The organism is Acinetobacter sp. ANC 4204 (assembly GCF_002135205.1).
Taxonomy (GTDB): Bacteria; Pseudomonadota; Gammaproteobacteria; order Pseudomonadales; family Moraxellaceae; genus Acinetobacter.
Genome location: NZ_NEFZ01000002.1, coordinates 519,045 through 634,387 on the forward strand (window position 1 = coordinate 519,045; position 115,343 = coordinate 634,387).

101 protein-coding genes (2 of these 101 cut by a window edge) are annotated in these 115,343 nt (G+C 41.8%); 39 read left to right on the forward strand and 62 right to left on the reverse strand.

Features of this window, described 5'->3' with window-relative positions:
- Together B9T36_RS06290 and B9T36_RS06295 are read right to left on the reverse strand one after the other, a co-directional pair.
- On the reverse strand, window positions 1–870 hold the 5' portion of the coding sequence (locus tag B9T36_RS06290) for an aspartate aminotransferase family protein (protein ID WP_086208660.1). Its footprint begins 348 nt before the window's first position; only the first 870 of its 1,218 coding nucleotides appear in the window; its start codon is at window positions 868–870; its stop codon lies beyond the left edge, outside the window.
- 71 nt (window positions 871–941) lie between these two features.
- Window positions 942–2,216, reverse strand: coding sequence for a Glu/Leu/Phe/Val family dehydrogenase (locus B9T36_RS06295; protein ID WP_171248480.1), 1,275 nt, complete (start codon window positions 2,214–2,216; stop codon window positions 942–944).
- Window positions 2,217–2,418: 202 nt separating this feature from the next.
- Here B9T36_RS06295 and B9T36_RS06300 point away from each other — a divergent pair, with 202 nt between their 5' ends.
- Window positions 2,419–2,841 carry an Lrp/AsnC family transcriptional regulator gene (locus B9T36_RS06300; protein ID WP_086208661.1) on the forward strand — a complete coding sequence of 141 codons (423 nt, stop codon included), beginning with the start codon at window positions 2,419–2,421 and terminating at the stop codon, window positions 2,839–2,841.
- A gap of 202 nt (window positions 2,842–3,043) precedes the next feature.
- Here the strand turns inward: B9T36_RS06300 and B9T36_RS06305 are convergent, their stop codons facing one another.
- The 3 genes from B9T36_RS06305 to B9T36_RS06315 all read right to left on the reverse strand — a co-directional run bounded on the left by B9T36_RS06305 (window position 3,044) and on the right by B9T36_RS06315 (window position 7,407).
- Entirely contained in the window at window positions 3,044–4,492 is a 1,449-nt protein-coding gene (locus tag B9T36_RS06305; RefSeq protein WP_086208895.1) for an NAD-dependent succinate-semialdehyde dehydrogenase, read from the reverse strand.
- A 16-nt stretch (window positions 4,493–4,508) separates the two neighbouring features.
- Window positions 4,509–5,771 carry a 4-aminobutyrate--2-oxoglutarate transaminase gene (gene gabT, locus B9T36_RS06310; RefSeq protein WP_086208662.1) on the reverse strand — a complete coding sequence of 421 codons (1,263 nt, stop codon included), beginning with the start codon at window positions 5,769–5,771 and terminating at the stop codon, window positions 4,509–4,511.
- A 352-nt stretch (window positions 5,772–6,123) separates the two neighbouring features.
- Window positions 6,124–7,407, reverse strand: a complete 1,284-nt coding sequence (locus B9T36_RS06315) for a Glu/Leu/Phe/Val family dehydrogenase (RefSeq protein WP_086208663.1) — start codon at window positions 7,405–7,407, stop codon at window positions 6,124–6,126.
- A 295-nt stretch (window positions 7,408–7,702) separates the two neighbouring features.
- Here B9T36_RS06315 and B9T36_RS06320 point away from each other — a divergent pair, with 295 nt between their 5' ends.
- The 8 genes from B9T36_RS06320 (at window position 7,703) to B9T36_RS06355 (ending at window position 19,301) form a co-directional block, all read left to right on the forward strand.
- Window positions 7,703–9,205 (forward strand): PLP-dependent aminotransferase family protein, encoded by a 1,503-nt coding sequence (locus tag B9T36_RS06320; protein ID WP_086208664.1) that lies wholly within the window; start codon window positions 7,703–7,705, stop codon window positions 9,203–9,205.
- A 417-nt stretch (window positions 9,206–9,622) separates the two neighbouring features.
- On the forward strand, window positions 9,623–11,068 hold the full coding sequence (locus B9T36_RS06325) for an amino acid permease (RefSeq protein WP_086208665.1): 1,446 nt from the start codon (window positions 9,623–9,625) through the stop codon (window positions 11,066–11,068).
- Between the two features lie 400 nt (window positions 11,069–11,468).
- A complete protein-coding gene (locus B9T36_RS06330; RefSeq protein ID WP_086208666.1) occupies window positions 11,469–13,577 on the forward strand; it encodes a TonB-dependent receptor family protein in 2,109 nt (702 codons plus the stop codon).
- Window positions 13,578–14,021: 444 nt separating this feature from the next.
- Entirely contained in the window at window positions 14,022–14,717 is a 696-nt protein-coding gene (locus B9T36_RS06335) for an alpha/beta hydrolase (protein ID WP_086208667.1), read from the forward strand.
- A 493-nt stretch (window positions 14,718–15,210) separates the two neighbouring features.
- Entirely contained in the window at window positions 15,211–16,671 is a 1,461-nt protein-coding gene (locus tag B9T36_RS06340) for a cytochrome ubiquinol oxidase subunit I (protein WP_086208668.1), read from the forward strand.
- Window positions 16,664–17,668, forward strand: a complete 1,005-nt coding sequence (gene cydB, locus B9T36_RS06345; RefSeq protein WP_086208669.1) for a cytochrome d ubiquinol oxidase subunit II — start codon at window positions 16,664–16,666, stop codon at window positions 17,666–17,668. Before B9T36_RS06340 ends, cydB begins: the two co-directional genes overlap by 8 nt.
- 14 nt (window positions 17,669–17,682) lie before the next feature.
- Window positions 17,683–17,805: a DUF2474 family protein gene (locus tag B9T36_RS06350; protein WP_086208670.1), complete on the forward strand. Its 123-nt coding sequence runs from the start codon at window positions 17,683–17,685 to the stop codon at window positions 17,803–17,805.
- A gap of 74 nt (window positions 17,806–17,879) precedes the next feature.
- Window positions 17,880–19,301 (forward strand): PLP-dependent aminotransferase family protein, encoded by a 1,422-nt coding sequence (locus B9T36_RS06355; RefSeq protein ID WP_086208671.1) that lies wholly within the window; start codon window positions 17,880–17,882, stop codon window positions 19,299–19,301.
- Between the two features lie 190 nt (window positions 19,302–19,491).
- On the opposite strand, the gene B9T36_RS06360 is transcribed toward B9T36_RS06355, so the two are convergent.
- The 12 genes from B9T36_RS06360 to B9T36_RS06410 form a co-directional block, all read right to left on the reverse strand.
- Window positions 19,492–19,881 carry a cupin domain-containing protein gene (locus B9T36_RS06360; protein WP_139841346.1) on the reverse strand — a complete coding sequence of 130 codons (390 nt, stop codon included), beginning with the start codon at window positions 19,879–19,881 and terminating at the stop codon, window positions 19,492–19,494.
- 81 nt (window positions 19,882–19,962) lie between these two features.
- On the reverse strand, window positions 19,963–21,078 hold the full coding sequence (locus B9T36_RS06365) for an NAD(P)-dependent alcohol dehydrogenase (protein WP_086208673.1): 1,116 nt from the start codon (window positions 21,076–21,078) through the stop codon (window positions 19,963–19,965).
- A 33-nt stretch (window positions 21,079–21,111) separates the two neighbouring features.
- Entirely contained in the window at window positions 21,112–22,566 is a 1,455-nt protein-coding gene (locus B9T36_RS06370) for a benzaldehyde dehydrogenase (RefSeq protein WP_086208674.1), read from the reverse strand.
- 101 nt (window positions 22,567–22,667) lie between these two features.
- On the reverse strand, window positions 22,668–23,549 hold the full coding sequence (locus B9T36_RS06375) for a transporter (protein ID WP_086208675.1): 882 nt from the start codon (window positions 23,547–23,549) through the stop codon (window positions 22,668–22,670).
- Window positions 23,550–23,961: 412 nt separating this feature from the next.
- Window positions 23,962–25,758, reverse strand: a complete 1,797-nt coding sequence (locus B9T36_RS06380; RefSeq protein WP_086208676.1) for a sigma-54-dependent Fis family transcriptional regulator — start codon at window positions 25,756–25,758, stop codon at window positions 23,962–23,964.
- A gap of 244 nt (window positions 25,759–26,002) precedes the next feature.
- Window positions 26,003–26,167 carry a hypothetical protein gene (locus tag B9T36_RS19235; RefSeq protein WP_228146974.1) on the reverse strand — a complete coding sequence of 55 codons (165 nt, stop codon included), beginning with the start codon at window positions 26,165–26,167 and terminating at the stop codon, window positions 26,003–26,005.
- 1 nt (window position 26,168) lies between these two features.
- The gene (locus B9T36_RS06385; RefSeq protein ID WP_228146975.1) at window positions 26,169–26,921 is read right to left on the reverse strand and encodes an HPP family protein; all 753 of its coding nucleotides are present in this window, start codon (window positions 26,919–26,921) and stop codon (window positions 26,169–26,171) included.
- A gap of 20 nt (window positions 26,922–26,941) precedes the next feature.
- The gene (locus tag B9T36_RS06390; RefSeq protein ID WP_086208677.1) at window positions 26,942–27,652 is read right to left on the reverse strand and encodes an LrgB family protein; all 711 of its coding nucleotides are present in this window, start codon (window positions 27,650–27,652) and stop codon (window positions 26,942–26,944) included.
- Window positions 27,645–28,064 (reverse strand): CidA/LrgA family protein, encoded by a 420-nt coding sequence (locus B9T36_RS06395; RefSeq protein WP_086208896.1) that lies wholly within the window; start codon window positions 28,062–28,064, stop codon window positions 27,645–27,647. Before B9T36_RS06395 ends, B9T36_RS06390 begins: the two co-directional genes overlap by 8 nt.
- A complete protein-coding gene (locus tag B9T36_RS06400) occupies window positions 28,064–29,716 on the reverse strand; it encodes a nitrite/sulfite reductase (RefSeq protein ID WP_086208678.1) in 1,653 nt (550 codons plus the stop codon). The genes B9T36_RS06395 and B9T36_RS06400 overlap by 1 nt, the downstream gene beginning before the upstream one ends.
- Before the next feature lie 69 nt (window positions 29,717–29,785).
- Window positions 29,786–30,607, reverse strand: coding sequence for a hypothetical protein (locus B9T36_RS06405; protein ID WP_086208679.1), 822 nt, complete (start codon window positions 30,605–30,607; stop codon window positions 29,786–29,788).
- A 320-nt stretch (window positions 30,608–30,927) separates the two neighbouring features.
- Entirely contained in the window at window positions 30,928–31,626 is a 699-nt protein-coding gene (locus tag B9T36_RS06410; RefSeq protein ID WP_139841347.1) for a hypothetical protein, read from the reverse strand.
- A 348-nt stretch (window positions 31,627–31,974) separates the two neighbouring features.
- On the opposite strand from B9T36_RS06410, the gene B9T36_RS06415 reads away from it, so the two are divergent.
- Entirely contained in the window at window positions 31,975–33,186 is a 1,212-nt protein-coding gene (locus tag B9T36_RS06415; protein WP_086208680.1) for a lactate oxidase, read from the forward strand.
- Between the two features lie 109 nt (window positions 33,187–33,295).
- Window positions 33,296–34,063 carry an ABC transporter permease gene (locus B9T36_RS06420; protein WP_086208681.1) on the forward strand — a complete coding sequence of 256 codons (768 nt, stop codon included), beginning with the start codon at window positions 33,296–33,298 and terminating at the stop codon, window positions 34,061–34,063.
- A 52-nt stretch (window positions 34,064–34,115) separates the two neighbouring features.
- On the opposite strand, the gene B9T36_RS06425 is transcribed toward B9T36_RS06420, so the two are convergent.
- Complete coding sequence (locus B9T36_RS06425; RefSeq protein ID WP_086208682.1) at window positions 34,116–35,033, reverse strand: LysR family transcriptional regulator; 918 nt, start codon at window positions 35,031–35,033, stop codon at window positions 34,116–34,118.
- A gap of 86 nt (window positions 35,034–35,119) precedes the next feature.
- Here B9T36_RS06425 and B9T36_RS06430 point away from each other — a divergent pair, with 86 nt between their 5' ends.
- A complete protein-coding gene (locus B9T36_RS06430) occupies window positions 35,120–35,611 on the forward strand; it encodes a GNAT family N-acetyltransferase (protein WP_086208683.1) in 492 nt (163 codons plus the stop codon).
- Window positions 35,612–35,891: 280 nt separating this feature from the next.
- Here the strand turns inward: B9T36_RS06430 and B9T36_RS06440 are convergent, their stop codons facing one another.
- A complete protein-coding gene (locus tag B9T36_RS06440) occupies window positions 35,892–36,353 on the reverse strand; it encodes an Lrp/AsnC family transcriptional regulator (protein WP_086208898.1) in 462 nt (153 codons plus the stop codon).
- 109 nt (window positions 36,354–36,462) lie between these two features.
- Between B9T36_RS06440 and rarD the strand changes: the two genes are divergently transcribed.
- Window positions 36,463–37,368 carry an EamA family transporter RarD gene (gene rarD / locus B9T36_RS06445; protein ID WP_086208899.1) on the forward strand — a complete coding sequence of 302 codons (906 nt, stop codon included), beginning with the start codon at window positions 36,463–36,465 and terminating at the stop codon, window positions 37,366–37,368.
- 154 nt (window positions 37,369–37,522) lie between these two features.
- On the opposite strand, the gene B9T36_RS06450 is transcribed toward rarD, so the two are convergent.
- Window positions 37,523–38,434 (reverse strand): LysR family transcriptional regulator, encoded by a 912-nt coding sequence (locus B9T36_RS06450; protein WP_086208685.1) that lies wholly within the window; start codon window positions 38,432–38,434, stop codon window positions 37,523–37,525.
- A gap of 97 nt (window positions 38,435–38,531) precedes the next feature.
- Between B9T36_RS06450 and B9T36_RS06455 the strand changes: the two genes are divergently transcribed.
- On the forward strand, window positions 38,532–39,773 hold the full coding sequence (locus B9T36_RS06455) for an MFS transporter (RefSeq protein WP_086208686.1): 1,242 nt from the start codon (window positions 38,532–38,534) through the stop codon (window positions 39,771–39,773).
- A 13-nt stretch (window positions 39,774–39,786) separates the two neighbouring features.
- A complete protein-coding gene (locus B9T36_RS06460; protein WP_086208687.1) occupies window positions 39,787–40,122 on the forward strand; it encodes a gamma-glutamylcyclotransferase family protein in 336 nt (111 codons plus the stop codon).
- Window positions 40,123–40,253: 131 nt separating this feature from the next.
- Here B9T36_RS06460 and B9T36_RS06465 read toward each other — a convergent pair whose 3' ends face one another.
- The gene (locus B9T36_RS06465) at window positions 40,254–42,140 is read right to left on the reverse strand and encodes a bifunctional metallophosphatase/5'-nucleotidase (RefSeq protein ID WP_416202556.1); all 1,887 of its coding nucleotides are present in this window, start codon (window positions 42,138–42,140) and stop codon (window positions 40,254–40,256) included.
- Between the two features lie 295 nt (window positions 42,141–42,435).
- Between B9T36_RS06465 and B9T36_RS06470 the strand changes: the two genes are divergently transcribed.
- Window positions 42,436–42,906: a spore coat U domain-containing protein gene (locus B9T36_RS06470; protein WP_086208689.1), complete on the forward strand. Its 471-nt coding sequence runs from the start codon at window positions 42,436–42,438 to the stop codon at window positions 42,904–42,906.
- Between the two features lie 23 nt (window positions 42,907–42,929).
- Here B9T36_RS06470 and B9T36_RS06475 read toward each other — a convergent pair whose 3' ends face one another.
- From B9T36_RS06475 to madL, 13 genes are all read right to left on the reverse strand, one after another.
- Window positions 42,930–43,907, reverse strand: coding sequence for a spore coat U domain-containing protein (locus tag B9T36_RS06475; RefSeq protein ID WP_086208690.1), 978 nt, complete (start codon window positions 43,905–43,907; stop codon window positions 42,930–42,932).
- Window positions 43,898–46,267, reverse strand: a complete 2,370-nt coding sequence (locus B9T36_RS06480) for a fimbria/pilus outer membrane usher protein (protein ID WP_086208691.1) — start codon at window positions 46,265–46,267, stop codon at window positions 43,898–43,900. The genes B9T36_RS06475 and B9T36_RS06480 overlap by 10 nt, the downstream gene beginning before the upstream one ends.
- 6 nt (window positions 46,268–46,273) lie before the next feature.
- Window positions 46,274–47,023, reverse strand: a complete 750-nt coding sequence (locus B9T36_RS06485) for a molecular chaperone (protein WP_086208692.1) — start codon at window positions 47,021–47,023, stop codon at window positions 46,274–46,276.
- Between the two features lie 43 nt (window positions 47,024–47,066).
- A complete protein-coding gene (locus tag B9T36_RS06490) occupies window positions 47,067–47,543 on the reverse strand; it encodes a spore coat U domain-containing protein (RefSeq protein ID WP_086208693.1) in 477 nt (158 codons plus the stop codon).
- A 580-nt stretch (window positions 47,544–48,123) separates the two neighbouring features.
- Window positions 48,124–49,047 (reverse strand): acyltransferase domain-containing protein, encoded by a 924-nt coding sequence (locus tag B9T36_RS06495; protein ID WP_086208694.1) that lies wholly within the window; start codon window positions 49,045–49,047, stop codon window positions 48,124–48,126.
- Window positions 49,025–49,903, reverse strand: a complete 879-nt coding sequence (mdcB, locus tag B9T36_RS06500) for a triphosphoribosyl-dephospho-CoA synthase MdcB (protein ID WP_086208695.1) — start codon at window positions 49,901–49,903, stop codon at window positions 49,025–49,027. Before mdcB ends, B9T36_RS06495 begins: the two co-directional genes overlap by 23 nt.
- A complete protein-coding gene (gene mdcG / locus B9T36_RS06505; protein WP_086208696.1) occupies window positions 49,881–50,561 on the reverse strand; it encodes a malonate decarboxylase holo-[acyl-carrier-protein] synthase in 681 nt (226 codons plus the stop codon). Before mdcG ends, mdcB begins: the two co-directional genes overlap by 23 nt.
- 10 nt (window positions 50,562–50,571) lie before the next feature.
- On the reverse strand, window positions 50,572–51,288 hold the full coding sequence (gene mdcE / locus B9T36_RS06510) for a biotin-independent malonate decarboxylase subunit gamma (protein ID WP_086208697.1): 717 nt from the start codon (window positions 51,286–51,288) through the stop codon (window positions 50,572–50,574).
- Between the two features lie 4 nt (window positions 51,289–51,292).
- Window positions 51,293–52,180, reverse strand: coding sequence for a biotin-independent malonate decarboxylase subunit beta (locus B9T36_RS06515; protein WP_086208698.1), 888 nt, complete (start codon window positions 52,178–52,180; stop codon window positions 51,293–51,295).
- Window positions 52,181–52,183: 3 nt separating this feature from the next.
- Window positions 52,184–52,492 carry a malonate decarboxylase acyl carrier protein gene (gene mdcC, locus B9T36_RS06520; protein WP_086208699.1) on the reverse strand — a complete coding sequence of 103 codons (309 nt, stop codon included), beginning with the start codon at window positions 52,490–52,492 and terminating at the stop codon, window positions 52,184–52,186.
- A 5-nt stretch (window positions 52,493–52,497) separates the two neighbouring features.
- Entirely contained in the window at window positions 52,498–54,153 is a 1,656-nt protein-coding gene (gene mdcA / locus B9T36_RS06525) for a malonate decarboxylase subunit alpha (protein ID WP_086208700.1), read from the reverse strand.
- Between the two features lie 21 nt (window positions 54,154–54,174).
- Entirely contained in the window at window positions 54,175–54,936 is a 762-nt protein-coding gene (madM, locus tag B9T36_RS06530; RefSeq protein WP_086208701.1) for a malonate transporter subunit MadM, read from the reverse strand.
- A 63-nt stretch (window positions 54,937–54,999) separates the two neighbouring features.
- Window positions 55,000–55,401: a malonate transporter subunit MadL gene (madL, locus tag B9T36_RS06535; RefSeq protein ID WP_086208702.1), complete on the reverse strand. Its 402-nt coding sequence runs from the start codon at window positions 55,399–55,401 to the stop codon at window positions 55,000–55,002.
- A 136-nt stretch (window positions 55,402–55,537) separates the two neighbouring features.
- On the opposite strand from madL, the gene B9T36_RS06540 reads away from it, so the two are divergent.
- Window positions 55,538–56,206 carry a GntR family transcriptional regulator gene (locus tag B9T36_RS06540; protein ID WP_086208703.1) on the forward strand — a complete coding sequence of 223 codons (669 nt, stop codon included), beginning with the start codon at window positions 55,538–55,540 and terminating at the stop codon, window positions 56,204–56,206.
- 101 nt (window positions 56,207–56,307) lie between these two features.
- Here B9T36_RS06540 and B9T36_RS06545 read toward each other — a convergent pair whose 3' ends face one another.
- Both B9T36_RS06545 and B9T36_RS06550 read right to left on the reverse strand, forming a co-directional pair.
- Window positions 56,308–58,143 (reverse strand): monovalent cation:proton antiporter-2 (CPA2) family protein, encoded by a 1,836-nt coding sequence (locus tag B9T36_RS06545; RefSeq protein WP_086208704.1) that lies wholly within the window; start codon window positions 58,141–58,143, stop codon window positions 56,308–56,310.
- 396 nt (window positions 58,144–58,539) lie between these two features.
- Window positions 58,540–59,406 carry a LysR family transcriptional regulator gene (locus tag B9T36_RS06550; protein WP_228146977.1) on the reverse strand — a complete coding sequence of 289 codons (867 nt, stop codon included), beginning with the start codon at window positions 59,404–59,406 and terminating at the stop codon, window positions 58,540–58,542.
- Between the two features lie 122 nt (window positions 59,407–59,528).
- On the opposite strand from B9T36_RS06550, the gene B9T36_RS06555 reads away from it, so the two are divergent.
- Window positions 59,529–60,254, forward strand: coding sequence for an alpha/beta fold hydrolase (locus B9T36_RS06555; RefSeq protein ID WP_213033320.1), 726 nt, complete (start codon window positions 59,529–59,531; stop codon window positions 60,252–60,254).
- A 161-nt stretch (window positions 60,255–60,415) separates the two neighbouring features.
- On the opposite strand, the gene B9T36_RS06560 is transcribed toward B9T36_RS06555, so the two are convergent.
- Window positions 60,416–61,036, reverse strand: coding sequence for a TetR/AcrR family transcriptional regulator (locus tag B9T36_RS06560; protein ID WP_086208707.1), 621 nt, complete (start codon window positions 61,034–61,036; stop codon window positions 60,416–60,418).
- A gap of 132 nt (window positions 61,037–61,168) precedes the next feature.
- On the opposite strand from B9T36_RS06560, the gene B9T36_RS06565 reads away from it, so the two are divergent.
- The 8 genes from B9T36_RS06565 (at window position 61,169) to B9T36_RS06595 (ending at window position 73,302) form a co-directional block, all read left to right on the forward strand.
- Window positions 61,169–62,011 carry an enoyl-CoA hydratase-related protein gene (locus B9T36_RS06565; protein WP_086208708.1) on the forward strand — a complete coding sequence of 281 codons (843 nt, stop codon included), beginning with the start codon at window positions 61,169–61,171 and terminating at the stop codon, window positions 62,009–62,011.
- A gap of 72 nt (window positions 62,012–62,083) precedes the next feature.
- Window positions 62,084–63,610 (forward strand): phytoene desaturase family protein, encoded by a 1,527-nt coding sequence (locus B9T36_RS06570; protein ID WP_086208709.1) that lies wholly within the window; start codon window positions 62,084–62,086, stop codon window positions 63,608–63,610.
- Window positions 63,603–64,769 (forward strand): FAD-binding oxidoreductase, encoded by a 1,167-nt coding sequence (locus B9T36_RS06575; protein WP_086208710.1) that lies wholly within the window; start codon window positions 63,603–63,605, stop codon window positions 64,767–64,769. Before B9T36_RS06570 ends, B9T36_RS06575 begins: the two co-directional genes overlap by 8 nt.
- 72 nt (window positions 64,770–64,841) lie before the next feature.
- Entirely contained in the window at window positions 64,842–65,459 is a 618-nt protein-coding gene (locus B9T36_RS19240) for an AMP-binding protein (protein ID WP_228146978.1), read from the forward strand.
- 9 nt (window positions 65,460–65,468) lie between these two features.
- The gene (locus B9T36_RS19245; RefSeq protein ID WP_228146984.1) at window positions 65,469–66,509 is read left to right on the forward strand and encodes an AMP-binding protein; all 1,041 of its coding nucleotides are present in this window, start codon (window positions 65,469–65,471) and stop codon (window positions 66,507–66,509) included.
- Window positions 66,510–67,141: 632 nt separating this feature from the next.
- Entirely contained in the window at window positions 67,142–68,971 is a 1,830-nt protein-coding gene (gene atzF / locus B9T36_RS06585; protein WP_086208711.1) for an allophanate hydrolase, read from the forward strand.
- Between the two features lie 20 nt (window positions 68,972–68,991).
- Complete coding sequence (uca, locus tag B9T36_RS06590) at window positions 68,992–72,594, forward strand: urea carboxylase (protein ID WP_086208712.1); 3,603 nt, start codon at window positions 68,992–68,994, stop codon at window positions 72,592–72,594.
- Between the two features lie 3 nt (window positions 72,595–72,597).
- The gene (locus B9T36_RS06595; RefSeq protein WP_086208713.1) at window positions 72,598–73,302 is read left to right on the forward strand and encodes a GntR family transcriptional regulator; all 705 of its coding nucleotides are present in this window, start codon (window positions 72,598–72,600) and stop codon (window positions 73,300–73,302) included.
- 71 nt (window positions 73,303–73,373) lie between these two features.
- Here the strand turns inward: B9T36_RS06595 and lysM are convergent, their stop codons facing one another.
- The 6 genes from lysM to B9T36_RS06625 form a co-directional block, all read right to left on the reverse strand.
- Window positions 73,374–73,847: a peptidoglycan-binding protein LysM gene (gene lysM / locus B9T36_RS06600; protein WP_086208714.1), complete on the reverse strand. Its 474-nt coding sequence runs from the start codon at window positions 73,845–73,847 to the stop codon at window positions 73,374–73,376.
- A 239-nt stretch (window positions 73,848–74,086) separates the two neighbouring features.
- The gene (gene acpP / locus B9T36_RS06605) at window positions 74,087–74,323 is read right to left on the reverse strand and encodes an acyl carrier protein (RefSeq protein ID WP_004695351.1); all 237 of its coding nucleotides are present in this window, start codon (window positions 74,321–74,323) and stop codon (window positions 74,087–74,089) included.
- An 86-nt stretch (window positions 74,324–74,409) separates the two neighbouring features.
- Complete coding sequence (gene fabG / locus B9T36_RS06610) at window positions 74,410–75,144, reverse strand: 3-oxoacyl-ACP reductase FabG (RefSeq protein WP_086208715.1); 735 nt, start codon at window positions 75,142–75,144, stop codon at window positions 74,410–74,412.
- Window positions 75,141–76,127, reverse strand: coding sequence for an ACP S-malonyltransferase (gene fabD / locus B9T36_RS06615; protein ID WP_086208716.1), 987 nt, complete (start codon window positions 76,125–76,127; stop codon window positions 75,141–75,143). The genes fabG and fabD overlap by 4 nt, the downstream gene beginning before the upstream one ends.
- Window positions 76,128–76,303: 176 nt before the next feature.
- Entirely contained in the window at window positions 76,304–76,486 is a 183-nt protein-coding gene (rpmF, locus tag B9T36_RS06620) for a 50S ribosomal protein L32 (protein ID WP_004279227.1), read from the reverse strand.
- A gap of 76 nt (window positions 76,487–76,562) precedes the next feature.
- Window positions 76,563–77,120, reverse strand: a complete 558-nt coding sequence (locus tag B9T36_RS06625) for a YceD family protein (protein ID WP_086208717.1) — start codon at window positions 77,118–77,120, stop codon at window positions 76,563–76,565.
- Window positions 77,121–77,217: 97 nt separating this feature from the next.
- Here B9T36_RS06625 and B9T36_RS06630 point away from each other — a divergent pair, with 97 nt between their 5' ends.
- From B9T36_RS06630 to rluB, 6 genes are all read left to right on the forward strand, one after another.
- Window positions 77,218–77,880: an elongation factor P hydroxylase gene (locus tag B9T36_RS06630; RefSeq protein ID WP_086208718.1), complete on the forward strand. Its 663-nt coding sequence runs from the start codon at window positions 77,218–77,220 to the stop codon at window positions 77,878–77,880.
- A gap of 84 nt (window positions 77,881–77,964) precedes the next feature.
- Window positions 77,965–78,582: an L-threonylcarbamoyladenylate synthase gene (locus tag B9T36_RS06635; RefSeq protein ID WP_086208719.1), complete on the forward strand. Its 618-nt coding sequence runs from the start codon at window positions 77,965–77,967 to the stop codon at window positions 78,580–78,582.
- 49 nt (window positions 78,583–78,631) lie between these two features.
- A complete protein-coding gene (locus B9T36_RS06640) occupies window positions 78,632–78,934 on the forward strand; it encodes a hypothetical protein (RefSeq protein ID WP_086208720.1) in 303 nt (100 codons plus the stop codon).
- 276 nt (window positions 78,935–79,210) lie between these two features.
- Entirely contained in the window at window positions 79,211–80,005 is a 795-nt protein-coding gene (locus B9T36_RS06645; RefSeq protein WP_086208721.1) for a segregation and condensation protein A, read from the forward strand.
- The gene (gene scpB / locus B9T36_RS06650) at window positions 80,005–80,592 is read left to right on the forward strand and encodes an SMC-Scp complex subunit ScpB (protein WP_086208722.1); all 588 of its coding nucleotides are present in this window, start codon (window positions 80,005–80,007) and stop codon (window positions 80,590–80,592) included. The genes B9T36_RS06645 and scpB overlap by 1 nt, the downstream gene beginning before the upstream one ends.
- A 41-nt stretch (window positions 80,593–80,633) precedes the next feature.
- Window positions 80,634–81,740 (forward strand): 23S rRNA pseudouridine(2605) synthase RluB, encoded by a 1,107-nt coding sequence (gene rluB, locus B9T36_RS06655; RefSeq protein ID WP_086208723.1) that lies wholly within the window; start codon window positions 80,634–80,636, stop codon window positions 81,738–81,740.
- A gap of 156 nt (window positions 81,741–81,896) precedes the next feature.
- Here the strand turns inward: rluB and B9T36_RS06660 are convergent, their stop codons facing one another.
- Genes B9T36_RS06660 through B9T36_RS06685 form a run of 6 tightly spaced genes read right to left on the reverse strand, consistent with a single transcriptional unit; the run spans window position 81,897 to window position 91,399 of the window.
- Window positions 81,897–83,624 (reverse strand): ABC transporter ATP-binding protein, encoded by a 1,728-nt coding sequence (locus B9T36_RS06660; RefSeq protein ID WP_086208724.1) that lies wholly within the window; start codon window positions 83,622–83,624, stop codon window positions 81,897–81,899.
- Between the two features lie 10 nt (window positions 83,625–83,634).
- Entirely contained in the window at window positions 83,635–84,780 is a 1,146-nt protein-coding gene (locus B9T36_RS06665) for an ABC transporter permease (RefSeq protein ID WP_086208725.1), read from the reverse strand.
- 7 nt (window positions 84,781–84,787) lie between these two features.
- Window positions 84,788–85,726: an ABC transporter permease gene (locus B9T36_RS06670; protein WP_086208726.1), complete on the reverse strand. Its 939-nt coding sequence runs from the start codon at window positions 85,724–85,726 to the stop codon at window positions 84,788–84,790.
- An 11-nt stretch (window positions 85,727–85,737) separates the two neighbouring features.
- Window positions 85,738–87,753 carry a M3 family metallopeptidase gene (locus tag B9T36_RS06675; RefSeq protein ID WP_086208727.1) on the reverse strand — a complete coding sequence of 672 codons (2,016 nt, stop codon included), beginning with the start codon at window positions 87,751–87,753 and terminating at the stop codon, window positions 85,738–85,740.
- Between the two features lie 24 nt (window positions 87,754–87,777).
- Window positions 87,778–89,586, reverse strand: a complete 1,809-nt coding sequence (locus B9T36_RS06680; protein ID WP_086208728.1) for an ABC transporter substrate-binding protein — start codon at window positions 89,584–89,586, stop codon at window positions 87,778–87,780.
- Window positions 89,587–89,599: 13 nt separating this feature from the next.
- A complete protein-coding gene (locus B9T36_RS06685) occupies window positions 89,600–91,399 on the reverse strand; it encodes an ABC transporter substrate-binding protein (RefSeq protein WP_086208729.1) in 1,800 nt (599 codons plus the stop codon).
- A gap of 748 nt (window positions 91,400–92,147) precedes the next feature.
- On the opposite strand from B9T36_RS06685, the gene B9T36_RS06690 reads away from it, so the two are divergent.
- The 5 genes from B9T36_RS06690 to B9T36_RS06710 all read left to right on the forward strand — a co-directional run bounded on the left by B9T36_RS06690 (window position 92,148) and on the right by B9T36_RS06710 (window position 97,467).
- Window positions 92,148–94,832 (forward strand): TonB-dependent receptor, encoded by a 2,685-nt coding sequence (locus B9T36_RS06690; RefSeq protein WP_086208730.1) that lies wholly within the window; start codon window positions 92,148–92,150, stop codon window positions 94,830–94,832.
- A 140-nt stretch (window positions 94,833–94,972) separates the two neighbouring features.
- Window positions 94,973–95,671, forward strand: coding sequence for an energy transducer TonB (locus tag B9T36_RS06695; protein ID WP_086208731.1), 699 nt, complete (start codon window positions 94,973–94,975; stop codon window positions 95,669–95,671).
- Between the two features lie 36 nt (window positions 95,672–95,707).
- Window positions 95,708–96,589 carry a MotA/TolQ/ExbB proton channel family protein gene (locus B9T36_RS06700; RefSeq protein ID WP_086208732.1) on the forward strand — a complete coding sequence of 294 codons (882 nt, stop codon included), beginning with the start codon at window positions 95,708–95,710 and terminating at the stop codon, window positions 96,587–96,589.
- Window positions 96,590–96,606: 17 nt separating this feature from the next.
- On the forward strand, window positions 96,607–97,032 hold the full coding sequence (locus B9T36_RS06705; protein WP_086208733.1) for an ExbD/TolR family protein: 426 nt from the start codon (window positions 96,607–96,609) through the stop codon (window positions 97,030–97,032).
- Between the two features lie 18 nt (window positions 97,033–97,050).
- On the forward strand, window positions 97,051–97,467 hold the full coding sequence (locus tag B9T36_RS06710) for an ExbD/TolR family protein (RefSeq protein ID WP_086208734.1): 417 nt from the start codon (window positions 97,051–97,053) through the stop codon (window positions 97,465–97,467).
- A 64-nt stretch (window positions 97,468–97,531) separates the two neighbouring features.
- On the opposite strand, the gene bioD is transcribed toward B9T36_RS06710, so the two are convergent.
- From bioD to B9T36_RS06735, 5 genes are all read right to left on the reverse strand, one after another.
- The gene (gene bioD, locus B9T36_RS06715) at window positions 97,532–98,185 is read right to left on the reverse strand and encodes a dethiobiotin synthase (RefSeq protein ID WP_086208735.1); all 654 of its coding nucleotides are present in this window, start codon (window positions 98,183–98,185) and stop codon (window positions 97,532–97,534) included.
- Complete coding sequence (gene bioC, locus B9T36_RS06720; RefSeq protein WP_086208736.1) at window positions 98,182–98,961, reverse strand: malonyl-ACP O-methyltransferase BioC; 780 nt, start codon at window positions 98,959–98,961, stop codon at window positions 98,182–98,184. The genes bioD and bioC overlap by 4 nt, the downstream gene beginning before the upstream one ends.
- 7 nt (window positions 98,962–98,968) lie before the next feature.
- Window positions 98,969–100,126, reverse strand: a complete 1,158-nt coding sequence (locus B9T36_RS06725) for an 8-amino-7-oxononanoate synthase (RefSeq protein ID WP_086208737.1) — start codon at window positions 100,124–100,126, stop codon at window positions 98,969–98,971.
- The gene (bioA, locus tag B9T36_RS06730; protein WP_086208738.1) at window positions 100,123–101,442 is read right to left on the reverse strand and encodes an adenosylmethionine--8-amino-7-oxononanoate transaminase; all 1,320 of its coding nucleotides are present in this window, start codon (window positions 101,440–101,442) and stop codon (window positions 100,123–100,125) included. Before bioA ends, B9T36_RS06725 begins: the two co-directional genes overlap by 4 nt.
- Before the next feature lie 105 nt (window positions 101,443–101,547).
- A complete protein-coding gene (locus B9T36_RS06735; RefSeq protein ID WP_086208900.1) occupies window positions 101,548–102,294 on the reverse strand; it encodes a YqiA/YcfP family alpha/beta fold hydrolase in 747 nt (248 codons plus the stop codon).
- A gap of 155 nt (window positions 102,295–102,449) precedes the next feature.
- On the opposite strand from B9T36_RS06735, the gene B9T36_RS06740 reads away from it, so the two are divergent.
- Window positions 102,450–103,019 (forward strand): peroxiredoxin, encoded by a 570-nt coding sequence (locus B9T36_RS06740; protein WP_086208739.1) that lies wholly within the window; start codon window positions 102,450–102,452, stop codon window positions 103,017–103,019.
- A gap of 97 nt (window positions 103,020–103,116) precedes the next feature.
- Here B9T36_RS06740 and ftn read toward each other — a convergent pair whose 3' ends face one another.
- The 5 genes from ftn to B9T36_RS06765 all read right to left on the reverse strand — a co-directional run bounded on the left by ftn (window position 103,117) and on the right by B9T36_RS06765 (window position 108,251).
- A complete protein-coding gene (gene ftn, locus B9T36_RS06745; RefSeq protein WP_086208901.1) occupies window positions 103,117–103,581 on the reverse strand; it encodes a heteropolymeric bacterioferritin subunit Ftn in 465 nt (154 codons plus the stop codon).
- Window positions 103,582–103,851: 270 nt separating this feature from the next.
- Window positions 103,852–105,483, reverse strand: coding sequence for a PepSY-associated TM helix domain-containing protein (locus B9T36_RS06750; protein WP_086208740.1), 1,632 nt, complete (start codon window positions 105,481–105,483; stop codon window positions 103,852–103,854).
- Between the two features lie 3 nt (window positions 105,484–105,486).
- Window positions 105,487–105,780: a hypothetical protein gene (locus B9T36_RS06755; RefSeq protein ID WP_086208741.1), complete on the reverse strand. Its 294-nt coding sequence runs from the start codon at window positions 105,778–105,780 to the stop codon at window positions 105,487–105,489.
- Window positions 105,746–106,036: a hypothetical protein gene (locus B9T36_RS06760; protein ID WP_171264419.1), complete on the reverse strand. Its 291-nt coding sequence runs from the start codon at window positions 106,034–106,036 to the stop codon at window positions 105,746–105,748. The genes B9T36_RS06755 and B9T36_RS06760 overlap by 35 nt, the downstream gene beginning before the upstream one ends.
- Before the next feature lie 73 nt (window positions 106,037–106,109).
- Window positions 106,110–108,251, reverse strand: coding sequence for a TonB-dependent receptor (locus tag B9T36_RS06765; protein ID WP_228146979.1), 2,142 nt, complete (start codon window positions 108,249–108,251; stop codon window positions 106,110–106,112).
- Between the two features lie 265 nt (window positions 108,252–108,516).
- Here B9T36_RS06765 and B9T36_RS06770 point away from each other — a divergent pair, with 265 nt between their 5' ends.
- Entirely contained in the window at window positions 108,517–109,584 is a 1,068-nt protein-coding gene (locus B9T36_RS06770; protein ID WP_086208743.1) for an SDR family oxidoreductase, read from the forward strand.
- Window positions 109,585–109,939: 355 nt separating this feature from the next.
- Here B9T36_RS06770 and ligA read toward each other — a convergent pair whose 3' ends face one another.
- The 3 genes from ligA to smc form a co-directional block, all read right to left on the reverse strand.
- Window positions 109,940–111,979 carry an NAD-dependent DNA ligase LigA gene (ligA, locus tag B9T36_RS06775; RefSeq protein WP_086208744.1) on the reverse strand — a complete coding sequence of 680 codons (2,040 nt, stop codon included), beginning with the start codon at window positions 111,977–111,979 and terminating at the stop codon, window positions 109,940–109,942.
- Window positions 111,980–112,073: 94 nt separating this feature from the next.
- Window positions 112,074–113,060: a cell division protein ZipA C-terminal FtsZ-binding domain-containing protein gene (locus B9T36_RS06780; RefSeq protein ID WP_086208745.1), complete on the reverse strand. Its 987-nt coding sequence runs from the start codon at window positions 113,058–113,060 to the stop codon at window positions 112,074–112,076.
- A 4-nt stretch (window positions 113,061–113,064) separates the two neighbouring features.
- Window positions 113,065–115,343: the 3' portion of a chromosome segregation protein SMC gene (smc, locus tag B9T36_RS06785; RefSeq protein WP_086208746.1), read on the reverse strand. It continues 1,174 nt past the right edge of the window; 2,279 of the gene's 3,453 nt are visible here — the last part of the coding sequence; the start codon falls outside the window, past its right edge — the gene reads right to left on this strand; its stop codon occupies window positions 113,065–113,067.

Sequence of the window (115,343 nt, forward strand, 5' to 3'; positions counted from 1 at the left end):
TGCCAAGGGGTTACCGCCATAAGTCGTACCATGGTCACCCACCACAAACATGTTGGCATATTTGTCAGTTGTGATCATCGCACCAATTGGGAAACCACCGCCGAGAGCTTTGGCTGTGGTTAAAATGTCTGGAGTCACATCAGTGTTCATATAGGCATATAGAGCACCTGTACGACCCACACCTGTTTGCACTTCATCAAAAATCAGTACAGCACCATGCTGGTCACACAGTTCACGTAAGCCTTTTAAGAATTCAGGATTTGCGGTAATTACACCACCTTCACCTTGAATTGGTTCAACAATCACTGCACAAGTGTCTGCATCAATTGCTTCACGTACTGCATCTAAGTCATTGAATGGTAAGTGCTGGATACCTTCTGGAAGCGGTGCAAAGTCTTGTGAATATTTCGGTTGACCACCAGCCGTAACCGTAAATAAAGTACGACCGTGGAAAGCATTTTTGAATGCAATAATTTTATTTTTGCGCGCCGAGCCTGAAAGTAGGCCCACTTTGCGCGCAAGTTTCAAAGCCGCTTCATTGGCTTCTGCACCAGAGTTACAGAAGAACACTTTGTCTGCAAAGGTGTTATCGACCAATTGTTTTGCAAGTGCCAGTACGGGTTCGTTGGTATAACCATTGCCAATATGCCAGAGCTTTTGACCTTGCTCGACCAAAGCATTAACCGCCACAGGGTGAGCATGCCCAAGTGCATTGACCGCAATACCACCTGCAAAATCAATATATTCTTTACCTTGCTGATCCCACAAACGAGAACCTTCGCCACGCACAGGAATAAACTGAGCGGGTGCAAAAACTGGCACCATATACTGATTAAAATCTTGGCGAGTAGGTTGACTATTCTGGTTCATGGTTTGTTCTTCCTTAATAAATCTGATGTTGTTCTGTCTTGAATGTGCCCCGAAGGGCACGAAACTCCCCCTTAACCTGGGAAAATTCCTCGTTCTTTACGTGCTTTTAAGATACGTTGGCATGCCAAGATGTATGCCGCTGTACGAAGGCTGCACTGCTTTTCGCTCGAAGTGAACCAAACATCTTCAACTGCTGACACCATAAGTTTGTCTAAACGCTGATTGATCTCTTCTTCTGTCCAGAAATAGCTCGCCATGTCTTGAACCCACTCGAAGTAACTCACAGTTACACCGCCTGCGTTACACAGTACATCTGGGACTATCGTGATTTGACGCTCTAACAGAATGTCTTCTGCATCTGGATAGGTTGGACCGTTCGCACCTTCCAAGACCAATTTTGCAGTTAAGTGTTGCGCACGTTCAGCGGTAATCTGACCTTCTAAAGCAGCAGGAATTAAAATATCCATGTCCACTGTCCAGAATGCTTCGTCTTCAATTAAAGTGGCATCAGGGAAACCTGCTACACCTTTATGAATCGCAACATAGTCCTGTAACTGCTTAACATTCATGCCTTCTGCGTTAAAGATCGTACCTGTGTGGTCTTGTACACACACCACTTTCGCATTGGCTTTGTAGAATAAGTATGCAGCTTCACTACCCACGTTACCGAAACCTTGGATCGCTACACGGCTACCTTCAAGTGCAAGATTGATTTTCTTAGCCACTTCTAAACCTGTCACAAACACACCACGGCCCGTCGCACGGACACGACCTAAAGAGCCACCTAAGTGCACAGGCTTACCTGTTACTACACCTGTTACGGTATGACCTTTAATGCTTGAATAGGTGTCCATCATCCAACCCATAATGTCTGCATTGGTGCCTACATCTGGAGCAGGAATATCAGTTTGTGGGCCGATGATTGGGCTAATTTCGCTGGTAAAACGACGAGTCAGACGTTCAAGTTCTCGTGGAGACAACTTGCGAGGGTCTACACGGATACCACCTTTAGCACCGCCATACGGTAAGTTTAAAACCGCAGTTTTAATTGTCATCCACGCTGAGAGTGCCATGACTTCGTTGAGTTCAACATCTGGATGGTAACGAATACCGCCTTTACCAGGTCCACGTGACAAATTGTGCTGTACACGATAGCCTTCGAAGTGCTGAATTGAACCATCGTCCATCACAATTGGCACATCAACAATCAAAGCGCGCTTTGGACGCTTTAAAGTGTTGATGAATGGAATTAAGTCGTCTTCCAGATATGGCGCAACACGGTTAATCTGTGCAAGATAGGTCTGCCAAGCGCCACTATTGTCCATTTCATATGACAAAGACATGATATTTCCCTTTAAAATTTGCTGAATCAAATCCATTAAATAGATATGAGACACCTCCTATAGAACACATCGCCTCAGCTCGATGTAACGCTCACTAGAGTGCTTCTCAATACGCATAGTATGAAAAATCAAATTGCGCCCAAAAAGTTGTAAATTTGATTAAAATGAAATAAATTTCATCAAATTGATAACAGGAAAAGTCAAAATGAACGATACGGACAGTCAAATCCTCGGCTTACTACAAGACAATGCCCGTATCTCGATTACCGAGATTGCGAACAAGCTCCATATCTCTCGAAATACCGTACAAAAGCGTATTGAATATCTGGAAACCAGTGGTGTGATTACAGGCTATACCGTACGGATTAAACCGGGCGCTGAGAAAAATAGTATCCGTGCTTGGATGAATATTATGGTGGAAGGCACCAAGACCAGTGCAGTGGTCAAAGAGCTCAGAATCGACCCTGCTGTGCATACCTTGCATAGTACCAATGGCAAGTGGGATTTATTGGTCGAATTGAAGTCTGATAGCTTGGAAAATTTTGATCGAATTTTAGAACGAATCCGAAATATTTCAGGGATTTATAACACTGAAACCAGTATTTTACTGTCTACCTATAAAGTTTAAAGTCACTTATATGTTTGGACCGATTAAAGAAAAGAAGACACGTTATATAAAGGTGTAGTGAACTTTATTGATTTGGCTTTTGAAGTTGCTTCACTAGGTACTATTTTAAAATAAATCGACTCTTCCCTAATATACACCCATAAAAAAAAATCAGCCTTGAATGGGCAAGGCTGATTTTTTAACTGATGGTTGCTAGACGTACTTAAACAGAGATATCCACGCACAAATATTTCATTTCGAGATATTCGTCGATACCGAATTTAGAGCCTTCACGCCCTAAGCCAGACTGCTTCACACCACCAAATGGAGCCACTTCATTTGAAATCGCACCCGTGTTGATGCCCACCATACCGTACTCAAGCGCCTCACCAACACGCCACTGACGTGCTGTGTTTTGGGTAAATAGGTAGGTTGCCAGACCAAATTCGGTGTCATTGGCCATTTGAATCGCTTCTTCTTCCGTTTTAAAACGGAACAGCGGTGCCAATGGGCCAAAGGTTTCTTCTTTCGAGACTTTCATCTCTTGTGTCACTTCTGTTAAAAGTGTCGGTTCAAAGAAAGTACCACCTAAGCTTGAACGTTGACCACCGGTTTTAACCTGTGCCCCTTTACTGATGGCATCTGCAATATGTGACTGAACTTTTTCAATCGCTGCTTCATCAATCAAAGGACCTTGGGTTGAAGTCTCGATACGACCATCACCAACTTTTAAATTCGCAACAGCAACTGTCAACTTTTCAACCAATGCATCATAAATACCGTCTTGCACATAGATACGATTGGCACAAACACAGGTCTGTCCGCTATTACGGAACTTGCTGGCCATAATGCCTTGTACTGCTTGCTCAAGATTAGCATCGTCAAACACTAGCACAGGTGCATTACCGCCTAACTCTAAAGACAGTTTTTTGATGGTTGGTGCACATTGCTGCATTAAGATACGGCCAACTTGCGTTGAACCCGTGAAGCTTAACTTCTTCACTGTGTCGCTTTCACACAATGTTTTACCGACTTCAATCGCGTCACCACTGATATGCAATAACACATCTTGTGGTAAACCCGCGCGCAGTGCCAATACCTCTAAAGCATAAGCTGTCAAAGGTGTTTGCTCTGCCGGTTTCACAAGCATTGAACAACCCGCTGCAATTGCTGGCGCTGCCTTACGTGTGATCATTGCCGCAGGGAAGTTCCACGGTGTAATTGCAGCAGTAACGCCAATGGCTTGTTTGATGACCAACAAACGCTGATTTGGTAGTGTTGGTGCTAAAATATCACCATCTATACGACGAGCTTGCTCTGCAAACCAGCGAATAAATGAAGCCGCATAGCCAATTTCACCACGTGCTTCAGCCAAAGGTTTACCTTGTTCAGCAGTCAAAATCTGAGCCAATGACTCTTTATTTTCCTGCATCAAGTCAAACCAAGCCCAAAGCACATCAGCACGTTGTAGCGCAGTTTGTGCTTTCCACGCGGTTTGCGCCACTTGCGAACGTGCAATCGCTTGTTCAACTGACGCGCGGTCATGGGATTTCACCCATGCCAACGTGTCATGTGTTGCTGCATCTTTCACTTCGATGTAACCGCCATTTTCAGGCATATCAAAACGAATATCTGGATGCTGTAATAAATCTTTATATTGCGCTTGAAGCATAGTCATTACTCTTCAATTATGCTGCAGCAGAAAGTGCAAAACCTTGTTTTAAAATGTTTAAGCCAGCACGGAATTGCTCTGCAGGAATCGTTAAAGGATATAAGAAACGAATCACATTACCATAACGACCACAGGTCAAAATAAGCAAGCCATTTTGCATTGCATAGTTTTGAATCGCTTTAGCTTGATCAGCAGTTTCCAATTCAACAGCAACCATTGAGCCTAAAGCACGAATATCTTGAACAATAGAAGAAGATTGTTTAAGTTCGTTTAGCACTTCAACCAACTCTGCACCCAATACATTTGCACGTTCACAAAGACCTTCTTCTTCAATTACGTCAAGTACCGCATGTGCAGAAGCAACTGCGACAGGGTTACCTGCATAAGTACCACCTAGACCACCTGGGTTTGGTGCATCCATCACTTCAGCACGGCCTACTACGCCAGAGATTGGGAAGCCACCACCAAGGCTTTTCGCCATTGTGATTAAATCTGCTTTAGTCTCATAGTAGTCCATCGCAAACAATTTACCAGTACGCGCAAAACCTGACTGTACTTCATCTGCAATAATCAAAATACCATGTTGGTCACACAAAGCACGTAAACGCTTTAAGAATTCTGCTGGAACAACATTGAAACCGCCTTCACCTTGAACTGGTTCAAGCACAATCGCAGCAACATCATGTGCTGCAATATCTTCTGCAAAAATGTCTTCAATGCTTTGAATTGCATCATCTACAGTAATGCCTTTTGACTCTACTGGATAGCGTGCATGGAAAACACCTGCTGGCATCACACCAAAATCACGCTTGTACGGTGCAGTTTTACCTGTCATTGCCATGGTCATAAATGAGCGACCGTGGAAGCCATTACCAAAAGTCACAATACCGTGACGACCCGTATGTGAACGTGCAATTTTTACTGCATTTTCTACAGCTTCAGCACCTGTAGAGAAGAATGTTGTTTTTGCATCACCTGCAATCGGCGCACGTGCATTGATACGCTCAGCCAATGACACATAAATTTCATACGGCACGACTTGATACGCCGTATGGGTAAATTTAGTTAATTGTTCAGTAACAGCAGCAATAATTTTAGGATGGCGGTGACCTGTATTTAGTACAGCAATACCACCTGCGAAGTCGATGTATTGATTACCTTCAGCATCCCAAATCGTGGAATTTTCTGCTTTCTCCGCATACCATTGACACATGACACCAACGCCACGAGGTGTCGCTTGTAGTTTACGTGCGTTCAGTGCAGAGTGTTTACTGTCCATTTTGCATCCTCATTCTTGATTCATACATTTATAAAATTTCAGTGTCCATATCATGCTTTTGCTGATATACAAAGGACCTGTTGTTGATTTCATTCTGCGCTTTTATTGGTACTAAACGAGAGCCACTTTCTATCAGATGAAGAGAGCCAATTTACCAGTATGCTGCATCATTATTTTCCAAATATTTTTTTATTTATTAAAAATAAACAGCTTACAAAATAAAAAACAGGCACCTTTTAAAAAGGTGCCATTACAACATCAACCTACGTGTAGAGCCATTGCAACTCAACATAGCAACCGATAGAAACACTTCGTATTAACATGATGAACATTGCTCTGACCTTCTCACATTTTAGCCAGGGTAAATGCCGCGCTCTTTACGTGCCATTAAAATTCGCTCACACGCCAAAATATAAGCTGCTGTACGTAAAGAACACTGAGCAACACTCGCTTTTAACCAAACATCCGATACAGCATTTTTCATAATCGCATCCATACGCTGATTAATCTCTTCTTCTGTCCAGAAATAACTTGCAAGATCCTGTACCCATTCAAAATAGCTCACGGTCACCCCACCAGCATTACAAATCACGTCAGGAACAACAGTAATTTGACGTTCAGCTAAGATTTCATCCGCTTCCGTTAATGTCGGGCCATTGGCACCTTCTAAAATCATTTTGGTTTGAATGCTTTGTGCCACAGCAGCATCAATTACCCCTTCAAGCGCAGCAGGAATAAAAATCTCAGCCTGAATCTGCCAAAAGTTCGCGGTATGAATTTCATCTTGCTCTGCAAAACCTTTAATTTTCCCGTGTGCTTTTGAGTATTGCATCAACTTTTGAACATCAATCCCCTGCTCTTGATAGAGGGTCGCTGAGTGGTCCTGTACACAAATCACTTTGCTACCATTTTCTTGGAATAGCAGGGCAGCTTCACTACCAACATTACCAAAGCCTTGAACACAGATTCGAGCACCCGCCAAATCTAGACCAATTTGTTGTGCGACTTCACGCCCTGAAATATACACACCACGGCCTGTCGCTTTGACACGACCCAAAGAACCACCTAAATGCACAGGTTTTCCAGTCACGACACCTGTCACTGTTGAACCTGCATTCATGGAAAATGTGTCCATCATCCATGCCATTGTTTGCGGGTTAGTCCCGACATCAGGGGCAGGAATATCTTTTTGAGGGCCAATAATTAAATTAATTTCGGTGGTATAACGGCGCGTTAAGCGTTCAAGCTCACGTGGAGAGAGTTCAGTTGGATCAACACGAACACCGCCTTTAGCGCCCCCAAAAGGCAAATTCAATGCCGCACACTTGATGGTCATCCATGCAGATAGTGCCATCACCTCATCTAAGTTCACATCTGGATGGAAGCGCACGCCACCTTTCCCTGGCCCACGAGTCAGGTTATGTTGAACACGATACCCCTCAAAGTGCTTAACCGAGCCATCATCCATAATCACTGGGATATCAACAATAAGACTACGCTTCGGACGACGAAGCATATCTAAACGCTCACTCAATTCACCCAAATAAGGCGCTACTTTGTCCAGTTGTTTTAAATAATTGTTCCAAGCGGTTTCACCCTGTCCCGAATATGTGAGACCTTTGACCATGGTATTCATTTTTAAATCCTATCTATAATGCAAGCGCCGACATGCTTGCTCAAAATCAATGTCTATAAACCTGTAGGCATTTCTCAATGTGTACGTTTAAACAACCCTGCTTGTATTTTGAAATCATCTAAAAAAACTTTTGCTTTGGACGCGAGTTGTGTATATTTCCAGCCCCCTAAGTCGCGGGCTTTTGCGCCAAATGTATACAAGCAAGATGCTTTACAACTGCTGCCTGACGAGATAATTTTGCACTTGCGGTTATTGCTCTCACGAGAGCCATTTTGATTTTGTAGGAGAGAGCCAATTGCGTAGCTTGCTTGGAGATTATTTGCTGCAACGATTACAGCAAGATACCGACGGAACCCTACAATTGCGATTATTTCGCTGTTTACGCAACGCCATTATTGATAGCGTACTCGCACCTAAAACCCGCCTACCTGCATCGCGTGATTTGGCCAAAGAAATTAAAGTGTCGCGCAATACGGTCCTAAGTGCCTATGAGCAATTACAGGCTCAAGGTTATGTTGAGGCACGGACTGGTCAAGGCACATGGGTCGCAGAAAAACTGCCTGAGTCTTTTTTAGTCAAAGCTGAAAACACCCAAAATCAGGCCCAAGAAAAAAAGATCCAGCAAAATTACAGCTTGTCACAACGGGGTTCCTATCTGATTGGTTATTCAGCTGCATCGCCTTACCAATGGGGAGCTTTCGTACCCGGGGCACCTGACGTTACCGAATTTCCACATCATATTTTTAGTCGAATTCAAATGCGCCTTAGCCGTGAACCTGAAATTAATCGACTGATTTATAGCAATGCGGGAGGATGTTTAGAACTGCGTCAGGAACTGGCTGAATACCTCAAAATTGCTCGCTCAGTGCAATGTGATGCAGACCAAATCATTATTACCGAAGGAACACATCAAGCCATTGATCTGGTTTCACGCACGTTAAGCGACCCTGGAGATGAGGTCTGGATTGAGGATCCTGCCTATTGGGGGGCACGAAATATATTGCGTATTAATGGGGTAAATTTGCGCTCACTACCTGTTGATCAAGAAGGGATTATTCCTGATCTAGAGCCCAAACGCCCGCCCAAACTGATTTTTGTGACCCCATCACATCAGTATCCTTTAGGTTCACACTTAAGTTTAGAACGTCGTAAACAACTGATTTCAATTGCACGCCAACATAAAAGTTGGATTGTGGAAGATGACTATGACAGTGAATTTCGTTTTTCAGGACAACCCTTTCCCTCATTGCAAGGTTTGGAGCCAGATGCACCAGTGATTTATATGGGAACCTTCAGCAAAACCATATACCCTGCTTTGCGGATTGGTTATTTGGTCGTACCTAAAAAGCTGTTTTCTCCCTTGCGCATTGTGGCATCGGAGCTGTATCGCGGTGGACATTTGCTTGATCAGAAAGTGCTAGCTGAGTTTATTCGTGAAGGGCATTATGAAGCACATATTCGCCGTATGCGCTTGCTGTATAGTAAGCGCCATGCTTTTCTCATTGATCTAATTACACGCCATCTCGGTGCAGATTTCCTACATGAATATAATACCGCAGCAGGTTTACATCTGATTTTAAAACTGCCAAGTGCTATAGATGATGTGGTGATTGCTAGCAATGCGCTTGATCAAGGGGTGAAAGTTCGCGCACTATCGCAATACTATACCAAGCATTATTCAACGCGACAAAAAGGGCTGTTATTGGGCTTTGCTTGTGTCAGTGAGCAAGAAATATTGGTGGCTTTTGGCGTATTACTCAAGTGTCTACGCAATGCAGGCATTCGTACACTTAACTAATATTTTTATTATAAATTATAAAGTTAAACTAACAAGTCGCTTAATCCATCTACGACTAAAGCAGCAGTGACAAGACCCAACTCTGCTGCTTCATTCTATAAATTCTTCCCTCTAGAGTAAAGATTGGTTCTGCGACTTTTCACATATTCTATGTAATTGGCTCCTTTCAAATGCTAAAAAATGGCTCTCGTTTCCTTAGAACAAAAAAGAGAAATTAAGTGCATACATAAACAACATGTAACCGTTTTGTAACCAAAGTGTGATTTTTCGCGCATTGCTAGAAACATCAGGTTTATCAATTTTTACCTTAATATTGATAAAGCCTTTGAGAATTCGGTTACAGTTTTACAGGATGAGTAGTGCGAAAAAGGCTTCGCCCCATTTTGAAACTACATCCTTAAAATTAAGGAAAATTATATGGAAGCACCTCAACATACCTCTGTGCCGGATGCATCTCAGGGCTTAAAAAATGGACTTAAGTCACGCCATCTCACAATGATCTCGATTGCTGGTGTAATTGGTGGTTCACTCTTCATTGGCTCGGGTAATGTCATTTACTCAGCAGGTCCTGCTGCAGTTCTGGCTTATGCTTTTGGCGGATTACTCATCCTATTAATCATGCGCATGCTGGGTGAAATGGCTGTTCTCAATCCAGATAGTGGCTCATTTTCAACCTACGCTGATCGTGCGATTGGTCGTTGGGCTGGTTTTACCATTGGCTGGCTATATTGGTGCTCTTGGGCACTACTCATGGGTTGGGAAGCTTATGTCGCAGGTAAAATTCTCAACAGTTGGTTCCCCTTTATGCCAATCTGGGGCTACATGCTCTTAGTGATTGTGTCTTTGGTCTTAGTGAACTTACAAAACGTTAAAAACTACGGTGAATTTGAGTTCTGGTTTGCACTGATTAAAGTTATCGCGATTGTTATTTTCTTGGTCATTGGTAGCTTAGCAATCATGCATTTATGGCCTTGGAGTCAAAGTGGCGCAGCAGGTATGACGCATTTAACAGCAGAAGGTTTCATGCCAAATGGCTTTTCTGCGGTTATTACTGCCTTGCTTGGGGTAATGTTTGCCTATATTGGTGCTGAAATTGTCACTGTCGCTGCGGCAGAGTCACAAAATCCTGCTCAAGAAATCCGTAAAGCATCTAACTCGGTTGTATGGCGTATTATGCTGTTCTATGTGGGTTCAATGTTCATTACCGTTTGCCTGATTCCACATAACAACCCGCTGTTAAAAGATCCAACTTGGGGAACATATAGCGTAACGTTGTCAGCACTTGGTATTCCTGAAGCGAAACACATTGTAAATTTCGTGGTACTCACTTCAGTATGTAGCTGTTTTAACTCTGCACTTTATACCTGTTCACGTATGCTGTTTTCACTGTCTAAACGTGGTGATGCACCGAAAAGCTTTGGTTCAATCAACCGTAATGGTAGTCCGTGGATGGGCGTTTTGATCTCATCAATATTCGCTTTAGTAGCCACTTACCTCACTGCAACTGAAAGCATGAATGTCTATGATATTTTCATGCTAGCAACAGGTACAGCAGCACTATACGTGTATCTCACTATTGCTTTCTCTCAGCTACGTATGCGTAAGAAATTAGAAGCTGAAGGAAAAGTAATTGACTTCAAAATGTGGTTATTCCCTTGGCTCACGTATCTTGCAATCTTCTTTATTATTGGCGCACTTATTACCATGTTGGTTGAAGGCACTTATTTCAAAGAAGTAACCTATACCAGTTTACTTGCATTGTTTATTGTTGGATTAGGCATCTGTGCACAGAAGTTTAACTGGGGAAAGCATGCTCAAGATAAATCTGACAACACTCAGGCGGACTTAACCAACAATCTGTAATGTTAAACTAATGTCAGATTGAGCAAAATTCAACATACACTAAAACCAATGGCCTCCTAGTGAAAGCCATTGGTTTTTTAGGCTAAACTCAGCAATAAGTTCAATTTTTACTCAAATGTTAGCCACCGTTTTTATCTATCTTTTTGTATTCATATTCTAGAAAACTGTCAGCCTGTTTGATATTACAGAACCCTTTCAGAAAAGAATTTTGTATAGATTGCCGCCTCACTTTTAAGTGCTTTCACTATTCCCTTTATTCTAATAATTTTTATATAACACTTGAATAAAAAGCAAACGATTATCATTTACAGATTTCGCTAGTCAGCTTATCATTTCACAAACTTACAAATTCTCCATATTTTCTTCATATTTCACCTATACATCATTTTAAGGATCTCTTGTGTTACTCCCTCATTTCAAAAAATCAGTCCTCACACTCTGCTTATTTCCCTCCATACTTTATGCAGCCGATACAGACCCTACTGTGACGCTTAACCCGATAACTGTGCAAGCCGAAGGCAACTGGTTAGATGAAGCCAATGCACAGAAAGTACTAAATCATGCTGGAGCGCGTACAGTCATTCAGCGTGATGAGTTGATTAACCGAGGCGTAACTTCTGTCAAAGAGGCTTTACGCACTGTGCCTGGTATTCAAGCTCCTGAAAATGCAGGAACAGCAGGGAGTGATGCATCGTTAAGCATCGGTGTCCGTGGTTTAACGTCACGGTTTTCACCACGCTCACAGGTACTCGTGGACGGTGTTCCACTTTCGTTTGCCCCTTATGGTCAATCACAACTCTCCTTAGCACCCACTAGTTTAGGCAATATTGAAAGTATCGACGTGGTGCGTGGCGCGGGCTCTGTTCGCTTTGGGCCACAAAATGTAGGCGGGATTATTAACTTTAACTCGCGTACAATTCCTGAAACCTTTGCTGGAACGGTAGACCTCACTACAGAAATTGCAGAAAACGGTCATGTAAAATTTAACCCCAACTTATTTGTGGGTGGAACCTTAGACAACGGTTTAGGCTTAGCGCTGTTATATTCTGGCGTTAATGGAGAGGGTTTTCGCGATAAAAATGATGACTCTGACATCAACGATATTCGCTTAAAAGCAGCTTATGCAATAGATGAATATGCAAAAATTGAAGCCAATCTACACCGCTACGATGCAGATGTAGATATGCCTGGAGGTTTAACCCCTGCTCAATTTGCTGAAAATCCATATCAGTCCTTGCGCAATCATGATTATATGAAAGGGCATCGTACTGACGGTTCAGTTAAATACAGCTATAAAAAAGATGACAATGCCTTTGAGCTTTTGGCCTATCACACTGACACCTTCCGTGATGCAGGAATGGAACGTAGTGGATCAAAACTGTACCAAACGGCGCCACGTAATTATAAAGTGACGGCAATCGAGCCACGGTATTCGCATGCGTACCAATTTGGGACTACTGAAAATGAAGTTTCTGTGGGCTATCGCTATCTACATGAAACCAGTGAAGAAGCAGTTAATCGTGCAAGCTATAACACGGTCACAGGCCCTACAAATGAATATGCTTGGACCAAAGCAGACGGGAAAACAGATGCACATGCATTGTTCATCGACAACCGCACAGATGTGGGTGCATGGTCTCTGATTCCTGGTGTTCGTTTTGAGAAAATCAAAACCACCGAAAATATGTACAAATTAAATAAAGATGCATCGGTACTCAACGGAGTACATGCTGAAAAATCCTATGATGCAGTATTACCAAGCTTTTCAGTCATGTATAAAGCCAATGATTTGTGGAATATTTTTGCAAACTACGGTAAATCTTTTGCACCACTACAATATAGCCAAATGGCCAATACCAATGCGTCAGGTGCCTATCTGACCATGCAAGGCTTACAACCTGAAAAAGCCAATAATTATGAAATTGGTACACACTATTTAGACCCATATCTATCCCTAGAATTCACCCTGTTTTATATTGATTTTGCTGATGAATTAAAACGAGATGATGCAACTCAAACTTACTCAAATTTAGGTGCCACTGAACACAAAGGGGCTGAGTTCGGATTTAAATATAATCTCGGTGCAATCAGTGACGAACTCAGCGGTATTTCGCTATATGCCAATACCACTTACACCAAAGCAACCGCATCTGCTGGGGAAAACAAAGGACAAGATCTCGACTTTTATTCACAATGGGTAGGTAATGCTGGAATAGACTATAAAGTTGATCAATGGACACTAAACACTAATTTCTACGGTCAATCTGGTCAAACCGCATCGGGCACCCATGATGCTACTGGACGCTATGGCAACATTCCTGGTTATGGTTTAGTGGGTGTTCGGGCATCCTATGATTTTTCCAACACACAACTCAATGGTCTCAAAGTGGGCTTCGGTGTGAAGAACCTATTTGACCGTGAATACTACACACGTTCAGCGGATCAAGTCGGTGGAATGTATGTAGGCGCGCCACAAACGTATTATCTACAAACCTCATTTGATTTCTAAACATTCAATTCTAGAAAAGCAAATATTCAGGCAGGGACACCTCTCATTCATCTTTGCAAAAGTGATGTCCTCGCCTGAAACAACTTTCCCTTTATTTCTAGACAGCACCAAAAGCTGAAATAGATACTCTGTCTGATAAATGTCAGCCCCTCGGCATAAGCTGCTCAGCTCAACCTACAACCTTCAAATCTAATAAAAGATACTAGAATCCCTTAAAATAAACCGATAAAAGGTTATGCCCTACGTTTTACTAAATCTTAGATTCAATATAAAAATTAAGTATTTAAATAATAAATATGTTTTCAAAAATGACTGCGAAAATTTAGCCCACTCATCTTTTTAACTTACAATCAGTTAAATTTAACAATACAGAGCAGCATAAAACCAAACTAGTCTCCTTAAATTTTTCACGATAAGATGATAATTTAGTCTAGGGAATAGAATATGAATAATAAGCCTACAATTATATTTGTACATGGATTTTGGGGCGGTGCAGCCCATTGGTCTAAAGTTATTACCAATTTATCTCACCGCGGTTATACCGCATTGAAAGCCGTTGAACTTCCGCTTACGTCTTTAGCAGACGATGTCGAACGAACTCGTAAAATGATTGCACAAGTGCAAGGTGATGTTCTTCTGGTCGGTCACTCCTACGGCGGAGCTGTCATAACCGAAGTAGGCAATCAGCCGAATGTCGTCGGCTTAGTGTATATTGCAGCATTTGCTCCAGATACAGGAGAAAGTCCAGGTGGGATTACCCAACTGCATTTGCCCGTAGGAGCACCCAATTTAGAACCTGATAGTGACGGCTATCTTTGGGTAAAAGCAGATAAATATCATGAAAGCTTTTGTCAAGACTTAACAAATGATGAAGGCTTAGTGATGGGAATCACTCAGAAAGCCCCTGTTGCCAGTACTTTTGGCGATACAATTTCAAATCCAGCATGGAAAATCAAACCATCGTGGTATCAAATCTCAACCGAAGACCGCATGATCCACCCTGAAAACCAAGCGATGATGTCTTCACGTCTTAATGCGCAAAAAGTTATTTCGTTAAATGCAAGTCATGCTTCGCTTGCCTCTCAACCCAAAGAAGTATCTGATCTAATTGATGAAGCAGCAAACTTTCTGGCACATTAAGCACCTCAAGTGTGAGGGAGTTTCGACTCCCTCTTTTCAGATCGCACCTTATTCTGCTCACCATTCTTATATTAGATAAAAACAACTTCAAACCAATGCTAAAGTCGCGTAACAAAATGACTTTCTATAGGGATCTTAATATGCTCGTTTCACACCAAGCCAAATAATGCTAAGACACGCGATACAAACTTTGAATAACATTTTTTAACTGACTGCCTGCCAGAACTTTCTGTATATTTTTAAATAAGGAATAAAAATAAACTGATCAAAAAAGAGTTCGAAAAATATAACAAGAACTTGCGATGAATCCATTTTGTTATATTTTTATCTACGATTCTTGTACCTACTTCTACATTACATTCTCATGCAAGATTTGGATGAATATTCTAAGTAGGTAGTTTTTCATGAAACGATCTATGCTTTTTGATCACTCTTATCTAGACAGCGATGAAGTATCTCCATGCAGATACTCTCGCCAAGCATGGAGAATGCTATGAGTCTTGGATTAACTGCACTTGAGTTGGCAAGAATTCAATTTGCCTTTACTGTTTCTTTTCATATTATTTTTCCTGCTACATCCATTGGTTTGGCGTGCTTTCTCGCCATGCTGGAATGGAAATGGCTACGCACTCAAAATCCAATTTACAAAGATTTATTTAAATATTGGATTAAGATTTTTGCTGTTGCATTCGCCATGGGCGTCGTTTCTGGGGTCGTCATGGCCTATCAGTTCGGTACTAATTGGAGTGAATTCTCTCGCATCGCTGGAAGTGTCACAGGCCCTCTCCTTACCTATGAGGTTTTAAGTGCATTCTTTTTGGAAGCAGGTTTCTTGGGGATTATGCTCTTTGGTTGGGGGCGTGTCGGTCCCAAAGCCCACTTCTTTGCCACCTTAATGGTTGCTATCGGCACCTGTATCTCCATGTTCTGGATTTTGTCTTCCAACAGTTGGATGCAAACCCCTCAGGGCTTTGCCATCGAAAACGGCATTATTGTCCCGACAGACTGGTGGGCGATTGTATTTAACCCCTCCTTCCCCTATCGCTTTGCACATATGGCAACGGCAGCATTCCTTGTGTCTGGCTTGCTGGTTGTGGGCACCGCAGCATGGCATTTGTTCAAAGGCCGTCGCGATGAGTTGGTGAAAAAGTCCTTTTCCATGGGCTTATGGATGGTACTGATCACATCTTGTCTGCAAGTTGTGATTGGTGATCATCACGGTTTAAATACTTTAAAGCACCAACCTGCAAAGTTGGCAGCCATTGAAGGGCATTGGGAAACCAACCGTGACCATGCTATGCCTTTACTACTCTTCGCTTTACCAAATATGGAAACAGAGTCGAATGATCTTGAAATTGGAATTCCTTATGTAGGTAGTTTGATTCTTACCCATTCACTAGAAGGTCAAGTCACAGGCTTAAAAGATTTTTCACCCGAAGACCGTCCAAATGCCTTAATTGTATTTTGGAGCTTTCGTGTCATGGTCGGGTTGGGCATGTTGATGGTTCTACTCTCGCTCACAGCACTGTGGCTACGTAAAAAAGGCGCCTTATATGAAAGCAGTTGGTTTCATAAGTTTGCCATTATTATGGGACCTACAGGTTATATCGCGCTCCTAGCAGGTTGGGTCACCACCGAGGTCGGTCGCCAACCTTGGGTAGTGTATGGGGTAATTCGTACAAAAGAGGGCTTGTCGCATACAGTTACAGCAGATCAGGTCGGATTAAGTCTCATCATCTTTGTCTTGGTTTATACCGTGGTATTTGGTGCGGGTATTTACTATATGTTGCGCTTAATCAAGCTCGGGCCTTCATTTTCCACTCCCTTAGATGCTGTTCAAGAAGTAGGTCCAGGTCATTTTAAAACCCCTTTACGTCCGCTAAGCGCTGTAGATGAATCACTTGATTCAACAAATCGCTCTACTCCAGATAGCAAGGAGAAACCGCATGATTGATCTCGTTATGGTGTGGGTCGGAATTATCGGACTCGGTGTACTCATCTATGTGGTTATGGATGGCTTTGACTTAGGGATTGGCATCCTGTTCCCGTTCATTCACGGTAGTCAAGAGCGTGATGTGATGATGAACACGGTCGCGCCTGTTTGGGATGGCAATGAAACATGGATGGTACTGGGTGGTGCTGGGTTATTCGCTGCATTTCCTTTGGTCTATTCAACCGTTTTATCGGCACTGTATTTACCCATTATCTTTATGGTAGTGGCCTTGATTTTCCGAGGTGTCGCCTTTGAATTTCGCTTCAAAGCCACTCGAACCAAATACCTTTGGGATCTCGCATTTATTTGGGGTTCTATCTTATCGAGCTTTTTCCAAGGTGTGATCTTAGGCGCCTATATCCAAGGTATACAGACCAGCAACGGTATTTATAGTGGCGGCGTATTGGACTGGTTGACTCCATTTAGCGTGTTTACAGGCATTGGGGTCGTGGTGATGTACGCCACTTTAGGCTGCGGCTGGCTTATTTGGAAAACAGAGAAAGACTTACAACAGCGTATGTATCATCTAATGCCACGCTTGATCATAGCTTTGCTCATTATTTTTGGTGCGGTCAGTTTATATACGCCCCTGACTCATCCTGAAATTGCACAGCGCTGGTTCTCTTTACCGAACTTATTTTATTTTAGCCCCGTGCCCATTTTGGTCTTGTTATTCGTTGGATTAATTTTATCTGCATGTAAAAAGCAACATGACCTCAAGCCCTTTATTTATACCTTAGCTTTGGTGTTTTTAGCCTTTACAGGCTTCGTGATTAGTTTATGGCCGAATATTATTCCGCCATCGGTCAATATTTGGCAAGCGGCTGCGCCTGAGTCGAGTTTAAAATTCACTTTGGTCGGTGCTGCCATTTTAATCCCTATCATCCTAGCCTATACGTTCTTGTCTTATTGGGTATTCCGTGACAAAGTCCGTATTGGAGATCAGGGCTATCATTAATAGAGGAGATAAACATGAAAAAATTTGTGGATCGACTCAGCCCACAATTATGGTTTATTTTATTATGGTGCTTTGGCGTGATCTCTCTCGCACTTATTGCGGGTTTCTTCAAGCTCATGCTGAGTTTTGCATACTAAATTAATCATTTTTATGAATCGAGCATGGGACCTTAGATATCGGTCCTGTGCTTTTTAATTGTAGCGACCGCCATATGTATAAATCAGAAAAACTTGCGCTCAGCCTAAAACATTTGATTGAGAGTGGTTTTTGGAAACCGAACGACAAGTTACCTTCTCTGCGCCAGCAAGCGGAAACATCAGGCTTCAGCCTCATGACCGTGATGAATGCCTATCAGGAACTCGAAGCGCAGGGGCTGATTTATTCACAAGAAAAACTCGGTTACTTTGTCACTGGTGATGCTCAGTCAGAGCATAATGCCAATAGTGTTGTCCTCAATGAAAAAATTGAAATCAACTCTAAAATTTTCAGATACTTAAAATCCATTCAATCTGAAAAGATGATTCCCTTTGGCATCGCTTTTCCCAACAGCCAACTCTTATACTCAGCCAAGCTAATGCAAACCTTAGGACAACGTGCCAAGCACCGTCTTAGTTATGAACAAATGCCGAGTTTACCCCCAGGTAACTTTGAGTTACGGAAACTGATTGCCCAACGCTACTGCATGCAAGGGATTCCGACGGATCCATCCGATATTGTGATTACCTCAGGCGGGTTGGATGCTTTAAATCTTTCTTTGCAGGCTATGACCCAACCGGGTGATTATATTTTGCTTCAAAAAACAATATTTTATGGTGCTTGGCAAGCTGCGGAACATTTGGGTCTTAAAGTTATTAGTATTCCTGAACATGACGAGCATGGTATTGACCTCGAAGCTTTTAAAGATGCAATTGAGCGCTATCCAATTAAAGTCTGCCTGCTCATGCTCAATAGCCATAATCCGATTGGTTTTACTGTAAGTGATGAAATCAAATATCAACTGGCAAAACTGTTGCATGAACGTGATATTTATCTGATTGAAGACGATGTTTATGAAGAGCTTTATTTTGATCATAAAAAACCGCTCTCGATGAAATACTTTGATCAGAAAAATTTGGTTCTACACTGCTCTTCTTTTTCAAAAACTTTGGGTGCGGGTTTTCGAATTGGTTGGGTCTATGCGGGTAAGTTTTCAGAGCATATTCAGCATTTACAACTGATGAGCACACTTTCCGTCAACTCATTTATTCAAAATGCCTTGGTCGATTATTTGTCGCATCGACATTATGAAAAACACTTAAAAACTTTGCGTAACACCTTAAAACGTCTAAAAAATCAGTATTACACTTATTTATCTGAGCATTTGTCTGAAGATTATCAAATTCATTATTATCCATCGGGTTATTTTTTATGGATTACCCTGCCCGAGCAAGTGAATGGTAATGTAATTTATGAGCAACTCTTAGAGAAAAATATCAGCATTGCACCGGGTTCTTTATTTTATCAAACTGATCACGTGCCGCATCATATTCGCATCAATTGTTCCTTTGAAATCAATGACAGTATCCAAAATGCCTTAGATACGTTGATCAAATGTATTTATCCAAATGCTTTCGATTCAAATAATATTGTTTAAGTGGCTACTCATTGGGAGCATTTTTTATTCATTAGAATCATAAGCCCCTGTAAAAAGTAATATGACATGATCACTTCTGAACATGTCATCCAACGTTAGTACAGACTTATTTTTAAACTGAAATATATTGAGTGTTGAATGCAAAGCATTTGAATTTAAAACCGCTTAATCTTCTCATCTGTGGTAAATATTAACTTTCAACCGAAAGGTTAAGCAGTCCTTCTTCTGCGGTGAAGTGAATATCAAAGGGTTTATTGGTGATAAAGAGCATTAAGGCATCATTATCGCTTCGCGCACCATGAAACATTACAGAACCCTCAGGAAACCACACAAAATTTCCTGGCCCAAACTCACCCTGACTGGTGACCAAATGTCCCTCTAATACATACATGCCATGCGCACAATGATGCCAATGCTCCACTGTCCTAAATCCAGCTGGATAACGTAACTTCCAAATCATCATGCCAGTATCTGGATCTTGCAAGCAGGTCTTAACAGGTAATTCACTGTTTAAAAAAGGAATGGGAATAAATTCCCATGGCATGGTATTGGTATTTAGCACAAAAGGTTGATCCACCATTGTTCTGTTCCCTGAATTTATTTTTGATAACTTTTTAAAAGGAATGACCTGATCACATCAATATGATCAGGTCATTAAACATCAGCCGATTTTAATAATAGGCTTTAGCGTAACTCCTTTATGACTGTCTATCGCGGCTTGATTGATGTCATCAAAGGCATAGAACTTTACTAGTTGATCAAACGGAAATTTACCTTGTTGATACAGCGTGACTAACTCAGGAATAAATTTCTTCGGTGCGCCACTGCCTTCAACCACACCCAAAATGGTTTTTCCACCCAACAATAAATCATTCACATCAAACTGAGCGGTAGTGCCTAAAGGTGGCGCACCAACCACTGCAATTTTGCCTAAAATCCCGAGTGCATCTATGCCCTGTTTTAAGATTTCAGGTCGCCCAGTAGACTCAAGCGCGAAGTTGATTCCACCGCCTGTAATCTCTTTGATCACCGCCACAGGATCTTGCGTTTTGCTATTAATCACATGGGTTGCACCCAATTGTTTAGCCAGCTCCAAACGTGATTCGACAATGTCTACAGCAATAATCGTTGCAGCACCACAGACTTTTGCTGCAAGCAAAGCGCTTAGACCTACTGCACCGGCGCCCCATGTCACAAAGCTACTCGCAGGTGTTACTTTGAGGGCATTGATACATGCGCCCGCACCTGTTTGGATACCACACCCTAAAGGCCCAAGTAGTTCAAGTGGAACCTCTTTAGTGACCTTCACTGCATTATTTTCACGGCTTAACGCATAAGTCGCAAAGGAAGACTGAGCAAAAAAATGATCATGTACGACGGCATGATCATGGGTACAAATTGCACTGTGTCCGTCTAGGTCAGCACCACTGAAGTTGCGACCAAAGAACTCTGCGCAATAAGCAGGGTTGCCCGTATTACACTGAGTACATTTACCACAATAGCCATAACTCAACACCACATGATCACCCACTTGCAGGTCAGTGACATTCGGACCAATGGCCTCAATAATCCCTGCTCCCTCATGACCAAGAACAGCAGGCAGTGGTACAGGATAATATTGATCACGGACAATTAAGTCGGTATGGCACATACCTGTAGCCACCACTTTCACCAGTACTTCATCGCCTTGAGGCTGACGGATTTTAAGTGCTTGCAATTCAAAGTCTGCACCTTTACATGCCGTCACTGCGGCAATAATTTCTTTCATTTCGTTCATACGATTACTTCCTGTAATAAATGATTCAACTGATTAAAAAGGATAATGTGGTGCTTGCGTCTGTACAGTCATCCACTGCCATTGGGTAAATTCATCGGCATTGGCAGGGCCACCGATACGCGTTCCGTTTCCTGATGAGCCGAAACCACCAAATGGATTGACTGTTTCATCATTCACCGTTTGATCGTTGATGTGTAGTAAACCGACTTTGAGCTGTGCCCCCAGCTGCATCGCACGTCCCACATTTGAGCTAATCACACCGGCTGAAAGCCCGTAGTCTCCATCGTTAGCAAGTTCAATCGCTTGTTCATCTGTGCTAAAAGGAATCAGCACTGCCACAGGGCCAAAAATTTCTTCACTAAAAATTGAGTTATTGGCCGTCACATCCGAAAGCACAGTTGGTTCAAAAAATACGCCATTGGCACATCCGCCTATTTCCAATGTTGCGCCCTCTGCAACTGCTGCATTGACTAATTGTTCGACACGTTGCGCTTGTTTAGCATTAATCAGAGGGCCAATGGTGACATGACTTTCACTCGGGTTACCCACCACAAAATTTTTCACTTTTTCAATTACACGCTGTTTGACTTGTGCATAAATTTTCTGATGAATCAAAATTTTGCCTGAAGTCATACAGATTTGACCTGAGTGCAAAAATGCACCCCATGCGATATTTTCAGCAGCCAACTCGATATCCGCATCATCTAGAATAATCAGCGAGTTTTTACCGCCTAACTCTAATGAGACTTTTTTCAAGGTTTTTGCAGCATTGGCGCCGACTATACGCCCGACATTTGTTGAACCCGTAAACTGAATACTGGCAATATTTTTATCCAGTGTCAGTGCTTCTCCGACTTCAGCTCCACCCGGTAAGACATGCAACAGACCTTTCGGGAGTCCTGCAAGTTCAAAAATACGTGCAATCGCATAACCACTACACACAGCTGTGCGTTCATCTGGTTTAAGTACCACTGCATTACCCAGTGCTAATGCAGGTGCAACTGCACGTAATGCTAAATAGAGTGGAAAATTAAAAGGTGAAATCACCCCAACCACACCAAGCGGTAAGCGTTTTGCAATGCTGAGTTTCCCATTTTGGGTTGGCAGGACTGTGCCCTGATCCGCAGCAGGTAAACCGATACAATGCTTGAGCACTTGAATAGAAATACTGACTTCAAAACCTGCTTTAAGCAGTAAAGAACCACTTTCTTTCACCAACAATTCAATTACATCTGCTTGGTGTTCCGTGAGTAAAATGGCTGCCCGCTCAAATACCGCTTGGCGTTCTTGATAACTCAGTGCCCACCATGCCTGCTGTGCAGTTTTTGCCTGTTGCGCTGCCTCTACCACATCTTGAGAGGAAGCATAGCCAATTTCGCCCAATTCTTGACCTGTCGCCACCTCAACCACGCTATACGTCTGTTGGGCTGGTTGCCATGAACCGTTGAATAGTTTTTTATCCCAAATCTCTTTTGCTAATATCGACATAATCACCTCTTGAAAATTGACCTAAACAATCCACACATCCATCCATTTTCATCGTTGCAGAACTGAAGCAATGGATGTGTTGTCATCGCACATGCTTTGAATTAAAAAATGTAAAAAAGTCGAAAGTTTAGTCCAAACTCTTTCTTCAACCCACTTTCGACCTGCGTGTCTGAAACCAACTGTGCACTCAATTGCATTTTGGCATTCATCATGTGCTGGAACTCAAATCGAGCCTGTTGCTTTTCCATGTTTTGATTGAGCTGAATGCCATCCAAAGATTGTTCACCGCCATAGCTGGCTGCATATCCCAAGGCAAATCGCTGCTTGGCATTTAAGTCATAACGTAAATTGACCTGTGTTTGATAACTGGTGTCTTGAGACAGGGTCTGATTGCCACTGCCTGCTTTATCATTGTCTCCATACCAAATTGCATCTTGATAAAACTCAAAGCCCCATTTGCCATAAAGCGGTTGTACCCAAGCCAACTGCACATCATATTTAAAACGGTTTTCACCCAGATTCACGGCATCATTTTTATCGTATTGTCCAAGCGGTAAATAAATAAATGGAGTTACCGCGAGATAGCGACCCGAAGCCCCTTGTTCAGGTTGATTAATCAACCAAAAAGCAGAGGCTATAATCGGATCTGCAAAACCCGATGCATTATTCAAATCTGCATCACCAATTTGAGTATTTCGCACCGATCCAAAAGGAATAACCACTTGCGGCGTTGCACGTAAACCTGCGATGTCGGTGTAATGAATGAAACGTGCAATACCAATATCTGAGCGAGAATCAGCATGGGTTTTATCACCCTTTTGGTAGTAACCATCCATTTCACTATGTTGATAATAAAAAACCCCAAGATTGGTTCCGCTCGGGAGGGTTGTATAATCCCCAACATTCACATCAATGGCATGACTCTGTGATGCGCACAAAACACCAAGTATGAGTAATCCCGCATTTTTATTCCCAAAATGCATAACATGTTCCCTTTTATCCAAATTATCCTTAATGGCTCATCTCTTTTCTTGAGCTTGTTTTAATGACCTTTAAATGCATTGATCATTTGCCAAAAATCATCAAGCGTCCTGCTTGACCGAGTATGAGTTGTAAAGTTATTGCAGAATGCATGCCATAAATTTAATCAATAAATATCAATAACTTGAGTGTTTGTAAAAATTACTCATGTCCATAAAGTAGACATACCAAAAAAGGACTGTCCAATTACTGGACAGTCCTGCTGTAAATTAAGATTTTAAAAAATCTCTTGAGGTAAATTGGTACTCTGTATACGAAACTTAGACCCAAAGTCCGAAACAGTATTGCGTTTAAATAACAGTAAAAGCTAAAGATATGGGCTAGATAGCTCAAAGCTAAGTTATGTAATAACACCTAACTGCTGATGTATTTATACACCGTTGTTCTTGAAATATTTAAGCGCTTGGCCGTGCGTGCAATATTGCCATTTTCTTCATCTAATACCTGCATGACCATCTGTTTGGTCATCGCATTTAAGTTTGGATTTTCCACTGCTAGCATAGACTGATTCGCCGTTTGAACACCATCCGAGGACTCAGGCAAATAAAGCTGTGTCAAAACATCGCCCTCATTAAACGCAGCCGATAACCTTACAATGTGAATAAGCTCACGGATATTCCCCGCCCATGTATAGGTCTGAAACTGCTGCTCGACTTGAGCTGACCATTGCGAGATGCCAAACTGATGTAAAATACGATGGAAAATCGCTTGCTTATCTTGTCGTAAACGTAAAGGTTCCAGATGCACTTGAAAACCACAGATCCGATAATATAAATCGCTACGGAATGTCTGCTGTTCAATTTTCATTTTCAAGTCTTGATGGGTTGCACATAATAACTTAAATGCTGATTTAATCGGCTTTCGCCCCCCAACCCGATAAAACCGTTGGTCTTGCAAGACGCGTAAAATTTTGACTTGTAAATGTAAGGGCAAATCACCAATTTCATCGAGAAACAAAATACCTTGATCCGCCAGTTCAATCAGTCCTTTTTCACCTTGCTTTTTTGCTCCTGTAAAAGCACCGCCTTCATAACCAAACAGCTCCGCCTCTAATAAATGGTCAGGAATCGCGCCACAGTTAATGGAAATAAAAGGTAAGTCAGCATCCAGCTTTTGATGTAACTGCTGTGCGAAGTGGTCTTTACCCGTACCCGTTTCTCCTGTGATCAGCACTGGAATATCTGCTTTTAAAGCTCTTAGGGCCTGATCAAGCACCTGCTGCATAGCGATTTGTTTGGTCTGTCTTATTTCGGCTCTATGCAAGGCATACAACTTTGCATAGAAAAATGCGTGATCGTGACTTTGGATAAAAAATGAACCAGTTGTCTCAAGCTGACTCAATGTCTTTGTTAAAAAGAAATCGTAAATACCGCGACCTAATAACAGTTCAATCGAACAGTTGAGTAATTTCAATGCCATTTGATTGGCTTTCACAACTTGCCCATAATTATCCAGCACGATCATGCCTGTATAAGCATTTTCAATTAAGTCTTTTGAATGTTGGAAATAAAGTACACGTTGGTTTGGTTTGAGTTCTGCAAGAATCAGTTTATTTTCTAAAATATAACTTTGATAGAGTAAATGCCGAAGCCAATTGCTCGCCAAAAGCCCTTGCGGTGAGGTGATATCTAAAGCGCCTAAAACTGCTCCTGCTCCATTAAAAATAGGCACAGACGCACAAGAATAATTGGCAAATTCATCCAAATAATGCTGATGTCCCGTCATGATCATAGGCTGTTTTGACAAAACACTACATGTCGGTGCAATTGCTCCAAATATAGAAGGATCAATCACTCGACCTGTCCGTAAAAAGTGATACTGCTCGTCTAAGTCTGGATTATGGCGTTCGGCAATAATTTTAAGCTGTTGATTAATTAAAAAAACACTAACATCCTGCTGTCCAAATAACTGCCAAATATCGTTTAAAACGACTTCAGCAAGTGCAGCAAATCTGACATCCTCACAAGACAGATGATCGACAGGAAAATCATGTAACGAGGTCAGTTTAGAAAAAGGACTTAAACCCGCTTTTTTCGATCTTTCCCATGCTTGTAAAATTGGTGAATCTCGCTCCACAATCTCTGGAAGCACACCAGTCGTGTAAAAATTGTATTTAATATTTTGCCAAGAAAATTCAGATAAACCATCCATGAGCATATCCCAAATTAAACCGTTTCTTTAAATCCTACATGTGCTGATTTGAACGTATTTTTATGTACATCTACTACTCATTTTGATGTTTGAGAAGCAAGTCTATTCCGTACCGTAAAATACATTCAATTTAAACACGAATACCGCGCTATAGTTTTAATCACTTTCAATCAACACTAAACCAATTTTTCTGCACCAGAAGTGATGAAAAAACTTCAGCTACTCCATCACCATAAAGCTATGTTTAGGATTTCTCAATACCCATATTTTGAAAATAGCTACGATAGACATAAACACAGCCGAGTGAAAAACTCGCCATCAGGCAGGAGGCAACAGGTAAAGGCATCACACTGTCTTGAGGAAAGACAAAAACCAAAAATGGAAAGGCATATACCGCAGGAATGCGCATATCAAAGAGCTTGAGCAAAAGAAACATTAAAGGCATATATAAGGGTGAGTATTATCCCATCTTGAATCCACAACTGCATAAGCACGGCAATTGAAATCGACAGTGTCAACACAGCAATCTGCTTAAGATACATTTTCAACGAATACATCATCATATTTAATGATTCATACACAACCACTGTAATCGGTGGAATCAGTGCCATCGCTTCAACCCTGAAAATAGCAGCGAGTGCAAAACCGATTAAAGTAATACTGGCATACACACCTATTTTTCGTCGATCAAAATTGCCTTTCCGCTCTATGCCCTGATTCAGTTTAAAGAGCACAACACCCAACATCAGCATAAAACTGGTGACAAAAATCGAAATCAAAAACGATAGTTCATAAGCTTGGGTCACAATCGGCAAGAAACCCGTGGCCAGTGCTGGCGGTAATATATAGTTAAACATCCGCATCACCAACAACATGGCACATAGAACCAAAACCAGTTTGAATAGATATGAAATTGGCATCAAATTAATACAGAACCCGATTACAGCAGTCAGACTCGGTAAAATAAAAATTTTATCTGGCTGATTCAGCCACTGTTTATCTCGATAAGCCCACAATCCAACGGCCATCGCTGCCATTTCAGGCAGAATGATTTCACGATCATTCAGTCCATAAGCCGCTACCACCATGAGCAAAATAAAGAGAAAAGCCATAACATAACTTTGGGAGCTTAACGTTGTCTTTGCCTGTGACATCGGATTCATCTACGGTTCCTTATTTTGATTTAAAACGCTATAGCACCAAGGATGTATCTCGTCAGTACGATCACGCTAGGAGCAAAAAGCACCATGATTATTCCTGAAATAATCATGGAAAGGCTGGCAATGACGCCTTCTAATTCATGACGCTGTCTTGCCCGAGCAATACCCATAGCATGTGCAGCATTACCCAGTGCAGTACCCGAAGCAATTCTGTTCTTGCACCGCATCCATAACAACAGAACATCTCCCAACAACATACCTACCAAACCTGTAATCACAGTAAAGAGTGGAATCAGGCTGATGGATCCCCCCACTTTTTCGGTGAGCACCAAAGCAAAAGGAATCGAAATGGAACGCGCCAACAAGCTATTTTTAACGATGTCATCAAAGTCCAATAGACTCGCCAAAAACCAACTGCTGAAAATACCCACCAACATGGCGAAGCTGGAGCTGAACAGCAACACTTTAAAATGTTGCTGAACCATACGGCGATAACGAAAAACAGGAATAGCAAAAGCCACCGTAATTGGACCAAGCATTGCCACCAAGTACTGGGTATAGTGGTAATAGTCTTGGAACTGGTGCTGAAATATTAGAATCAGTACGATGCTCAAGATGGGCACAACAATAATCGGGGACAAATAGATTTTTTGGGTTCGAACAAAGAGCCTCTTTGCCATGACATAGCACAGCACGGTCCAAGCCAAGTAAAAAACACCCCAAAACTCAGTCATCTTGATTTTCCTGCATCGTCTGTTCTGGTTTTGAGTCGCCTTGCTTTAAGCACATAGCGACGGTATATACCGAAACCAACATGACCAAAGCGGTACTGATCAAAATCACCAGTAGAATTTTCCAACCACTGGCGATCAATAAATCCTGATACTGAATCACACCGACCACAGGCGGAATGAAAAATAGCAACAGTTCAGCCAGTAATAAATCTGCACCGCGTTCAATCTGGGCTAATTTCAACCACTTCATTTCGAGTAAGAACAACAGTAGAAAGAAGCCCAACACACCCGACGCAACAGGCAGATTCAACAGCTTTTGCAAGACATAAGCACCGCTCCAAACGGCCAAAATAGTCATGATTTGGTAGCTCGCGGTTTTTAGCGTTTTCAACGGAGTTTGGACGTCCAACATCATCCGATGTCCGCATAAGCCCGTTGTTTAAATGGCTGAATGGAGACACGTTTATAAGTTTCCAAAAAGGATTCTTGCTCCAAACGCAAATCCAAATAAGTATTTAAAATTTCTTCGAGCACATCTGGAATATCTTCTGCGGGAAATGAAGGGCCTAAAATATCACCAATGGATGCATCATGATCTGAGTTACCCCCTAAGCTAATTTGGTAATATTCAGCGCCTTTTTTATCGACACCCAAAATACCAATATTGCCAACATGGTGATGCCCACATGCATTCATACAGCCTGAAATATTTAAATCAACTTTACCTAAATGATATAAAGCATCCAAATCATCAAAACGGCGAGCAATCGCTTCATACACTGGAATAGATTTGGCATTTGCCAATGAGCAAAAGTCGCCACCCGGACAGCAAATCATGTCGGTCAGGAAGCCAATATGTGCACGAGCCAAATTGCCACGATCCAAGACTTGCCACAGTTCAAACAGATCCTTTTGGCGTACGTCAGTTAAGGCAATATTTTGCTCATGCGTGGTTCGCAGCTCACCAAAAGTATATTGGTCAGCCAAATCTGCAATTAAGCGCATTTCATCGGAAGTCATATCCCCCGGCGCCACACCTGCCCGTTTCAAGCTGATCGTAACAATGCGGTAGCCCGCGACTTTATGTGCATGGGTATTGATATTGAACCAGTGTTTAAACTTCGGATACTGCTGGAACAAAGCCTCAAAATCGTATTGTTCTAAAGCTTCATAGGTAAATGGCTGAAACACCGCATCCATTTTCGCCAAGACACTGGGCTGAACCTTGAGTAGTGTTTGAGTATGTGCAAACTCAGCTTCAACTTTTTCAGCAAAACCTGCTGGGGTCAGGGCTTTCACTAAAATTTTAATACGTGCTTTGTATTTATTATCACGGCGGCCATGCAGGTTATAGACACGCATGATGGCATCTAAATAAGCAATTAAATCTTCACGGGCTAAAAATGGCTTAATCACATGTCCCGCTAAAGGTGTACGCCCAAGCCCGCCACCGACTTTAATTTGATAGCCCAACTCCCCTGCTTCATTTTCCACCACATAGACTCCCACATCATGAAAGGTCGTAGCAGCACGGTCTTGCTCAGGGTGTGCACAAACCGCAATTTTAAATTTACGCGGAAGGAATGAAAACTCAGGATGGAAAGTACTCCACTGGCGAATCAATTCGCAGGTCGGGCGCGGATCTGTGAGCTCCCCTTCAACGACACCTGCATATTGGTCTGTGGTGGTGTTTCGAATACAGTTACCACTGGTCTGAATAGAATGCATGTGTACCGTAGCAAGTTCCTGCAAAATATCAGGCACATCTTCAAGCTGCGGCCAATTCAGTTGAATATTTTGACGCGTTGAAATATGTGCATAGCCACGATCATACTTCTGTGCAACCTCGGCCACCTTCCGCAGTTGTACTGAGTTCATTAAGCCATAAGGCACTGCCAAACGTAGCATAGGAGCATAGCGTTGAACATATAAACCATTTTGTAAGCGTAAGGGACGATATTCTTCTTCAGTCAGTTTTCCCTCTAAATAACGCTGGGTTTGGTCGCGAAACTGTGCGACACGTTCATTTAATAAATTTTGATCAAAGTCTGTATATAAAAACATGGGGATGACCTAAGTATATGCATCAATATGAAAGAAAAGCTGTTTTAAATGGGAGATCAAAAACGTAAATTAGGCAAAAAAAGTCGCCTGCTTTCGGGACACGCCATGTTGTAAACAGGTCTGCATATACTCGGCATAGACCGATAATTTTTCATAGATATGCTCGGCATAAAACATATCTTCGATCAATTGAGTCGCTTGCTGTAGGCTATAACTGCCGTAGCTCAACAATAATTCTGCATTCAGCGTGGCAAATTTTTCACATAAAGCAACATACTGTTCATCTTTGTTTTTAAAGAATAATTTACGCATATTCCAGTCACGACTGTCGATAATACTATCTTGCGGATGGATGCGAATATAGTAAATTTTTACTTTAAAAAACTGCTCAAGTTCCGCTATTTTTTGCGTATTGAGTGCCAGTGCAGTCACCAAGAAAATCTGTGAAACATCGGTTCGACAGAGTGCTTTGATCAATGAACTATAGAAAAAATCGACATCGTCTAAACTGGTATCACTTAAATCTAAATAAAGATTCAGTGCCTCAAGCACATCATCTATTTTTAAGTTTTGTCTTTGCTCAGCTTGATAGTAACGGTTGAGGATATTAAGAACAGATGGTGTGGCTGGGCTGTTATAAATCACAGGGTGATTTAGATTCGCCAAGATAAAAGGTGCAAATAAAAACGCTGCGCTAGCTTGTTCTGCTTGAATAGCGGACTGCACAATATACTGAACTTTTGAACTTGCAAAATCACGTAAAACTTTGGCACGTAGCAATGTTGCTTCTAAGTTTAGATATTGCTGAGCCAGCACATGCTGTAGTTTTTCTGAAAATCCCTGTCCTTCAATCAGTTCAGACATTGTATTCAGTTGCTGTGTTACAAACATTAGGCCACCATCAAGATTGTGATTCTTTCTTGAAACAAATTTTCATCCGATTTGATGGAAGTAAGTAGCTACAGTAAGGCGGTAAAAAACTATAACAGAATTTTATTGATGTCTTTTTCTGGTTTTATTCTTCAGTTTCCAAACGCACCATAAAAACAATTCAGTTTAGAATCCCTCTGATGATGCGGTTTAATTTTAACGACTCTTTTATCTAAATATAGTCTACTACAGTGTGTGCACATCCAAATCAAGGCGCTTGGTCGTATGAATCCAAAATTTAGCAGTTATACACTGTTACAGTGTCTTGCTCTTGCAGATGATTAAGGCTTGAGTAGCCATTCAACAGAACGATCAAATAGCTTTAAACCATCATTAGACAACAGAGTAAATGTATCATTATGCAGGAAAAACATGAGTCTTTTGGCTGGCGCTAAAGATTCATAATCCATGGTTGCGCCTTTTTCATAGCCCCAAATAGCAACTTTTTCAGGTTCACCATAAACGGTTGCAATAATCGTTGCACCTAAACCAGGTTTCCCCCAATTCATGCTTTCTTGTTTGCTATATACATTTGCTGTACCTGCGGGGAGTTGAGCAGATAACTCATGTGGTGCATTGACCAACCATAAATAGCGTGTTTTTTCTACCTCACCAAAATCCGTTCCTGTTCTCTTCCCAGTCATTGCAAGGTCATCAACATAATCACTTTCCCATGTCATCAAGGGTATAGACAGATACCGCCAGCCAGATTTTAAATTTTTTGAACCTACAGTTGAGGATAAAATCACTAAATCTGTATTTTTAATTTGTTTAGGATCTTGGCTCTGATCAAGAATCTGTACTTGATAACCCTCTGCTTGTAAGTGCGACTGAATTGCTAAATCGGTTTTATAAGAAGGTCCATTCACTTGAGAAATGAGTGTGATATGCGGTGCATTGGGCTTTGCTTGCGTACACAGGGATATCAGCAAACATACTGCACCAATAACTGATGCACACATGAAACGTACTTTTTGCATTTTAGAACCTAAAAAATAGAAAAGAATGATCTAGAAAGACACATCAAATTAAATAGCCCTACAACGTTGATAGCAGACAATTGATTTCATGTTAGATCACGTCGCAATTTGCGATTTAGAAGATAGCATATATTTTTGAAATTAAGCTGCTATGGGGTAAATGAGCTAACACGACCCGATTACTATACCCATCTGTAAAGTACATTTAAGCTGTATTCGTCATATAGATGAGACACTTCTTCCTATCCTACTTATTGTTTTGAACGCCTAAAAAATAAAAAATAACGTCATCTCCCAACACATTCTAGTCCAATCATCTATATGTTTGAATCAGGAAGGAACATCGAAATGAAGTCAAAGCACCATAAAATTGTCTTATCCATCAGTACATTGGCAATCGCCATTGCCACCAGCTTCAGTAATGCAGCAGAGACCAGCTATAAAGCCAGCAGCGTGAACCAGCCCATTAAAATCGTGAATATCGCGTCTTTAGAAGCACAAGCTAAAGCACAAATGCAACCAGGTGCTTTTGGGTATATCCGTGGTGGTGCAGAAGATGAAAATAACTTACGAAGTAACACTTCTGCTTTTGACAAAAAATATATCATGCCACGCATCATGCAAGCTATTGAATTAAAAGATATTAACCTGAACACCAAGTTCTTGGGCATTGACTTAAAAACCCCGATTATTCAAGCTCCTATGGCTGCTCAGGGTTTAGCCAATGTCGATGGTGAGCTTTCAACTGCCAAAGGTATGGCAAAAGCAGGTTCTATTTTTTCACTCAGCACCTATGGTAATAAAACCATTGAAGAAGTGGCTCAAGTTTCAGGAAAAAATCCATTCTTCTTCCAGCTTTACATGAGTAAAAATGACAAGTTCAATGAGTTTACCTTGAAGCGTGCCAAAGAGCATGGCGCTAAAGCCATCATTTTAACAGTGGACTCACCTGTCGGTGGCTACCGTGAGGATGACATTAAAAACAACTTCCAGTTTCCCTTGGGCTTTGCAAATTTAGAACTGTTTGCTCAACAAAATAAAGATGGCTCGAAAACAGGTAAAGGGGCTGGTATTAGCGAAATTTATGCCCAAGCCAAACAAGCCTTCACCCCGTCAGATATTCAATATGTAAAAAAATTGACCGGTCTGCCTGTGATTGTCAAAGGGATTCAATCGCCTGAGGATGCTGACATGGCCATTCGTGCGGGTGCCGATGCCATTTGGGTATCTAACCACGGCGGTCGTCAGTTAGATAGTGGTCCATCCTCTTTTGATGTGTTGCCGGGCATTGCCAAAGTCGTCAATAAGCGTGTTCCTATTGTTTTTGACAGTGGTGTCCGTCGTGGTTCACACGTATTTAAAGCCTTAGCCAGCGGTGCTGATGTGGTTGCCATTGGTCGCCCAATTCTCTACGGTCTACAACTGGGAGGTGCCGAAGGCGTCAACTCAGTGATGGAACAGTTCAATAAAGAACTCCGCATTAGCATGATGCTCGGTGGTGCCAAAGACATTGAAGCGGTGAAAAAAACCAAGCTCTATACAGACAAAGATTTTGAATAAACACTGACGGTTTTATACCCAAGTCGTTGGCAACCCTGCTGACTGCTTGGGTAAATGCTTATGTGATAAGTCTTGAAATAAACTATTTCACTCAATTTCGAGTTAAACAATGAATGGACATCAACGCCTAGTAGCCGTACATGCCTTGGCAACTCAAGAAATTCGTCGATTTCTGCGAATATGGCCGCAAAGCTTATTCGCTCCTGCACTGACGCTGACTTTATATTTATTCATTTTTCATAATTTGGCTACACCACTCGCCAATAGCGCAGATCAAGCTAACTCTCTGCACTTTATTGTGCCGGGGTTAATGCTGATGGGGGTCATCACCAGTAGTTATGACAATGTCAGCCTTAGCTTCTTTAGTGCTAAATTTAGGAAAACCTTAGAAGAACTACTAACCAGCCCCATGTCTAATCATCTGATTGTGCATGGTTATTTGATAGGCAGTTTAATACGGGCTTTTATGGTTGCAATGATAAGTAGTCTCATGGCATGGGCACTTACAGATCTAAGCCTAATGCACCCCATAGTCCTATTTATGATCCTTTTCATTAGTGCGATATTCTTTTCACTGTGTGGCTTAATCAGTACCTTTCTGATTGATGACTTTGACCAACTGGCAGTCATTCCCAACTTTATCCTCTTGCCTTTACTTTTCTCATCGGGGATTTTTTATGATATTGATGCGCTGTCTCCCCATTGGCAGATGATCCATGCGTTCAATCCAATAACGTATCTGGTTGATTGCATTCGTTATAGCTTCATTACGGGTGTCAGACCCAATATTCCTTTAATTATGTCGGCTTATGGGGTCAGTATCATGGCTTTATATCGGCTCGCCGATTCTTTATTGACTAAAATGCGGGATGTATAAAACACTGATCTGATTAATGTCTTGATCAGTGGTCTATTTTTTAGAGACAGCATCAAATATTTGCAGGCTCAAAAACATTCAATAAAATCTGACTCAGCCAACTTTGGGGTGAAGTCGTTTGATGCGAGGCCAAAGTATAAAGATTGACAGTATAATCGGGGACCTTAATCGGCAAGTCAAAAACATCAATCTCATGTATCGTTCTGAATTGTTCAACAGCTTTACTAGGTAAGGTCATGATGAGATTGCTAGACTCCAAAATATAAGGTGCAACCATCATATTTGGTAGTTCCAGCGCAATTTGTCGTGTAATACCCATGGTTTTTAAGACCCGATCGACAATTCCATGATGTTCCCCCCATGCACTCACTCGAATATGCTTTGCCTCCACATAGTCCTCAAGTCGCATCGTGCTGTACAATCGCTTAGGTACAACAACAACATAACGATCTGAAAAACAGAGCTGCTCTACTATTGCCGAATGATTCATTTCACCTTGCTCGGAATATCCAATAACTGCATCCACATGTCCTAAGACTAAACTTTGAAACAGCGCCTCTTGTTGTTCAAACATAATTCTTATTTTGATATTGGGAGCAATCACACTCAGTCTTTTCATGAGAGAAGGCAGAACACAAAAAGCCGTATAGTCTGTTGTGCCAATCACAAATTCCATCGTACTTGAAATGGGATCAAATGGTTCGACTTGAAATAATTGCTGAGAGATGAGCGCTAAGCTTTCAAAAATGGAGGGCGCTATTTCCTCTGCTTTTTTGGTTGGCAACATTTCCCCTTTCATACGTACAAACAAAGGATCCTCCATCACATCTCGCAATCTATTCAGCGCATGGCTAAAGGCAGAAGCACTGATATAAATAGACTCAGCGGCCTTAGCTACACTTTTATGCTGATACAAAGCGCGAAAAACCAAGAGTAAATTGAGATCAAAAGCATGAGGTATAGAGTGCATATTATTCATTTTTCAATGTAATAAAATGCAGTATATACACTTAATTTATGCTTTAGAATATTTTCAAAATTATCCGAGTTTCTCTTATGCAAGAAATTATTCGTTCTGTTCAACTCACTGATGTTGCACGTTGTTTCGAAATTGAGTCTGCAGCATATTCAGCAGATGAGGCGGCAAGCCAAGCAAAAATTCAAATTCGAGCCGAACAATATCCCGAAGGTTTCATTGTTTTAGAAGTGGAACGTCATGTTATCGGTTTCATTAATAGTGGCTGCGCCGATAAAGTCGTAATGTCTGATGAACACTTTAAAGAATTAAAAGGCCATACCCCCTCTGGCGCGAACCTTGTCATCATGTCTGTCGTTGTTGACCCTGTATTTCAAGGACGAGGTTATTCGGCAAAACTCATGACCGCCTTTATTGAGAAAGCAAAAAGCCTGAACAAAGCTGCAATCTATTTGATGTGTAAAGAACAGTATCTCAAACTGTATGAGAAATTTGGTTTTCAACTCCTGCAAAAATCAGATTCGACTCATGGAGGAATGCAATGGTATGAGATGAAGTTAGAGCTTGCTTGACATGAACCCAGTTCGGTTCATTCGTCTTGCCAACATCTTGATTAGCGTGCTGGTTTTTGTTGTCATTTTTACACCAAACGTCAAATCATATTTGTGGGGGGCCATTGTATTGACTCTATGTCTGATCTGCGTTTCCTACCAACGTTCAGCAGAAGGTCTATGGGTAGGAATCGGCTTGTTATTAATTGCGATCAGCTTTTATTAGGTGAATGCTAGATCAAGCAATATATTTAAATCAGATAAAACTGATGCTTTTGTGTGATACAGCGCTGTCCTTCATTTAAGACTGAAAAGGCACGTCTAATGTCGCTTTGATACGCTCTAACACAACAGTGGTTTTAAACCACTGTACATTCGCATTTTGATGAAAAAGCTGATCACATAAGGCTTGAAAGCGACTCATACTCGGCACCAAAAGTACCAACATAAAGTCCGCCTCACCTGTTACGTAATAACACTGCTGTACTTCTGGTATTGAAAAACTCGCTTTTAACACATCAAGATCTGTCACATGAGTTTGGTTAACACGAACCTCGACAAAAATCGTAACCACCTGCCCCAGTTTGTCTGGATCCAGTACTGCGTTATTACCAATAATATAACCACTGTCTCTTAATTTTTGAATGCGACGCTGTACTGAGGCGGTTGATAAATGCACCAAGTCTGCCAATTCTCGTAGTGGCGTGAGGCAATCTTTTTGCAGATGCTGTAATAAAGCGAAGTCAAATTTATCCAATTGCATCAAGCGCATTCCACGAGAAAATTTCTCATTTAAGCTAAACAATATAAGCCAATTTATCAATAAGACTGCAATAAAATATCACTTATTCATGCGTTTTAAGACCCGTTTTATGCCTCAGCATCCCAATACAACACTTGGCATTAGTTTAAATGTCACGGCCTCAGTGCTATTTGCATTAATGTTTGCCTATACTTCACTATTGGGCTCTTTGTCAGGCACAGAAATTTACGGCTGGCGAATTGTATTGAGCATTCCCTGTTTGACACTTTTTATATGGCTAAAAGGCAATTGGTCTCAGGTAATTGTGATTTATCGCCGTTTCTACCAAGAGCGCTTTTTCGTTTTAACACGCGTGTTATCTTCGTTTTTAATTGGGATTCAGTTGTGGCTGTTTATGTGGGCACCCAGTCATGGCTATGGACTGGATGTTTCACTCGGTTATTTTATGATGCCAATTAGCATGGTGATTGTGGGTCGGATTGCGTTTAAAGAACGAATGTCTCGTTTTCAACAACTGTCCTGTGTTTTTGCAGTACTGGGGATATTGAATCTCTTAGCCATTTCTCAAACCCTGACTTGGCCCACTCTGCTGATTTGCTTGGGTTATCCGATCTATTTTTGGCTCAGACAAAAAACGGAGACAAATAATATAGGCGGACTTTGGTTTGACATGATGCTGAGTGTTCCTGTCTGTCTATACTTTATTATGCACGGTTCTATCGTCACAGAAAGCCTATCTGCAAGTTCACATACACTGTGGCTCATTTCAGGACTTGGATTAATCAGTGCACTGGCTTTGGCATTTCAGTCCTTGTCTGCCCCACATTTAAACTTAAGTCTGTTTGGACTGTTGGTTTATGTCGAACCCGTATTGTTAGTGGCCGTTTCAATCGCCTTAGGAGAAAGTATTACTTTGGCAGAATGGCCAACCTATATCGCCATTTGGCTCGCAGTATGTGTGCTTATGTTAGAAGGGTTACAGCAATTAAAACGAAACCGTAAGTTAGTGGTCTAAATCATTTATTCCATTGTTGTCCTAAACAGCTTTAATTTAGCTGTTTAGAGGGCAATGGGACTACAACTAAATTGAACTGATCACCCTGATATAAAATACTTTTAACTCGATGGATTATGTACTGACAACTCAGACTCAAGCGAGATACATGAAATCAAAGTGAAGCATTTAAAAGGTGATGTTGTCTCACAATACTATTCAATAAGCTGGAAAAGTTGATTGCAGGTTGGCTATGCAGATCTGCTTTAAACGCAATACCGAGTCCAATGGTTGCGGTTTTATTTTTTAGATATTTATATTTAATCCCTTCAATTTTGAGCTGTTGGGTGGACTCAGGCACCAAAGAAATCCCTAAGTTCGCCGCAACCAACGATAAAATTGAAACAATCTGAGGCGCTTGCTGTCCAACTTTTGGGGTAAAACCATGCTGTTGGCAAGTATTTAGAATCGCAGCATACAGCCCAGCACTCACCTCAGGAGGAGAAACAATAAAACTTTCATGTGCAAATTCTGCAAAATCCACCATCTCTTCATCTGCGGGATAATGTAAAGGCAAAGCAGCAATCAACTTTTCATCAATCAAGTTACGAATCGTAATAGCTTTCGGGTACTGTGCAGGTGGCCGAACAATCGCAATGTCTAATTCATTATTCAGTAAACTTTCAATTAAAATCAAAGAATTGGCTTCTTTTAACACCAAATTCACCTGTGGATATCGCTGCTGAAATGCCTGAATGGCAGGCGGAATTAAAGAATTTAAAATTGAGGTGCCTGTAAAGCCGAGCCTTAGTTCTCCCCATTCACCATTTGCCGTACTTTGGGTCAATTTCACTGCATTTTTCAGTTGGTTCTGAACGGGCAAGACCATTTTAAGAAAAGTTTCCCCTGCTGGTGTCAGTGCAACGCCATGAGAGTAGCGATAAAAAAGTTCAACGCCGATTTCATTTTCCAACTTTTTAATTTGCATACTCAACGGTGGCTGACTTATGCCAAGACGCAAGGCTGCTTTAGAGAAACTTTGCTCTTCTGCGATAGCAATGAAGTACTGAATATTGCGCAGTTCCATATATAAAAGCTATACCATTATTGAGTTATATATATTATACATATACATCTGCACTTCTTAAAATAAAAGCTCTTCTCCATATTAAGTCAGTTAAGTCATGAAACTGAGCTCTTCGATAGAAGCAGACTGGTCTACCTTTCAGCAACCCATTCCACAAACGATCAACAAAGGTACACGGGAATATAAAAAAGCGGGTATGGCGTTGTTCCTATTAGGCTTTGCCAGTTTTTCACTAATCTATTGCGTACAGCCCTTGCTACCGAATTTAAGTCAAAGTTTCCATATTGCGCCCAGTGCAAGTGCGCTTGCATTGTCTTTAACCACGGGCTTTTTAGCCATGTCGATCGTGCTATCCAGTGCTTTTTCACAAACATTGGGCAGAAAAGGGCTGATGTTTTTCTCGATGCTTTTGGCTTCAATACTTAATGTCGTGTGCGCAGTTTCACCGAGTTGGCATGTACTCATGCTTTCAAGAAGCTTAGAAGGTTTTGTTTTGGGTGGAGTTCCTGCTGTTGCTATGGCTTGGATTGCAGAAGAAATTAGCCCGAAAGATTTAGCTAAAACCATGGGGCTATATATTGCAGGCACAGCATTTGGTGGCATGATGGGACGTGTTGGCATGGGTATTTTGACCGAGTTTTTCTCATGGCGTATTTCCATGGCGATTCTCGGCGGCATCTGTCTGTTCTGTGCATTAGGTTTTTTGAAACTCTTACCTAATTCGCGAAATTTCACTGCCCAGCAAGGTCTCTCTTTTAAGTTCCATCTACATGCATGGTATGCACACTTAAGTCATACACGGCTGTTAAAAATTTATGTCATCGGTTTTTTGCTCACCAGTATCTTTGTCACTTTGTTTAATTATGTGACCTTTAGACTGTTTGCAGCACCCTATCATTTAAGCCAAACTCAGATCAGCCTGATCTTTTTATCTTATAGTTTGGGTATTATCTCCTCTTCTATCGCAGACCGAGTCGGCAAAAAGCAGGTGATGATTTTGGGCTTTTCATGCATGCTTTTAGGCGTGCTACTCACCCTTTCTGCATCTTTATTTCTGATTATTCTTGGTATTGGCTGTGTGACCACTGGCTTTTTCATTGCCCATGCCATTGCCAGCAGTCGCGTAGGCGAACTCGCAACATCCAATAAAGGCCACGCCACCTCCTTGTATCTGCTTTTTTATTATTTAGGTTCAAGCATTATAGGCGCCTATGGCGGAAATATTTGGCAAAGCTATGGCTGGAATGGCATCGTTATCTTAAATATTTTTCTGATCCTAATTGCACTCATCGTTATTTTTTCAATAAAACCACTCCATTCATCCACCCCAACACCTTAGGAATTTCGACCTCATGCAACAACACTTATTTGTCTACGGTACTTTAGCTCCCAATAAACCCAATGCCCATATTTTAGAAGCGATTGGCGGTACATGGCACAAAGGATCTGTGAAGGGATGGCTTAAAGAAGCTGGTTGGGGTGCAGAACTTGGCTTTCCTGGCCTGACACTGAGTCCAGATGGGCAAACTATTAATGGATATATTTTTAGTTCAGAACAATTAGATAGCCTGTGGAACAGCTTGGATGAGTTCGAAGGCAGTGAATATCAGCGTGTTTTAACTGAGGTCACTTTAGAGAATGGGCAAATACAACAGGCCTATGTCTATGCACTAAATCAGCACGTATAAATCGTATTTTTATGTAGCGAAGTCTCAAAAATTAAATGAAATCGAATACGGATGATTGCTCATTTAAGCTGATGTTTGAATGGTCTCAAAGTCAGTTACATACCAACTGACTTTGAGACATTAAACCAGTTTTACTCTTTATAATGTTGTGTACTGTAGTGCTCAACAGGTAAGCGTGTTAACACCTTTTGTCCTTTCGCACCTGGCATGCTTTCGACATACTGTAAGAAAGCTTCAGCATAATCTAAACCCACATCAATCCGACGATCACCCGTGATACCTTTTAAACTGGTATAAAAGTCTTGACCATCGGCAAGGAAATTAATGGTAATCACTTGATAAGTTTGGTTTACATTTAAAGGCAAATACTGTCCATCAGCATTTCGCACTTGTAAATTCGATACCCGTTGGCCTTTGGTTTGGGTTAAATCGACATCCCACGTTAAGCCCCCTGTATAGGGATAACTGCCAGTGTTGTTCAAAACCACGGCATCAATCGCGTCTTCTAAAGTTGATTTAATTTCCTGCCCCGTGGCTTGTAATTGCACCAATGTATTTTTAAAAGGCAAGACCGTATAAATTTTCTCAACCGTGATATCGCCTTGTGGTACATCGACTCTGACCCCGCCACCGTTTTGAATCGAAATATCCGCATTAAAATACTTTTTGCCTTGTTGTAAAAAGGCTTCTGCCACCAATTGTTGCACATCTCCACCATGTTGATTGGTGAAATCAGCTTTATTGCAAATATCTCCTAGACTTGAACGTGAGGCATCTCTAGTGGTGCCTGGAACACGACGTAAGCAAAGATTGCTTTCAGCTCTTGCTACAATTTCTTTGCCTAATAAATTTTTAGCCACTTTATACGGTTCTAAAATACTTAAAGCCGTCGCATCAGGCTGTACAATTTGTAAAGCATTGCTATTTTCAACATCTTGCCTAATATGCGCGATTTCAGTTGTATTCAGTAGGACTGCATCTTTTGCGGTACGTTTAAAGTCATCACCAATCAATACATTGGCCTTACCTGTACAAGCATCAACTTTACCATTGGCGTCAAAGTTGACTTTTAACTGCCCCACCACATACGCATATTGCCATGCTTGTACTACGCAAACTTGATCACCCTCTTTATTTTTCAATAAAGTTGGATAATCACCCTCAGGGGTGATGCCATAGTTCTTCAATTTTGCATCGGCCAATAAAGTATGCGAATCTCCGCCCACAATCACATCAACTCCAGATAACTGCGTAGCCAGTTCTTTTTCCGCCCCGTAACCCAAATGCGACTGTACAATAATTTTATTGATGCCTTGCTGTTTTAGTTCATCAATATATTTCTGTGCAGTAGTCACTTCATCTTTAAATATTGTATCTGTATTTGGGCGTGATGCATTTTTGGTCTTATTGGCAATGGTGAGGCCAATCAATGCAATTTTTTGCCCTTCTTTTTCTATAATGGTATACGGCTTCACCAAATCTGTTCGATACAACGGTGAACTTGCCCCAAACTCGACATTGGCACTGAGTATCTGAGTTTTAGTCTTACAACTGCCTTTATCGTTTAAAAAACCCATAAACTTTTGTAGACCAGCATCTGTATTATCAAATTCATGGTTGCCCAAGGTCATCGTATCGAAACATACCGTATTCATAAGGTCTGCCTCGGCCTCACCTTCTTTCAAGGTAAAATAGAGATCCCCCGTTATGGCATCTCCTGCGTGAATTTTGATTGCATTTTTCTCACGACTCGCCAAATCATTCATCAATGCTGTGACTCGTGCAAAACCACCATTCGAGACTTGGATTTCCTCTCGCTTTCCTGCCGAAGTTTCTAACATTAATTTTACCGTCTCCTCATCTAAGTGTGAGTGGCTATCATTAATGTGGAGAAGATTGACTTCGAGTGCTTTATTCTGCACGTCAGGTGCAGTATTGTTTTTATTATCGTCGTCATTACATCCAACAAGTACGCTGCTACACAATAAAAAACCACCACTCAAACTTAACAGCTTAATGGCTCTATTTCGAAGAATCACGGTTGTCCCCAATGCTTATTTATTAAACAACCATCATGCAAGGGCACCGTTTAAAATTCGTGACACTGGTGAAATATTCTTAATATTATTTACATTACTTTGATATTTAAACAGTTTTTCTATAACTTATACCAACATGGTTTTACCAAACGATTAAATATAATTCAGTTTCTGCATTATTATGTAATATAAATTATAGTAATCAACGCTATATTTCCCTATATTAGTCACATAACTATTGATAATCATTGTAGTCTCGTGGAGACAGTACACCATGAAACTTTTCAAATATTCTTTCGCAATTCTTGCCGTCATTTCTGTTTCGGCGTATACCATGAGTGATCGTCAATCCTCACAATTTAAAGTTAAAATGCAAGTTACAGAAATTTGCGATATTGGAACAGGCAGTACTTCGGATATTGATTTTGGAACAGTGACTCGTAATGCACAGAATGTGCAAGCGACAGGAAGTTTAAATGTTTATTGTACCAATGGAACACCCTATAACATTGCGTTAAACAGCAATGGCAGTTTAAAACATAGTAATGATATTTCTATACAAATTCCTTATCAGCTATACCAAGATGCTGCCATGAGTAAAGAATGGGGCAATATTGCAGACAATCGTTTGTCTCAACAAGGTACTGGGCAAACGCAAAATATTACCATTTGGGGAAAAGTTCCCAATGCTAATGTTCCTGCAGGACAATATAGTGACAAAGTGACCGCAACCATTACCTATTAAGCTTACAAGGAATAATGAGCAACTTAGTAAGTTAAAGTGACTGTGATTGTATCGGAGTATTGTCCAACACTTGTGATCGTTTGAGCTGGAACAGCTGCATACACAGGAACACTCTGGTTATCTACAGGATAAAAAACATTCGCCTGCCATATTTGTGAACGACTAACATCTTTATATAAATTGTACTGAATATAACTTCCCACTGCATTTCTCATTCGTCTTTGGCTTCCTTGCGCATTTACGCCATTATCCAAACTAACTTGCATACTGGTTCCTGTTGGACAAGCCAAACGAATAAGTCCTGAACCAAATAATGGGGTGTTTAATTGCTCAACAGCTCCAAAGTCAATATCCGTAGCCGATTGGATTAAACAACTATTTTCATAATTGGAGTTAACGATGAGATTATTATTTCCTGTATTTGAATTTGCAAAAACCTCTTCATTGCTGGGTATTGCAGAACCATAACGAAAAGCAGAATAAAGTTTCAGATTTACACTATTTGTGGTGTAACTTCTCGCAGGAACCACTTGCCCAGCGAGCACTTGTCCATATATTTTAATTTGAGTACTTGCATTCGCCTGGCCAGCCTCGACTTGAAAAGTCTGGCACTGCGCCTGACTTTTACGGTCTGAACCTGGAATTTTGTACGTTCGCGCAGCATCATAGTACAAATGATAATTGAGCAGTGTTTCAGGATTATAGCTAATCATACTACGAGGATCATTCCCCGAAGGAGATGTACTATCAATTGCTAAACACATTTTATATGTGACTGGCTGACTCCAATTAGAGTTACAGCTAACCGTGACGTCCGTTGAGGCAGTAGAAGAACCTTGAGCATTTGCAGTACCTAAACTGAGAGTCGCCCCCCCAATCCAGCAGCTTTCTGCATACGCAGGCGAATAGATCAGCCCACAACTAAGGAGCAACAAGCCAATACAAGCCAAATACTGGCTAGAATAGTTCATTTTAAACCAGTGACTGTAGTTTACTGACATACGATTTGCCCCAAATCACTATAACCATTTAAAGTTTCAAGATCTGGCAACTTTACTCTGCACTGCTTGAGCTGATCACCTATATATAGGGTATTATTTTTTACATTATCCAAATACACCATACCATCATGCGCCACAATAGTCGTCGGTTGAAGTTGCTCATTTGGTTTTTCTTGCCAGACAGAAGTTCCTACCGAAAGGTTATTTCCTTGCAAATCGACCACTTGAAGTTGTACTGATTTGACCTGATACATCGGGAATCGAATAAATACCCCGCTCGACTGCCGAGGAACTGTATCCTGCTGGGTCGTTTCAATTTTTAAATTGATCGGTAAATCCAAAGTATCTACAGCCACACTGTTATGTTGATATGGATTTAAATAATCAAGCAGTAAATAACCTTTCCGATTTGTTTTGCCAATTAAACGATTTTCTAAACGTACAGGTACATCTGCAACTTGATCTGTTGAAACAACTGCAAATGAACCATTGCCCAGACGTTTAGCTAATACTGTATCTTTTAAAATCACCAACCCACCACTCACAGAAGCATAAGCACTGGTATTATTTTGTTGATCAGATTCGGTATGTTGCACATTAAATTGTGCCAAACCATAACGTCCTAAATAATCCAACTGCCCCTGAAATTGTGAATATTGCTCAGTATGGTTGGCTAAAGCTTGCCAACCTAAACCACCTTGGTCTTGATCCACAGAATGTAAAACATTCAGACTCATTTGGTTTTGGTCATTGCTACGCTGAGCGGTAAGTGTCGCAGAATTACGCTTTGCCCATGGTAAATTTAAAGATAGATAATAACTATTCTCTTTATTTAACAAGTCACGGCTATAACTCAAACTCAAGTTCATTCGTCGCGGTAAAATATAAGACCAGTTGAGCAAAACAAAACGATTACTCGCTTGATCTATGTATTCCTGCTGAATATAGCTACCGCCAAATTGTCCAAATTTAGTATTTAGTCCCATATAAAATTGATCGGACTGGCTTGCAAATGTTGCATCGTTTAAGCTTGCAATATCATTAAACTGTCCGAACTGACGTAGGCCATTATAGTTTAGACTGAGCAATGCGGAGTTCCAGCTATAGCCAAAACCCAACAATTGACCTTGTTGCTCGGATGTATGGCTATAAGCATAGGAAACATTGATTTGCCCTGCGCGCTTGCCTAATTGATAAACTGTTCCTAAACCTGCTTGTTGCAATTGTTCCGTAAGCTCGGCATGCGTTTCTACTGTGAAAGTATTACTTAGCCCATAACGATAATTTCCACTAAAAGCGGGATCATTCGCATAATCAAAAGAAGATAGACCATAATTAAGCTTAGGATAACCCAAGTTCAAAGACCAATCATTTAGTCCCTGTGCCAATAAATGATTGGCACGATACAAAGAAAAACTTTGAACTTGCTGCTGACCATTGATGTTGGTAATGACCATCTGGGCATTTCCAGCCCCCGTAATACTCGGGATGGTTTGGATATCAAATTGCCCTGGTACCACATTTTGTGAAGATTGCTTGATCCCATTAATAATTAGATCAATTTGAGAGGGCAAAGTCACCTGACCCTTAAAACTCATTAAGGGCGTGGTTACCGTATAAGGCTGTAATGCAAAGTTTTTAGATATGCTCAAACCGCTCAAACGCGTTGAACGTGTCCATGTAAGCGCATCACTTTGAGCATCACCTAAACGCAATCGCAGCAATTGATTTGGAAAATCTTTTTCCCAATACGTATCAAGTATTTGACCATCAGTCGCGACATGATCTCGATACTGATAATTTCCTGACAGACTTAAAACGCCATTAAATAAGCCAAAATAGCGTAGCTCATTCCAACCATTAAATGAAAAAACATCATCATTTTGTTGGGCAAATGCCGTGTAGTTAAGTAACAGCCCCTTTTTTTCTTGTAATGGGTTGATACTGGCGGCAGGTAAAGCTTGATAACCATATTGGTTTTGTCCGCTTAACAACTCAACGGGCACTTGTATTGATATTTTCTGATTCAAATTATCATACTGATAGCTCAATCCATTAATTTGATCAAGCGCAATATAAGTAGCTTGATCTATGAGCATTTGCGGAGCATCCGCATGAATGGCAAAACTATCTAAAGATGCACGGTCTATATAAAGCTGTTGACCTCGTTGCAGGAAATGACCAATTTGTGGCTGAACAGACTGATTAAGTTCGACATCCAAGTATAAGTCTTGCTGGATTTCACTTGCTTGCTCTGGGGAGTCCGACTCTGCAAAAACGTGAGGAGCAATAACAATAATTAGCCCTGCACAGAGTAAACGACCGACTCGAACGTTCAATGAAGAAACTCCCAAAGACATAAGATATCAAGGAGATATAGGAAGTTCTTGTTCCCGAACATCCATATTTACAACTGCTACAAATTTTCCATTAGGTTTGACATTTATCGTAGCAGGAATAGACCATTGCATACTTTGACCACTCAGCACATACCCCATGAGTCCTTTTTGGATGGGTGTTTTTTGCCCCTGCGCATCAACATAGGCAAACTGGCTAAAACGTTTATAGTGCGGAGACAGGTTAGTAACCGTTAATTTGTTCGCATTGTATTTAAATGTCATGCCATTGAGCGAGGTTACACCTTGTTGAATGACATCAGTGCTTGAGGCCTTAAAAAATACAGGAATTGAATATTTCAGCAACAACTGAAGACCACTTTGCTTTTCTGCTTGAGGGTTCGGTAGCTCATCAACAATCAAACGATAAGCTTGCTCAGATGGGTTATTGCTTGCAGTACTACGAATAAGACGAACCAACTGTCTTTGGCCTGCGGGAATCGTCAATACCATTGGGCTTGCGATCAGATCTTTAGACGGGGTTAAAATATCTTGATTATTGGTTTGCGTCCAAGCATTTACTCGAACTTGACCTTGGATGGCTTCATCCCCAGTATTGGTTAACCAAAGTTCTTTGACTTTTTCTTGAGGCGAAAATTCCAATAAAATAGGCGCAACCTGCAAACTTGCAGCATGCGCCTGTATCATAAAAATACTCGTTGCCAATATACCTAAGCTACACTTACGCAGTACATTTGACCAACGCGACGTATTTTTCATGCCGATACCCTTTTCGTGAAGAATATCCTTACGATAGCAAAAATTAATACGTTACTGTAGCGGTAACCGTGTCGATATATTTACCTGCTCGAACATTTGTTGAACCAGATACTTTTGCAACAACAGGAATAGCCTGTACGCTACCTGAACCTACACCTGAGTATAGATTACTATTATTATCCCACTGGCTTTTGTCACTTGTATTTTGGAATAACTGATATGCGATGCTAGATGAAGTATCTGTCTCATGTGTCATTTTCCCACTGCCTGCTAAACCCACTTTATATGGTGTTTGGCTTGTACAAGTAACATTTAATGTTCCTGTTTTATCATTTGCAGCCACAGCACTGTTTACACTACCAAAATCAATATCAGTGGCATTGATTGCACAAGTAGAAAGCACTTCAATTTTCACTTTAAAGTCAGCAGTTGCCGTTTTTGAAGTGGTAGCCGCATTTGCCTGTCCAGCTAAAACTAAACCAGCAGAAGCCAATAATGCAGTAGTAAGAAAATTTTTCATATAACGACCTAAAACTATTAAATTAGATAATCAAAAAGCAATCGCCATGAATAACATTGCTTTTTATAGATACTTTTTTATATAGAGGTTCACACATATAAAAAGTAATCGTGAAATCTATCACATTTTTTAAAATTTTCAATAATTTTTTTTATTTTTTGGCATTTTTTGTTATTTTCATCATTTTTATTTATCTAATAGTGAGGCCATACGCATAGTAGAAGATTATAGATTTTGGAGCACAATTTTGTTCTAAAATCCCATAAACGAGTGAGGTAATCGCTTAAAAATTAAAAATAAATGATGATATGTAGAATAGAAAATTCAGCTTCATACTGCGTTTTAAAACTCGATAAACATGATTGCTATCAATAATCCATTGCCCTTCTAAACCAACCATTCGTCGTAGATTCAAGCTAATTTAATCAGGACAAAAAGCGGATAAAGGAACACGGCTCTTCATGTGTTATTCAGTTCATCTACATACTGAAGAAGTGATGTAGACATTGAACGATCTTCAGGACGACTGAATGTGATTTAAAACGAAAAAGCACCGAATACATTTCATATCATCTTCGTTTCAAGATGATCCAATACTTTGCTTTTCTAACCATACCTGCAATCCAGACCAACTTTTAAAATCATCCACTGCACGTACAATACAATTTGGATTACGTTCCAAGAGCATTTTACTTAAGGCGCTGCCTGGCCCAATTTCTAAGACAACATCAGGCTGATTTTCTTCTATTGCACTTAAACAAGCATCCCAATCAATCGCGTGATTCATTTGCTGAATTAGCGCACTCACGGCATCTGTGGTCTTAAAAAACTTATGCCCACCCGAACCGCTAATCATGGCCGTGCACAAACCAGCAAAGTCTTGTTGTTGTAAAACCTGCCGATACGGCTGAACCGCAGCATCCATGCATGCCGTATGCGATGCAACGGTGACATTCAAGCGTTTAACAAAACGTGTTCCTCGCAATTCGAGTTGCCGGGTCAACTGCTGTAAATTGGCGTCAGCCCCACCCACGACAAAACTACTATCACTGAGCTTAATGGAAAGTGCGGTTGACGTTTCAGTCAACAACGCTTCAAGTGTATTGAGATTGATGCCCTGAACAGCCATTAAGCCACATGCATGCTGAGAGGCTGAAGACATTAACGAGGCACGCTGCTGGGCCAAATATAGTCCTTGCTCCAAACCTATCTGCGTTGCACAAATGAGCGCACTTAACTCTCCGAGTGAATAACCTGAGAAACTCATAAGGTCTTCAATCTCAGGTCTTAACTTTTGCCAACGACACCATTGCAAAGCAAAAATAAAAGGCTGCGCAAATTCATTCGCATACAAATCTGCTTCGGTTAAATCGGAACAAAATAGTCGCGGCAAATATTGCTTTAAACTCTCTGATACATGAAGCTCATCCGCCAAACTGAGTAGCTCTTGCACATGGGCTAAGCTTTGGAGTCCTTGCCCACTAAATATGATTGCGAAATTCATGTTCCACCTTCAGCATGAATAAAGTCACCCCCAACAAGTCCGCACTGCCCCCCGGACTTAAACGATGCTGAACGAAATAATCTTCCACTTTAGCTACGTCTTGCACCCAATTGTGCTGTAGCACACCGCCACGGGCCAAAAACTGCTTGGCTAGATCCTGCACAATATATAAGGCTGATAAACCACCACGCCAAACAATATTGGTGTCTTGTACATAGGCCATCAGACTGAATAAAGTCTGAATTGCAGCCTGCTCTGCATTGACCGTTTTGCTATAAATCTCAATATACGTTGGCAAGGCAACATCCATCACCGTTTTAAAACCTGAAGCCACCTCTTCAATCGCCCCTGTGATGCCATATTGACTACGCATACGTTGCCCATGACTGTTAGGATTTCGCTCTAAATGATGTAACAGTTCATCCTGCCAAGTACTTTGAATTTTGTGACTGATTGAGCCTGCATTCAAGGGACTATCAGCTGCTAGACATTGTCCTACTGCAGCACTGGCAAAACCTAAATTAAAAATCGCCCCTTTATGGGTATTGATCTGCTGAGTTGCAGTCATCATTTTTTGTTCAGCTAAAATGCCACATTGTCGAATCTCGTCAAAATCGACATCGCGATAACCGTTCAAACATTGCGCCTGAAAATAGCCCTGTAAAGCATCTACACTACATTGGAATAAGCTAAAGTCCATGTCACGATGACTGCCCTGCGAACTTGGACAAACCAAACCAGGCTTATGTTCTAAACTGGCTTCATCCAATAACGCCATACATGCCAAACGGTCTAATCTTTCAGCAGTCCTGATAATGCTTGGGCATAAAACTTCATGTGGTTGTAGTAGTTGCATATTCAAGCTTCCCTTCGAATAATTGTTCTAATCTCAGCATCTCGACACGCTGAATTCCTTTGACGATCACTTGCTGGTTCATTTCAGGAAAAACCGCAATTAACTCATTAAATGACACATGCCAGTCTGGATGGATTTGAATCTCTCCATCCAAGCGAATAGAACTCTGGGCTTGAGCCTGTTGAAGCAGATTTAGAATCTCTGAAGTGTGTGTTAAATCTTTTGGATATAACACCAAATCCAAGTCTGATGTTGAACGTACATAAGCTTCTTTAGTGAGATATTCATAGGCATAGGAGCCATAGACATATACTTTGCAGCCCAATTGTTCTAAGTTGCCTGCAAAATCACTCAGCGCTTTAGGTTGTAGCAGTTGCGAGTCCGCTTTTAACAAAGCCTGTAGAGAAAGCGGTCGAGTGATCTGCTCGATATCGTGTTTCTCGACTAAGCACGCCACCCGATATTTATAGCCTTCAACCAAGCAATTAATCGCCAGCTTCACTTGTCCCGCATCCATATCGTCCTGCCGACAAACGGTCATTGGAATATGTTGGCTCAACAGCTGATACACCTTTTGTTTCACTGTTTCAGGTAAAGAAACATCTAAAAAATGTAAGTTTGCTGAATCACAAAGATAAGCTAAGTCATGACGATCCATATCTGCTTCCTTAACTGTGGACAACTTTCTCAATAATGGCATTACACAACACACGCCCTTGACGCTGCTGCCCCACCACACGGCGTTGATCTGTCAGATAAGTTTCAAGATGTTGTTGTTGATTTAACAGCGCTTGGCTAACCCAATCGGTCTCCAAATCTGGCCAAATGGCATTGATTGCGCCCATTTTGTAAAAATTTTCTGCCCCTGGAGCAAAAATAGCTGAGCTTTGTGACAACTCTTTTAACTTTTCGACTGGAATTTTAGTGACCCGTGCCATCGCGTTTAAGTCCATGACTTTCACTTGCGAATCACTGAGTGCATAAACTTCGTTTGCCATGAGGCCATAGGACAAGAATCCACCACTGACAGCTTGACCAAAAATAATCGCGAGGTTGGCATGTCCACTTCTGCGCAGTAGGTCAACACAAGATGCCAAATGCGCGAAGGTACGGTTTAAGCACAGTAACTCATCAGCACGGGAAAGCGCTTGACCTTGAGTATCCACAATAAACACTACAGGTGTCTGTTGCTTCTGCTGTACAAGCTCTAAAATTTCACCTGCCAGTTCCATGGCAATCTGTTGATTAATAGGGGCGGCATTGACTGTGCCTAGAATCCGCACTGGACCCGCATCCGTTTGCGCATTGCCCTTAATCACATAACCTTCGATCTGATAATCCAGTTGATGCGGAAACAACTGTTGTAAAAGTAATTCTGTATTCATGAGCTCATCCTTGCTTTAACAACACAACTTCATGGGCAGACAACATCGGAATTTTTTCTGGCTGTGTAATGCCCATGTCATGCCAAATCTGTAAACCATCATTTTTACCAAACCAGCGTTGGTACTGTTGCTCAAGCTGTTGCTGCTGTTGCAATAATGGTTCTAAGTCTAAAGAAGCGACCTTAGCGTCTAGCTGCGTTAAAATCGCATCACGAATATCGGTAATATCATCCTCAACCAAAGCCTGCACATGGCTCAATAAATAACGATGTTTACCGCCTGTGACACGCCAAACCAAAGCACGGTCTTTCGAGTCAAACTCTTCTACGCCTTTCACTGTTTCAATCACTTCTGGACCAGACAGTGCCAAACGCCCTTCTTCCGTCATGATGATGGCACTGCTCAAACATGCACTAATCCCCATACCACCGAAAGCGCCACAGGTTCCGCCAATCACCGTAATAATGGGAATGCCTGCATTTCGTACCTGTAACATCGCACGCATAATTTCCGAAATGGCAATCAGACCTGCATTGGCTTCATGCAGACGCACACCACCTGAGTCGACAAAAAACAGTACCGCTTGCGCTTGATCTTGAATGGCTTTATGCAAGAGACCGACAATTTTCGCCCCGTGGATTTCACCCACAGCTCCACCCATGAATTGCCCTTCTTGAGCCATGATATGTACAGGTGTTCCGTTTACACGTGCCGTACCAATAATCACGCCATCATCAAAACTACCCGGAATATCCAAAGCAGACAGGTGTGGGCTAACTTCAATTTCAGCAGGCTTTAATATTTCATTAAAACTCTGAGCATCGACGACCGCTTGAATCCGCGCACGTGCAGTTTTTTCATAAAAACTGTTTTTGAGCATCACTTGATCCATGTTCTATACTCCCTTAAACATAGATATTGCTTGGCTTAATCGCAGGTTCACCACAGCTGGGGTCGCGCCCATATCATTTAACTGAAATTTAAGCCCTGCTACCGCATGACGTTGTGCAAATTCATTCAGTACAGACTGCCAAACATGTTGAAAACCGACGGCTGATGTCGTGACTTCAATCTGACAAATATCCGCCTTATCATGCTGTGAAACCAAGACTTCTAAATTTCCAGAACCGACCACACCACAAATGACAGCTGCTTGTTCAGCGCTCAGTGGCGCTGATTGCAATTCAAATTTTAACTTTTCCATGTCGATCACCAGTTTCTAAAGCGACTTGGGGGACTATATAAACCACCCGACCATTTAACTAAATCTTTCACCGATTTTGCCGCCAACAAATCACGGCTGACCTGTGTTGGATCAATGCCTAAATCTTCTGGACGTTGAATAATCCCGCGCTGGCGTAATTCTTCCACTTTGGCCTCATCACGCTGCATCCCCACTGGGGTATAACCAGCCACACCACGGATGGCTTGTTCTCGTTCTTCAGGTGTGCGACATAACAGCAAGTTAGCAATACCTTCTTCCGTCACAATATGGGTTACGTCTTCACCATAAATCATGATGGGCGGAAGTTCGCTCTCCATTTTGTCCTGTAACTGCCACGCATCTAACTCTTCAACAAAGACAGGATGCATATGTTCACGGTATGTTTCGACCAACTGCACCACCAACTTACGCCCTTTAATCAGTTTACCGTCGACCGCCTCACGGCCTGCTTTGGTATAGGCATAACTGGCATGACGGCGTCCATGCGGATCAGAGCCCATATTCGGCGCGCCACCAAAACCAGAAATCCGGTCTACGGTTGCAGTTGAACTGTTGCCCTGTAAGTCAATTTGCAAGGTTGAACCAATAAAGAGATCACAGGCATATAAACCCGCAGTTTGACTAAAGGCACGATTGGAACGCATGCTGCCGTCACTGCCTGTAAAGAACACATCTGGACGCTCTTTAATATAGTCTTCCATCCCCACTTCAGAACCGAAGCTATGGATCGAATCGACAAATCCACTTTCAATCGCAGGAATTAAAGTTGGATGCGGATTCAAAGCCCAATTGGTACAAATCTGTCCCTTTAGTCCTAAGGATGCCCCATACGTAGGCAGTAACAATTCAATTGCCGCGGTATCAAAGCCGATACCATGGTTTAAACGTTGAATTTGATATGGTGCATAGATCCCTTTAATCACCATCATTGCCATTAAAATTTGCACTTCGGTAATTTGTGCAGGATCACGGGTAAACAATGGTTCTATATAGTTGTGCTTGGGACTTTCGATATAAAAATCGACCCAATCCGCAGGTACATCCACACGCGGTAACTTATCGACAATTTCATTGACCTGCACAATCACAATCCCGCTTTTAAATGCAGTCGCTTCAATAATTGCAGGCGTATCTTCGGTATTCGCACCTGTATAAAGATTGCCCTCTCGGTCGGCCGCATGTGCCGTAATCAGGCAGACATTTGGCGTCAAATCAATAAAGTAACGCCCATACAGCTCTAGGTAGGTATGGATCGAACCAATACTGATTTTTTGCTGCTGAACCAATTGCGCTAGACGTAAACTTTGTGGGCCTGCAAAGGAAAAATCGACCTTAGAAGCAATGCCTTTTTCAAAGACATCAATATGACTGGGTAAAGCCAATACTGACTGCACGATATGTAAGTCATGAACCACCTCTGGATTACACTGACTTAAACTCTTTGACAAAAAGTCGGCCTGCTTTTGGTTATTACCTTCTAAACAAACGCGATCACCACTGGAAATTACCGTTTCCAAAAGTTCAATCACCCGAGCATGCTCAACTTGTTTTGCAAAGCCTTGTTCTTTAGCAAGATTCAGTTTTTCTAGTCTGCGGGTACGCTGCTTATCCCATAAGCGCGTCTTAACCATTTGGTTCATGGGGTCACCTTTATGCTGTGCTTAGCCGAAGATGGCATTGATTGTGAGAAAAAATACAGAGGGTCCAAGTAAACAACCAAGACCGGTATAGAAGGTTGCGACCAATGCACCATAGGGTACTAAACGCACATCCGTTCCTGCTAAACCTGCTGCTGTGCCACTGGTCGTCCCCGCCATTCCACCAAAAACCATGGCAGAACGTGGACTTTTGAGATACATAAATTTTGCGAATAACGGTGTACCCACCATGAAAAACACCGCTTTAATCAGACCAATTGCAATTGATAATGCAATCACTTCTGAGCTTGCACCGATGGCTGAACCTGTTACTGGGCCAACGATATAGGTCATCGCACCTGCGCCAATCGTGGTCATCGAAACGGGATCTTTATAGCCCATCAACCACGCCACCATTGCACCGATCAAAAATGGAATCACGCAACCAAGTGCAAGCGCGATCAGACCCACCTTTCCTGCTTTTTTCACTTCTTTAACGTCGACTTCAAACGCCGTTGATGCAATGGCCAAGTCACGAATCATGGCACCACCGAGTAAAGCGAAACCTGAGAAAATAGCGATATCTGAAATGCCCTTTTCACCTTGAGTATAAATCCCTGCAAAATAAGCCAAGACCAGCCCCAGAGTGATCGCGATGGCTGAGCTTTGTAACTTGCCTTTGGTGAGATATTTCGACAAAAGATGCGACACATACATCATTAAACCAGTCACTGCGAGCGCCGCGACGAGGGCATTTTTGGTAAAAACCGTAATTATTTCTTCCATTGCGTTTCTTCCTTGTAACCGTACAACTGATTGTTATTTCGTGTTATGACAACACCCTTATCCTTAAGCGGCTTTTTCAGTCTGCTCTACAGCCCATTCATAGTTTTCATAGTCACCACTGGATTTATTCAACCAACGAATCACTAAGACGGTACCAATCAAAGATGCAACTGAAACTATCAAACCCAACATCCCGCCCGACATAGCCGCAACTACGTTTTGGCCTGCCGACATGGCAACCACAATCGGGATATACATACCTGACCAGTACAACACACCAAATTGAGTCACTTGAGGTAAGTGCCCACGTTTAGCTAACAGCTCCTTCGATAGAATTAATAAAATCATGGCGATGGCCACACCACCTACATTGGCTTGCACACCAAGTGCAATCCCGAGGGCATTGCCTAGATAAACACCAAGTAAATGGCAAATTGCCAATATGGCTGTTCCGTAAATAATCATTGCTGAATCCTCCCTGGATCATGCAGCGCTTCTAATAATCTGACTTATAATTTGCTATAGTTATAGCTTATCTGTATCCAGTGTACAATGTTTTGTACTCAAATAAACATAAATTGTATACAATTTTTGGTGATGTATGACTTCAATTGCGGAACTTCCTCTTTCTATTCAAATTAGTAAAAAGTTAGAGGATGATATTATTTATGGCTTTTTCCTGCCTGGGACGAAGCTGGATGAACAAGAACTTTGCGAACGCTATGGTGCTTCACGTACCCCGATTCGTGAGGCATTAAAGCTATTGGCCGCTGAAGGCTTGGTTGAAATTCGCCCACGTCGTGGCGCAATTATTCCAGCCATTAATTCACTCACCCTTTGTGAAATGTTCGAGGTGATGGCTGAATTAGAAGCCATGTGTGGACGACTGGCAGCACGGCGCATTCAACCTGAAGAAAAGCAAGAATTACAACGCCTGCATCAGTTATGTCAGGACTATTTAAATCAGAACGACTCAGAAAATTATTATGAGGCCAACCGTTTATTTCACTTTGCTATTTACCAAGCCAGTCATAATGCCTTTTTAATTGAACAAGCCTGTACTTTACATAAACGTTTGCACCCATACCGCCGCCTACAACTCCGCGTTAACCATCGAATGAATCATTCATTTTCAGAGCATAGCGCAATTTTAGAGGCCATTTTTGCAGGTCACGAACAAGAAGCCGAGGCTTTACTGAAAGCACATGTGGTAATTCAAGGTGAGAAATTTACGGATTTTATTTCAACCTTAGAACATTTAAATACTTAATTAAGCAACCATACCCTTAAGCCACATGGAATTACTTCATATAGAAAAAGAGGCCTGAAACAGACCTCTTTTATCTCCCAGTTTAAGCGTTAAACGAAAACTCAACTATCCGTATCACGAGGCTTTACGAATTCATTATCATTTAAAACTTGCCCTGTATGCTGTGGCTTAATCAACGGTGCAGTAGGACGAGGGTTACGCTGAGTGTACTGTATCCCAATACCTGCATTAACATCATCAGCCGCTACCTCCGTTTCAAAACGCTGACTATCTAAAGCACGAATATCATCACTCACTTGCTGTATTTCTTCTGGACTAACACCCAGTTGCTGCAAGGCAGTTTGACCTAGAACCAATGCGGATTCAAAGGTTTCCCGTACCATCAAACTGACATTTTTCTTCGACAGATACAACGCATGTTCACGGTCATAACAACGTACAATCAGTTTGGCTAAAGGAAACTCAGCATTGACTAGTTCTACAATTTTATTAATGGTTTCTTTGTGATCAACACAAACCAAAATGGCTTCGGCTGTATCTGCACCAGATGCATGTAAAATGTCTAAACGACATCCATCCCCATAGTAGACATCAAAACCAAATTTTTCTGCGTTTTGGATCATGTTGACATCGTTATCAATAATGGTCACATCCACGCTACGAGCCAATAACAACTGACTGGCCACCTGACCGAAACGACCGAAACCAATCATTAGTACTTTGCCTGTTAAGCCGTCAGCAACTTGCACCTGATCTAATGAATGCTCATCCGTTGCAATGGTAAAGCGTTTAAATATCACCCCAATGATTGGAGTCAACACCATGGATAGCACGACAATTGCAGTTAAATTTGACTTAATGGTGTTATCAATAATTTGAGCGGTCGTTGCGGCACTAAAGAGTACAAATGCAAACTCACCGCCCTGTGCCATGAGTAAAGCTCTATCCAAGGCTTCAATATGATTACTCTTGGTTAAACGTGCCACCACATAGATCATGAGTGCTTTAGTCAACATCAGCGCAATCACACCACTGAGGATGAGTTGCCAATTTGCTTTGACCACAGACAAGTCTAAAGACATGCCTACCCCTAAAAAGAATAGCCCCAAAAGTAGACTTCGGAACGGTTCAATATCCGCTTCAATTTGATGGCGAAAAGTTGATTCGGAGAGCAAAACGCCTGCTAAAAATGCTCCTAGCGCCATGGATAAACCACTGAGTTGCATCAGCAACGCGGCACCTAAAACCACCAAAAGTGCAGCGGCAGTCATCACTTCACGTGCTTTCGCTGCTGCTAAAACTCTAAATAAAGGATTGAGTAGCCAATGCCCAGCAACAATTAAGCCAGCAATTGCCAGTAGCCCTATGCCAATCCCTTGCAAATCAATTGATGAACTTTCAGTCGCATGATTGGGGGACATAAATGCGACCAAGGCTAATAATGGAACAATCAATAGATCTTCAAACAGCAATATTGCAACGATCTTTTGCCCCCGCCGTTGATGTAATTCGCCTCGATCATTGAGCAATTGCATCACGATGGCAGTCGAGGTCAAAACAAAACCCGCAGCAGCAATGAAAGCTATTTTCCAACTAAAACCAAACAGCATGCCCATGCCTGTCAACGCAGCCACCGCGATCAAGATTTGCAAACTGCCCAATCCAAAAATTTCTTTCCTCAAACTCCACAGATGTGAAGGCTGCATCTCCAATCCAATGATAAAGAGATACATCACGATGCCCAGCTCAGCGATATGTAAAATGGCTGTAGGATTATTAAAAAAAGCAAAACCAAATGGCCCAATAATCAGCCCTGCAATTAAATAACCTAAAATAGAGCCTAGACCAATACGTTTAAAAAGGGGAACGGCAATCACCGCAGCACTTAACAGTACGACAGGACCCACCAATCCTAATGAATCAACTTCTGCACTCATGTTTTTCTCATCTTTATTTTTTGCTAATCCATACTAACTTTACTATTTTTTAATTTTACTCAATAAAATCTATTTAAAATGGACTGACCTGTAGTTGATGACTTTTGCTCGAATCACAACTTAATTTTCACAACTTGGCAACTAGCGGACTAAACGAATTATGCTCATAAATGACGCTATACTGAGAACTATATACAGCATTGTCGTTTTACATCAAGGCTCTGTTTCATCAAAAAGAAGAGCATTTTTGCTTCAGTCGCAACATACTTCCATTGAAGACTCGTTCAAATTATCAATCTAATGCCAAAAATAATTTAGAAAAACTAAATAGTTGAGTGTCATAGCAAGCGTAAAATTGAGCTAAAAATATATTCAATGCTATGGCTACTGCTCCTTTTAAATTCCAAATTTAAGTAAAATAAAATCAATAAAACTCTTTAATTTAGGCGTCATTCTACGATCACGTGAATACAAAATATGTAATGAACCAATCACTGGCTCATACTCAGGTAATACCCGTATTAATTGCCCTCTTTCCAAATCATCCGCCACCAGCTCATAAGGTTGTAAAAGTAACCCCTGTCCCGCAATCGCAGCTGCACGTAAGGCTTCACCACTATTTGTCCAAAATCTGCCTGTAATTAAAACCGAACTTATCCCATTAGGCCCTTTAAATGACCATTCTGTGCGCAAAATAGAATGTGTAAAGACCAAACATTCATGGTTTTTTAAATCTTCTGGTATCGACAGTGGAGCACTAGACTGAATATATGCTGGAGAAGCACATAATACGAGTTGATAAGGAGCCAACCCCCGCACCAATAGCCCACTATCCTGCAATTCACCCGAACGAAAAATAATATCGTAACCTTCCTCAACTAAGTCGATTTTACGATTGCTAAGATTCAATTCAACAGAGACTTCAGGGTAGGTCTTTAAAAATTCGGTAATGGCGGGTGCCAAGGCATGATTCCCAAAAGTGACGGGTGCACTGATACGTAACTTGCCTCTAGGCGTTGAACGTGTCTCCGCTAAAAAAGCCTCTGCTTCTTGCATCTCAGCCAAAATATGCTTGGCTTTTTCATAATAAATCCGTCCTGCATCAGTCAGACTTTGCTGGCGAGTTGTCCGATTCAACAACTTAATTTCTAAGCTTTGTTCAAGAAATCTTATGTGCTTTCCAGCCACTTGTGAAGACAGATCCAACTCAATTGCTGCGGCAGAAATAGAGCCTAGCTCCACAGCCTTAACAAACACTTGCATACAAGAGAATCTATCCATTTGAATCTTTTTATACCTAATGTTGATATTTTTAGATAATTTATCTCAAATTATTTCCTATGTATAGTGAGCACATCAACAATATTCAAATCAAGAGATACATCATGCAAAACCATCAACACACAGATACTCAAGCAGCCTCTAACCATAAACCAACAATTGTACTTGTACACGGTGCATTTGCAGACGGTTCAACATGGAATCAAGTTCTCAAACTTTTACACGCTGAAGGCTTCAATACTATCGCGGTACAAAACCCTTTAAGCTCCTTAGATGACGATGTAATCGCAGCTCAACGTGTATTAAATAGAGTTGAAGGTCCGGTCGTCCTTGTGGGGCATTCTTGGGGAGGCATGGTGATAACTGAAGCAGGACAACATGAGTCAGTAAAATATTTGGTTTATGTCGCCGCTTTTGCACCCGCCGTTGGTGAGTCGATCGTCGACTTAGGACAAGGCCTTCCTACACCATCGGGCTTTGCTCATTTAGTCAGTGACCAAGACGGCTTTTTAACTTTGAGCCTTGAAGGCATTGAACAACATCTTGCACAAGATCTTAATGACTCTGTTCAAACCCAATTGATGTATGCAACACAAACCCCAATTCGGGCAAGAAACTTTGAAGAAAAAGTAAATGCTGCCGCGTGGAAAGTGAAACCATCCACTTATATCATTAGTGAAGATGACTATATGTTGCAACCTGAGCTACAAAAGAAAATGGCTGAAAGAATGTCAGCCAATATCACCACATTGAAGGCAAGTCATGTTCCACATTTGTCACAAGCAGCTGAAGTTGCAAAAGTAATTATTGAGGCAGCATCAAAAGTTTAACAGTTATATAAACGGATGATTAGAGCTTAAAATGTTTCATGCATTCAGCAGAATGCTGCATTTTAAGCCTCTAAAAGCGTTTCCACGATCTAGCCATAAAATTAAATCACAAACATGAAGATTTACGTTATTCAATCACAAGAGAAATGCCATACATCCTTTTACTCAAAATCTAAATGCGCCTTCACCAATTGATTAAACCCTAAAAGTGCTTTTTCAATTACAGCATCTTTAGAAATATGTTCTGGTAACTCAAAAACATTATGAATCATCAATGACGCGAGTCCGTGTGCAAAAGACCATGCGGCCAGTGCAGCAGAACGAACTTCTTTGGACTGAATATCTTTTTCAAGCACATCCGCTACACACTGCTCTACCACAGCATAAGCATTTTTTCGTGCCGTAGAAAGAGTAGGATTCATTTCACTATGTGCCAATTGAGAACCAAACATTAACTGATACATGGCAGGATGTTCAAAAGCAAATAACATGTACTGCCGACTAATCACCTGCATTTTATTTTTCTTGTCTATCCCTTGCTGACATTGTCCCAAAACACTTTCTAACTGAGCAAAGCCTTGTGCGGCAAGATGACTCAATAGTTCATCCTTATTGGCAAAGTGATGATAAACAGCCGTTGCACTCACACCCACTTGTTCAGAAATAGCCCGAATAGACAACTTATCTGGTCCGACTTCTTCAAGCATTTTCTTTGCTTGATCAATGAGTTGAGGTTCAAGATTACCAACATGGTAATTTTTTCTTTTGACGGATTTGTTCATAAAGTGCTGAGTAAAAATCAATATTCTTCTGCCATTTATCCTAGCATAAATTTAAATGCACCATTTAAATTAATCTTTACACTGTAAAGATTAAGGTTTAGAGTATTTTTTAAACATCTTAAGGACAGAGTGATGAATCAAAATTATGAGTGCTTTCAACTGAGTATTCAGGCTCAGATTGCGCATATACAACTTTCCCGCCCTGAAAAAGCAAATAGCTTAAATTTGTCTTTCTGGCGTGAATTTCCTCAAGTGATTCAACAATTGCATAAATCTGGACAGATCCGAGCGTTGATTATCTCGGCTCAAGGTAAAGTATTTTGTGGAGGTCTTGATCTGAGCATGTTTAGTAATCAGGCCGAATTTCATGCACAAAATGCTGTAGCACGTGAAAGCATCATGCAAAGCTTAGCTCTGATGCAAGATGCATTGACTTGCCTTGAAAAAGTTAGATTCCCTGTAATTGCAGCAGTACATGGCAGTTGTGTCGGAGCAGGTTTTGATTTGATTGCAGCATGTGATTTTTGTTTTGTGACTCCACAGGCCAAGTTTCGTATTGAAGAAACCAATATTGGGATGATGGCGGATATTGGCGTATTACAACGCATACCCCATCAAATTCCCTTCAATCTTGCCCGCTATCTTGCTTTCACGGGAGACACATTGCTCGCTGAAGATGCGTACCGTCTCGGACTAGCGGTTAAAATTTTAGAAACACCAGAAGCACTATTGGAACATTCTTTTAGCATTGCAAAAAATATTGCTGTAAAGCCACCTGTAGCCATGCAAGGCATTAAACGCAGTCTACTCTATAGTCGAGACCATAATGTGGCTCAAGCCCTAGACCATACTGTGATGTTGCAATCAGCTATTTTAAATGGACAAGATATTTTAACCATGGTGCAAAGCCGTATGTCTGAAGCATCACCGCAATTTGAAAACTTACACCCGATTCAATTCGCTGAAACTCAATAAAGCGCTAGAAAAAATCAACCCTTTCTAATTTTTTTTAATCAAATCTTACCAGTGTTAAGATTGGAGTTTAAAATGCAAAACTATGATGTCGTAGTCATTGGCTCTGGCAACGCAGGCTTAACTGCAGCCGTCACAGCACAAAAGGCAGGCAAAAAAACCTTACTGGTCGAACGTCATAACATACCCGGTGGCTGTGCCACCTCTTTTGTCCGTGGTGATTTTGAATTTGAAGTGGCATTGCATCAACTAAGTGGTTTAGGCACAGAAGAGCGCCCATTTATCATGCGACAGTTATTCGATCAACTCGGTGTGATGGATAAAGTCGAATTTGTACAAGAGCATGAACTTTATCGACTCGCTGTTCCCAATCAGGTCGATATCACCTTACCCGCAAGCTGGTCAGGGATTCGTAAGTTGCTACAAGCACAGTATCCTGCTGAGGCCGATCAACTTGAAAAATTTATGTTGGCCTGTGAAAAAGTCACTTTAGAAGGTTTTACAACCCTACCTAAAGCACAAAAAAGCAATGATCCACTGCTCGTTGATCAACTCTGTCCATACTTTAAACGCTATGGTCTACGTTCTGCCCACGATGTATTGCATGAGTTTTTCACCGATGAAACCTTAATCAGTATTTTGGCGACCTATTGGTTTTATTCAGGTATTCCACCCAAAAATCTCTTATTTAGTGATCTCGCCAATATGTTATATGCCTATGCTGTGTTTAAGCCATGGCATATCAAAGGAGGATCACAAGCCATGTCCAATGCGCTGTTGGAATCGTTCTTAGAGTCAGGCGGTGAAGCACAATTCAACTGTGGTGTGGAAAAGATCATCACTCAGGATCATGCCGTCACTGGGGTTAGGCTTGAAGATGGGCGCTTGATCAACTGTAAAGCTGTGATTTCGAATGCTAGTCCTTTACTCACATTTAATGAATTATTAGACGATCCCCTCCCTACAAAAATTCAGCAAGACTTCAAATCTCGACGTATGGGAACATCTGCCTTTGTCATTTATTTGGGTCTAGATTGCACCCCAGCACATTTAAAGATCAATGCAGCATCAACCTTTATTTCCTCGACCATGGACTGGGAAAAAACCCATGACAATATGGAAAGTTTTGATAGCCCTATTTCAGGAATGCTGACCTGCTATAACTACGATGATCCACAAGCGGCTCCAGAAGGCAAAAGTCAGGTGGTGTTGGTGTGCTTGCAATATGCTGATGTCTGGAAAAATGTGAAAGCCGAAGACTATGCCAAAACCAAATATCGTTTTGCGGATGAATTAATTGATCTGATTGAACAGGTCTATCCGAGCCTACGTCAACACATTCAGGAAGTTGAAGTCGCGACACCACTCACCATGATGCGCTATTTGAATACTCCAGGCGGTGCAATTTACGGCTATAAGCAAACACGCGAAGACACCAGTTTTATCCGAGACCGATTGAACCATTTACAAGGGCTTTATTTTGCCAGTGCGTGGACCACGATGGGCGGATTCCAACCGACTTATGCTGCAGGAGTATCTACAGCCAAAGCCGTGGTGCGTCAACTCGACAAAATGGCACAACAGGAGCTAAGCAATGTCTGATCTACATATTTTAAATGCAGTCACAGGCTATCAGGAAATTATTCAAGCCAAATCTGAACTAGAACAAAATGGTACAGACTTTTCTGAATATAAAGGCCAAGTGCAACGGATAATGTACTCGCTGCATCCCAAGCGTATTGATTTGATTGTTCAGGCGATTATTGAAGAAACGCCAACGACTAAAACCATCCGCCTAGCCTCTCAGCATGGTGAAGCCTTGCCAGCATTTCAAGCAGGTCAATACATCAATCTATTTGTCACTGTAGCAGGTACTTACACAGCTCGGCCCTATGCAATTGCATCTTCGCCAACCCAAGCAGACTACTATGATCTCACCATCAAAAAAGCAGACGCGGGCTTTGTTTCACACTATTTGGTCGATCAACTATCGGTAGGACAAACCTTGCAAAGTAGTGGTCCAATGGGGAACTTTCACCACAATCCGCTGTTTCATGGTGATGATCTGGTGTTTTTGGCAGGTGGCTCTGGTAGTGTGCCAGCGCGCAGTATGCTTTTAAATCTACTTGAACAAAATCTTCAACAGCGATTCCACCTGATTTATGTCAATAGCTTTGAAGATGATGTGATTTATGCCGAAGAGCTCAGAGCACTGGCCAAACAGTATGCTCATTTCACTTTAACCGAATATATCACTCGTCCGACAGCAGACTATCAAGGTCAAACAGGACGATTAAGTGCAGAGCGCTTGAGCGAATTATTAGGTACAGAGCCGAAACAAAAGATGTTCTACATCTGTGGCCCAACGCCATTTAACCAAAGTTGCCAACAACTTTTGGCTGAGTTAGAAGTTCCTGCTCGACGTATTCGAGTTGAAGCCAATGGCGCCCCCAAAGCCTCAAACACACAGTCAACTTGGACGTCGGACATTGCATTAAATCAAGAAGTGACAGTCACAGTAAGAGGCAAAGGACAGTTTACTACCACGGTTGGTGAGCCTTTACTGAACAGTCTAGAACGACATGGTTTCTTTGTCGAAAATGCCTGTCGCTCAGGCGAATGCAGTCTGTGTCGGATCAAACTGATTTCAGGTGAAGTCTTTAATCCCGACGAGGCGCACTTACGCCGCTCAGACCGCCAATTTAGCTGGATTTATAGCTGTGTTGCATTTCCACTCAGCGATATTGAAGTAATGCTTTAAATCATTCCGCTGAACTTTTTAAGAAAGTTCAGCTTTTTATTTTTAAATACATGCAAAACAAAGGAATAAAGCATGAACAATAAGTTATGGGAAAAAAGTTATCCAAAACAATTAAAAAATTATCAGCTCAATGAATCACTCCTGTCAGGCTCAGTCAGTGAATTCTGCCTTTATGCCGCGCAACATTATCAAGACCAACCAGCATTTAGCGTGGTTCTACCCAATGGTTTTAGCCAAAGTCTAAGTTTTAAAGAAATTCACTACTATTCAGACCATTTTGCCAACTATTTAAAACATGTTCTCAAGTTGAACACAGGTGATGTTGTTGCCATCCAAATGCCCAATAGCTTGCACTATCCAATTGCAGTCTTTGGCATCTGGAAAGCAGGGCTCATTCTCACCAATATCAACCCACTCTACACCGCAACTGAGCTCAAGCATCAGCTTCAAGACAGCGGCGCCAAACTGCTGATAGCCTGTGATTTATTTCTTAAAACCGCACAACCTGTCCTGAATACACTGAAAATTGATTTGGTCGTAGCGAGCTTAAGCGACTTTTTTAATTTTCCTATTGGTCTGATGATTAAAATGAAAATATCCAGAGACATCACCACACCAGATATCCCTTACCAGAGTTTTAAACAGGCCTTAAAACTGGGTGAAAAAATAGTCGATCCGCTCATTTACTAAGATCACCCAATTGCCCTATATCAATATACAGGGGGAACCACTGGCAGAAGTAAAGGTGCTGTCATTAGTCATCGTAACCTATTAGCGGTGATGAAAATGGCGGAAGATTTTATCCAAGCATTTTCAAGCAAAATGGAAATTCAACAAGGTGACAACATACTCACTGCACTACCGATGTACCATATTTTTGCTTTTAATTTCAATTTTTTACTTATGTTTCATAAAGGTGGGCATAATATCCTCATCCCAAACCCTCGCCCCTTGGACAATCTTAAAAAAGCCTTCCAACAATTTCGCATTTCTTGGCTGACTGGTGTCGATACCCTGTATGCAGGTTTATTACAACAAACATGGTTCCGTAATAATCCGCCACCACTCAAAGTCGCCATTTCAGGTGGAACCAGTTTGCGCCCCTCTACAGCCATTGAATGGGAAAAAGTTGTCTCACCGATTGTAGAAGGTTACGGTATGACAGAAAGTTGTTGCATGGTCTCTATCAATCCACCAAGTATCAACAAGAAATTAGGATCTATCGGTCTTCCACTGCCCAGCTTAGAGCTAAAAATCGTGAATGATCAAGGACAAGCGATAGACATTGGGCAAGCGGGCGAACTTTGGGTAAAAGGCGCAAATATGATTGAGCACTACCTCAACAACCCGATAGAAACAGCAAATAGTATAGAAAATGGTTGGTTTAAAACGGGAGATATCGCCACAATGGATGAAGATGGATTTTTAAAAATTGTAGATCGTAAGAAAGATTTGATTATTGTTTCTGGTTTTAATGTTTATCCAAACGAAATTGAAGATGTGTTAACACAACATCCTGAAATTATTGAAGCAGCCGTCATTGGCATAGCAGACGAAACCACAGGCGAAGCCGTTAAAGCATTCATCGTCGTCAATAATCACGACATTTCAACTGCGGAAATCATAGGCTTTTGCAAACAAAGTCTGACCAACTATAAAATTCCTAAACATATTGAGTTTCGTACAGAATTGCCTAAATCTCCAATTGGTAAAATCTTGCGGGCCCAACTCAGGAGTTAACCGCCGTTCAGCTCCATCCCCTTCAAAGAATCAAACCAACTAAAGTACCTTGGAAAATATTATACCTTTAACTAAAAATTAATCCCTTGTTTGTGTCAAAAACCCAGATTGAGTAATACCAGTCCGTTAAGAAATGGACGGGTATTACTTTTTACTTCTAGGCTTTATTTAATACGTGACAACGTCATCCCTAGCCTAAATAAGAATACAAGCATGGCATTTTTACGGCGCAAGACAAAAGACTTCTTTAAAATAGGCTGCTTTTTAAAAAAGCTACTCTAGGGGCAAAAGTGAATAGGTTTTGCGCTGAGATATAATGTGAATAGTGAGAAGGCTAAGATGCTAAATATGAAAATGCTTAACTGATCAGGCTGATTCAAATTGTGAGCTTTTTTTGCTCATGTTCTGTGAGTATCTAAGATCACAGCATAGTATAAAAGCACCATTACATCCCGTTTGATCTTGTTTTGGTGCAGAATCGAACACCAATAAACATTCGCATCAGAATTCAGAAATAAACAATAAGATATTGATATTAAACAACTATAATTAAATAAAAATTAGATTTATCAAATTGGCATAGTTTCTGCATTTTTGTATTCCATCATGTATACAAGTTGGAATGCAAAAAAATGAGTCATAACAAATGCATTGGTTGGACACTTCAAGAATGGCAAACAGCTTATCTGAACCATGACATTCATCTTGAAGACTTAATCGACTATGTAGCGCAATTACCACAACCTGATCATGCATGGATCTCTATTGCTAGCAAAGAACTACTTATTCAGCAAATCGAAACCTTAGCACAAAAAGCACAACATGCCTCAGATTTGAGTAAAGAACTGCCGTTATATGGTATTCCTTTTGCGGTCAAAGACAACATTGATGTTGCTGGTTTTGCAACTACGGCGGCATGTAAGGTTTTGACCGCAATTGCTAGCCAAGATGCTGAAACAATTCGCCTGCTTAAAAATGCAGGGGCGGTCGTCATAGGAAAAACCAATTTAGATCAATTCGCAACAGGGCTTGTCGGTACACGCTCCCCATTTGGCGCAGTTTGCAATACCTTTAACGCAGACTATGTCAGTGGAGGTTCTAGCTCTGGCTCAGCAAGTGTGGTTGCTCGAGGCTTAGTCCCCTTTGCACTGGGAACCGACACCGCAGGCTCTGGTCGTGTCCCTGCGGCATTTAATAACATTGTCGGTTTAAAACCCACCAAAGGCCGTTTTTCAAATCGTGGTTTATTACCCGCTTGTAAAAGCTTAGACTGTATTTCAATTTTCGCATTAACAGTAACCGATGCAAACATCATTGCTCAAACCCTAGAACAGTACGATGCACTAGATAGCTACTCCCGCCAGCATCCAAAAACCGCACCAGCTAAACTTTCTGGAAAACCACATTTTGCTATTCCCAATAAACTTGAGTTCTTTGGAGATGATCAAGCTAAATATGCCTTTCAATTGGCTTTAGAACAGTTAAAAGTTCTCGGTGCTGAAATTACTGAAATTGATTTTTCAACATTTGAACAATTGGCAGCCCAACTTTATCAAGGCTCATGGGTAGCAGAACGCACAGCGGCTGTTGCTGAGTTATTGGCACAGCAACCCGAGGTTTTCGACCCCACAGTCCGTGAAATTATTCAAAAAGGTTATGATTTTAGTGCAGTCGATGCCTACAACGCAGAGTATTTAAAACAAGACTTAAGCCGAAAAATTCAAGACACTTTAGCTCAATTTGATGCATTGATCGTTCCAACTTCTCCAACCATTCACACTCTTGCAGAAATGGCGCAATCCCCGATTGGCTTTAATTCTCAGTTTGGAACTTATACTAACTTTACCAACCTCGCTGACTTAAGCGCACTCGCATTGCCTGCTGGATTCCGCGCCGACGGCCTACCCTTCGGAATTAGCTTAATTGCACCTGCATGGTATGACCAAGCCCTGATTGAGTTTGGACAAATTTGGCAGGCACATTTGAACTTAAAACTAGGTGCACTCGACCGATTCTCCGCAATTCCAACGTTGCGCCACAGTCCTTCTGCACATCACATTCGAGTTGCAGTCGTTGGAGCACACCTGACTGGAATGCCTCTGAATTTCCAACTGCTTACACGTGATGCAGTACTTGTTGAAACCACACTGACCGCTGAGCACTACGCCCTATTTGCATTGAACGGAACAATTCCCCCAAAGCCAGGTCTAGCAAGAGTTTCAGAACACGGCCAACAAATCATTGTAGAGGTTTGGGATGTGCCAACAGCGCGTTTTGGAGAGTTTGTCGCTGAGATTCCAACCCCGCTAGGCATGGGCAATGTCGAACTGGTCGATGGTCGTTGGGTTAAAGGTTTTATTTGTGAGCCTTATGGTTTGAACGATGCTGAAAATATCAGCCATTTTGGTGGTTGGCGCGCCTATATCCAGCACCGTAACAATTCAAAAGTAGAACAAGCTTAGTCAAATTTAGGAATTTTAAAATGTTTAAAACTGTATTGATTGCAAACCGTGGCGAAATTGCCGTACGCGCAATTCGCACTTTAAAAAAACTGGGGGTGACCAGTGTTGCTGTATATTCAGACAGTGACCGTTATGCACAACATGTCAAAGATGCAGACATCACCATTGCCTTAGAAGGATTAAAACCAGCAGATACTTATTTGAGTATTGAAAAGCTGATTCAAGCAGCACAAAAAACAGGCGCCGAAGCTATTTTCCCTGGTTATGGCTTCTTATCAGAAAGTGCTGAATTTGCAGAGGCTTGTGAAAAAAATAATATTGCTTTTATGGGCCCCACAGCGACACAAATTTTAGAGTTTGGCCTGAAACACCGTGCACGTGAGCTTGCCGCTGCAGCTCAGGTTCCCATGACACCGGGTACAGGCTTACTTGAAAGCTTAGATGAAGCAATTTCTGCAGCTACAGAAATTGGTTATCCCATCATGTTAAAAAGTACCGCAGGTGGCGGAGGGATTGGCCTCACACGCTGTGATGATGAACAGACATTGGTTGAAGCTTATGAAAGTGTCAAACGCTTAGGCGCACAATTTTTCAAAGATTCAGGCGTGTTTTTAGAGCGTTTTGTTGACCGCGCGCGCCATGTCGAAGTTCAGATCTTTGGTGATGGTCAAGGTCAAGTGGTTGCACTGGGTGAACGAGATTGCTCACTGCAACGTCGTAACCAAAAAGTGGTGGAGGAAACCCCTGCGGCTCACCTTCCTGAAGCTACACGCCAAAAACTTCACCAAGCGGCAGTTGAACTCGGCAAATCGGTCAATTACCGCAGTGCAGGTACAGTTGAGTTTATTTATGATGCTGCACGAGATGAGTTTTACTTCCTTGAAGTCAATACCCGTCTACAAGTAGAGCACCCTGTTACTGAAATGGTGACGGGCTTAGACCTGATTGAATGCATGCTTAAAGTGGCGGCAGGTGATGTCTTGGATTGGACAGCGCTCAGCAATATACAGCCGCAAGGTGCGGCAATTGAAGTGCGGATTTATGCAGAAGATCCTGTTAAGAACTTCCAACCCAGCCCTGGTGTCCTGACCGAGGTTTCATTTCCAGAAGACTGTCGCGTCGATACTTGGGTCTCCACAGGAACAGAAATTTCGCAATATTTTGACCCGATGATTGCCAAAATTATCGTACATGCGGATACGCGTGAACAAGCCATTGACCAACTAAAAAGTGTGTTAACCCAAACACGCTTAAATGGGATCAGCACCAACTTGGACTATGCGCATAGCGTGATCTCTGATGAACGCTTCGCACAAATGCAAATTTGGACACGTCTGTTGGATGACTTTGACTACGTGCCAAATGTGATTGAAGTTTTACAGGCTGGTACGCAAAGCTCAATTCAAGACTTTCCAGGACGTATCGGCTACTGGGATATCGGTGTGCCACCTTCAGGTCCAATGGATGACTATGCGTTCCAATTGGCCAATCAAATTGTAGGAAATGATGCTAGTGCAGCTGGTTTCGAATTTACCTTACAAGGGCCAAGTCTGAAGTTCCATCAAGATAGTGTGATTGCGCTCACTGGTGCACCTTGTCCTGCCCAATTAGATGATGAAACTGTTGCCTTTTGGCAACCCATTCATGTACAGGCGGGTCAGGTTCTCAGCTTAGGACAGGTCGAGTCTGGTTGCCGTAGCTATTTAGCAGTTCGCCATGGACTCGATGTCCCCCTATACTTGGGTAGTCGCTCTACTTTTGCTTTAGGTAACTTTGGCGGGCATGCAGGACGGGTGCTTCGTGCAGGTGACATGATCAAACTCATTAATACAGCCCATCCTAATCAAGATGCCCCGTTAGCAACACAAGAACCTCAAGCATTATCTCCTGCACTGATTCCAAACTATGGCACCGAATGGAAAATTGGCGTGCTATATGGACCACACGGAGCACCTGATTTTTTTAAATCCGAATATATAGAAGAGTTTTTTGCTTCCGAATGGACTGTACACTTTAACTCCAATCGACTTGGTGTCCGTCTATCAGGACCAACACCAACGTGGGCACGTGAAAATGGGGGGGAAGCAGGACTCCACCCATCCAATGTCCATGACTGCGAATATGCCATTGGTGCGATTAACTTTACAGGGGACTTCCCTGTCATTTTGGCCAAAGATGGCCCAAGTCTCGGCGGTTTCGTTTGCCCTGTAACCATTGCTAAAGCTGAACTTTGGAAAGTCGGTCAACTTAAAGCTGACGATAAAATCAGCTTCTATCCGCTAACAGTTGAGCAGGCCAATGCCCTAGAGCAACAGCAAATTGAACGTGTGCAAAATTTCACTCATGCTGTCCTAGCAACTGAACCAACAAGCAATAATATTCCACAATCTGCAATTCTCGCCCATCTAGATGCAACTGATGTGTCTCCACACACGGTGTACCGCCAAGCGGGTGACAGTTATATTTTATTAGAATATGGTGATAACGTTTTAGACTTGGCACTGCGTTTACGTGTCCACCAATTGATGCAACTGATCCGAACAGCGAATGTGACTGGAATATTGGAGCTGTCTCCTGGTGTGCGCTCACTACAAATTAAATATGATGGTCTCACCCTTCCACAGCAAGAGTTGATTGCTTTCTTACTGCAACTCGAACAGCAAATGGGCGATTTAAGCCAACTCAAGATTCCTTCACGGATTATTCATCTACCCATGGCATTTGAAGACAGTGCAACTTTGGGTGCTGTTGAGCGCTATCAAGAAAGTGTTTGCGCTAAAGCACCGTGGTTACCGAACAATGTCGATTTTATTCAGCGTATTAATGGTTTAGATAGTCGTGAACAAGTCAAAGAGATTATTTTCAATGCCAATTATTTGATTTTAGGCCTCGGTGATGTGTACCTTACCGCCCCATGTGCTGTGCCGATTGACCCACGTCATCGCCTCTTAAGTTCAAAATACAATCCAGCCCGGACATTTACTGCCGAAGGCACCGTGGGTATTGGCGGGATGTATATGTGTATCTACGGTATGGATTCACCCGGAGGCTACCAATTGGTGGGACGCACTCTACCCATTTGGAATAAATTTAAAAAGAACAAGCAGTTTGGCGACAAAGAATGGTTCTTAAATTTCTTCGACCAAATTAAATACTTCCCTGTTTCAGAGTTAGAGCTAGATCAATGGCGTGCTGACTTTGAAAATGGTCAAGCACAGATCCAAATTGAAGACACTGAATTTGACTATGCCGCTTATTTAAAACTACTGGAAGATGAAAAGGACAGTATTACGGCGTTTAAAGCACAGCAACAACAGGCCTTTAGTACTGAGGTCAGCTTATGGAAGGAAAGCTTTGATCAACAAGACCACCTAATCACAGAAGCACCTGATGAAACAGACTATAGTGCCTATTCAGCACTCAATGCATCTATGACTGGCAATATTTGGAAAATATTAGTGGAACAAGGTCAGATTGTGAAAAAAGGTGAAACCATTGCTATTATTGAAGCTATGAAAATGGAATTACCTGTATATGCAGCAGATGACGGTATTGTCAAAGCCATTATTTGTCGGGCTGGGCAAACCGTTCATAGCGGCGAACCTTTAGTTTATATGGAATAACACATGTCCAATATGACACGTGCGGGTTCAGGTTCAGACAATTTGTCTGAACTTGTTTACCAGCAAATTAAAAATGATATTTTTGACTTTAAATTGATGCCGGGTGAACGTTTTACCGAATCCGAAATCGCCATGAACTATCAGGTCAGCCGTACACCTGCACGACAGGCATTGTACCGACTACAACAAGAAGGCTACGTGGAAGTTGCATTTCGTAGTGGCTGGACTGTACGTCCATTGAACCTGCAATACTATGACGAACTATACGAGCTGCGTATTATGATTGAACAATATGCAATTCGTAAATTATGTAGTATTGAATCTCAGCAACTCAAAGAAATGAAACAGTTGCACAAGACTTGGATGGTTGCACCTGAACAGTATCTTTCGAGTTTAAAAGCGATGGCTCAAATTGATGAAGATTTTCATTGTGCATTGGTTCGTGCCATTGGCAATACGGAAATGAGTAAAATCCACCAAGAAATTAGTGAAAAAATCCGTATCATTCGTCGCCTCGATTTTTCAAAAAGTGATCGAATTAAAGCCACCTATGCAGAGCATCAAGCCATCCTGAATTATATTTCGCAGCAACAAACAGATTTGGCAATTGAAAAAATTAGTGCGCATATTCAGCAAAGCCGTGACGAAGTAAAAAAAATTACCCTCGGTATGCTGAGTCAACATGCTGTGCTGAAAAAGGCAACCTAAATCATTTGATCCCTCATCTCTTCTTAAACAAAAAAAGGCGCTTGATGCGCCTTCTTTCGCTAAAAATAAATTTAAGCTGGAATACGTAGTACCTGTCCAGGAAAAATATCATCAGCATCTTTCAATAACGGACGATTGGCTTCAAAAATTTTATTGTACTGGTTGGCATCGCCATAAAATGCTTTGGAAATTTTCGATAGATTATCACCTGATTTAACTGTGTAAAACTTACTTTCAGGTTCAGGGCTAGCCACAGTCAGTTGATCATCCACTTGAGCCACATGGTCAATATTACCGACAGCTAAAACAATCTTTTCTTTATCGGCTTGGGTCTGAACCTGCCCTTTTATGGTTGCCAAATCCGTGGTGGAGTTATAGCTGACTGAAAGTCCCGTCACAGGTAAGCCCAATGCTTTGATATGACCCAATAACTTGTTGGCAATTTCTTGAGCGGATGGCTCTGTTGGCGTAGTTGGTGCGGCTTGAGGCTCGGCTGCTGCTGTGTTTTTTTTACCAATGCCTTTAACGAAATCAAAAAGACCCATGTGTATGCTCCATCTTGTTATATCAGTGTTGTTATATTGAATGCTCAAAAATGAGACACTCTTTTTTATACCGAAAAAAGACAGCAACTTTGGTAGAGAATAGTCCATTTAAAGTAAAACTTTGTAAGTTCCAAAATAAACAAAACTATTTGCATACAATGCTTCACCTTTTAAATAGCATAAAAAAAGCCACCCGATAAGGGTGGCTTTTCCATTCAGCAAAGCTGAAACAATATGGATTAACCTAGTTTCTTAGAAACGTAGTCAATCGCAGATTGTACAGTTGTGATTTCGTTAGAATCTTCATCTGGGATTGTGATGTCAAAGTCGTTTTCGAAAGACATAACAAGCTCAACAAGGTCTAAAGAGTCAGCACCTAAGTCATCCATGAAAGATGCTTCGTTTTTGATTTCTTCAGCCTTAAGACCAAGTTGTTCTGCAACTGCTTGCTTGATGCGTTGTTCGATATCGCTCACAGGAATTCTCCTCATTGCTTGTGGCGTTTTTAATGCCGTTAGTTTAATTGAATCTTTAAAATTTTGAAAGTTTATCCATCAGCCAATTAGCTCATGTATAGACCACCATTTACATGCATTACCGTACCAGTAATGTAACTTGCTTTGTCTGATGCCAAAAAGCTCACCGCATTGGCAATATCTTGTGGATCACCTAAACGGTTCAGGGCCACTTGATCGCTCATTTTTTTACGGATGTCTTCACTTAATTGATCAGTCATTTCTGTTGCAATAAAGCCAGGCGCCACCGAGTTTACAGTGATTTGACGGCTACCCATTTCTTTTGCAAGGCTACGGCTAAATGCTTCAATACCAGCTTTCGCTGCTGAATAGTTGGCCTGACCTGGGTTGGCAAAATGCGCAACCACAGAACTAATATTAATAATTCGTCCAAAACGTGCTTTGGTCATGCCTTTTAGCACACGTTTAGATAAACGATAAACGGCTTTTAAATGAATATTTAAAATATCATCCCAGTCATCTTCTGACATACGAAGTAACAAATTATCTTTGGTAATCCCTGCATTATTAACAAGTGCAAGAACTGGACCATAATTTTGTTCAATGTCTGTCACCAGCGCATCTATCGCAGCACCGTCACGAACATCAAGTACTTTACCCACACCCTGCTCACCAAAGCTTGCAGATAATTTTTCTGCGCCAGCCTCAGATGTCGCTGTGCCCACAACAAAATAACCGTCTTGAATCAGTTGCTGAGCGATGGCTGCGCCAATCCCTCGACTTGCACCTGTCACGAGTGCAACTTTGCGTTCCTGTGTCATGCAATTTTTCCTTCAGCCACTAAAATGGCATTGAGTGCATCTTCCATACGTGATTTGCTATCAAGTGGAAAAGCTTTTTCGATATTTGGTAAACGTTTCGCCAAGTTTGCCAAGACATTACCTGGACCACACTCAGCAACATATTGGATCCCTTGATCCTGAATAAACTGCATGGTTTTGGTCCACTGTACAGACTCATATAACTGAGCTGTAAGTGCTTGGCGTACTTGAGCGACATCTATCGCAATTTCCGCGCTCACATTTTGTATTACAGGTATGCTAGGCAGCTCAATGGCAGTTTGTTCCAAAGCTTGTGCGAACTGCTCTGCAGCAGGCTTCATCAATGAACAATGCGATGGCACTGAAACAGGCAATGCAATCGCTTTGCCACTATTTTCTTTGGCTAAAGCCATGACTGCTTCAACTGCGGCTTTTTCACCCGCAATGACCACTTGACCTTGTGCATTATAATTCGCAGCTTCAACTGAACCTTCAGCTTGGTCTGAGACCTGTTGGCATAAAGCAACAACTTGTGCGTCGTCTAAACCTAAAATAGCCGCCATTGCACCCTTACCTTGAGGTACTGCACTTTGCATGAGCTTACCGCGTAAGTTTACCAGCTTCACAGCATCACCTAGGCTTAAACTGCCTGCAGCAACCAAAGCGCTATATTCACCCAATGAGTGACCTGCTAGATACTTAGGTACAACACCGCCAAGTTCTAACCATACACGCCATAATGCAATGCTAGCGGTTAACAACACAGGCTGAGTAAATTCAGTTTGATCTAAACCTTCACCAGATTGTGCAATGTGCCACAAATCGAATCCAACTGCTTTAGAGGCTTCTGCAAATGTTGCTTCAACACTGGCAAATTGTTCTGCCAATTCAGCCAACATACCTACCTTTTGTGAACCCTGACCAGGAAATACAAAAGCTGTTTTTGTTGCCTGAGCGACTTGATCAAGTTGTTTCGCAGACATAAAAAAGTCCTTTCTTGTCTTTGCTCTCGTTTATGGAGCGAAAATTTAACACTTAATTTAGGTCGATGTAATTGCCAAATACAACAAAAACAGAGTTGGTAAACATTCACCCACAAAAAAAGGGAGCTTTACGCTCCCCTTTTTTCGACTAAGCTTTAAGCTTAATGCTTCGACAATTATTCAGCAGATGCTTTAGCGAATAATTGACGACCACGGTAGATACCATCTTTAGATACGTGGTGACGACGGTGAGTCTCGCCAGTAGCTTGGTCTACAGTTAATGCATTCTCGGTTAAAGCGTCATGTGAACGGCGCATGTCACGGCGAGAGCGACTTTTACGGTTTTGCTGAACGGCCATGATGGCTCCTTACAAATCGAAAAATATGGATCAGAACAAATTCAGTTGTCTTATACGGAAGAGTATAACACAAAAATTAGTTAAGTTTACCCTTCAAACTTGCCAAAACATCAAACGGGTTATCCCGCTTTTCTTCAACAAGCTCTTCAATGGCAGGTTGGTGCTTATGTTCACAAGCATCATGCTTAGGAGACAGTGGCATCAACAATAACAATTCATCTTCTATGAGAGAAAGTAAATCAGCAGTCGCAGGCGCATCATAGCTACCTTTGGTTGTCGCTTCACTTTCACCTAAGACGATGAAATCAGCATCCTCATCCAAGCGCTCTATCAGTGACTCATCATCTACTAGAGCTAGATGAAAATCTGAAACCAGTTCAATGTTAACCACGTCTAAACAACGCTGGCATTCCATTGGGACTTGTGTTTCAACGTGACCATCTAGCCATACAATGCGATGATACGCATCCATTGATAGCTTACAGTCTATGTTAATCAATTGATCATCAATTGATCCAACAGCTTCACGAGCAATACGAACAAAGCGAGACAATGGCAGGGTACCTGACCATGTAAAGCCTTGTTCAGCCCATTTAAACGGCTCAATCTGTGCCGGAAAGGTATTTGCTGACATAATTAAGGCGGCAATTCTACAAATTCATCAGTACTCTGTCAAAGATTAAGATACAATTTTGTACTTATTTAGACAGACCATTTGGGTAACTTAAGTCATGCATCTGTTGCAGCCGCAAACAGAAGTGAGTATTTCATCACTTATGAGCACAATTTCAACTGCCAATTCTGACATTTCAGACCGCCAAGTGCAACTCTCAACGTGGGAGAATTTTTCGACAGAAGCACAACAAGTTGATTGGCTCATTTTACACTTTAATCATTGGTTTTCCCACCTGAATGTCAACTTGGTCAAAGGTGACTTTGAACCTGAATACTTTCCAGCAGAGCAAAGCTCCCCTGCTCGTATTCAATTTGCCCATGGTTTCTTTAATAGTGCATTACATGAAATTAGCCACTGGAGCATTGCAGGTGACAAACGTCGTCTATTACCCGATTTAGGTTATTGGTATGCGCCCGATGGTCGCACTCAAGAGCAGCAAGCATTGTTTGAACAAGTGGAAATTAAACCACAAGCGATTGAGTGGTTATTTGCCGTCGCATTTGGTCGTAGATTTCGAGTGTCTTTAGATAACCTCACAGGTGACGGCGGTGATGGATGTCATTTTAAAGATCATGTTTTTGCGCAAGTACAGGCCTATTTTTCAGGGGATGCGCAACTACCGCGTGATGCGAAATACTTCATAGACTGTATTTGCTTGTGTACACGTGCTGGAAAAACGTTACAGAGCAATGAATTTGAAAGAGAAATGCTCGACTAAATTTGGGATGTTTCACATTTAGGTCATTGAACATGGCTTAAATAAAGCGCCATAATGTGGGAAAAACCATCAGGAGATAAAAACATGCTGCATTTAAGAGTCCATCCTGATAACCCGCAGCCACGCTTAATTAGCCAAGCGGTTGAGCGTATTCGTGCAGGCGATGTAGTCGTCTACCCGACCGATGCAGCTTATGCCATTGGCTGCCAAATCGGCAATAAACATGCCATGGAGCGTATCGCCCAAATTCGCGGGCTCGGGTCAAAGCACCAATATGCCATTATTTGCGCAGATCTTTCAGATATTGCAACCTATGCCAAAGTGGATAATGCCATGTATCGTTTACTAAAAAACAATACGCCTGCGGTGACTACTTTTATTTTGCCTGCGACCAGTGAAGTCCCTAAACGTTTGATGCACCCCAAAAAGAAGACCATTGGTTTGCGTATTCCAAGTAACCCAGTGTGCCAAATGCTCCTCAAAGAACTAGGCGAACCGCTACTCACCAGCACCTTAATTTTACCCGACCAGCAAGAGCCGATGGATGATCCTTATGACATCGAAATGCAGTTATCAAAGCGTATTGATGTGTTCATAGACAGTGGACTAGGTACACTCAGCACGACCAGTATTGTCGACTTATCAGGGGATCACCCAGAAGTGATTCGCCATGGTGTAGGCGATGTGAGTGCTTTTGAGTAATGTCTGATCTTCTAGCTTGGTAGAACGCTATAAAATGAGGGCAGTTATAATGACGTTATCAGATGTTGTGCTAAATCCTCACTCAATTGCCCCAAATGCTTTCATTTATGCTATTTGGCCTTGGACACCCGAGTCTGAGGCTCTGATTCAACTATCTAGCAAGAACTCCAATCAATTTAACAGCGCTTATCGTCTTTTTCTGGACATGAAAGTCGTATTGCGGTTGGCGCAGCTGTTTCAGTATCAGAACTTGTGCCATCGGATCTGTATGGAAAAAACCATTGAATTTGCGCAACAACAATACGAACAACTCGATCAAAATATAACTGCTGTCCGGCAAGATAAGCTTTAGTTTGCCTGTTGCAGTGATATAAAATGCAAAATGTGTTGGAATAATTGACCCATCAGTATCTATACATTGTATTGAATACATTCGTTTTATTTTACTTTAGACACTTATTCCCTAGTATTTTTCATGGTTTTTTCTGTTTTCGGGCGTCCGAGCAATTTATTTAATAGTCATTTTCATTTAAACTAATGTGAATCAATTTCCATGCTTTTTATTCGATGCGAGATCGTTAAATAAGCCTATACATGCTTTTGAAAATTCGCGTGGCCAATAACTGTAATGAATCAATCCGTCCATAATGCTATGGAAGATCTTCCGCAAATCCGTGTGATGGATGAGTGGCATGACTCCATTCCTGAGGATTTATATATTCCTCCTGCTGCATTTGAAATTCTCCTTGAGCATTTTGAAGGACCACTCGACTTTTTAATTTACCTGATTCAAAAAAACGGCTTTGACTTATTACAGTTAGATATTGCCCCCATTGCCGCGCAATACCTGTCTTATATGGATGCCATGAAGTCGCTGAACATTGAGCTGACTGCTGACTATATGGTGATGGCTGCACTATTGGCAGATTTAAAGTCACGCCTGCTTTTACCCAAAGCTCCAAATGCGATTCAAATCGAAAAAGATCCGAAACAAGAACTGATTGATCGCTTAGAAACGTATTTACGGATTAAACAGGCGGCTGAGCGCTTGGGGCAAATGCCTATTTTAGAACGAGATACCTTCTCAACCAATGTCAGCTTAGGCCAAACTCTGGATCATAATGATGGTCATGATGTGCAACAGCTGCGTGATGCCTTATTCTGCGTGTTTAACCGACCTGAGCCCATCACCCATCAAATTGCACAAGAACCTGTTTTACTTGAAGAGCGCATGGCGTTTATTGAAAGCAAAGTCGCTTCAGGTGAAGTTTTAGTTTTTGAGTCTTTACTGCGTCCCATTCAAGGTCGTATGGGTATGGTTGTGACGTTTATGGCCATTTTAGAATTAACTCGTCAACAGCGGATTCAAATTGTAAGTTCTGGCGTTGAAGCCCCTCTTTCAATACAAGGAGTGAAAAAATAATGCAAGACACAACGACTCCTGTATCCAATGAAGACAACTTACATGAAGTAGTGATGCAACTGGAAGCGATTATTTTTGCAAGTGATGCACCTGTATCACTTGCACGTTTAAAAGAATCGTTCCAAAATCAATATAGTAAACAAGATTTACGCCAGTTTTTACAACAACTTGCCATGCTACAACATGGTCGGTCAATCGAACTAATTGAAACTGCTCAAGGTTTTCGTTTTCAAGTTCGAGCAAAATACCGTCAAATCGTTGCACAGACGTGGCCCGAGCGACCAACTCGTCTCTCGCCATCGCTACTCGAAATGTTGGCCGTGGTTGCTTATCATCAACCCGTCACTCGAGCGGATATAGAACAAATTCGAGGAGTCTCAAATAACAGTCAACTGTTACGAACGTTATTTGATTGGAACTGGATTAAAGAATCTGGTTTTCGTGAACTCCCAGGAAGACCTGCGTTGTTAGTTACGACGCCTCAATTTTTAAATGCATTTGGCTTAAGTTCTTTAGGCCAGTTGCCTCCCCTGCAGGATGCCAAGGAAGCTTTTATGGCGCTCGATGCGAATGCACCGAAGTCGTAAATAGGTGAACTGTTGATGATAATTTCTAAGGTTATGCTGTCATGAGTGAAAAGTTGCAAAAGGTACTCGCACGAGTCGGTTTGGGTTCTCGCCGTTATATGGAAGAAGTCATTGCCGCAGGTCGTGTGAGTGTCAACGGCCAAGTTGCCCAAGTAGGCGAACGTATTGAACCAGGTGATGAGCTTCGCATCGATGGTCGTAAAGTATCGTTCCAAATTGAAGACGAGATTCGTCGTCGTGTTCTGATTTACTATAAACCAGAGGGCGAAATTTGTTCACGCAATGACCCTGAGTCACGTCCAACAGTATTTGATCAATTACCTGCAATCGCGAATGATCGCTGGGTGATGGTAGGTCGTCTGGATATCAACTCAACAGGTCTACTATTGTTCACGAATGATGGTGAGCTAGCAAACCGCTTGATGCACCCATCAAACGAAGTTGAACGTGAGTATGCTGTACGTGTTATGGGTGAAGTGACTCCGCAAATTAAGAACAATATGCTCAAAGGCGTGGTGTTAGATGATGGCCCAGCGAAGTTTGAGTCATTTTCTGAAATTGGCGGTGAAGGGATTAACCGTTGGTATCAAGTGGTGGTAAAAGAAGGTCGTAACCGCGAAGTACGTCGTATTTTTGAATCGCAAGGTTTAAAAGTCAGCCGTCTACTCCGTACACGTTATGGCACGGTTATTTTACCGCGTGAATTACGTACGGGTCGTTGGATGGAGTTGGACAAAAACGACATCGACAACTTAACCAAAGCGGTTGAGTTGAAACCACGTCAAGGCACTGGCTTATACGGCATGGCAAAACGTCGTACTGAACGTATGCAAGAAAAACCAATGGCTGCACGTCGTGGTGGTTTCTTACGTCAGCAGCGCCGTGACAATGAAGATGAAGGCCAACAACAAGCGAAGCCTGCCTTCAACCGTGATCGCCGTGAAAATCCAAATGGCCACAGCCAGCGCCGTCAAGACAATACGCAAGCGGCTTATGGTCAACGTGAACCACGTCAAAACTCAGGCTATGCACAGCGCGACAGTCGCCCAGACAACTTTGGCAACAAAGGCACCTATGGTCAGCGTGATACACGTGACGAAAATGCACCCCGTAAACCTTTTGGAAATAAAAGCTTTAAGAAATTTTAATTTCTAAAGTCAAAATTTGAGCCACTTTCGAGTGGCTCTTTTTATATGTGTTTACGGTGCAATAAGATCACTTTGTGTTCCGAAGTGCGAAGAAGATGTAAACCCTCATAAAAACGCCCAATTTATTGAGCGTTTCATTATCCCACTCCCTCTTCACTACACTCCCTGCGGGATAGCACTAAGCAAGCGCTTGGTATAGTCATGCTGTGGTGACTGGTACAAATCATCCGAATTGGCTATTTCCACCAAATCACCATGATTCAAAACCATGATTTGATCTGAAATATATTTCACTACAGACAAGTCATGTGAAATAAAGATATAACTTAGACCAAACTCATCCTGTAAGTCTTGCAGCAAATTCAATACTTGGGCTTGTACCGAGACATCCAACGCAGAAACTGACTCATCACAAATCAGAATTTCAGGTTTTAAAGTTAGGCAACGCGCGATTGCAATACGCTGACGTTGCCCACCAGAAAACTCATGCGGATAACGATAAAAAGCCTGTGCAGGTAAGCTCACGCGCTCCAACAGATCCAACGCCATCTGTTTGCGTTCAATATCATCCACCCCGATCCCATGTACCTGCATTGGTTCCATCAAAATCTGCCCAACAGTAAAGCGTGGATTGAGTGATGCATAGGGATTTTGGAAAATAATTTGAATCTTACGTTGATACTGAGCAAACTCTTTTTCTGTCATCGACAGCAAATCGCGTCCTTGAAACAAAGCTTTACCACCTGTTGCCTCCTGTAACCGCATGAGTAACAACCCAATCGTGGTTTTCCCCGAACCAGACTCCCCCACTAAGCCTAAAGTCTTGCCTTTTGCTAACTGAAAAGTAACACCTTTGACCGCTTGAAATTCATCCTTACCGAACAATCCTTTTCGACTAAAGAATGACTTTTTAAGATCACGTACATCTAAAATGATCTCTTCTTGGCCTGTTAAACCTCGTGTTCTTTGTTGTAACTGATCAACATCTAAAGTATGCGTTTCAATATAGTCATCACCCTTTTGCTGCATAAAGTCACTGATCATCGGTAAACGCATGGGTCGTTTAGATAGCTGTGGGCGACAGTGCAACAACGCTTTGGTATAGACATCTTGAGGGTGTTCAAGCACATCTTTCACCCAGCCTTGTTCACGAATTTGACCATGCCGCATCACGATTACCTGATCCGCAATTTCCCCAACCAAAGCCAAATCATGGGTAATAAACAGCATTGACATGTGGTGCTTCTTCCGCAAAGACTCCAGCAACTCCAAAATTTGCTTTTGAATAGTGACATCCAACGCTGTCGTCGGTTCATCAGCAATCAAGAGTTTAGGTTTACAGGCAATCGCCATGGCAATCATGACGCGCTGCTGCTGTCCTCCTGACAACTGTCCCGGATAAGCATCAATCTTGGTTTCAGGAGATGGAATTCCAACTTCTATCAAGAGTTCTAAAGCACGTGCACGTGCTTGCTTACGACTCATGCCCAAATGCAACTGCAAAATTTCGGCTATTTGTGAACCCACCGTAAACACTGGATTTAAGGATGACATCGGTTCCTGAAAAATCATGGCAATATCTTTACCACACTTTTTCCGCATTTCACGGCGTGGTAAATCAAGTAGGTTTTGCCCCTCAAACAGAATTTTACTGTCCAAAGCAATTTGACTGCTTTCTGTAGGTAACAGCCCCATGGTGGCTAGCGATGTGACCGACTTCCCACTCCCTGACTCCCCAACCAAAGCCACAGTAGTATTCACTGGAATACTAAAACTGATGCCTTTGACCGTTTCAATGTACTGCTTTTCTTCATTTTTAAAGCTGACACGCAAGTTTTCCACCTGAAGTAAGGCTGGCGCTGTCATATCATTGAGTTCAGACATTCTCATGCTCCTATTTCAGTTTTGGGTCTAATGCATCACGCAATGCATCAGTAAACATTGAAAATGCAGTGACCAGAACCGCCATTGCTACAGAAGCAGCCGCTAACTGCCACCACTTGCCTAAAATCAACTCACTTTGCGCTTCATTCAACATACTGCCCCATGACACCACACCAACTGGGACACCAAAACCAAGGAAGCTCAAAATCACTTCTGACTTAATAAAGGCCACCACTAAAATTGACATTTGAACCAGTGCAATATGACTGACATTGGGAAATATATGCACAAAGATACGTCGGCTATGACTCACCCCAATTGCCTTTGCCGCCAGCACATATTCCCGCGAAGTATGCTTCATATATTCAGCACGAATTAAACGATATACCCCCGTCCACCCCGTTAAACCCAAAATCAAAACAATGGATAAAATGCCTTTTTGTTGTAGTACTGCGGCAATCGCTAGCACCAAGAGCAAATAAGGAATCGAGGTAAAAATGTTATAAAACCAGTTCAAGACATCATCGACCCAGCCACCAAAATAGCCAGAAATGGCACCTAAAATGGTACCAATCACGACAGCAAGAAAAGCGGCGACCAAGCCAACAATAATTGATGTTTCTGCACCTTTAATGGTTTTCAATAAAACACTCTGTCCCCATTTGTCGGCACCTAAAACCAAGCTTGGCTTGAGTTCCGCTTGCTGATCCAACAAATGCCCATCCAAGGCTTGGTCAATCGCTTTCATGTCTTCGGCTAAAGGATCAACAACCCCATAGTAATCAATAGCACCACCTACACCCTGTTCAGCAGCAATTTCTGCATTGAGCTCACGAATCACATCTTTCAAAGGATCAACAGGGTTTTCAGGCACAGCCGCTTCGACTTTTTGCACTTCGCTTTGCGGGAGTGGCACTACAGCTGCCCCGATAAACGTAGGAGGTGCATAACTCACAGCGACTTCTTTATTCCAGTCTTTTGCAATTAAGCCAGTCGATGACAAAATTAACAGCACCAAATAAAACAACACGATCAGAAGTGAAAACATGGCGATGCGATCGCGTTTTAATCGGCGCATAGCGAGTTGCCATAGCCCTGTAGACGCTGTTGCAGGTTCAGCAGTATCTGGTTTTCTTTTAGTGAGAACACTGAGCATAATTCACCTACTTCAACTGTACGCGAGGATCGACCCATTTATAAATCAAATCGGCAATCAAGTTGAAAAACATCGTTGCGAGGGCAACGTACACAGTAATGGCTTTAATCACAGGAAAATCACTACGCTCTACCGCAATAATGACTTCACGCCCAATGCCCGGAATACCAAAGAAACGCTCAATCAAAAATGCACCAATCAACAAAGCAGGTAAACTTGCCATCACGTCTGTAATAATCGGAATTGAGGCATTACGTAGCACATGCACACCTAAAATGCGCCGTTCACCAATCCCTTTGGCACGTGCAGTACGAACATAGTCTTGATTAACCTCATCCAAAACAAAACTACGATACAGCCTTAAAGTCGGGGCAATACTGACCACCAACATGATCAGAATAGGCAATAAAGCATATTTAAAGAGGTTTTCGCCAAAGCTATCACTCCAACCTTGGACTGGAAACCAGCTCAACTGATAGGCAAAGACATACTGGAAAACAATGATATACACCAAGATACTGATCGACATGCCAATCGTACACAGCATCATCACCATACGATCTGTTAAACTGCCGCGCACCGCTGCTACCGCCAAAGCCAACACAATAGAAATGATGGTCTGTAAAATCGTCAGTGGAATGAGCAAAGTCAGCGAAGGCCCGAGTCGTGTCGTAATGATTTGCGATACTGACTCTCCTGTACTCCAACTCAGCCCATAATCAAAAGTCAAAATCTGCTTAATGAAAATCCACAGTTGCACATAATAGGGCTGATCGACCCCAAGCTGCTGTCGGATATTTTCAATCTGTTCAGGGTTCGACATTTTCCCTGCCAAAATATAGGCAGGGTCACCACCTACCCAGTTAAACAAGAAGAAAATCAGCAACACCACCCCAAGCATGGTCGGGATCATTTGCCAAATTCGGCGAATAATATATGCCAGCATAAAAATGCCCCTTATTTCACCCGTTGACCGGTAATTTCATCGAAAAAGGCTTTGTTATCAGGCTCACGACCCAAAAAGTCTTTGACCAATGCTTTGGCAGGTTTTTGCCCCCCTTGGGACAAAATCGTTTGACGATAGTGCTGCCCCACTTCAGGGTTATTTAAGTTATCACCAAAGGCTGAAAGCATGTCCAATGCCATCACCTCTGACCACATATAGCCGTAATAACCGACTTGATAACCACCCATGATGTGACCAAACTGCCCTGGAAACTCAGTGGTCGGAACATAACCCAAAGCCGTTGCACCTTCCATTTTTTCCCAAACCTTTAAGGGCTGAACCTCTCGTGCATCACTGCCATGTAGTGCCATGTCATACTGTGCATACAACGTCTGACGTGCATAATGTAAACCGCGTCCATAGCTATGCACGGCATTGAGCTTAGTAATCAATGCATCATCCACACGTGGGCAGTCAGGTTTACAATAATCTGCCACCTTGGACAAAGTCTCTTTGCGTCGTGCCCATTCCTCATACATTTGTGAAGGTGCTTCGACAAAGTCTCGCTCAACCGAAGTTCCTGACTGAGATGAGAAACGTGTGTTGGATAAAATGCCATGCAACGCATGACCAAACTCATGTACAAAAGTTTCTAACTCATCGCTATTTAAACCATTACGGTTAAAGTTGGTGACCAATGCTGAAATCGGTTTGCGCCCAGTTAGGCTACTACCACCATAAACACCCCACACAGCAGCATGCCCATATTTGCCTTTACGTGGAAATTTATCCATATATAAACCGCCGAGCAGTTGCCCAGTCTTGGCATCGGTCACATCGTAATATTCCACTTCATCTTGCCAAACCTCAACTTTGGCAGGCTTAAACTTGATGCCATACAAGTTTTCAGAAATCGCAAACAGCCAATCTTGAGAAGCTTGAGTTGGGAAATACTGACGTAGCTGCTCTTGGTCGACCTGATACTTGGCTTTGCGTAATTTTTCACTCCAATATGCTTCGCTCCAACGCTCAATACTGGCTTGCTCAACAGGGATATTTAGACTTTGTGCTTTAAACTCACGTAAAGTCTGAACTTCCTTTTTCTCTAGGGGCGCCACGGTAGCATGCACCTCTGCCAAGAATTTATTCACGGTTTCAGGGTTTTTCGCCATCCGACTTTGTAGTACCCACTCGGCATAACTGGACTTACCAAACAGTTGTGCTAGCTCATAACGTAAGTCCATGGCTTGCTTCAGCAGCGCTAGATTTTTCTCACCGCCACGTCGGGTAAATGCAATTTGATAACGCTTACGTGCGTCATCGTTATCTGCCAACTCCATAAAAGGACGATAATCTGGATACTCAAACCCGAGTAAATAATTACCCTTGTCATTTTTCTTTAAGCCGTCGATATAACTTTGTGGCAGGCCTTTTAGCTCATCTGGGCTAAATTCGAGTTTTTCAGGATTATCACGTACATTACGTGCATACTCTTGTTCAATTTTTGCCAGTTCATCAAAAATCGCTTTTAAGCGTGCTTGTTTATCTGCTGAAAGCTGTATCCCTGTTTTTTCAAAACCTTCCAAAATATCTTCACGGAACTTGGCTTCAATTGGATCAGCAATTTTAACTTTTTTAATTTGTTGATATAGCTTTGGATTTTGATAAACATCGGTTTGGAATTGGCTAATTTTAATTTCACAGTCTTCAGCCGCTTTACGCAGTGCCTCATCAGGGTCAACATTGCTATACAGACCAATCGGGCCATAAAAATCTTCAAATGATGCAAAAATATGATCCCATTCGGCCAATACAGGCGCTGCTGCCGTTTCGTTTTTAAGGGGCTTATTTTCAAACGCTTTGAGTTGCTTTTTCACATCCGCAATTTTGGCATTACACCGCGCAGGGATATCTTTGGCTTGAAAGCTCGGCAAGGTTTGGCGCTGTGCTGTTTCAGCCAAAACAATCTGACTCATCCCTAAACCTAACATGCACAATGCGGTGAATTTAAAATGTTGCTTTTTCATCATGACTCCAGTTTTATTTAATTTCTATTTCTTCAAATCAATATCTATATACATCCACTCTGCGGGCAGTATGGGATGCTTTTTAAATCCAATCACACGCGGTTGTGCCAAGATATTTCGATAACGCGCGCCAATCACCTGCACAGGCATATACACTTCCAGCAGGCGTGACATTTTGGCGTAGATCGCATCGCGCTCTGGACTCGGTGTCATCTTCTGAGCTTGTTCATATAAGCGGTCATATTCAGGAATTTTGGCACAGCCATTGTTGGTGATCTTGATGTTCTTGCCATAAAACAACTGCATAAAGTTATCTGCATCAGGATAGTCTGCTATCCATGCTGATGCCTTAAACATGGTTTTACACTGTTTTTCTAATTTCAAAGCTTCAGCAAAAGGCAGAGACTTGGTGGTCATTTTGATTTTGATGCTATCTAAAGTTTTTTTCCAAAACTCGGCCTGTTGTTGACTGCGTAAATTATTACCCGAAAGTGTCATCTCAATCAGCAAAGGTTTGCCATTCGGCTGAGTACGCCAACCATCAGCAGCGACTTTATAGTGATAACGATCTAACAATAAATTTGCTGCTTTGACTGAATAAGGAATGCTACTTCGATAATTGGGATCGTAACCAATGACACCACTTGGAATCGGTGCTTGCAGTTTTTGCGCATCACCTTTTTGTAAAATATTGATATAGTTATCGGCTGAAAAAGCCATCGCCATAGCACGGCGCAGGGCAATTTTATCTTTACTTAAACCGCCAACCACTGGGTTTTGCATATTCCAATAATGATAGTCAATCGAAGGGTCCGTGATCCTTGACAACTGTACGCCTTTCTTGACCAATTCCTGTTTTAACTTTCCATCTTGTAAGGCCTGAACTGTCAGCTCACCATCAAGGGCAAACAAATCTACTTCATCTTTAATAAATGACAACCATCGCGACTGGCCCTCTTCCATCACTTGAATATCAATCACCCCTATTTGTGGCATCTTTTTGCCTTGCATGGCTTTGACGATTTTTTGGTCTTCAGGCGTACTGGCCTTAAAGTTCCAAACAAAACTTCGGAAATCAGGATTGGCCTTTAAAATAATCCGCGAACCTGGCGTCCAACGGCTGAGCATATATGGCCCTGTGCCTATTGGATGCCCCATCACAAAACCCGCTTTGTCACGATATTTTTCGATGACTTCCCGTGCAACTGCACCTGCAGGCTGATGCGCAAGCAGCATCGGAAAGTTCTGATCGGGGCTAGTCAGACGAATGACCAAGGTATAACGGTCTGGTGTTTGTAAGCCTGCGATAGGTTGGTCGTAATTGAATTTCCCTGTTTTCTGTGCTTGTTTCAGCAAAGCCTCCATCCCTAAGATTCGCCCATCAAGCAACCAACTGTTGGGTGAACGCAAGCTCGGATCCAGTAAACGCTTAAAGGTATATACATAATCGGCCGAAGTCAGCTCACGCTTTTTACCTTTAAACACGGGGTCAGCAGCAAAATAAATCCCCTTTTGCAAACGAATGGTATAGGTCAATCCATCTGCACTCACCTCAGGTAAAGCCACAGCTGTTCGTGGTACCAATTTCGCAGGTGAGGCCAAATAATCGTAAGTAAATAAAGTTTCAAAAATCGAACCGTTGACATGGGCCGAGTACAAGTCATGCACGCCCGCAGGGTCAAAGCCTGTTTCAGCTACAGGAAAAACATAACGTAAAACTTTTTTCGGGTCGGCAGGACTTTGTGCAAAACTGGAAACTGAACTACTCAGCAGAATGCTGCCTGCCAGAATGCTCAGCCCCCATCGTTTAAATTTCTGATTTAGATTTTTCATTGTGTTCGATATCTCAATTATTTTTTATGGGCTGAATATCAAGATATTGCCAGTTGGTATTCATCATCGGATGGGCTTTAAACCCCTGAACTTGTGGATGTAACAACCAATTTCGAATGCGACTGTTATGAATAATCCATGGATTATCCGCTTCAATTTGGCGACTGAGTTTTTCATAAAATGGTTGTCGCTGAGGTGGTGGGAGTGCCATCGCCTGTATATAAAGTGCATCATAGGCTTTGGACTGGTAGCAACTGAGATTGCCCTGCGTCGAATTGGGTCCATACAGCAGTTGGGCAAAGTTTTCCCCTTCAGGATAATCCGCAATCCAAGCCCCACCCCAAACCATATATTTACATTGCATCGCAGCTTTTAAGTTATCGGCAAAATTACTCACGATAAAATCAGCACGGATACCAATGGCATCTAAATTTTTCTTCCACAGTTCAGACTGAATCACGGAACTGGAACTATTTTCGGTCATAAACTTGAGTGTTAGAGGTTGACCATTGGGTAGGCTGCGATAGCCATCTGCAGCTTTTTTATAACCGAAACGATCCAGTAATTTATTCGCCAAGAGCGGGTTATAAGCCACGCTGCTGCGATAGTTGGGATTAAAACCTTGTACCCCCTCAGGCACCAACATTTCAGACTTCACTGCCTGCCCTTTATACAGTTGTTTAATGGCTTCTGCTTGGTTATAGGCCAAACTAATCGCGCGTCTTAATGCAACTTTTTCAAGCCCAAAACCACCCACTGTAGGATCTTGCATATTAAACATGGTGTAGGTGATTTCAGCGTCTTTATTGGGGAAATGCTGAATGCCCTGCTTGACCAGTTCAGGTTTGAGTTGCTTACCATTCAAGGCTTGTGGCACCGCATTGGACGTGAGTTTATCAAAGTCGAGTTGTCCCGATTTAAATGCAAGCCAACGTGACTGCTCTTCTTCAATAATACTGACATTGACTTTACCAATTTGCGGCATTTTTTTGCCTTGCATCTCTTTGGCCAGACGCTTGTCCCAACTCGAACCTGTAGGTTTAAAGTTCCAAATAAAACCACGGTATTTCGGGTTAGCCACCAGCTCAATACGACTCCGCGGTACATATTTACTCAACTGATAAGGTCCTGTCCCCACTGGATGCTGCGCAATTCGATCCCCATAAAACTCCACTACTTCCCGTGCTGTTCCGCCAAATGTGGCATAAGCCAAGATATAGGGAAAGTTATAGTCTGGACGGGTTAATGTGATTTGTAGTGTGTATTTATCAATCGCCTTTAGGCCAGAAATCGTAGCATCATAATTAAACTGACCTGTTTTCTTGGCTTGGGCAACAGCAGCATCTCCACCGACAATCTTACCTTCAATAAATGAATAGGTCGGTGAGCGGTTTTTCGGGTCCATAATTCGCATCATGGAATAAATATAATCCTGCGCAACCAACTCTCGCGGTTTCCCTTTGAATGCCGCGTCATCACTGAAATAAATCTTGGGCTGAATTTTAAAGGTATAGACTTTGCCCTCTTGTTCTATTTTTGGCATCGACACTGCGGTATTTGGCACCAATTGAGCAGGGCGTGCCAAATAATCGTATTTTAAAAGCGGTTCAAAAATGGCTTGGGCAATACTGCCACTATAGAAATTATAAGTTTTAACCGTATCAAAACCATCATCGGGGGCTTCATAGGCAATATTTAATATTTTATTTGGATCCGCAGGTGACTTTGCATAAGCGGAAACACCGAAACCTATCACAAGGGATAAAGCAGCAACCTTAAAATTTTTTGAATTCAAGTCCGTACCTATACACATATTTTTTAAGCCATGTTATCTCATGCAAAGCATGGTCAATTTGTCAGTGTTCTTTCTCCCAACATCACACTGACAAAAAAAATAAACACAAGCCCATGTTTTATAAATTAAATTTTAGTTTTTAAAAATAAAAAACAACCATGGACATCTATTCACCACAGCGATAAAGCGAATATCATGCCACGCTTATTTTTTTATGATTCTAATTTAACATTTTGCAGGAAAAATACATGCTTATTAATTAGTTATAAAAATTGCGCTAAAAACACCAAGATACATTTTGCCAATTAGTAGCCATTTTTAAATATTCACTTTACATAAACTGTTGCACAGATTTAATACACCAATGATTCAAACATGAACATTACAAGTTAGAATAAAAAGCCTAATGTTATACATAAGGTACTGTTTTAATTTAATTAAAATAAAATAAGCGATAGGATTATTTTTTGAATTTTTTATTAAAAATTCAAAAAAAGACGACTCATTTTAGATCATTTATTATATGAATAATCATTTTATGACTATTTTTTGATCTATTTATAAGTAATTTTTTGCCATTTAAAATCCACAATTAATCAAAATATGGAGGAAAATTACATAAAAGATAACAAAACATAAAATAAAACAATATATTCCAATAACTTAATTCACAGTCTTTTGCATATCACCAAAAGTTGGCATTTGCCTTGCAATCCCCCTGCACAGCAATACCGCTAAATATACAAAAAGAAGGGTTGAATTTACGATGCAAAAAAACAAACTTGTTCGATCTATGGGGACCCCAACCATCAGCAAATCAATACTTAAACTAAGTACCCTGACTTTAAGTATGATGTGTTTGTCTTTAGCTCATGCAGAAGAAACAGAAAGCTCAGTCTCAGCAGAACCAACTAAAAAAGTTGCCAAAGTGACTGTCACAGGTTCCTCTATCAAAGGGGTCGCAGCTCAAAGTTCTTCACCCATTACCGTCATTAAAGTTGAAGAACTTGCTCAACAAGGTGTTACAACAGCCGAAGAAGCATTAACCAAAATTAGTGCAAACCAAGCCGGTTACAGTACGGCTCAAAACGTAGGTGCAAGTAATACTTCTGGCTCAACTGCAAATTTACGTGGTCTAGGCTCAGACAAAACTTTAGTCTTGTTAAATGGTCGTCGCTTAGCCTATAGCCCATTTAGTACATCCGAAACCAACTTAAATACCATTCCACTGGCAATGGTAGAGCGAATTGAAGTCCTTCGCGATGGTGCCTCTGCGGTCTATGGTGCAGATGCAATTGCAGGGGTGATTAACTTCATCACAAAAAAACAATATGAAGGCTTTGGTATCAGTGGTGGCGCACTTAAGCCAGAAGAAAAAGGCGGAGAAGAATACGATGTCTCTATCTTTGGTGGCTATGGCGATTTAGATGAACAAGGCTTTAACGTTTATGGCGCTGTCAGTTACCAGAAGTCTAAAGAAATTATGGCCAAAGACCGAAAAGTCAGTCGCCGTGGAGGACTTTTACCAGAACTAGGGATTGATGGGAGCTCTGCTAACGGCTTTCCAGCCAACTTTTATGACCCAACCAGTAGCATACAGGCCAATCCTTATGGCAATGCCAACTGTAATAACACACCCAATGTCGTTGCAGATGGTGGCTTATGCTTTTTAAACACCCAAGCCCTGATTGCAATTCAACCAGAAACAGAAGACCTATCTGCGCTTGGACGAGCGACATTTAAGTTGAGTGATCAATTCAACGCGATTGCAGAATATGTATATGCAAAAAATGAAGTCACAACTTCGATTGCACCCGATGTGTATAGCCGATCTGTAACTATTCCGAAAAGTAGCCAATACTACCCAGGAGAAGGTATTACTCCTGCGGTTAATGGCTTAAGTGGTGACCCGTTACAACTCTACCTCCGCTCACAAGCAGGTAATCGTGTTTCTAAGTCAACCAATGAATCGCATCGTATTTTTGCGGGTATTGAAGGCGAAGCTTATGGCTGGAACATCGACAGCGGTGTGACCTATGCTCACGGTAAAGCAAGTGATAGTTTTGTAAGTGGCTACTTAAATAGAAACAAACTTCAAGAGGGTCTAGACAACGGCACCATTAATCCCTTTGGTGCTTCGGCAGATGCAAATGCTTGGAGTTCATTAGAAGTCAGCGGTACGACCAATGAGGCAACTTTAGATTCAACTACATTTGACTTTACGATCAGCCGTCCTATTTTCACCCTTCCTGCAGGTGATGTCGGCTTTGCCTTTGGAGGGAGCTTTACCACCCAAGATTGGGAAGCGACTGTAAACTCAGATCTTGTACGACTAGTCCCAGGCAGTGGTATTGACCCAGATAAACCCGTCAGTAAAGGTGATCGTGACATTACAGCTGTTTTCTCTGAACTACAAATTCCCATTACTTCCACCTTAGAAGCGCAACTTGCTGCCCGTTACGATGACTACAGCGACTTTGGCGACACCTTCAATCCAAAAGTAGGTTTACGTTGGGAACCATTAAAACAATTAATGTTCCGAAGCACCTACAGTACAGGCTTCCGCGCGCCAAGCTTATATGAAATTAATGCACCACAAAGCCAAACCTACACAGGTGCTAAATACAATGACCCTGTACTTTGCCCAAATGGTATCGACTCAACGCCAACGCAATACAAAACAGAATGTAATACTCAATTTAAGCGCATGCAAGGCGGATCAGCAGACTTACAACCCGAAGAATCAACCACAATAACAGCAGGTTTCGTTTTTGAACCAATCAAAAACCTTGTCTTTACAGCTGACTATTACAATATCGAAATTGATGGCTTAATTGACACCATTAGTGATGCCATGATTTTCCAAAATCCAACAAAGTACGCAGATCGTTTTGTTCGTGATTCAGAAGGTCGTATCCAATATGTTAATACAACACTGGTAAATATGGGGGGGATCAAAACAGAAGGTGTCGATCTTTCCTTAAACTATCTTGCACCTATGACAGCTACAGGACGGTTTGGTTTCGGGATTGATGGTACATATATCATCAAATACGACAAACAAGAAGAAAAAGGTGGTGCATGGGAAGGCAAAGTCGGAACATATGATGACCCTGCTGTACTGCGTTGGAAACACACAGCAAACATTAACTGGAGCTATGAAGACTGGAAACTGGTCTTTGAACAACAATTCTTCCGCGGTTACCATGACCAGAATGCAACAGGCGAAGAAGGCTATGATAACCACAAAGTTTCAGACTATACCCTCTACAACATTGCAGGCACCTATAAAGGTTTCAAAAACTTAGAGCTTACAGGTGGAATTAAAAACTTATTTGATGAAGAGCCTGCAGCATCTAACGTTCTAGATAACTTCCAATACGGCTATGACCCTCGTTACAGCGATCCGACAGGACGTACTTTCTACTTAAGAGGTACGTACAAGTTCTAATCAGACATACACCACAGGTTGAAACACTCAATCTGTGGTGATGTTTTCTCATTCTCAATTTTGGCTAAACACAGACTGCTCTTTTCAACGTGATGTTCACGATTTAAACAGCAAATTTAGCTCGAATTTCAGGAGTAACTATGGGCACAAAGTTTGAAGATTTAGAAAAAAACTCCGCCAAGAAACTGACTGGTATTGGCGTCGTAATTTTCTTACATATCCTTGTTGGCTTAGTGCTAATGGCAGGCTTAGCAAAAGACATCATCAAACCCTCAACCGAACCTGTTGAATTAGTCATTCTGCAAGACATCAAGCCACCTGAGCCAGAGCCACCTAAAGAAATTCCACCAGAGCCCCCTAAAATGGTGGAAAAAGTAGCGCAGCAGCCTGATCCAAAACCAGTTGAAAAAGTCGTGCCTGTACAAAAAACAGTTTCTACACCAGTGTCTAAACCGACTGTAAGCACACCCACTCCAACTGCTGTATCCCCGTCTCCTAGCCCAGAATCCGCACCCGCACCAGTAGCCGTTGCACCTACTCCAACACCGAAACCTGCAGGAGTTACACGTGGAGTATCGGAAGGAGAAGCTGGATGCAAAGCTCCAAGCTATCCACGCGAAGCAGAGATGAGTGGCATTTCTGGCACCGTGCTGATTTCGGTCTTTGTCGATACCAATGGTAAGGCGCAAGAAGTCAAAGTGAAGCGTTCAACAGGTGACCGTACTTTAGACCGTGCGGCAACGAAAGCGTATAGCTTGTGCACATTTAAACCTGCAATGAAAGATGGCGTACCACAAAATGCTTGGTTCGACATTCCATACGAGTTTGTCCTCGAATAATTGAAAGAAAATCTAGATGAAATAAGGAGTTACACAATGAAAAATTTAAAGAATTTTACCGCAGCAAGCTTGCTTGGAATGAGTGCATTACTTCCGTTACAAACAACATTTGCCGAAGAAACTAAAGCACAAGCAACAGCAGTTACAACAGAAATTGCCAACATTGATAAAGCTGCTGTTCATGTTCCCCCACCACTACCTGAACAAGCATCTTCAACTGTAGAAAAAACACATAACCCTTATGGCTTAGAGGCCATGTGGAAAGAAGGGGATCTCGTTGCAAAAGTGACACTTTTTATTTTGGTGATTATGTCGATTGGTACATGGTACATCATCATCACCAAATGCTTACAACAAGGAAAAATTCGTAAACAAGGCCAGCATGCTGAAAAAAACTTCTGGGAAGCCACGTCTTTAGACAGTGCAACTGAAGGTTTAGACGATGCAAGCGTGTATCGCTTTATTGCAGAGAAAGGTATTAAGTCGACAAAAAACCACGGAGGCACGTTATTAGAACGGATCGACTTTAATACATGGGTCACCATCTCAATTCAACGCGCTATCGACAAAATTCAAAGCCATTTAAGTGGCGGACTGGCATTTCTTGCAACCGTAGGCTCAACCGCACCTTTCGTAGGTTTATTTGGTACGGTTTGGGGCATTTATCATGCGTTAACGGCCATTGGCGTATCGGGTCAAGCCTCTATTGATAAAGTTGCAGGTCCTGTAGGTGAAGCTTTAATTATGACTGCAATTGGTTTAGCTGTAGCGGTTCCCGCTGTGCTTGGTTACAACTGGTTAACCCGTCGTAATAAAGCTGTAATGGAAGAAGTTCGTACCTTTGGTTCAGACTTACATGCGGTGCTATTAAGTGGTGAAATCAGTACTAATAACCCGATTAACCGTGATATGAAATAAAAAATGAGGAATCAACCATGGGAATGACGGTTAATTCAAATGACAGCGATGATGATGTAATCGGAACCATTAATACCACACCATTGGTTGATATTATGTTGGTTTTACTGATTATTTTCCTCATCACTGTGCCTGTTGCGATTCATACCGTACCAGTCAATTTGCCTGAAGAAAAGAATGTACCCTATGAAACCAAACCTGAAAATATTCAACTTGCTGTAAACAAAAATGGGGATATTTTTTGGAATGAAAACTACATAGCAGATAAAGCAACTCTACTCTCTCGGTTACAGGCGGAGGCACAAAAAAGACCGCAACCTGATGTTCACATTCGTGGTGATCAACTGACGCCATACGATGCGATTGACCAAGTCATTACAACCACACAACAAGCGGGTATTGGCAAAATCGCCTTTGTCACCACACCGCCCTCTTCACCTTAATCAAAGAAGGATTCAGCTATGGGTATGAATGTTGGTTCCAATCAAGATGATGAAGATGTGATGCTCGATGTCAACATGACTCCCCTGATTGATGTCATGTTGGTGTTGTTGATTATGTTTATTATCACAATCCCACTACCAAACAATGCCATTAATATCAATCTACCCAATGGTACGCCACCACCGACTCAGGAAAAACCACCTGAGATTGTAGAATTACGTCTAGATGCTCAAGGCAAAATGTTTTGGAATGAACAACCTATTGAGTCGAAGCAAGCCCTAGAAACACTACTGCAAACGGTCGCACAAAAAACAGATCAAGACCAAATTAAGCTAAAAGCTGATCGCGCAACGGAATACAAATACATTGCGATGGTTATGGCGGCAGCTCAACGCCTTGACGTGAAAAAAATTGGAGTTGTAAGTAATCAATAAATAAAAGCATCATAAAAAAACCGCTGACCACGTTTAAGGTCAGCGGTTTTTTATTTTTTAATGACTATATAGATGACTTTAACACAGGGATATCCATCCACAACGCCTGTGGAAAATGCTTCGCCAAATAGCCCTTTAAATAAGATGCCGTATCTTTAGAAATGAGTTCATCCTGAGATTCATCATTTAGGTTATAGGCCAAAGCATAGAGCTCTAAACCACGGTTTTTCAATGCTTCTAAACTTAAAAGAGTATGATTAATACTGCCCAAACGCCCCGAACTTACCAAAATCACAGGCAGTTGCTGGGCTACAATATAGTCGATACTGAGTAAATCTGTGGTTAAGGGCACCATCAAGCCACCCGCACCTTCTAATAACACCGCTTCATATTTTTCAGCCAGTTGCTGTGTAGCGCGCTCAATTTTTTCAAAATCAATTTCGCGCCCATCTAGCTTCGTGGCCAAGTGTGGCGATGCTGGATAAGTGAAAATTTCAGGCATGGTCAGCTTGCTTTCATCCTCTGGAAACCAACCCATTCCCATAATTTCACGGTGCTGTTCAATGTCTTCAGAAACATCGACATTGCCCGTTTGTACTAACTTTTGAGTAATGGTTTTCTTGCCTTGTTCATTCCAAAGTTTGGCTAAATAGCCTGTGGTATAGGTTTTCCCAATGCCTGTATCTATTCCACTGATAAAGTAAACTGATCCAGTCATGGCATTCTCCGTGCTATACAATAAATAGGATGATAGCTCAGGCGATAATGTATCTGACCTGATGCATCCCGTTGTGCAAATTGTTGATAATCTTGATAAAAACGTTCGAGCGAGTGCTTGGTCCAACGAAAGTTAGATGCCGTTGCCGTGACACCTGTGGCTTTTAAATGTTGCAATACCTGTTTCGGTGTCGCAAAGTCTAAGTATTCAATTTGTTCAGACAAATGTAGAACGTCAAAGCCTTGGTTTTGCAACTTTTCCCGTAGTTGATCGAGCTTTAAATAAGCTAAGCCTTGTCCCGTTAAAGTCTTAATTTCTTGTAAATTCCGTTCACCAAAGGTGGAAAAACAAAACAACCCTTGTGCAAGCAGACTGTCATTCGCTTTATGGAAAACAGCATCAAGATCCGTCATCCACTGTAGCGCTGAAGTCGATACAATCAACTCTAAAGCATCAGGAAAATTGAGCCGTTCAATGTCACCCAACAACCAGTCTATATTTGAATAGCCCTGAAAGTGTTGTTGTACCTCTGGATATAAATCATTCAGTAGATAGTGTGAAATTTGGAAATCTTTCAGCAACAAATGGCTTAAATTTCCTGAACCACAACCAATTTCAAACACCCGCTCAAATTGCGTTTTAGCAGCATAATGTTGAATTAAATCAAAAAGCCGTCGTGCAATTTGCTTTTGCACAATCGCATGCTCAGTGTAACTTTGCCCTGCCTGAGCAAAGCGCAATGCGACTTGGGATTTATCAATCTCTGAATTTTTCACGACTCACTCACAACAACTGAATCAACTGATCTAAATCAGTATGGCGAACTTGAGCGGTCAAAGATATACGCAGCCTAGAACTATGCTGCGGCACAGTCGGTGGTCGTACTGGCATAATATAAAAGCCTGCTTGTTGCAAAGCTTTCGCCTTCTCCACTGTTTTGCTCGAATCACCGATGATCACAGGGACAATTTGAGACGTTGAAGGACAAGCAAAACCTTTGGCCTGAACTGCTTGCTGTAAACGCTGACTGATACTGTGTAAATGCTGACGTGAATTATTTAACTGCAAAACTTGTTGCAAGATAAAGTTACTCCACGCCATGCAGATTGGCGGTTGTGCCGTACTAAAAATCAGTGGGCGCATAGTATTGATGAGATAGTCTCGAATTACAGGATGACAAATCAGATAACCACCAATTGAAGCCATAGCCTTACCCAAAGCACCAACTAAAAAGTCGATCTCATCAATCACTTGGTATTGCTCGGCACAACCCAAACCTTGCTCACCACGCACACCAATACCATGTGCTTCATCGACATAGAGCATGACTTTTTCAAACTGTTTTTTAATGCGGACCAGTTCAGCCAAATCGGTTTCATCACCATCCATACTAAAAATGGACTCGGTCGCCACAATGATTCGCTCAAAAGCATCATCGGCATGATACTTCTGCAAAAGTTGGGTTAAATGCGCCAAGTCATTATGACGATAACGTACCAACTTCGCTGTCGATAAACGAATACCATCAATCATGCTGGCATGAACTAATTTATCAGCCAGAATTAAGGTTTTACTGTCCGCTAATGCAGGTAAAATACCAATATTCATGTGATAGCCGCTGTTGAATACCAAAGCAGCTCGACCATGAAAAGCCTGACTTAAGCTAGCCTCAAACTGTTCATATTCAGGAAAATTACCCGTCAATAAACGTGAAGAAGCTGAACTCATCCAGCGCTGTGCATTCGGCGTCTCATCGAAAAACTGCTCTCGTAATTCGATATTTGCAGCCAATCCTAGATAATCATTTGATGCCAAATTCAACATCTCATGATCATGGATTCGAATCATCCGTCCCTGCTGCACATTGGAGGTAAACTGACGCAAATTGCCTTGCTTTTTAAGCACATCCAGTTGTGCTGCAAAATGCTCTATATGCTTCATACAACAGACTCCTGCATCTGTACGACCACTTCAACCAGTTGCTCAAGCAAAGTCTTAAGTTCCTGTGGGGTAATTACATAAGGGGGCATCACATAAACCAATTTTCCAAATGGTCGGACCCAAATACCCCGGCGGACAAACTCCTGTTGTAAGGTCTTCATATCCACATTAAACGTCAGCTCAACCACACCAATAGCACCCAATACACGAACCTCGTGTACATATTCAAGTGACTGCAACGGGGTCAAGGCAGTACGAAGTTGTGTTTCAATGCGTTGAATATTGCTTTGCCAATCTTGTGAAATGAGGAGTTCTGTACTTTTCGCCGCCACCGCACACGCCAAGGGATTGGCCATAAACGTTGGGCCGTGCATAAACACCCCCGCTTCGCCTCGACTGATGGTTTCAGCAATATTCTTTGTGGTTAAGGTTGCAGACAAGGTCATATAGCCGCCTGTCAAACCTTTACCCATACACATAATGTCAGGTTCGACCTGTGCATGCTCCCAAGCAAAAAGTTTCCCCGTACGCCCAAAACCCGTCGCAATTTCATCAAAAATCAGTAAAACACCATATTTTTCACAGAGCAATTTGGCCTGTCGTAAGTACTCAGGATGATAAAAACGCATCCCTCCTGCACCCTGAACAATCGGCTCAATAATCAGCGCGGCGATACTTTCATGCTGTGCAGCTAAGGTGTTTTCAAGCTCACGAACGTCATCCTGATTCCATGCTGCATCAAAAGCAACTTGCGGTGCAGGAACAAAAATACGGTTGGGTAAGCTTGAGCCAAAAATTTGATGCATCCCTGTGACAGGGTCACAGACCGACATCGCATTCCATGTATCACCGTGGTAGCCCGAACGCGGGGTGACAAAATTGGTTTTGCCTTGTTTCCCAAGCGACGTCCAATACTGAACTGCCATCTTTAACGCCACTTCAACTGCAACAGAACCTGAGTCTGCATAGAAAATTTTATCTAAACTTGGCGGGGTAATTTGCAACAGTAATTTGCCCAGTTGAATGGCGGGATCATGACTAAAACCACCAAACATAATATGCGACATGTTTTGCAGTTGATCTGTCACGGCCTGATTCAGTTCAGGATGATTATAGCCATGTATGGTACACCACCACGAAGACATGCCATCAATCAACTGACGACCATCCTCTAGTTCAATGGTTGAACCGAAGGCTTTTTTGACTTTAAAGGTGGGAAGCGGATTGGTCATCGAAGTATAAGGGTGCCAAATATGTTCTCGATCAAATGCTAAGTCATCCAACTCAGCATCCAGTTTGGCATTGATCTTAGTCATCCTTAACTCCATATCGACTACAGTTACAGCAAAATTTCATTTTGACTGATCTTAAACCTGCGCGCATCAAAAAGAAATTGCGATATTCGCCACTCAGCAAGTTGTTTAATCCATTTTTTGTAAATATTGGCAGATTTGGTCAGTTACTTCATCGGCATGAAAAACTGGAAGCCCATGTGAACCACTTAAAAGCATCACATCTAAAAAATTTGCACCTAAAGCTTTTAAATTATCCATGACTTTGTAGCTAACTAAAAAATCTTGTTTAGCCAACAGATGGAGTTGATGTCCCGTATATTTTTGTAAGATCTCAACCGTATTTAAATACTCTAAACAATTTAATCCCTGTTTTAACAGATCTAAAGACTGAGGCTGAAGCAAACTTTGCAACTGCAAAAAATCTTGCTTGGTGGTTGCCGTCCCTTGGCACACCATAAATCCAAATTTCTTTAATGTTGCAATCGCGTCTGCTTCGAAGGATTGTTTAAAACTTTGAAATGTCGCTGGACTCATTGCAGTTTGCCAATTTTCATACGCCACAAAGCACGGATTTGAAGCCAAAGTGATTAATACTTTTTGCTGTTGATACTGCTTTTCCACAGCCTCAACCAATAAAGTCGCCAGTTGCCCTCCCAAAGACCAACCGATCAAGACATCAAAGTCTTTGGCTTGTTCAGCATGTTGCTGCAACACCTGTGCGTCCAATCCATTAAAAATATTGATCAGCTCAACCGTATGCCCTTGGTGTTGCAAAGCATGAGCCAAAGGTTGTAGTAACTTGGTCCCACCACCCCAGCCTGTGATGAGTAAAATACGTTGATTCAATGCCGACTCTAAAACTGTAAATTTCAAACAGTATGAAACCTCAGACTCCATTGCAAAGCAAGCCTTTTGAATAAGCACTAAATCGAGCTGAAGAAGTTCAGAGTTGGATCTGAGAATATCAGCCCTTTAGCGCCTTAAAATTTGCTAAGATCAAGTCAATACTTTTCAAGACAGCCTACATCATGAAAATAATGCAAATGGCAACGATTAGCTTAATTTCGCTGGGTAGTTTCTGTGCCATCAGTAATGCCACTTATGCAGCACCGGCTTTTTCAAGCGCTTCATCAGAGCAAAAGCAGTGGGTGGGTAAGCCAGCTCCGAGTTTTAAGTTACAAGATCAAAATGCCAAATGGCATGAGCTCAAACAATATCAAGGCAAGTGGGTCGTTCTCTATTTTTATCCGAAGGATGACTCACCAGGTTGCACACAAGAAGCCAATCAGTTCAAAGCACTCTACCCACAATTTAGCAAAAATAATGCCGTGGTTTTAGGCGTAAGTCTGGATGATGTACAGTCACATCAAAAATTTTCGAAAAAGTTAGGGCTGAATTTCCCTATTTTGGCTGATAACAATCATCAACTGGCCAATCAGCTCGGCATCGTACGGAACTTAGGTATCGCTAAAATTGCGAAACGTGAAACCTTTCTGATCGACCCACAAGGTACGGTGGTCTATCACTACAGTAGTGTGAATACCCAAACCCATGCGGGACAAGTATTGGCAGATATTCAAAAGTTCTCTAAAAAATAACCCCTACAAAAAAGCCTTCGAACATTGATTCGAAGGCTTTTTGATTTCTTACCATATAAATGCAACTGCCATCTTTACATAAAATGGCTCGCATCTCTTACATTTGCGACTGAATATAGTTTTGTAGACCAATCAACTCGATTAAACGTAATTGTTTTTCTAACCAATAAGTATGGTCTTCTTCGGTATCTGACATTTGTTGACGTAACATGTCACGGGTAATGTAATCAGCCTTTTCTTCACACAATTTTACGCCTTGCGCTAATTTTTCACGTACATGATATTCGAGCTTTAAATCGGCTTTTAAGCATGAAACCACATCTTCACCAATTTCAACATCATCGCGTTGCATATTCGGTGTGCCTTCCAAAAACAAAACCCGGCGAATAATCGCATCCGCATGTTGTGCTTCTTCTTGCATTTCATGATCAATACGTTCAAAGATTTTGCTTAAGCCCCAATCTTCATACATACGTGAATGAATCAGATATTGATCGCGTGCAGCCAATTCTCCACCGATCAACATATTTAAGTAGTCTACGACTTCAGGATTGCCACGCATTTCAAAATCTCCAATCTTTAATGCAACCATTATGGACACATTTAATTCACTTTGCAAAACCTAAATTATGTAAGTTTATGATTTTTATAAAATTAAAATGAGAAACATACGCATTTGCAGTATGAATTATCAAAATAATAGTTATAAAATAAGCCTTTGCAAAACTTCATCCCTTTTGCAAAGGCTTTTTCAGCTTAAATAGCCCTCTGCTTTATTTTGTAACCATTAAAAATGCTTCTTATTTCAACCACCAAACACATTGAAAAAGACTCACTTGGATGAAGCAACAGACCAAATTGAACCTACTTCTGCGGACTGTACACGCGCTTGTGCTTGACGATAAAACCGTAAAAATAGCCCCGCAAAAAGAATGGAAAATACATCAATCCACCATAAATAGGAAAAAGATGACCATAAACCAATCCCGGGCAACAGCAAAGCAAGCATTGAGGTTAAAGGCAACAGCAATAAAGTCACTGCAATAAAGAGTAACAATGTAGGCAAAGCCCTTGCAGCACCAAGTACAAAACTAAGAATGAGGCTAAAGATAAAAATTGCATAATAGATATACATAAACCATGCATTGATGCTGTGTAGTTCAGGACTGAGGACATAAGCCCAACGCCCAATCAACATACTCATAAAAATGCCAAGGACTGTTCCTAAACATGACCCTATGGTTAAGTTTGCAATGAATTGCACATCCTTGCGCTGTGCAGGTGGTGCTAAATTCGGATTTTTTTGTCGCTTTACACGCGATTCAATCCATAGAATATTGCCTGAATAAAATAAAAATGCCCCCCCCATCCCCAAAGCCAAATACAACCACCGAGTAAAATCTCCGCCATAGTTGCCAAAGTGCAAACTGAACATAGATCGAATCAGTTGATCTAGACCTGAACTCTGCGTATTTAAATTGGCCGTACTATAAGGTGCGGGCTGATAAGGATTGAAAAACATCACATCGAAGTTGTCACCGCGTAACATCTGGTCAGGACTGTATAAACTGACGCGTGCCGATGCCTTCGCGGGTTGGTCTAGATTGTTAAAACTTACAGACGAAACCTCATAGCCCTGTGCTTGTTGCTGGACCTGTAAGAGTATTTTTTCAACATCCAATGGAGGAACTGGATCTGCAATCTGCACCGCAGCGGGACGTTCAAACAATGGTTTGCCTTTGCTGACCAACTGCCCCAGACCATCATAAAAGAGATCATGAAATGCAAAAACAATCACCGTTACACTAATCAAAATATGAAACGGTAAACTGGTAATGCCAATCACATTGTGTGCATCAAGCCAAAAGCGTTTTTTGTTCTTGCCTTGCCGTATCGCAAAATAGTCTTTGACCAACGTTGGCAAGAGGACGATCAAACCTGTCATCAACGCCAAAAAATATAAGACGGATACCACACCCATCACATAAACACCGAGTGTATGGTGCCCAAGCATCCCTGGAATGCCTGCTGTTTCGTGTAGTTGTTCAATCAACCAACCCAGTTTGGATAGGTTTTCCTGTTCAACCTGTAAAGTGCCATCTGGTTTCAGTGTCGCTAACATTGCACTTTGATCGGTATCAAAGTCATGATCATCATGCACTTGACTTTGCGCAGGTTGCCACTGGATCGGGGCATAATGAAACTCTTTAGAGTTTAAATTGATCTGAAAGCTTTTTTGCGCTTCAGGATAGCGCTGCTGCACCTGGGATACCAAGTCATTATACTGATGCAATTCAACCGTATGTAAACTTTGTTGTGGTGGTGTTGCCCACTTACTCAAATCATGCTGGAACATACTTAGCCCACCTGCAAAAAAGCAGATGAACAAGAGAATACCCGCGCAAATCCCGACCCATGTATGTAACTCTTTGGCAAGTCGGAGAATATCTGTACGTACCTTCATACCCTATTCTCCTCTAAGCCAAAACACAAGTGCGTAAGCCACGACATTGAAAAACATATAAATTACAATAGACTGCCAACCACGTGGAATAAAATAGGCCACGAAAAAGAGTGGTAACCAAATCCACGGAATCGACCACATCCCTAACTGCGGCGCAAGGCCACGATGCTCAGATTGAAGTCCCCACATCGTGATTAATGCAGCTAAAGCGAAAGCTAGACTAAGTCCAAGAACTGCACCCGCAAAGCTTTTCGTCCACCAGTCAGGTTGTATCTTTTGATCGCGTAGCAACGTCATGCGTCGAAGCCCCATGTAATAAAGGAAGAAATGGTAGTGCTGACCACAACACCAATGGAATCAGTAACCACATCAACACTGCTACCAGTTTTGGTAATACCGACAGTAAAAGAACCAATGCCAAAACAAGACCTGTAAGCCCGACCCAGCGGTACTTTTTCGCTACAGTCTGCTTGAGTACAGTTTGATTAGCATGGGTCAAATACAGCAGGACACAACCACTACAGCACAGGAGTAAACCGAGAAATTTAATCATTGCTTTCAACTTAAATGAGGCAGCATTCAGACATAAAAAAGCCCACTGCATCGCAATGGGCTGATCATAAAAATTAGAAATCGAAAGTGACACCAAGTTTATAGGTACGACCAGCACCTAAAATGGCATAGTTACTACCAAAGACTCCTGACCAATATTTTTCATCGGTTAAGTTATTTACATTAGCTCTAAATGTTGTATTTACACCACCAATTTTTGTCGCATATTTTGCACCTAAGTCCAAAATCGTGTAATCAGGCAACTCTAAACTATTATCCGTATTTAAGTATTGTTCACTCACATAAGATGCACGAGCATTTACACTCAAACCGTCAACGACAGGAATTTTATAGTCCATACCCAAACCAGCAGTAAAATCAGGTGTACCAATTACAGTATTACCTACTTGAGATGCTGTCCCCGATTTAACATATTCAGCATCAATATAAGCTAAGTTCGCCATCAAACTTAAATCTTCTGTTAGCTGTCCCGCTGTTGAAAACTCGATACCACGAGACCGTGTCTCAGCATCATCTTTAACAGCCTTAGTTACAGTGTCCTGATAAACCTCAGGCTTTTCAATTTGGTAAAGCGCTAAAGTATTGAGCCAAGAACCCACTTGGTATTTAGTCCCTAGTTCATATTGCTTGGTTTGATAAGGGGCTAATGTCTCCCCCTTATTTGTTGCAGTTGGATAGGTAATATCTGAAACTGTTACCCCTTCAGATAGTCCTTCGACATAACTTGCATAGAAAGATAGGTCCTCACCAAATGGTTTAACGACGAGACCTAAGCTTGGGGAAAGTTTATCTGATGAATATTTCGTCTTTTTATATAAATTTTTCGTGTCAATATCTTGGTACCGAGCACCTAAAATGACTTGTAATTTATCGTCTAACATCGACATTTGATCAGTTAATGTATAGCTGACATAGCGGTTATCGGCATAAGGTACAATAGTTGGATATGACGTAGGCATTTGTTCAGATGCATCTACAATTGGGTTATAAAGGTTAGTATTAAACGCATTTGATGTTGCTGCTGAATGTTGCCAATAATTACGTGTCAGATAATCTGCGCGTAAGCCAAGTGTATGTTGGATGGCACCTGTATCAAACTTACCTTCTAGCCCAAGATTAGCTGCGACAGCATGTTCTTGATAACCCACTCGATAATACTGTGAACTTGCGGCACCTGTAGTCGCATTTTGCACAATCATCCGTGTGCCAAAAATATGTCCAGAATATTCTTTTTCTGTATATCCTGCTCCCCCAAATACTTTTAAATCAGGGCTAAATTTATATTCGCCTGATACTCCTAAGTATTGACTACTTTGCTCACCGTGAATGTTTGGGAAGAAATTACTATCCCCACTCGGAGCCGCAATAACCTGTTTGATTGTACCCATACTTACCATAACAGGTGAACCATTATCACGCTTATCTCGTACCGCATAAGCGTCAAAGTTTAGTTTTAACTTATCCGTTGTATAGTCAAGTGCCACGACCCCTGTTGAATTTGTATCATCCATCCCATCAATGATATGTTCACCTTGCCCATAAGAGCCACCAACACGTACACCAAATTCCTTGTTATTACCTAAACGTCTTGCAACATCAAAGCCTGATTTATAGTAACCATCGTCTTCATAGCTTGCACTTACACGTGTCAGATCTTGATTAGCGCGCTTTGTTTGCGCCATGACCACACCACCAACACTCCCAGCTGGTGCCATGCCCGCCACTAAAGCATTAGGACCTTTAAGTACAGTGACTGAATCAATAATATCTGTTGGAATACGTCCAGTTGGCGCCATGCCATATAGACCATTAATGTTGTAGTCTTCAAAACCTACAGAAAAACCACGGATCTGAATGTTTTCATTTAAATGACCTGAATTGGTCGTTTCACGAATACTTGGATCATTTTTAAGAACTTCAGAAACCGTCGCAGCTTGATTATCAGAAATTGTTTTTGCAGTATATGTCGTGACACTAAAAGGGGTATCAATGACAGACTTATTACCCAAGGCGCCTAATTTAGCTTCTTTGGCTAACTTACCATCTGCATAGTTTTGTTGTTGTACCTGCGCTTCTGATTTTAAGGCAGGTAAAATCGAAACCTCTTCCTCAGCAAAGGCAAGCTGAAAACAGCCACCTCCCATCATTAAAATACCAACAGAACTTGCAAGAATTTTTTTTGAAAAGGTTTTCATTTGAAACAACGCTTAAACTAAATGATAATGATTATTATATACACAATGTAAATAATTATTAATTGAATTTTCTCGTTTGACTTATTTATTTGATCTAAAATATAAATTTAGGATTTTTTCAATAAACCCTATATATATTGAATTAAATTGAGTGAACTATCGTAAAATAACGAATAAGTCAGTCATCAGTTCGGTACTGAAGCAAAGACTTTCCCTGCATTCACGTTTACACTAAGCCTATACTTAAAACAACAACGGTTGATCTATGACAAATTTAGCAACACAAGCGCCTGTACTGGTCACAGGTGCATCGGGTTATATTGCCAGTTGGGTGATTCAAAAATTATTAGCCCAAGGTTATACCGTTCATGCCACTGTACGTGACCTGAACAAAACCCAAAGCTTCGCACATTTATCTCAAATTGCAGAAAGCAGTGCAGGAACACTGAAACTATTTAAAGCCAATTTACTCGAACCCAATTCCTTTAAAGAAGCGATGCAAGGTTGTGAAATTGTCTTTCATATGGCCTCTCCTTTCGTCGTCACCAACTATAAAGATGCAGTGAAAGACATCATTGAACCTGCTGTTTTGGGTACAGAAAATGTCTTAAACACCGTCAATGAAACCGAGTCAGTTAAACGTGTCATTGTTACTTCGAGTATTGCATCGACCTATGGTGATGCGATTGATATTTTAAAAACGGACCATAATACTTTTGATGAAAGTCACTGGAACACCAGTAGTTCTGAGACCCATCAGCCTTATCCATATTCTAAAGTGATGGCTGAGCGTAAAGCTTGGGCAATGGCTGAGGCACAAGATCGTTGGCAGTTGGTCTGCATTAACCCTGCGTTGGTCTTTGGTCGTTCATTGACACCAAATACACAGTCAGGTTCGATTGAGGTCTTACAACAGTTTACCAATGGCTTGACTTTAGCAGGTGTCCCACCCATGTGGAATGGTGTGGTCGATGTTCAAGATGTTGCTGAAGCGCACTTACAAGCAGCATTCAACCCAAAAGCAACAGGTCGTTACATCGTCAGTGGTGGAACTTTAAGTCTGCTTGAAATCGGTCAATTGCTTAAAGCTCATTTTGGTTGGAAATTTCCATTTCCACGAAATGAACTGCCCAAAGCAGCCTTTAAGGTGATTGGTCCATTCATTGGCTTTAGCCGCGAGTTTGTTGAGTTAAATATGGGTTATCCGATTTATTTTGATGCGAACAAGAGCCAAAAAGAATTGGGCTTAAAGTACCGAGATGTCAAAGAGAGTCTCGTTGAGCACTTTCAACAATTGCTCGATGACGGTGTAATCAAGCAATATATTCCTTGAAAATAAATAAAAAGCATAGTGCTCGTCAACGTCATAGCTGACAAGCACTATGCTTTTTCTAAATTAATGAAGGTATGGGATACACGAAATGTCATCAGCAACTGTTCGAGACAACACTACATGAGAAAAAAATGTTTCTGCGACAATTTTACTCATTGATAGCAATGAACGAGTTTTGCTGATGACTCATGCCTTTGGTTACTTTGGGCTAATCCAAAGTAACATACGAACTTCAAGCATTTGATGCGAATATGTAAGACTCCGCCATGAATCCCTCATCATTAAAAGTCATTTTAGTCATGCTTTAACTGAACGGAGTTATCTAGACAGTATATTTTTGATCCAAATCAAAAATCTAAGCCTCTAACTGACCATAATCTTTCATTAGTTGAATAAACTCAGCTTCATTGATCACAGCAATCCCAAGCTTCTCCGCTTTATCCAGCTTTGAACCAGCTTTTTCACCTGCAACGACACACTTGGTTTTACTCGACACACTACCACTGACACGTGCGCCTAGTGCTTGCAAGAGCTGTGTTGCTTCATCACGCCCCATCGTACTGAGTGTCCCTGTCACGACCCAACTTTCACCATTTAAAGGTTGGCGACTTGGTGCCACAGGCGCGTCCCAGTGAATACCTGCAGCCAATAATCGGTCCAAAACTTCAAGGTTATGCGGTGCTTGAAAAAAGTCGACAATCCACTCCGCCGTGATATCCCCCACATCTGGAGTTTTCTTTAAAGCTTCAATGTCTGCGACACGTAACGCATCTAAAGTTTGGAAAGTATTGGCCAACATACGCGCTGTGGTTTCACCTACCCCACGAATCCCCAGCGCATAAATAAATGCAGCCAAAGTCGTTTTCTTGCTATTTTCAATCGAATCAATCAAGTTCTGAACGGACTTCTCACCCATTTTTTCAATGGTTAATAGCTTTTCTCGGTGCTCATGTAGGTGATAAATATCGGCCACATCTTTAAGCAAATCAAGATGTAACAGTGATTCGACCCAACGATCTCCCAAACCTTCAATATCGAGAGCTTTACGGGATACGAAGTGGCGAATTGCCTCGATACGCTGTGCAGCACAATACAAACCACCAGAGCAACGTGCTAAAGCTTCACCTTCGGGCATTACCACAGGCGATTCACACACGGGACATTGGCTCGGGAGTTCAACTTCAGTGGCATCAACAGGGCGGAACTCAGGCCACACTTTTTCCACTTTGGGAATCACATCACCACTACGGTAAACACTGACAGTATCGCCAATTCGCACATCTAGGCGGTGAATTTCCCCAATATTATGCAAGGTGACATTTGAAACGGTCACACCACCCACAGCAACAGGATTCAACCGCGCCACAGGGGTCAATGTACCTGTACGCCCCACTTGCCAGTCAATATGTTCAACCGTGGTAAGCGCAGCCACCGCAGGGAATTTATACGCCGTTGCCCAACGCGGTTCACGACTTAAAAAGCCTAGCTGTTGCTGTTGTTTAAGGCTGTTGACCTTAATCACCATGCCATCAATTTCCACACTCAATTGTGGTCGTTCCGCATTGATTTGCTCATAAACAGCTTGAACTTCTTGAATGCTATCGCAGACAAAATGACGCTCACCGACTGCAAAACCAAACTGTTGCAACCACTCTAGACTTTCCGACATGGTGCTTTGACCATGATTGGGTTCACACTGCGCAATACCATAAGCATAAAATGCAAGTGGACGTGCAGCCGCAATGTTCGGGTCTAACTGACGTAGACTTCCCGCTGCGGCATTCCGTGGATTGGCAAAAGTCTTTTCACCTTTGGCTTCATTTTCTGCATTGAGCTTTTCAAAGCCTGCTTTAGGCATCAAGACTTCGCCACGAACTTCTAGTAATGTAGGTACTTCGCCCTGATCTGTGCTCAACACCTTCGGCAAGTTACGAATGGTTTTGACGTTTTGGGTAATATCTTCCCCTGTCTCACCATCACCACGCGTCACCCCACGAACTAACACACCCTGTTCATACCACAGTGAAATGGCAAGACCATCAAACTTCAATTCGACATCGTATTGAATCGTTTGATTCGGCAAACGTTCTTCTGCACGGCGCGCAAAGGCAAAGAGTTCTTCTTGATTAAACACATTACCCAAGGACAGCATCGGTACCACATGAGTCACGCTCGTAAACTTCGCCAAAGGTTTAGCACCCACTTTATTGATCGGGCTATCTGGCTGAATACACTCAGGGTGTTGTTCTTCTAAAGCTTTCAATTGATGAAAAAGCTGATCATATTCACTGTCTAAAATGGTCGGCTGATCCATCACATAATAAGCATGATTATGCTGTGCCAAAATTTGGATCAGTTGACGCATTTGCGCAACGACAGTCGAAGTTTGAGTCATAATTTCACCATAAAAAAGGGCGGTCTTTGTTCCGCCCTAAAAATTGTATTTCTACTGTCTATTATAGAAATCGTTACCGTTGCTTTCAATCAGATTAAGCGTCGATTGCTTGTCCAGCACGGTAATCAATCGCCAAGTGGCGCCAATGCTCACGCAGTTGGGGCGTGAACTCTTGATTATTTTGGTCATAAACTGTTCCATCTATTTCACGGCCAATCAAACGTGAAATACTGTCCATGGTGTCAAAGGCATTTTGGACATCGCGGTGTGGTAAGGCCAAGAAAAAGGCCAAGCCTTTAATTGGATCGGTCGACAAATTTTCCAAGTCAAAACCATCCATACCTGTATCGGTAATTTGCAACACAGAGAACAGCAACTTGGTTCCATCTTCGTTATAGCGATGGAAACAGGACATTTCGCCAAAACGTAGGCCATACTTCATTAAAACTTTTAAGGTTTTCTCACCAGACAACGCACGACGTTCAGGATAAACATTCAGGGCAATAAACGATTCTGCTGTGGCTAAGGCACTTTCATCATCAACAATTTTTTGCTCATACAAATGTGCATCTAAAATACTGCTTTCATCGTCAAACTCTGAAATTTCGGCTTTTTCAACGTTGGCATTTAAACTAAATTCGGCTTTATCAGCCTTCTCTTGGTCATCGACAAGCACTGAGGTTGTACTTTCAGTCGTTGATTCTGTTGCAGTGTTTTCAGGAGTGGCTGAGTCTACTGCTTTATTTTCTATGTCAGCTGATGCCACTAAACTTGGTTCAGCATCAGTATTCTCGACTACACTATCTGCATCTAAAGCCTTTGGTTCAGCTTTTCCCGCTATTATTGCATCGACTGGAGCATCACTTAAAATCGGCTCTTTACGCTCTGCAGGTTCCACGACCACCGTTTGCAGTTGGTCACGGACATGACGTGGAATAATCGGTTTTTGACTATCTTCATCAATATGCAAAGTCGAATCTAGCGATGGTGCGGCATCTGTCGGCTTTCGGAAAATCATTCTAATGCCAAGCAGCATAATAATCACTGCTATGACGATACCAATAATTGTTGTGTATTCCATCTTATTAGGCCTCCGCGACTAAACCGTATTCTTTTGCCTGTTCTAAATTTACAGTCACTAATTTTGATGTTCCCGGTTCAGGCATCGTAACACCTAACAAGTCGGTCGCCATCGTCATTGCGAGTTTATTATGGGTAATGTAAATGAATTGCACCTGTTCAGAAAGCTCTTTTACAAGATTACAAAATCTTCCCACGTTTGCATCATCCAGAGGCGCATCAACTTCATCCAAAACACAAAATGGCGATGGATTAAGACGGAAAATCGCAAACACCAAGGCCAATGCTGTCAGGGCTTTTTCTCCGCCTGAAAGTAGTGCCAATGAGCTGTTGCGTTTGCCCGGTGGACGGGCCATCAGTTTTACCCCAGACTGCCAGTCATCTTCTAAAGTTAGACTCGCCTCCCCACCATTAAACACTTTCGGGAACAAATCTTGTAGTTCAGCATTGACCCGATCAAAAGTAGTCATAAACAGTTTGCGGGTTTCTTGGTCAATACTTTTCATTGCAGCACGCAACTGTTCAACGGTATTTTCCAAATCTTGAATTTGATGACTCAATTCTTCAAAACGTTTAGACACTTCTTCATATTCTTCTGAAGCTGCCAAATTCACTGCACCCAATTTCTCAAACTGCTGCTGTGCTTTTTCTAGAACTTGTTGATGGCTACTGATCTCAATGTTCAAACCCTCAATAGCTTCAACATTCATCTCTTTCAGCTGTTCAGAATAATGTTGTAAGTCTGACTTTGCAGCTTGCCACGCCAAACGTTTTTCTTCTAACTGAGTTCTCAGCTTTTCATCTTGTTGCTGATGCTGATGACGTTGTTCGGTCAAACTCTGCTGACGCTCTTGCACCGCATTCAGCTCAACTTTCCATTCAGACCATGTTTTTTGTAGCTTTTCAGTGATCTGTGCTTGTTCACTAAACTGGCTTTCTAAGGCAGGCAGCTCCAGTTGTACAGGGTCAATAAACTTTTTGGCCTGTTCCATCTGCGACAAAATTTGCTGATACTGCGCTTTTAAGAAAGTACGGTCTTTTTCTAACAGTTCAATCTGCTGTGTGGTTTGCACCGCCTGACGACGTACCATTTCAAGTGCTTGCCAAACCTGCTGTGCCTGCTGCTGGCTGTCATCCAGTTGCTCAGTCAAAGACTCCACTTGGAACTGCATGGTTTTGTAGTTAGGCAAGTTTTGCTCAAGCTTAATATTCAATGCATGCAGATCAATCTCCAAATCATCTTTTTGCATGGCATCTTCTTCGAGTTGACTGTCTAACTGTGCCAGTTGATTGGCCAATTGTTGTTTTTGCACTTCAAAGGCTTGGTTGGTACTTTGTACTTTGGCGATATTCAAGTCAATCTGCTGGGTTGCCTGAACTTCTTTTTTCAATAGCTGTTGATCCGCTTTTAACTGCTCATCTACTGCTTGAACTTGAGTACGAAGTTCTGTGGTTTTCGTTTCAAGCTGAGTCAGAAGTCCTGTTTTTTCAGCAAGACTCTGTTCAATTTCATCTAAACGAATTCGATGACTGAGTGCCCCCTGTCCAGCTTGGCTCGCTTCGTCATAATCCAGACCAATCACCCAGTCCACGCCAACATGATAACCGTCTAAACTTAGAAGAGACTGACCATCTTTCAATTGCTTTTGCAAAGCGAGGGCTTGTTTTAAGTTCGTGGTCACTCCCACCTGTTGCCACAAAGAGGACTGCGGTGATTCAATCCAACTGGCTAGGCTATCGCAACCTGCAATTTCGATTAGTTCAACATGTGGCTGAGGCGTTAACTGACGTGCAACCGCATCGGTGAATGCATCGCTGTTTTCCAAACAATGCGCTGAAAGCCATTTGGCTAAGAATTTCTCGACCAGCGCGGCATGGGTTTTAGCAGCATCTTTAAGCTTCAGCACGTGCATCAACTGTGGATGATCACTATTTTTTAAGGCGCTGACTTTGACCAGTAGCTGCTTTAGATGTTTCTGTTCTGCACTTAAGACCTGTATATCTGCTTTGTGCTGATTCAACTCAGTTTGAGCAGCTTGGTGCTGAATACGCAAATCATCCAGCTGTAACTGCACCTCAATGATACTTTGCTCACGTTGTAACTGCTGTGCCTCAGCGTCTTGCTTGGCATGCAACAATTGGTCTATCGCATCCAACTGGCTTTGGTTTTGAATTTGCGCCGCTTGCTGCTCTAAAATTTGCTTTTGTTGTTCAAAACGTAAAATGTTTTTGGCCAACTGTTCACTTTGCGCCAACATTTGCGTTTTTTGTTGCTGTTGCTTTT

Coding starts and splice junctions, on each gene's coding strand:
- B9T36_RS06300 (WP_086208661.1), top strand. CDS start 2,419: ATGAACGATACGGACAGTCAAATCCTCGGCTTACTACAAGACAATGCC.
- B9T36_RS06305 (WP_086208895.1), bottom strand. CDS start 4,492: ATGCTTCAAGCGCAATATAAAGATTTATTACAGCATCCAGATATTCGT.
- gabT (WP_086208662.1), bottom strand. CDS start 5,771: ATGGACAGTAAACACTCTGCACTGAACGCACGTAAACTACAAGCGACA.
- B9T36_RS06315 (WP_086208663.1), bottom strand. CDS start 7,407: ATGAATACCATGGTCAAAGGTCTCACATATTCGGGACAGGGTGAAACC.
- B9T36_RS06325 (WP_086208665.1), top strand. CDS start 9,623: ATGGAAGCACCTCAACATACCTCTGTGCCGGATGCATCTCAGGGCTTA.
- B9T36_RS06335 (WP_086208667.1), top strand. CDS start 14,022: ATGAATAATAAGCCTACAATTATATTTGTACATGGATTTTGGGGCGGT.
- B9T36_RS06340 (WP_086208668.1), top strand. CDS start 15,211: ATGAGTCTTGGATTAACTGCACTTGAGTTGGCAAGAATTCAATTTGCC.
- cydB (WP_086208669.1), top strand. CDS start 16,664: ATGATTGATCTCGTTATGGTGTGGGTCGGAATTATCGGACTCGGTGTA.
- B9T36_RS06350 (WP_086208670.1), top strand. CDS start 17,683: ATGAAAAAATTTGTGGATCGACTCAGCCCACAATTATGGTTTATTTTA.
- B9T36_RS06355 (WP_086208671.1), top strand. CDS start 17,880: ATGTATAAATCAGAAAAACTTGCGCTCAGCCTAAAACATTTGATTGAG.
- B9T36_RS06360 (WP_139841346.1), bottom strand. CDS start 19,881: ATGGTGGATCAACCTTTTGTGCTAAATACCAATACCATGCCATGGGAA.
- B9T36_RS06365 (WP_086208673.1), bottom strand. CDS start 21,078: ATGAACGAAATGAAAGAAATTATTGCCGCAGTGACGGCATGTAAAGGT.
- B9T36_RS06370 (WP_086208674.1), bottom strand. CDS start 22,566: ATGTCGATATTAGCAAAAGAGATTTGGGATAAAAAACTATTCAACGGT.
- B9T36_RS06375 (WP_086208675.1), bottom strand. CDS start 23,549: ATGCATTTTGGGAATAAAAATGCGGGATTACTCATACTTGGTGTTTTG.
- B9T36_RS06380 (WP_086208676.1), bottom strand. CDS start 25,758: ATGGATGGTTTATCTGAATTTTCTTGGCAAAATATTAAATACAATTTT.
- B9T36_RS19235 (WP_228146974.1), bottom strand. CDS start 26,167: ATGCGCATTCCTGCGGTATATGCCTTTCCATTTTTGGTTTTTGTCTTT.
- B9T36_RS06385 (WP_228146975.1), bottom strand. CDS start 26,921: ATGAATCCGATGTCACAGGCAAAGACAACGTTAAGCTCCCAAAGTTAT.
- B9T36_RS06390 (WP_086208677.1), bottom strand. CDS start 27,652: ATGACTGAGTTTTGGGGTGTTTTTTACTTGGCTTGGACCGTGCTGTGC.
- B9T36_RS06395 (WP_086208896.1), bottom strand. CDS start 28,064: ATGTTGGACGTCCAAACTCCGTTGAAAACGCTAAAAACCGCGAGCTAC.
- B9T36_RS06400 (WP_086208678.1), bottom strand. CDS start 29,716: ATGTTTTTATATACAGACTTTGATCAAAATTTATTAAATGAACGTGTC.
- B9T36_RS06405 (WP_086208679.1), bottom strand. CDS start 30,607: ATGTTTGTAACACAGCAACTGAATACAATGTCTGAACTGATTGAAGGA.
- B9T36_RS06410 (WP_139841347.1), bottom strand. CDS start 31,626: ATGCAAAAAGTACGTTTCATGTGTGCATCAGTTATTGGTGCAGTATGT.
- B9T36_RS06415 (WP_086208680.1), top strand. CDS start 31,975: ATGAAGTCAAAGCACCATAAAATTGTCTTATCCATCAGTACATTGGCA.
- B9T36_RS06420 (WP_086208681.1), top strand. CDS start 33,296: ATGAATGGACATCAACGCCTAGTAGCCGTACATGCCTTGGCAACTCAA.
- B9T36_RS06425 (WP_086208682.1), bottom strand. CDS start 35,033: ATGCACTCTATACCTCATGCTTTTGATCTCAATTTACTCTTGGTTTTT.
- B9T36_RS06430 (WP_086208683.1), top strand. CDS start 35,120: ATGCAAGAAATTATTCGTTCTGTTCAACTCACTGATGTTGCACGTTGT.
- B9T36_RS06440 (WP_086208898.1), bottom strand. CDS start 36,353: ATGCAATTGGATAAATTTGACTTCGCTTTATTACAGCATCTGCAAAAA.
- rarD (WP_086208899.1), top strand. CDS start 36,463: ATGCCTCAGCATCCCAATACAACACTTGGCATTAGTTTAAATGTCACG.
- B9T36_RS06450 (WP_086208685.1), bottom strand. CDS start 38,434: ATGGAACTGCGCAATATTCAGTACTTCATTGCTATCGCAGAAGAGCAA.
- B9T36_RS06455 (WP_086208686.1), top strand. CDS start 38,532: ATGAAACTGAGCTCTTCGATAGAAGCAGACTGGTCTACCTTTCAGCAA.
- B9T36_RS06460 (WP_086208687.1), top strand. CDS start 39,787: ATGCAACAACACTTATTTGTCTACGGTACTTTAGCTCCCAATAAACCC.
- B9T36_RS06470 (WP_086208689.1), top strand. CDS start 42,436: ATGAAACTTTTCAAATATTCTTTCGCAATTCTTGCCGTCATTTCTGTT.
- B9T36_RS06475 (WP_086208690.1), bottom strand. CDS start 43,907: ATGTCAGTAAACTACAGTCACTGGTTTAAAATGAACTATTCTAGCCAG.
- B9T36_RS06480 (WP_086208691.1), bottom strand. CDS start 46,267: ATGTCTTTGGGAGTTTCTTCATTGAACGTTCGAGTCGGTCGTTTACTC.
- B9T36_RS06485 (WP_086208692.1), bottom strand. CDS start 47,023: ATGAAAAATACGTCGCGTTGGTCAAATGTACTGCGTAAGTGTAGCTTA.
- B9T36_RS06490 (WP_086208693.1), bottom strand. CDS start 47,543: ATGAAAAATTTTCTTACTACTGCATTATTGGCTTCTGCTGGTTTAGTT.
- B9T36_RS06495 (WP_086208694.1), bottom strand. CDS start 49,047: ATGAATTTCGCAATCATATTTAGTGGGCAAGGACTCCAAAGCTTAGCC.
- mdcB (WP_086208695.1), bottom strand. CDS start 49,903: ATGCAACTACTACAACCACATGAAGTTTTATGCCCAAGCATTATCAGG.
- mdcG (WP_086208696.1), bottom strand. CDS start 50,561: ATGGATCGTCATGACTTAGCTTATCTTTGTGATTCAGCAAACTTACAT.
- mdcE (WP_086208697.1), bottom strand. CDS start 51,288: ATGAATACAGAATTACTTTTACAACAGTTGTTTCCGCATCAACTGGAT.
- B9T36_RS06515 (WP_086208698.1), bottom strand. CDS start 52,180: ATGGATCAAGTGATGCTCAAAAACAGTTTTTATGAAAAAACTGCACGT.
- mdcC (WP_086208699.1), bottom strand. CDS start 52,492: ATGGAAAAGTTAAAATTTGAATTGCAATCAGCGCCACTGAGCGCTGAA.
- mdcA (WP_086208700.1), bottom strand. CDS start 54,153: ATGAACCAAATGGTTAAGACGCGCTTATGGGATAAGCAGCGTACCCGC.
- madM (WP_086208701.1), bottom strand. CDS start 54,936: ATGGAAGAAATAATTACGGTTTTTACCAAAAATGCCCTCGTCGCGGCG.
- madL (WP_086208702.1), bottom strand. CDS start 55,401: ATGATTATTTACGGAACAGCCATATTGGCAATTTGCCATTTACTTGGT.
- B9T36_RS06540 (WP_086208703.1), top strand. CDS start 55,538: ATGACTTCAATTGCGGAACTTCCTCTTTCTATTCAAATTAGTAAAAAG.
- B9T36_RS06545 (WP_086208704.1), bottom strand. CDS start 58,143: ATGAGTGCAGAAGTTGATTCATTAGGATTGGTGGGTCCTGTCGTACTG.
- B9T36_RS06550 (WP_228146977.1), bottom strand. CDS start 59,406: ATGCAAGTGTTTGTTAAGGCTGTGGAGCTAGGCTCTATTTCTGCCGCA.
- B9T36_RS06555 (WP_213033320.1), top strand. CDS start 59,529: ATGCAAAACCATCAACACACAGATACTCAAGCAGCCTCTAACCATAAA.
- B9T36_RS06560 (WP_086208707.1), bottom strand. CDS start 61,036: ATGAACAAATCCGTCAAAAGAAAAAATTACCATGTTGGTAATCTTGAA.
- B9T36_RS06565 (WP_086208708.1), top strand. CDS start 61,169: ATGAATCAAAATTATGAGTGCTTTCAACTGAGTATTCAGGCTCAGATT.
- B9T36_RS06570 (WP_086208709.1), top strand. CDS start 62,084: ATGCAAAACTATGATGTCGTAGTCATTGGCTCTGGCAACGCAGGCTTA.
- B9T36_RS06575 (WP_086208710.1), top strand. CDS start 63,603: ATGTCTGATCTACATATTTTAAATGCAGTCACAGGCTATCAGGAAATT.
- B9T36_RS19240 (WP_228146978.1), top strand. CDS start 64,842: ATGAACAATAAGTTATGGGAAAAAAGTTATCCAAAACAATTAAAAAAT.
- atzF (WP_086208711.1), top strand. CDS start 67,142: ATGAGTCATAACAAATGCATTGGTTGGACACTTCAAGAATGGCAAACA.
- uca (WP_086208712.1), top strand. CDS start 68,992: ATGTTTAAAACTGTATTGATTGCAAACCGTGGCGAAATTGCCGTACGC.
- B9T36_RS06595 (WP_086208713.1), top strand. CDS start 72,598: ATGTCCAATATGACACGTGCGGGTTCAGGTTCAGACAATTTGTCTGAA.
- lysM (WP_086208714.1), bottom strand. CDS start 73,847: ATGGGTCTTTTTGATTTCGTTAAAGGCATTGGTAAAAAAAACACAGCA.
- fabG (WP_086208715.1), bottom strand. CDS start 75,144: ATGACACAGGAACGCAAAGTTGCACTCGTGACAGGTGCAAGTCGAGGG.
- fabD (WP_086208716.1), bottom strand. CDS start 76,127: ATGTCTGCGAAACAACTTGATCAAGTCGCTCAGGCAACAAAAACAGCT.
- rpmF (WP_004279227.1), bottom strand. CDS start 76,486: ATGGCCGTTCAGCAAAACCGTAAAAGTCGCTCTCGCCGTGACATGCGC.
- B9T36_RS06625 (WP_086208717.1), bottom strand. CDS start 77,120: ATGTCAGCAAATACCTTTCCGGCACAGATTGAGCCGTTTAAATGGGCT.
- B9T36_RS06630 (WP_086208718.1), top strand. CDS start 77,218: ATGCATCTGTTGCAGCCGCAAACAGAAGTGAGTATTTCATCACTTATG.
- B9T36_RS06635 (WP_086208719.1), top strand. CDS start 77,965: ATGCTGCATTTAAGAGTCCATCCTGATAACCCGCAGCCACGCTTAATT.
- B9T36_RS06640 (WP_086208720.1), top strand. CDS start 78,632: ATGACGTTATCAGATGTTGTGCTAAATCCTCACTCAATTGCCCCAAAT.
- B9T36_RS06645 (WP_086208721.1), top strand. CDS start 79,211: ATGAATCAATCCGTCCATAATGCTATGGAAGATCTTCCGCAAATCCGT.
- scpB (WP_086208722.1), top strand. CDS start 80,005: ATGCAAGACACAACGACTCCTGTATCCAATGAAGACAACTTACATGAA.
- rluB (WP_086208723.1), top strand. CDS start 80,634: ATGAGTGAAAAGTTGCAAAAGGTACTCGCACGAGTCGGTTTGGGTTCT.
- B9T36_RS06660 (WP_086208724.1), bottom strand. CDS start 83,624: ATGTCTGAACTCAATGATATGACAGCGCCAGCCTTACTTCAGGTGGAA.
- B9T36_RS06665 (WP_086208725.1), bottom strand. CDS start 84,780: ATGCTCAGTGTTCTCACTAAAAGAAAACCAGATACTGCTGAACCTGCA.
- B9T36_RS06670 (WP_086208726.1), bottom strand. CDS start 85,726: ATGCTGGCATATATTATTCGCCGAATTTGGCAAATGATCCCGACCATG.
- B9T36_RS06675 (WP_086208727.1), bottom strand. CDS start 87,753: ATGAAAAAGCAACATTTTAAATTCACCGCATTGTGCATGTTAGGTTTA.
- B9T36_RS06680 (WP_086208728.1), bottom strand. CDS start 89,586: ATGAAAAATCTAAATCAGAAATTTAAACGATGGGGGCTGAGCATTCTG.
- B9T36_RS06685 (WP_086208729.1), bottom strand. CDS start 91,399: ATGTGTATAGGTACGGACTTGAATTCAAAAAATTTTAAGGTTGCTGCT.
- B9T36_RS06690 (WP_086208730.1), top strand. CDS start 92,148: ATGCAAAAAAACAAACTTGTTCGATCTATGGGGACCCCAACCATCAGC.
- B9T36_RS06695 (WP_086208731.1), top strand. CDS start 94,973: ATGGGCACAAAGTTTGAAGATTTAGAAAAAAACTCCGCCAAGAAACTG.
- B9T36_RS06700 (WP_086208732.1), top strand. CDS start 95,708: ATGAAAAATTTAAAGAATTTTACCGCAGCAAGCTTGCTTGGAATGAGT.
- B9T36_RS06705 (WP_086208733.1), top strand. CDS start 96,607: ATGGGAATGACGGTTAATTCAAATGACAGCGATGATGATGTAATCGGA.
- B9T36_RS06710 (WP_086208734.1), top strand. CDS start 97,051: ATGGGTATGAATGTTGGTTCCAATCAAGATGATGAAGATGTGATGCTC.
- bioD (WP_086208735.1), bottom strand. CDS start 98,185: ATGACTGGATCAGTTTACTTTATCAGTGGAATAGATACAGGCATTGGG.
- B9T36_RS06725 (WP_086208737.1), bottom strand. CDS start 100,126: ATGAAGCATATAGAGCATTTTGCAGCACAACTGGATGTGCTTAAAAAG.
- bioA (WP_086208738.1), bottom strand. CDS start 101,442: ATGACTAAGATCAATGCCAAACTGGATGCTGAGTTGGATGACTTAGCA.
- B9T36_RS06740 (WP_086208739.1), top strand. CDS start 102,450: ATGAAAATAATGCAAATGGCAACGATTAGCTTAATTTCGCTGGGTAGT.
- ftn (WP_086208901.1), bottom strand. CDS start 103,581: ATGCGTGGCAATCCTGAAGTCGTAGACTACTTAAATATGTTGATCGGT.
- B9T36_RS06750 (WP_086208740.1), bottom strand. CDS start 105,483: ATGAAGGTACGTACAGATATTCTCCGACTTGCCAAAGAGTTACATACA.
- B9T36_RS06755 (WP_086208741.1), bottom strand. CDS start 105,780: ATGACGTTGCTACGCGATCAAAAGATACAACCTGACTGGTGGACGAAA.
- B9T36_RS06760 (WP_171264419.1), bottom strand. CDS start 106,036: ATGATTAAATTTCTCGGTTTACTCCTGTGCTGTAGTGGTTGTGTCCTG.
- B9T36_RS06765 (WP_228146979.1), bottom strand. CDS start 108,251: ATGAAAACCTTTTCAAAAAAAATTCTTGCAAGTTCTGTTGGTATTTTA.
- B9T36_RS06770 (WP_086208743.1), top strand. CDS start 108,517: ATGACAAATTTAGCAACACAAGCGCCTGTACTGGTCACAGGTGCATCG.
- ligA (WP_086208744.1), bottom strand. CDS start 111,979: ATGACTCAAACTTCGACTGTCGTTGCGCAAATGCGTCAACTGATCCAA.
- B9T36_RS06780 (WP_086208745.1), bottom strand. CDS start 113,060: ATGGAATACACAACAATTATTGGTATCGTCATAGCAGTGATTATTATG.